At 67.6% G+C, this 114,657-nt stretch carries 106 protein-coding genes and 5 pseudogenes (1 of these 111 only partly in view); 60 read left to right on the forward strand and 51 right to left on the reverse strand.

From position 1 onward, the window contains the following. Window positions 1-207: 207 nt before the first annotated feature. Window positions 208-1,095, reverse strand: coding sequence for a Cof-type HAD-IIB family hydrolase (locus tag E3N86_RS10285; protein WP_370295413.1), 888 nt, complete (start codon window positions 1,093-1,095; stop codon window positions 208-210). A 172-nt stretch (window positions 1,096-1,267) separates the two neighbouring features. Between E3N86_RS10285 and E3N86_RS10290 the strand changes: the two genes are divergently transcribed. Then, window positions 1,268-4,273, forward strand: a complete 3,006-nt coding sequence (locus tag E3N86_RS10290; RefSeq protein WP_134511908.1) for an aminotransferase — start codon at window positions 1,268-1,270, stop codon at window positions 4,271-4,273. 273 nt (window positions 4,274-4,546) lie between these two features. Then, entirely contained in the window at window positions 4,547-5,920 is a 1,374-nt protein-coding gene (locus E3N86_RS10295) for an NAD-dependent succinate-semialdehyde dehydrogenase (protein WP_134374470.1), read from the forward strand. Window positions 5,921-6,109: 189 nt separating this feature from the next. Here E3N86_RS10295 and E3N86_RS10300 read toward each other — a convergent pair whose 3' ends face one another. The 3 genes and pseudogenes from E3N86_RS10300 to E3N86_RS17405 all read right to left on the reverse strand — a co-directional run. Continuing rightward, entirely contained in the window at window positions 6,110-6,895 is a 786-nt protein-coding gene (locus E3N86_RS10300; RefSeq protein ID WP_134342404.1) for a sulfite exporter TauE/SafE family protein, read from the reverse strand. A gap of 194 nt (window positions 6,896-7,089) precedes the next feature. After that, the gene (locus tag E3N86_RS17400; RefSeq protein ID WP_241980843.1) at window positions 7,090-7,440 is read right to left on the reverse strand and encodes a hypothetical protein; all 351 of its coding nucleotides are present in this window, start codon (window positions 7,438-7,440) and stop codon (window positions 7,090-7,092) included. Window positions 7,441-7,507: 67 nt separating this feature from the next. Then, a pseudogene (locus E3N86_RS17405) lies at window positions 7,508-8,456 on the reverse strand (IS1380 family transposase); the annotation flags it as partial. A gap of 258 nt (window positions 8,457-8,714) precedes the next feature. On the opposite strand from E3N86_RS17405, the gene E3N86_RS10320 reads away from it, so the two are divergent. Further along, window positions 8,715-10,082, forward strand: coding sequence for an NAD-dependent succinate-semialdehyde dehydrogenase (locus E3N86_RS10320; RefSeq protein ID WP_104101534.1), 1,368 nt, complete (start codon window positions 8,715-8,717; stop codon window positions 10,080-10,082). Window positions 10,083-10,182: 100 nt separating this feature from the next. Here E3N86_RS10320 and E3N86_RS17725 read toward each other — a convergent pair whose 3' ends face one another. The 6 genes and pseudogenes from E3N86_RS17725 to E3N86_RS17870 form a co-directional block, all read right to left on the reverse strand. Beyond that, entirely contained in the window at window positions 10,183-10,275 is a 93-nt protein-coding gene (locus E3N86_RS17725; protein ID WP_166785073.1) for an SsrA-binding protein, read from the reverse strand. Further along, entirely contained in the window at window positions 10,272-10,523 is a 252-nt protein-coding gene (locus E3N86_RS10325) for a hypothetical protein (RefSeq protein WP_104101531.1), read from the reverse strand. The genes E3N86_RS17725 and E3N86_RS10325 overlap by 4 nt, the downstream gene beginning before the upstream one ends. 95 nt (window positions 10,524-10,618) lie before the next feature. Further along, the gene (locus tag E3N86_RS10330; RefSeq protein WP_241986024.1) at window positions 10,619-11,515 is read right to left on the reverse strand and encodes a carbohydrate ABC transporter permease; all 897 of its coding nucleotides are present in this window, start codon (window positions 11,513-11,515) and stop codon (window positions 10,619-10,621) included. A 10-nt stretch (window positions 11,516-11,525) separates the two neighbouring features. After that, window positions 11,526-12,389, reverse strand: a complete 864-nt coding sequence (locus E3N86_RS10335; protein WP_241986033.1) for a carbohydrate ABC transporter permease — start codon at window positions 12,387-12,389, stop codon at window positions 11,526-11,528. 92 nt (window positions 12,390-12,481) lie between these two features. Next, on the reverse strand, window positions 12,482-13,762 hold the full coding sequence (locus tag E3N86_RS10340; protein WP_241980837.1) for a sugar ABC transporter substrate-binding protein: 1,281 nt from the start codon (window positions 13,760-13,762) through the stop codon (window positions 12,482-12,484). A gap of 833 nt (window positions 13,763-14,595) precedes the next feature. Next, window positions 14,596-14,744 (reverse strand): annotated as a pseudogene (locus tag E3N86_RS17870) (IS1380 family transposase); the annotation flags it as partial. A gap of 105 nt (window positions 14,745-14,849) precedes the next feature. On the opposite strand from E3N86_RS17870, the gene E3N86_RS10355 reads away from it, so the two are divergent. Continuing rightward, a complete protein-coding gene (locus E3N86_RS10355; RefSeq protein ID WP_134374508.1) occupies window positions 14,850-15,875 on the forward strand; it encodes an aldo/keto reductase in 1,026 nt (341 codons plus the stop codon). Between the two features lie 201 nt (window positions 15,876-16,076). Then, window positions 16,077-16,574 carry an SRPBCC domain-containing protein gene (locus tag E3N86_RS10360; protein ID WP_134511909.1) on the forward strand — a complete coding sequence of 166 codons (498 nt, stop codon included), beginning with the start codon at window positions 16,077-16,079 and terminating at the stop codon, window positions 16,572-16,574. 32 nt (window positions 16,575-16,606) lie between these two features. Here the strand turns inward: E3N86_RS10360 and E3N86_RS10365 are convergent, their stop codons facing one another. Then, the gene (locus E3N86_RS10365) at window positions 16,607-17,113 is read right to left on the reverse strand and encodes a hypothetical protein (RefSeq protein WP_134374464.1); all 507 of its coding nucleotides are present in this window, start codon (window positions 17,111-17,113) and stop codon (window positions 16,607-16,609) included. A gap of 544 nt (window positions 17,114-17,657) precedes the next feature. On the opposite strand from E3N86_RS10365, the gene E3N86_RS16860 reads away from it, so the two are divergent. Then, window positions 17,658-17,819 (forward strand): hypothetical protein, encoded by a 162-nt coding sequence (locus tag E3N86_RS16860; protein WP_158250278.1) that lies wholly within the window; start codon window positions 17,658-17,660, stop codon window positions 17,817-17,819. A gap of 221 nt (window positions 17,820-18,040) precedes the next feature. Here the strand turns inward: E3N86_RS16860 and E3N86_RS10370 are convergent, their stop codons facing one another. Then, complete coding sequence (locus E3N86_RS10370; RefSeq protein ID WP_104101516.1) at window positions 18,041-19,654, reverse strand: isocitrate lyase; 1,614 nt, start codon at window positions 19,652-19,654, stop codon at window positions 18,041-18,043. A 367-nt stretch (window positions 19,655-20,021) separates the two neighbouring features. On the opposite strand from E3N86_RS10370, the gene E3N86_RS10375 reads away from it, so the two are divergent. Together E3N86_RS10375 and E3N86_RS10380 are read left to right on the forward strand one after the other, a co-directional pair. Beyond that, window positions 20,022-20,720: a haloacid dehalogenase type II gene (locus E3N86_RS10375; protein WP_104171164.1), complete on the forward strand. Its 699-nt coding sequence runs from the start codon at window positions 20,022-20,024 to the stop codon at window positions 20,718-20,720. Between the two features lie 320 nt (window positions 20,721-21,040). After that, entirely contained in the window at window positions 21,041-21,418 is a 378-nt protein-coding gene (locus E3N86_RS10380; RefSeq protein WP_104101511.1) for a rhodanese-like domain-containing protein, read from the forward strand. 174 nt (window positions 21,419-21,592) lie between these two features. On the opposite strand, the pseudogene E3N86_RS17875 reads toward E3N86_RS10380, so the two are convergent. After that, window positions 21,593-21,934, reverse strand: a pseudogene (locus tag E3N86_RS17875) (DUF2202 domain-containing protein); the annotation flags it as partial. A gap of 65 nt (window positions 21,935-21,999) precedes the next feature. Continuing rightward, entirely contained in the window at window positions 22,000-22,380 is a 381-nt protein-coding gene (trxA, locus tag E3N86_RS10390; protein WP_104101506.1) for a thioredoxin, read from the reverse strand. Between the two features lie 179 nt (window positions 22,381-22,559). Between trxA and E3N86_RS10395 the strand changes: the two genes are divergently transcribed. The 3 genes from E3N86_RS10395 to E3N86_RS10405 all read left to right on the forward strand — a co-directional run bounded on the left by E3N86_RS10395 (window position 22,560) and on the right by E3N86_RS10405 (window position 25,302). After that, the gene (locus E3N86_RS10395; protein ID WP_134374458.1) at window positions 22,560-23,921 is read left to right on the forward strand and encodes a rhodanese-like domain-containing protein; all 1,362 of its coding nucleotides are present in this window, start codon (window positions 22,560-22,562) and stop codon (window positions 23,919-23,921) included. Between the two features lie 302 nt (window positions 23,922-24,223). Further along, entirely contained in the window at window positions 24,224-24,532 is a 309-nt protein-coding gene (locus E3N86_RS10400) for a rhodanese-like domain-containing protein (protein ID WP_134342391.1), read from the forward strand. Further along, a complete protein-coding gene (locus tag E3N86_RS10405; RefSeq protein WP_338145480.1) occupies window positions 24,529-25,302 on the forward strand; it encodes a sulfite exporter TauE/SafE family protein in 774 nt (257 codons plus the stop codon). Before E3N86_RS10400 ends, E3N86_RS10405 begins: the two co-directional genes overlap by 4 nt. Here E3N86_RS10405 and E3N86_RS10410 read toward each other — a convergent pair. Beyond that, window positions 25,299-25,538: a metal-sensitive transcriptional regulator gene (locus E3N86_RS10410; RefSeq protein ID WP_134342390.1), complete on the reverse strand. Its 240-nt coding sequence runs from the start codon at window positions 25,536-25,538 to the stop codon at window positions 25,299-25,301. The genes E3N86_RS10405 and E3N86_RS10410 overlap by 4 nt on opposite strands. 101 nt (window positions 25,539-25,639) lie before the next feature. Between E3N86_RS10410 and E3N86_RS10415 the strand changes: the two genes are divergently transcribed. Continuing rightward, window positions 25,640-25,921, forward strand: coding sequence for a hypothetical protein (locus E3N86_RS10415; protein WP_134511911.1), 282 nt, complete (start codon window positions 25,640-25,642; stop codon window positions 25,919-25,921). Between the two features lie 439 nt (window positions 25,922-26,360). On the opposite strand, the gene E3N86_RS10420 is transcribed toward E3N86_RS10415, so the two are convergent. Further along, the gene (locus tag E3N86_RS10420) at window positions 26,361-26,762 is read right to left on the reverse strand and encodes a VOC family protein (RefSeq protein WP_104101492.1); all 402 of its coding nucleotides are present in this window, start codon (window positions 26,760-26,762) and stop codon (window positions 26,361-26,363) included. 122 nt (window positions 26,763-26,884) lie between these two features. Next, on the reverse strand, window positions 26,885-28,696 hold the full coding sequence (locus E3N86_RS10425; protein ID WP_134511912.1) for a DEAD/DEAH box helicase: 1,812 nt from the start codon (window positions 28,694-28,696) through the stop codon (window positions 26,885-26,887). A gap of 55 nt (window positions 28,697-28,751) precedes the next feature. Between E3N86_RS10425 and E3N86_RS10430 the strand changes: the two genes are divergently transcribed. Beyond that, window positions 28,752-30,440 (forward strand): long-chain-fatty-acid--CoA ligase, encoded by a 1,689-nt coding sequence (locus E3N86_RS10430; RefSeq protein ID WP_134342388.1) that lies wholly within the window; start codon window positions 28,752-28,754, stop codon window positions 30,438-30,440. 6 nt (window positions 30,441-30,446) lie between these two features. Here E3N86_RS10430 and E3N86_RS10435 read toward each other — a convergent pair whose 3' ends face one another. Further along, window positions 30,447-30,944, reverse strand: a complete 498-nt coding sequence (locus tag E3N86_RS10435; protein WP_134374456.1) for a DNA alkylation repair protein — start codon at window positions 30,942-30,944, stop codon at window positions 30,447-30,449. 58 nt (window positions 30,945-31,002) lie between these two features. Between E3N86_RS10435 and heR the strand changes: the two genes are divergently transcribed. Next, complete coding sequence (heR, locus tag E3N86_RS10440) at window positions 31,003-31,788, forward strand: heliorhodopsin HeR (protein WP_134374454.1); 786 nt, start codon at window positions 31,003-31,005, stop codon at window positions 31,786-31,788. On the opposite strand, the gene E3N86_RS16870 is transcribed toward heR, so the two are convergent. Both E3N86_RS16870 and E3N86_RS10445 read right to left on the reverse strand, forming a co-directional pair. Further along, the gene (locus E3N86_RS16870; RefSeq protein WP_166785074.1) at window positions 31,785-31,922 is read right to left on the reverse strand and encodes a hypothetical protein; all 138 of its coding nucleotides are present in this window, start codon (window positions 31,920-31,922) and stop codon (window positions 31,785-31,787) included. The genes heR and E3N86_RS16870 overlap by 4 nt on opposite strands. Window positions 31,923-32,064: 142 nt before the next feature. Beyond that, a complete protein-coding gene (locus E3N86_RS10445; RefSeq protein WP_134511913.1) occupies window positions 32,065-33,015 on the reverse strand; it encodes an FAD-dependent oxidoreductase in 951 nt (316 codons plus the stop codon). A gap of 166 nt (window positions 33,016-33,181) precedes the next feature. Here E3N86_RS10445 and E3N86_RS10450 point away from each other — a divergent pair, with 166 nt between their 5' ends. After that, window positions 33,182-34,024: an NAD(P)-dependent oxidoreductase gene (locus tag E3N86_RS10450; RefSeq protein ID WP_134374450.1), complete on the forward strand. Its 843-nt coding sequence runs from the start codon at window positions 33,182-33,184 to the stop codon at window positions 34,022-34,024. An 81-nt stretch (window positions 34,025-34,105) separates the two neighbouring features. Here the strand turns inward: E3N86_RS10450 and E3N86_RS10455 are convergent, their stop codons facing one another. Both E3N86_RS10455 and E3N86_RS10460 read right to left on the reverse strand, forming a co-directional pair. Then, the gene (locus E3N86_RS10455; protein ID WP_134511914.1) at window positions 34,106-34,426 is read right to left on the reverse strand and encodes a hypothetical protein; all 321 of its coding nucleotides are present in this window, start codon (window positions 34,424-34,426) and stop codon (window positions 34,106-34,108) included. 121 nt (window positions 34,427-34,547) lie between these two features. Further along, window positions 34,548-35,189, reverse strand: a complete 642-nt coding sequence (locus E3N86_RS10460) for a histidine phosphatase family protein (protein WP_134511915.1) — start codon at window positions 35,187-35,189, stop codon at window positions 34,548-34,550. Window positions 35,190-35,303: 114 nt separating this feature from the next. Here E3N86_RS10460 and E3N86_RS10465 point away from each other — a divergent pair, with 114 nt between their 5' ends. The 3 genes and pseudogenes from E3N86_RS10465 to E3N86_RS10470 form a co-directional block, all read left to right on the forward strand. Then, window positions 35,304-35,630 (forward strand): antibiotic biosynthesis monooxygenase, encoded by a 327-nt coding sequence (locus tag E3N86_RS10465; RefSeq protein WP_134374446.1) that lies wholly within the window; start codon window positions 35,304-35,306, stop codon window positions 35,628-35,630. Window positions 35,631-35,712: 82 nt separating this feature from the next. Beyond that, window positions 35,713-35,841 carry a hypothetical protein gene (locus E3N86_RS17655; RefSeq protein WP_255409034.1) on the forward strand — a complete coding sequence of 43 codons (129 nt, stop codon included), beginning with the start codon at window positions 35,713-35,715 and terminating at the stop codon, window positions 35,839-35,841. Then, window positions 35,826-36,938 (forward strand): annotated as a pseudogene (locus tag E3N86_RS10470) (vitamin B12 dependent-methionine synthase activation domain-containing protein); the annotation flags it as partial. The gene E3N86_RS17655 and the pseudogene E3N86_RS10470, both read left to right, overlap by 16 nt. On the opposite strand, the gene E3N86_RS17410 reads toward E3N86_RS10470, so the two are convergent. From E3N86_RS17410 to E3N86_RS16875, 3 genes are read right to left on the reverse strand one after another with little or no spacing between them, the layout of a single operon-like run. Further along, window positions 36,832-37,764, reverse strand: a complete 933-nt coding sequence (locus E3N86_RS17410) for an ECF transporter S component (RefSeq protein ID WP_241986035.1) — start codon at window positions 37,762-37,764, stop codon at window positions 36,832-36,834. The pseudogene E3N86_RS10470 and the gene E3N86_RS17410 sit on opposite strands and share 107 nt — an antisense overlap. Then, window positions 37,761-39,758, reverse strand: coding sequence for an ATP-binding cassette domain-containing protein (locus tag E3N86_RS10475; protein WP_241986037.1), 1,998 nt, complete (start codon window positions 39,756-39,758; stop codon window positions 37,761-37,763). Before E3N86_RS10475 ends, E3N86_RS17410 begins: the two co-directional genes overlap by 4 nt. Continuing rightward, a complete protein-coding gene (locus E3N86_RS16875; protein WP_166784716.1) occupies window positions 39,758-40,300 on the reverse strand; it encodes a hypothetical protein in 543 nt (180 codons plus the stop codon). The genes E3N86_RS10475 and E3N86_RS16875 overlap by 1 nt, the downstream gene beginning before the upstream one ends. 173 nt (window positions 40,301-40,473) lie before the next feature. Between E3N86_RS16875 and E3N86_RS10485 the strand changes: the two genes are divergently transcribed. After that, window positions 40,474-41,715: an alkaline phosphatase PhoX gene (locus E3N86_RS10485; protein WP_233191436.1), complete on the forward strand. Its 1,242-nt coding sequence runs from the start codon at window positions 40,474-40,476 to the stop codon at window positions 41,713-41,715. An 18-nt stretch (window positions 41,716-41,733) separates the two neighbouring features. Here E3N86_RS10485 and E3N86_RS10490 read toward each other — a convergent pair whose 3' ends face one another. Further along, the gene (locus tag E3N86_RS10490; RefSeq protein ID WP_134374442.1) at window positions 41,734-41,919 is read right to left on the reverse strand and encodes a hypothetical protein; all 186 of its coding nucleotides are present in this window, start codon (window positions 41,917-41,919) and stop codon (window positions 41,734-41,736) included. A 49-nt stretch (window positions 41,920-41,968) separates the two neighbouring features. Further along, window positions 41,969-42,436, reverse strand: coding sequence for an Lrp/AsnC family transcriptional regulator (locus E3N86_RS10495; RefSeq protein WP_134342377.1), 468 nt, complete (start codon window positions 42,434-42,436; stop codon window positions 41,969-41,971). Window positions 42,437-42,561: 125 nt separating this feature from the next. On the opposite strand from E3N86_RS10495, the gene E3N86_RS10500 reads away from it, so the two are divergent. Beyond that, window positions 42,562-43,593 carry an ornithine cyclodeaminase gene (locus E3N86_RS10500; protein WP_104171237.1) on the forward strand — a complete coding sequence of 344 codons (1,032 nt, stop codon included), beginning with the start codon at window positions 42,562-42,564 and terminating at the stop codon, window positions 43,591-43,593. Window positions 43,594-43,598: 5 nt separating this feature from the next. Next, window positions 43,599-44,549 carry a citrulline utilization hydrolase CtlX gene (gene ctlX / locus E3N86_RS10505; protein ID WP_198412906.1) on the forward strand — a complete coding sequence of 317 codons (951 nt, stop codon included), beginning with the start codon at window positions 43,599-43,601 and terminating at the stop codon, window positions 44,547-44,549. 18 nt (window positions 44,550-44,567) lie between these two features. Here the strand turns inward: ctlX and E3N86_RS10510 are convergent, their stop codons facing one another. The 3 genes from E3N86_RS10510 to E3N86_RS10520 all read right to left on the reverse strand — a co-directional run bounded on the left by E3N86_RS10510 (window position 44,568) and on the right by E3N86_RS10520 (window position 46,939). Further along, on the reverse strand, window positions 44,568-44,801 hold the full coding sequence (locus E3N86_RS10510) for a hypothetical protein (RefSeq protein WP_198412907.1): 234 nt from the start codon (window positions 44,799-44,801) through the stop codon (window positions 44,568-44,570). A 131-nt stretch (window positions 44,802-44,932) separates the two neighbouring features. After that, entirely contained in the window at window positions 44,933-45,934 is a 1,002-nt protein-coding gene (locus E3N86_RS10515; protein ID WP_241986039.1) for a glycosyltransferase family 2 protein, read from the reverse strand. 189 nt (window positions 45,935-46,123) lie between these two features. Continuing rightward, window positions 46,124-46,939, reverse strand: a complete 816-nt coding sequence (locus E3N86_RS10520; RefSeq protein ID WP_241980825.1) for an alpha/beta fold hydrolase — start codon at window positions 46,937-46,939, stop codon at window positions 46,124-46,126. A 381-nt stretch (window positions 46,940-47,320) separates the two neighbouring features. Between E3N86_RS10520 and E3N86_RS10525 the strand changes: the two genes are divergently transcribed. From E3N86_RS10525 to E3N86_RS10535, 3 genes are all read left to right on the forward strand, one after another. After that, window positions 47,321-48,196 (forward strand): transglycosylase SLT domain-containing protein, encoded by an 876-nt coding sequence (locus tag E3N86_RS10525; RefSeq protein ID WP_241980823.1) that lies wholly within the window; start codon window positions 47,321-47,323, stop codon window positions 48,194-48,196. Window positions 48,197-48,275: 79 nt separating this feature from the next. Beyond that, window positions 48,276-49,730 carry an HNH endonuclease signature motif containing protein gene (locus E3N86_RS10530; protein WP_134511918.1) on the forward strand — a complete coding sequence of 485 codons (1,455 nt, stop codon included), beginning with the start codon at window positions 48,276-48,278 and terminating at the stop codon, window positions 49,728-49,730. A 210-nt stretch (window positions 49,731-49,940) separates the two neighbouring features. Then, complete coding sequence (locus tag E3N86_RS10535) at window positions 49,941-50,405, forward strand: isoprenylcysteine carboxylmethyltransferase family protein (RefSeq protein WP_134374436.1); 465 nt, start codon at window positions 49,941-49,943, stop codon at window positions 50,403-50,405. A 187-nt stretch (window positions 50,406-50,592) separates the two neighbouring features. Here E3N86_RS10535 and E3N86_RS10540 read toward each other — a convergent pair whose 3' ends face one another. Beyond that, the gene (locus E3N86_RS10540) at window positions 50,593-50,898 is read right to left on the reverse strand and encodes a hypothetical protein (RefSeq protein ID WP_104101449.1); all 306 of its coding nucleotides are present in this window, start codon (window positions 50,896-50,898) and stop codon (window positions 50,593-50,595) included. Between the two features lie 115 nt (window positions 50,899-51,013). Between E3N86_RS10540 and E3N86_RS10545 the strand changes: the two genes are divergently transcribed. The 4 genes from E3N86_RS10545 (at window position 51,014) to E3N86_RS10560 (ending at window position 57,217) form a co-directional block, all read left to right on the forward strand. Then, window positions 51,014-52,516: a DUF3375 domain-containing protein gene (locus E3N86_RS10545; protein WP_104101447.1), complete on the forward strand. Its 1,503-nt coding sequence runs from the start codon at window positions 51,014-51,016 to the stop codon at window positions 52,514-52,516. Beyond that, a complete protein-coding gene (locus E3N86_RS10550; protein ID WP_134511919.1) occupies window positions 52,509-53,210 on the forward strand; it encodes a DUF4194 domain-containing protein in 702 nt (233 codons plus the stop codon). Before E3N86_RS10545 ends, E3N86_RS10550 begins: the two co-directional genes overlap by 8 nt. Next, window positions 53,207-56,587, forward strand: a complete 3,381-nt coding sequence (locus E3N86_RS10555) for an ATP-binding protein (protein WP_134511920.1) — start codon at window positions 53,207-53,209, stop codon at window positions 56,585-56,587. The genes E3N86_RS10550 and E3N86_RS10555 overlap by 4 nt, the downstream gene beginning before the upstream one ends. 72 nt (window positions 56,588-56,659) lie before the next feature. Next, entirely contained in the window at window positions 56,660-57,217 is a 558-nt protein-coding gene (locus E3N86_RS10560; protein ID WP_104101439.1) for a hypothetical protein, read from the forward strand. Window positions 57,218-57,447: 230 nt separating this feature from the next. Here the strand turns inward: E3N86_RS10560 and E3N86_RS10565 are convergent, their stop codons facing one another. Genes E3N86_RS10565 through E3N86_RS10575 form a run of 3 tightly spaced genes read right to left on the reverse strand, consistent with a single transcriptional unit; the run spans window position 57,448 to window position 59,155 of the window. Then, the gene (locus E3N86_RS10565) at window positions 57,448-57,894 is read right to left on the reverse strand and encodes a hypothetical protein (RefSeq protein WP_134374430.1); all 447 of its coding nucleotides are present in this window, start codon (window positions 57,892-57,894) and stop codon (window positions 57,448-57,450) included. Continuing rightward, a complete protein-coding gene (locus tag E3N86_RS10570) occupies window positions 57,891-58,199 on the reverse strand; it encodes a hypothetical protein (RefSeq protein WP_104101432.1) in 309 nt (102 codons plus the stop codon). The genes E3N86_RS10565 and E3N86_RS10570 overlap by 4 nt, the downstream gene beginning before the upstream one ends. Then, window positions 58,196-59,155, reverse strand: coding sequence for a 1-phosphofructokinase family hexose kinase (locus tag E3N86_RS10575; RefSeq protein ID WP_174843015.1), 960 nt, complete (start codon window positions 59,153-59,155; stop codon window positions 58,196-58,198). The genes E3N86_RS10570 and E3N86_RS10575 overlap by 4 nt, the downstream gene beginning before the upstream one ends. A 96-nt stretch (window positions 59,156-59,251) precedes the next feature. Between E3N86_RS10575 and E3N86_RS10580 the strand changes: the two genes are divergently transcribed. The 4 genes from E3N86_RS10580 to E3N86_RS10595 all read left to right on the forward strand — a co-directional run bounded on the left by E3N86_RS10580 (window position 59,252) and on the right by E3N86_RS10595 (window position 64,583). After that, entirely contained in the window at window positions 59,252-59,668 is a 417-nt protein-coding gene (locus E3N86_RS10580; protein ID WP_104101430.1) for a VOC family protein, read from the forward strand. Between the two features lie 139 nt (window positions 59,669-59,807). Further along, a complete protein-coding gene (locus E3N86_RS10585; RefSeq protein WP_104101427.1) occupies window positions 59,808-60,539 on the forward strand; it encodes a glutamine amidotransferase in 732 nt (243 codons plus the stop codon). Window positions 60,540-60,593: 54 nt separating this feature from the next. Further along, window positions 60,594-62,741 carry a 4-alpha-glucanotransferase gene (malQ, locus tag E3N86_RS10590; protein WP_134511921.1) on the forward strand — a complete coding sequence of 716 codons (2,148 nt, stop codon included), beginning with the start codon at window positions 60,594-60,596 and terminating at the stop codon, window positions 62,739-62,741. Between the two features lie 138 nt (window positions 62,742-62,879). After that, entirely contained in the window at window positions 62,880-64,583 is a 1,704-nt protein-coding gene (locus E3N86_RS10595) for an AMP-binding protein (protein WP_104101422.1), read from the forward strand. A gap of 17 nt (window positions 64,584-64,600) precedes the next feature. Here the strand turns inward: E3N86_RS10595 and E3N86_RS10600 are convergent, their stop codons facing one another. The 4 genes from E3N86_RS10600 to E3N86_RS10615 are packed head-to-tail and all read right to left on the reverse strand — an operon-like array spanning window position 64,601 to window position 68,501. Further along, window positions 64,601-66,028 (reverse strand): phosphotransferase, encoded by a 1,428-nt coding sequence (locus tag E3N86_RS10600; protein ID WP_134511922.1) that lies wholly within the window; start codon window positions 66,026-66,028, stop codon window positions 64,601-64,603. 4 nt (window positions 66,029-66,032) lie between these two features. Beyond that, window positions 66,033-66,548, reverse strand: coding sequence for a GNAT family N-acetyltransferase (locus E3N86_RS10605; RefSeq protein ID WP_104101418.1), 516 nt, complete (start codon window positions 66,546-66,548; stop codon window positions 66,033-66,035). 25 nt (window positions 66,549-66,573) lie between these two features. Next, window positions 66,574-67,776: an MFS transporter gene (locus E3N86_RS10610; protein ID WP_134374422.1), complete on the reverse strand. Its 1,203-nt coding sequence runs from the start codon at window positions 67,774-67,776 to the stop codon at window positions 66,574-66,576. Between the two features lie 41 nt (window positions 67,777-67,817). Then, window positions 67,818-68,501, reverse strand: coding sequence for a GntR family transcriptional regulator (locus E3N86_RS10615; RefSeq protein ID WP_134511923.1), 684 nt, complete (start codon window positions 68,499-68,501; stop codon window positions 67,818-67,820). A 226-nt stretch (window positions 68,502-68,727) separates the two neighbouring features. Here E3N86_RS10615 and pflB point away from each other — a divergent pair, with 226 nt between their 5' ends. The 3 genes from pflB (at window position 68,728) to E3N86_RS10630 (ending at window position 73,026) form a co-directional block, all read left to right on the forward strand. Continuing rightward, window positions 68,728-70,986, forward strand: a complete 2,259-nt coding sequence (gene pflB, locus E3N86_RS10620) for a formate C-acetyltransferase (protein ID WP_134342363.1) — start codon at window positions 68,728-68,730, stop codon at window positions 70,984-70,986. A gap of 40 nt (window positions 70,987-71,026) precedes the next feature. Further along, window positions 71,027-71,884, forward strand: coding sequence for a pyruvate formate-lyase-activating protein (gene pflA / locus E3N86_RS10625; RefSeq protein WP_104101408.1), 858 nt, complete (start codon window positions 71,027-71,029; stop codon window positions 71,882-71,884). 107 nt (window positions 71,885-71,991) lie between these two features. Next, on the forward strand, window positions 71,992-73,026 hold the full coding sequence (locus tag E3N86_RS10630) for a biosynthetic peptidoglycan transglycosylase (RefSeq protein ID WP_166785075.1): 1,035 nt from the start codon (window positions 71,992-71,994) through the stop codon (window positions 73,024-73,026). Here the strand turns inward: E3N86_RS10630 and E3N86_RS10635 are convergent. Both E3N86_RS10635 and E3N86_RS10640 read right to left on the reverse strand, forming a co-directional pair. Beyond that, window positions 72,986-73,534, reverse strand: coding sequence for a heme-binding protein (locus E3N86_RS10635; RefSeq protein WP_134401472.1), 549 nt, complete (start codon window positions 73,532-73,534; stop codon window positions 72,986-72,988). The two genes, E3N86_RS10630 and E3N86_RS10635, sit on opposite strands and share 41 nt — an antisense overlap. 21 nt (window positions 73,535-73,555) lie before the next feature. Continuing rightward, complete coding sequence (locus tag E3N86_RS10640; RefSeq protein ID WP_134419436.1) at window positions 73,556-76,960, reverse strand: DNA polymerase III subunit alpha; 3,405 nt, start codon at window positions 76,958-76,960, stop codon at window positions 73,556-73,558. A 162-nt stretch (window positions 76,961-77,122) separates the two neighbouring features. Here E3N86_RS10640 and E3N86_RS10645 point away from each other — a divergent pair, with 162 nt between their 5' ends. Then, window positions 77,123-78,262 (forward strand): AI-2E family transporter, encoded by a 1,140-nt coding sequence (locus tag E3N86_RS10645; RefSeq protein ID WP_134401474.1) that lies wholly within the window; start codon window positions 77,123-77,125, stop codon window positions 78,260-78,262. Window positions 78,263-78,386: 124 nt separating this feature from the next. Here E3N86_RS10645 and E3N86_RS17880 read toward each other — a convergent pair whose 3' ends face one another. Both E3N86_RS17880 and E3N86_RS17885 read right to left on the reverse strand, forming a co-directional pair. After that, window positions 78,387-79,565, reverse strand: a complete 1,179-nt coding sequence (locus E3N86_RS17880) for an acyl-CoA dehydrogenase family protein (protein ID WP_134374498.1) — start codon at window positions 79,563-79,565, stop codon at window positions 78,387-78,389. A gap of 42 nt (window positions 79,566-79,607) precedes the next feature. Beyond that, window positions 79,608-80,666: pseudogene (locus E3N86_RS17885) on the reverse strand (enoyl-CoA hydratase/isomerase family protein); the annotation flags it as partial. 228 nt (window positions 80,667-80,894) lie between these two features. Between E3N86_RS17885 and E3N86_RS10660 the strand changes: the two are divergent. The 14 genes from E3N86_RS10660 (at window position 80,895) to E3N86_RS10725 (ending at window position 94,961) form a co-directional block, all read left to right on the forward strand. Next, window positions 80,895-81,209 carry a hypothetical protein gene (locus E3N86_RS10660; protein ID WP_134401475.1) on the forward strand — a complete coding sequence of 105 codons (315 nt, stop codon included), beginning with the start codon at window positions 80,895-80,897 and terminating at the stop codon, window positions 81,207-81,209. Between the two features lie 164 nt (window positions 81,210-81,373). Beyond that, window positions 81,374-81,703: a carboxymuconolactone decarboxylase family protein gene (locus E3N86_RS10665; protein WP_134511925.1), complete on the forward strand. Its 330-nt coding sequence runs from the start codon at window positions 81,374-81,376 to the stop codon at window positions 81,701-81,703. A 17-nt stretch (window positions 81,704-81,720) separates the two neighbouring features. Then, a complete protein-coding gene (locus tag E3N86_RS10670) occupies window positions 81,721-82,539 on the forward strand; it encodes a CoA transferase subunit A (RefSeq protein ID WP_134374404.1) in 819 nt (272 codons plus the stop codon). 2 nt (window positions 82,540-82,541) lie between these two features. Then, complete coding sequence (locus tag E3N86_RS10675) at window positions 82,542-83,231, forward strand: CoA transferase subunit B (protein ID WP_134374402.1); 690 nt, start codon at window positions 82,542-82,544, stop codon at window positions 83,229-83,231. Between the two features lie 91 nt (window positions 83,232-83,322). Beyond that, window positions 83,323-83,940 (forward strand): hypothetical protein, encoded by a 618-nt coding sequence (locus tag E3N86_RS10680; RefSeq protein WP_241980822.1) that lies wholly within the window; start codon window positions 83,323-83,325, stop codon window positions 83,938-83,940. A 172-nt stretch (window positions 83,941-84,112) separates the two neighbouring features. After that, window positions 84,113-85,390 carry a serine hydrolase gene (locus E3N86_RS10685; protein WP_134511926.1) on the forward strand — a complete coding sequence of 426 codons (1,278 nt, stop codon included), beginning with the start codon at window positions 84,113-84,115 and terminating at the stop codon, window positions 85,388-85,390. A 326-nt stretch (window positions 85,391-85,716) separates the two neighbouring features. After that, the gene (locus E3N86_RS10690; protein WP_104101383.1) at window positions 85,717-86,166 is read left to right on the forward strand and encodes a molybdenum cofactor biosynthesis protein MoaE; all 450 of its coding nucleotides are present in this window, start codon (window positions 85,717-85,719) and stop codon (window positions 86,164-86,166) included. 117 nt (window positions 86,167-86,283) lie between these two features. After that, window positions 86,284-86,574 (forward strand): DUF2249 domain-containing protein, encoded by a 291-nt coding sequence (locus E3N86_RS10695; protein ID WP_104101381.1) that lies wholly within the window; start codon window positions 86,284-86,286, stop codon window positions 86,572-86,574. 22 nt (window positions 86,575-86,596) lie between these two features. After that, on the forward strand, window positions 86,597-87,703 hold the full coding sequence (locus E3N86_RS10700; RefSeq protein WP_233191430.1) for a hypothetical protein: 1,107 nt from the start codon (window positions 86,597-86,599) through the stop codon (window positions 87,701-87,703). Then, window positions 87,700-90,306, forward strand: coding sequence for a multicopper oxidase domain-containing protein (locus E3N86_RS10705; protein ID WP_134374399.1), 2,607 nt, complete (start codon window positions 87,700-87,702; stop codon window positions 90,304-90,306). The genes E3N86_RS10700 and E3N86_RS10705 overlap by 4 nt, the downstream gene beginning before the upstream one ends. Before the next feature lie 341 nt (window positions 90,307-90,647). After that, window positions 90,648-93,011: a nitric-oxide reductase large subunit gene (locus E3N86_RS10710; protein ID WP_104101377.1), complete on the forward strand. Its 2,364-nt coding sequence runs from the start codon at window positions 90,648-90,650 to the stop codon at window positions 93,009-93,011. Further along, the gene (locus E3N86_RS10715; RefSeq protein WP_174720207.1) at window positions 93,011-93,826 is read left to right on the forward strand and encodes a hypothetical protein; all 816 of its coding nucleotides are present in this window, start codon (window positions 93,011-93,013) and stop codon (window positions 93,824-93,826) included. Before E3N86_RS10710 ends, E3N86_RS10715 begins: the two co-directional genes overlap by 1 nt. Further along, complete coding sequence (locus E3N86_RS10720) at window positions 93,826-94,713, forward strand: slipin family protein (RefSeq protein ID WP_134374496.1); 888 nt, start codon at window positions 93,826-93,828, stop codon at window positions 94,711-94,713. The genes E3N86_RS10715 and E3N86_RS10720 overlap by 1 nt, the downstream gene beginning before the upstream one ends. Further along, window positions 94,713-94,961 (forward strand): hypothetical protein, encoded by a 249-nt coding sequence (locus E3N86_RS10725; protein WP_134374398.1) that lies wholly within the window; start codon window positions 94,713-94,715, stop codon window positions 94,959-94,961. Before E3N86_RS10720 ends, E3N86_RS10725 begins: the two co-directional genes overlap by 1 nt. Window positions 94,962-95,062: 101 nt before the next feature. Here E3N86_RS10725 and E3N86_RS10730 read toward each other — a convergent pair whose 3' ends face one another. Then, on the reverse strand, window positions 95,063-96,223 hold the full coding sequence (locus E3N86_RS10730) for a TIGR04053 family radical SAM/SPASM domain-containing protein (protein WP_104101370.1): 1,161 nt from the start codon (window positions 96,221-96,223) through the stop codon (window positions 95,063-95,065). Between the two features lie 74 nt (window positions 96,224-96,297). On the opposite strand from E3N86_RS10730, the gene E3N86_RS10735 reads away from it, so the two are divergent. The 10 genes from E3N86_RS10735 (at window position 96,298) to E3N86_RS16880 (ending at window position 108,608) form a co-directional block, all read left to right on the forward strand. Further along, window positions 96,298-97,044: a metalloregulator ArsR/SmtB family transcription factor gene (locus tag E3N86_RS10735; RefSeq protein ID WP_134374396.1), complete on the forward strand. Its 747-nt coding sequence runs from the start codon at window positions 96,298-96,300 to the stop codon at window positions 97,042-97,044. Between the two features lie 62 nt (window positions 97,045-97,106). Next, on the forward strand, window positions 97,107-97,787 hold the full coding sequence (locus E3N86_RS10740; protein ID WP_104101694.1) for a Crp/Fnr family transcriptional regulator: 681 nt from the start codon (window positions 97,107-97,109) through the stop codon (window positions 97,785-97,787). Window positions 97,788-97,832: 45 nt separating this feature from the next. Further along, on the forward strand, window positions 97,833-98,114 hold the full coding sequence (locus E3N86_RS10745) for a heavy-metal-associated domain-containing protein (RefSeq protein WP_104101365.1): 282 nt from the start codon (window positions 97,833-97,835) through the stop codon (window positions 98,112-98,114). A gap of 21 nt (window positions 98,115-98,135) precedes the next feature. Continuing rightward, complete coding sequence (locus E3N86_RS10750) at window positions 98,136-100,109, forward strand: cation-translocating P-type ATPase (RefSeq protein ID WP_134511927.1); 1,974 nt, start codon at window positions 98,136-98,138, stop codon at window positions 100,107-100,109. Continuing rightward, window positions 100,106-100,816: a metalloregulator ArsR/SmtB family transcription factor gene (locus tag E3N86_RS10755; RefSeq protein WP_134342350.1), complete on the forward strand. Its 711-nt coding sequence runs from the start codon at window positions 100,106-100,108 to the stop codon at window positions 100,814-100,816. Before E3N86_RS10750 ends, E3N86_RS10755 begins: the two co-directional genes overlap by 4 nt. 79 nt (window positions 100,817-100,895) lie before the next feature. Next, a complete protein-coding gene (locus E3N86_RS10760; protein ID WP_134511928.1) occupies window positions 100,896-104,681 on the forward strand; it encodes a nitrate reductase subunit alpha in 3,786 nt (1,261 codons plus the stop codon). Continuing rightward, a complete protein-coding gene (gene narH, locus E3N86_RS10765; protein WP_134511929.1) occupies window positions 104,682-106,337 on the forward strand; it encodes a nitrate reductase subunit beta in 1,656 nt (551 codons plus the stop codon). It abuts the gene before it with no gap. Then, a complete protein-coding gene (gene narJ / locus E3N86_RS10770; RefSeq protein WP_104101355.1) occupies window positions 106,334-107,026 on the forward strand; it encodes a nitrate reductase molybdenum cofactor assembly chaperone in 693 nt (230 codons plus the stop codon). The genes narH and narJ overlap by 4 nt, the downstream gene beginning before the upstream one ends. Then, window positions 107,023-107,796: a respiratory nitrate reductase subunit gamma gene (gene narI / locus E3N86_RS10775; protein WP_104194627.1), complete on the forward strand. Its 774-nt coding sequence runs from the start codon at window positions 107,023-107,025 to the stop codon at window positions 107,794-107,796. The genes narJ and narI overlap by 4 nt, the downstream gene beginning before the upstream one ends. Before the next feature lie 452 nt (window positions 107,797-108,248). After that, window positions 108,249-108,608: a hypothetical protein gene (locus tag E3N86_RS16880; protein WP_134415158.1), complete on the forward strand. Its 360-nt coding sequence runs from the start codon at window positions 108,249-108,251 to the stop codon at window positions 108,606-108,608. 386 nt (window positions 108,609-108,994) lie between these two features. Here the strand turns inward: E3N86_RS16880 and E3N86_RS10785 are convergent, their stop codons facing one another. The 8 genes from E3N86_RS10785 to E3N86_RS10820 form a co-directional block, all read right to left on the reverse strand. Further along, entirely contained in the window at window positions 108,995-109,462 is a 468-nt protein-coding gene (locus E3N86_RS10785) for an SRPBCC domain-containing protein (RefSeq protein WP_104101347.1), read from the reverse strand. 31 nt (window positions 109,463-109,493) lie between these two features. Next, complete coding sequence (locus E3N86_RS10790) at window positions 109,494-110,819, reverse strand: MFS transporter (protein WP_134401483.1); 1,326 nt, start codon at window positions 110,817-110,819, stop codon at window positions 109,494-109,496. Window positions 110,820-110,950: 131 nt separating this feature from the next. After that, window positions 110,951-111,190, reverse strand: a complete 240-nt coding sequence (locus tag E3N86_RS10795; protein WP_104101341.1) for a MoaD/ThiS family protein — start codon at window positions 111,188-111,190, stop codon at window positions 110,951-110,953. Next, complete coding sequence (locus E3N86_RS17010; RefSeq protein WP_174843016.1) at window positions 111,190-111,477, reverse strand: DUF6457 domain-containing protein; 288 nt, start codon at window positions 111,475-111,477, stop codon at window positions 111,190-111,192. The genes E3N86_RS10795 and E3N86_RS17010 overlap by 1 nt, the downstream gene beginning before the upstream one ends. A 6-nt stretch (window positions 111,478-111,483) precedes the next feature. Further along, window positions 111,484-112,197, reverse strand: a complete 714-nt coding sequence (locus tag E3N86_RS10805; protein WP_241986042.1) for a molybdenum cofactor guanylyltransferase — start codon at window positions 112,195-112,197, stop codon at window positions 111,484-111,486. Window positions 112,198-112,199: 2 nt separating this feature from the next. Then, window positions 112,200-112,697: a cyclic pyranopterin monophosphate synthase MoaC gene (moaC, locus tag E3N86_RS10810; protein ID WP_104170175.1), complete on the reverse strand. Its 498-nt coding sequence runs from the start codon at window positions 112,695-112,697 to the stop codon at window positions 112,200-112,202. Further along, window positions 112,694-113,992, reverse strand: coding sequence for a gephyrin-like molybdotransferase Glp (gene glp / locus E3N86_RS10815; RefSeq protein WP_104101334.1), 1,299 nt, complete (start codon window positions 113,990-113,992; stop codon window positions 112,694-112,696). The genes moaC and glp overlap by 4 nt, the downstream gene beginning before the upstream one ends. A 2-nt stretch (window positions 113,993-113,994) precedes the next feature. Next, window positions 113,995-114,657 carry the 3' portion of a ThiF family adenylyltransferase gene (locus E3N86_RS10820; protein ID WP_134511930.1) on the reverse strand. It continues 588 nt past the right edge of the window, so 663 of the gene's 1,251 nt are visible here — the last part of the coding sequence; its start codon lies beyond the right edge, outside the window; it ends in the stop codon at window positions 113,995-113,997.

The raw sequence follows: 114,657 nt of genomic DNA on the forward strand, positions 1-114,657 counted from the left end.
GCCCCTTGAGTTTCTGTTCCTAGACAGTCAGAAACCTAGACAGGAAGCGGCGTGCGGCCGTTAAGGCGCTCCGAAACACCCACAGATGAAGCAGGAGAGCCGAGATTCTCGTCGAAAACAGCCATTCCGTCGTGTTCGGGCCCGCTATGGGCAAAATCTCCGTCGAATTCGTTCGGGACGGAGGCGCGGCAGGGAGCTACCGGGCGATCAGGCGGTCACGTGCGCACTTTGCAGGTGCGGTATGGCGGCGAGGATGCTGCTGACCACGCCGGCCTCCGAGCTCGACGGCGCGATGTTCGCGGCGCGCGCCAGGATGCTCGGGTGGCCGTTGGCCATGGCATAGGAGTGCCCGGCGGCATCGAGCATCTCGGCGTCGTTGAGGTAGTCGCCGAACGCCATCGTCTGGGCCCGGCTGATGCCGAGCTGCTGCTGGAGCCGTTCCAACGCTCGACCCTTGTTCGCTCCCTGGCGCATCACATCGACCCAGTTCTCGCCCGAGACCACGACCTCCGCGGGCAGCCCCAGGCCGCGCAAGGCCGGCCCGCTTCGCTGTTCGGCGCGGGCAGGGTCGTAGATCGCCAGTTTCAAGATGACATCGTCGAGGGCGGCCGCATGCACATCCGCTACGACCTCGACCGCTGCGTAGTACCGGCGAACCTGGTCGACGAAGCGCTCGTCGCTGCGCTCGATGTAGGCGCTCCGGGCGCCGCAGACGACGAGCCCCAGGTCGGCACCCGTGGCGGCGGTGCCGCGCACCCAGTCCACGATGGGGGCGATGATCTCGGGTATGACGGGTTCGACGTCGATGCTGATGCCGTCCTGCACCACGTTGGTTCCGTTTTCCGCGATGTAGATGAGTCCGTCGTGCTCGCCGAAGATGCCGTGCAGTGTCTGATACTGGCGTCCGCTGGCCGGCACGAACAGGATCCCGGCCCGATGGAGGTCGTCGAGGAGCGGCCAGAACGCGTCGGGCACGTTGCCGTCGTCGTCGAGAAGAGTGCCATCCATGTCTGAAACGATGAGTCGGATGTCGGAGGGCTCTGCTAAGTGGTTCACTGCGGCGGCTTTCGGTCGTTGTTCGTTCCCGGAATCCACGAGTGTTCGCTCGCGTCCCTTGGTCTGTGACGACGACGTTGTCTCTCTCGATGATGTCATCTCTGCCCGCCGGGCTCCGAGTTGCGCGCGAACTGAGCGTTGGGCGCACAGAACGAGCGGCCCTGGTGCCAAACTGGCAGGATTCATTGCACTATCTGCGAGGAGCGTCGACGTGCCTGGTTTTGATTTCTTCAGCGGCCAGGGGCTCGTGCGCCCGGATACCACCGCGGCCGACGCCGAATCGATGGCGTCCTCGCTCTTCGGGATCACCGGCACGGCCCGCGAGCTCGGCAGCCAGCAGGACCGCAACTTTTTGATCACCGCCACCGGTGCCGCCACCAGTGCCGCCACCGGTGACTCCGCGGGTGACTCCGCCGGTGACTCTGCGGGGGGAGCGACGCAGCGCTACGTGCTCAAGGTCGACAACCCGGCCTTCTCAGCCGCCGAGCTGGCCGCGCAGGACGCGGTGATGGTGTTCCTAACCGAGCGCGGCATGCGCGTGCCGCAGCCCGTGCGGGGGCTGAACGGCCTCAGTCGCCAGCACTGGCACGCAACGGATGCCGCCCTCCTCCCGGTGCGGCTACTCACCTTCCTCGAGGGGCCGTCGCTCGAGGCGCGGGGCTATCTGGCCCCGCCGGTGGTCCGGGCGCTCGGCCGGCTCTCGGGCACCACGTCGCTGCACCTGCGTGACTTCGCGGCGGACGGCCTCGACCGCACGCTGCAGTGGGACCTGCGCAATGCGAAGACCGTGATCGACCTGCTGATGCGCTGGGTGCCGGCGGAAGAGACCAGGGATCAGCTCCGTGCCATCGCCGACAGCGCCGCCGCACGTCTGGCGGCTGTGGCGTCCGTGCTGCGGCTGCAGACCATCCACGGGGACATCACCGACGACAACGTGATCTGCCGGGTGCTGCCGAACGGCCACCACGTGCCCGAGGGGGTCATCGACTTCGGCGATCTGGCCACCGGGTGGCTGGTCGCGGAGCTGGCGGTCACGGCGGCATCCGTTCTGCACCACATGCCGGACAATCCGCTGGCGGCCCTCGAGGCGATCGTCGCCTTCGACGAGGTCGTTCCCCTGACCGAGGCCGAGATCACCGCGCTCTGGCCGCTGATCGTGCTCCGCGGGGCGGTGCTGGTGGCCAGCGGCGAGCAGCAGGTGCAGATCGACGCGGACAACGACTACGCGAGGCACCGGATGGACGCCGAGTGGCAGGTCTTCGCCGCAGCCAGCGCGATCGGCTGGGAGGAAGCGGACGCGGCCATCCGGCAGGCGCTCGGTCGGCGGCCGCACACTGGTGCCGAACACACGACCGTGCCCGAACACACGACCGTGCCGATGATCCCCGCGCTCGCCGACGGCGACTACGAAATGCTCGATTTCACCGTGACCAGCCCGGCCCTGGCCGACGGCCTCTGGCAGACAACGGATGCCGAGTGGCGGCTCGCGCAGGCCGCCCTCGCCCGACGCAGCGCCGCCGTCGCCCCCTACGGCCAGTTCCGGCTCACCCGAACCCCGCCGCACTCGCGCCGGGAACCCGACACGTTCGCGCTGTTCACCGAGGTCTTCCTGCCTGCCGGTTCGGTGATCGTCGCGCCCGCGGCTGCCTCGGTCACCGAGATCGGAGGCGACACTCTGGTTCTGACGCTGGCCGGTTTCGGGCTGCGCATCGGCGGCATCGTGTCGAACCTCGTGCCGGGGGCCGCGATCGCCGCAGGGGAGCCCGTGGGCGTCGCGAGCCCGGTTGCTCGGGTGACCGTGCAGGAGCTCGCTCGCCCGGGTCTGCCGGTCCCGCACTTCACCCAGCCCTCCCGGGCCGCCGCGTGGGCAACCCTCGCACCGGACCCGGCGCGGCTGCTTGGGCTGGCGCCGCAGGCATCCGTCGTCGACCCGGCGATCGAACTGGCCCGTCGCGGTACCACGATGGCCGCGGCGCAGGAGAAGTACTACGAACGGCCGCCGCAGATCGAACGCGGCTGGCAGGAACTGCTGATCGACACTCACGGGCGCTCCTACGTTGACATGGTCAACAACGTCGCCGTGATCGGGCACAGCCACCCCCGGTTCACCCGTGCCGTGAGCGATCAGCTGGCGTTGCTCAACACGAACTCCCGGTTCCTCTACTCGGCGTTGGCCGACCTCTGCGAACACATCGTGGCGACATCACCGGATCCCATCCTCGACACCGTGCTTCTGGTCAACAGCGGCAGCGAGGCCGTGGACCTGGCCCTGCGCCTGGCCCGGATCCACACCGGTCGCAGCAACGTCGTCGCCTTACGAGAGGGCTACCACGGCTGGACGTCGGCCTCCGACGCGGTGTCGACCTCGGCCTACGACAACCCTTTCTCCTTGGCCTCCCGGCCCGACTGGGTGCACATCGCGGATGTTCCGAACTCCTATCGCGGGACGCATCGCGGTGCCGGGGCGGCAGGGGAGTACGCGGCCGACCTGGCCCGGCTGTTGGCCGATCCGGACGGCCCGGGGGCTGACCTGGCCGCGTTCATCTGCGAGCCCGTGCTGGGCAATGCCGGCGGCGTCGTGCCCCCGGCGGGATACCTCGCCCGTGTCTACGAGCAGGTCCGTGCACGCGGCGGGCTGTGCATCGCCGACGAGGTGCAGGTCGGCTACGGCCGGCTGGGCAGCCACTTCTGGGGCGTGCAGCAGCAGGGCGTCGTGCCCGACATCCTCACGGTGGCCAAGGCGATGGGCAACGGATACCCGCTCGGTGCGGTGCTCACCCGCCGGGACATCGCCGAATCCCTGGCCAGGGAGGGCAACTTCTTCTCCTCGGCCGGCGGCAGCCCGGTCAGCTGCGTCGCGGGGCTGGCCGTGCTCGACGTCATCCGGGACGAATCCCTCCAGCAGAATGCGGATGCCGTCGGCCGGCACCTGGCAGGCCGGCTTGCAGAACTCGCGGAACGGCATCCGTTGATCGGGATGGTGCACGGCCTGGGCCTGTACATGGGGGTGGAACTCGTGCGCGACCGGGACACCCTGGAGCCGGCGGTCAGCGAGACCGCCGCCATCTGCGAACGGATGCTGGAGCTCGGCGTGATCGTGCAGCCCACCTCGGAGAGGCAGAACGTGCTGAAGATCAAGCCGCCCCTGTGCTTGAGTCGGGAGAGCGCGGACTTCTTCGTCGACCGACTCGACGAGGTGCTGCAGGGCGGCTGGTAGCGTGCACGACGTGCTTGACCACCCCCGCGCCGAGCACCCCCGCGCCGAGCTCGCGGCGCTTTGCGCTCGCGGCCTCGACTGAAACGCCGACGGGTTGTGCCGCCTGACAGTCGAACGGAATCCGGTGACAGACCCGGAAGGCCGAAAAAGTTCACCAAAATGGCTGGCCAAAACCCCTGACAGCGGCAGACTGTAACGACACGGGCGCGACCGGCTCCGGCAGCAGCGGTCCCGTCTTGATCGGCGTCAACGAAGCAAGCTTGGGGAGAAAATATGAACAAGTACACAGTCACGAACCCCGCCACCGGGGACAGCGGACCGAGTTTTACTCTGGCAACCGATGCTGAGGTGACCGAGGCCATCGGAGCCGCAGACCGTGCGCACAGTGAGTTCTCTCGCCGCACGTCGGTCGCCGAGCGCGCGGCCCTGATGCAGCGTGTCGCGCACCTGCACACCGAGCGGCGTGAGAATCTGGCCGAGCTCATCGTGCGCGAGATGGGCAAGCCCGTCGCGCAGGCCCTCGGCGAGGTCGACTTCGCGGCCGACATCTACTCGTACTACGCGACCCACGGCGAGGCCTTCCTCGCCGATGAACCGATCGAGCTGCTCGGTGGTGAAGGCTCGGCGTTCATTCGGAGCGCCTCCCTCGGAGTGCTCGTCGGGATCATGCCGTGGAACTTCCCCTACTACCAGGTCGCCCGCTTCGCCGGTCCGAACCTGGTTCTCGGCAACACAATCCTGCTCAAGCACGCCTCGCAGTGCCCCGAGTCCGCTGCCGCGATCGAGGCGATCTTCACGGATGCCGGTTTCCCCGACGGCGCATACCGCAACGTCTACGCCTCCAGTGCTCAGATCTCCGACATCATCATTCCGGACCCCCGTGTCTGCGGTGTGTCGCTGACCGGTTCTGAAGGCGCGGGTGCGGCGGTCGCGGAGGTCGCCGGCCGCAACCTCAAGAAGGTCGTGCTCGAACTGGGCGGATCCGACCCGTTCATCCTGCTCAGCACGGACAATATGGACGAAGCGGTCGACGCCGCCGTCGACGCTCGCCTCGACAACTCCGGCCAGTCCTGCAACGCGGCCAAGCGCTTCATCGTGATCGACGGCCTGTACGACGCCTTCCTGGCGAGCTTCACAGCGAAGATCACCGGCAACGTTCCCGGAGACCCCACGTCGCCGGACACCACGCTCGGCCCGCTGTCCTCCCTCGGTGCCGCCGAGGGCCTCGAGGAACAGCTCCAGCGCGCCGAAGCCCAGGGCGCAACCGTCACCGCGCGGGGAAACCGCATGGGCGCCTTCTTTTCGCCGACGGTCCTGACCGATGTGTCCCCTCAGAGTGACGCTTACCGGGAAGAGTTCTTCGGCCCGGTCGCCGCCGTCTATCGCGTGGCGAACGAGGCCGAGGCTGTGCAGGTGGCCAACGACGTCCCGTACGGCCTGGGTTCGTATCTCTTCACCACCGACCCGGAACAGGCCCTGCGGGTGGCGGACCAGATCGACGCCGGGATGGTCTTCATCAACGGCTCGCTCCTCGACGGAGCAGAGCTGCCCTTCGGTGGAGTGAAGAGATCTGGCTTCGGCCGTGAACTGGGACGCTTCGGCATCGCGGAGTTTGCCAACAAGAAGCTCATTCGCATCCTCAGGTGACACGCGGTGGCGCGCCGCCCGTCTCAGACGGTGGCGCGCCACCCGCCCGCGCCAGACTGCGGCATCCGGTCTCCCTGACGAATTCGACGGAGATTTGGGCCGAAACGGCTCCAAACCTGCCCAAAACTGCGCGCTGCCGCAAAATCTCCGTCGAATTGGTTCGGCGCCGGGCCCGGGCGGCTCCGCCCCCTAGCTCAGGAAGAGCACCACTGCGGCGGTCACCGCGACCACGACCAGGATGGTGCGCAGTACCGGCGCGGAGAGCGTGCGGCCGATACGGGCACCCAACCAGCCGCCCGCCGCGGAGCCGATGCCGATGAGGAGAGCGATTCTCCAGTCCACGGTCCCGCTGGAGATGAAGATGATCGCCGAAACGATGTTCGCGACTCCGGCGAGCACGTTCTTGGTGCCGTTGGCCCGGTGTATGTCGGTGGACCAGAGTATGCCCAGCAGTGCGAGCAGCACGACCCCCTGGGCGGCACCGAAATACCCGCCGTACACGCCCGTCGCGAGCACCCCGAGAATGAGCCCGAGGGTGAGGGGACGCGTATCCGTTTTGGTCAGCAGTGTGCCGGCGGGTGCCGCCGGCGCCTTACGTCGCACGAAGCCGGCCACCCGAGGCTGGATCGCCGAGAGCACCGCGGCCAGCAGCAGCAGGAAGGGCACGACGCCGGCGAACGCCTGTGCGGGCAGGGCGAGCAGGAGCAGACCGCCGACGATGCCGCCCACGGCGGAGAAGATCGCCATCACAGCTACGGGGCGCCACTGCGACCGCAACTCGCGTCGGTAGCCGTGGGCGCCGGCAATGGACGCAGGGATCAGACCCACGGTATTGGACACGTTCGCCGTGATCGGCGGCACGCCCAACGCCAGGAGAACGGGGAAGGTGATGAGTGTTCCGGCGCCGGCGACCACGTTGATGACTCCCGCGGCCAGCCCGGCGATCAGGATGATCGCACCTTCAAGCAATGTCACATCTACCCCCACCCGCCGTTGGACCGTGCAGGTCAAGGCTAGTTCAGGAAAGCTGGTTCAGGCGATGGCCGGCACCGGGGCAGTGGATGCTGCGGTTGTGGCTTGCATCACCGGCTCCCCATCGCGACGGGCATCGCGACGTGACTATGAACGGGGTCGGAATCTGTCGAACCGTCAGCTTCGGCCCCCGGTAGTCACCGCGCTTCTGGCGCTGGGGGAGCCTGACGTCGAGCCCAGGGAACGGCACGTACGGCACCAGGCTGAGGAGGTGGCTGATGATGTCGAGGCGAACCCTCTTCTTGTCGTCGGTATGCGCGACATACCAAAGCGCCCAGCGGCGTCATCCGCAGGAAGTGCTCGGTCTGATCCGGAGTGCAGAAACCCATCACCCGCTCCACGCCCGCATGGTTGTTCCAGCTGCGGTCGAAGAGGACCAGCTCGCCGGCTGCGGGGAAATGCTCCAGGTAACGCTGGATGTACAGCTGGGACTTCTCGCGTTCAGTGGGAACGGCAAGTGCCGCGACTCGGAAGACCCGGGGGCTCACCTGCGCGGTGGTGCGTTGGTAGTGCCGCCCTTGCCGGCCGTGTCACGCCCCGCGAACACGAGGCAGCCAGGCGTCCGGTGATGTTCTCAGCCTTCTTGCGGGACGTGAACGCGGTGAACGGGACCTCGGCGACTTCGGTGCTACGTGATCCACGTTTTCGTGCTGTTGTCATAGATCGCGTTGGTGTACGCAATCGCTGTCCAGGCGTTGTCGGGGATCGTTCCGATCGCTCGTTTGATGGCGGGGTTCACGCGGGCGGTGACGGAGACGTCGGCACCGGCTGTGAGGGCCGCACTGATTGAGGCGTGACCGTAGCAGGCAGAGTGGCGCGGAGGAGCGCGCGCGTTTTTTCGGCTCCGTGGAGCCGTTTGGTAGTGGCGAGGGCATCACGGATCAAACGGGCGGCGCCGCGCTGTGACTAGCACGCACCGCGGCGGAGCCGTTGACCAATGATGATCGGCGCTGATGATGATCGGCACTGACACGTCAGTTTTCAGCGCGTCGAGCAACACGTTGAGGCCGCGCACGCCGGAGTACCTGTAGCCGGAGCCTTCCTTCTGGTACCCGTGGACTTCGATGATGGTGTCGTCAATGTCGAGGAAGATGTAGCCGTCGGTGTCGTGCACGAGCAGTGGGGTTTCGGGCGCGAGGCCCCGCATGAAGCGTGAGGCGACGGCGTCGAGCTGCCGGACGTGACCGAACGCGAACTCGCGCAAGAACGACCCCGACGTCGACGGCGCGTATCAGTTGGTGAAGACCTTCCGCATGCCTCCGTGATGAAGAATCGCGAGGTCGTCGATCGAGTCTGCGCCGGCGACCATCCCTCCGACCAGTGAGGTGACTTTCAAGCCGGCGTTGGCACCCTTGTCGGCGGGGACGGTCAGCCACTGATCGGCCAGGGTCGCCAGCCCCGCTCGGGCGGCCAATTTCATGATCGGGACCAACTCAGCGCACGACACAAGATTCGGGTCGGTAAATGATGCAGAAACGGTGCGGTTGGTGTGGGTAGCTTGCATCTACAAGATGCTCATCTGTTTGGTAAATTTATACTCTAGACAAGTTCTATCTACCTGATCACCTGGGTATTCTTGGTATATCGCGCCGTCAAAATCCCACGTCGACCCGTGGATTCAGGCTAAGAAGACCACACCGAGACGAAACGAGCCGTCGCAACTTCCGCTGGCCTCATTCGCCTTGACAAATCCCGCGAACATGGTTGGCTCGTATCAGTGCCAATTTCCGGAACATAGTCCGACCGTGAAAGGAGGTGGCTCGTGAGCCACCATGCCGTTGTCAACCCCGCCACAGGCGAAACCATCAAAACTTACGCCCAGCTTTCTGCTGATGAAATCGAGCAGGTTATCGCATCGGCGGATGAGGCCCACCGCGGCTGGTCACGCAGCTCTTCAACCAACGAGCGGGCCACACTCCTGCGCAGGGTCGGCGATTTGCATGAGGAGCGCCGTGACAAGCTGGCGGCCATGATCGTGCGCGAGATGGGCAAGCCCGTCGATCAAGCGCTCGGCGAGGTCGACTACGCCGCCGACATCTACCGGTACTACGCCGACAACGCGCAGGAATTTCTGAAGGACGAACCAATCACCCTGCTGAGCGGCGAGGGTTCCGCGTTCATGCGTTCCAAATCGCTCGGTGTGCTGATCGGTGTCATGCCGTGGAATTTCCCGTACTACCAGGTTGCGCGCTTCGCCGCACCGAACCTCATGACAGGCAACACGATCATCCTCAAGCATGCGTCGCAGTGCCCGGAGTCGTCCGCGGCGATTGAGCAAATCTTTCACGACGCAGGCTTTCCGGCTGGTGCCTATACCAATGTGTACGCGGACAGCGAGCAGGTCGCCACGATCATCGCCGACCCGCGGGTGCAGGGCGTCTCCCTCACCGGTTCGGAGGGCGCCGGCGCGGCCGTTGCCGAGGTGGCCGGTCGTCACCTCAAGAAGGTCGTGCTGGAGCTGGGCGGATCAGACCCGTTCATTCTGCTGAGCACCGACGACATGGCCGCCGCAGTGGATGCCGCCGTTGCCGGTCGCCTCCGCAATGGCGGGCAGGCCTGCGACGCCGCCAAGCGATTTATCGTGATCGATGAACTTTACGATGAGTTCACGGAGAAGTTCACCGCCGCCATCCTGGCTTGCTCTCCCAGCGACCCGACCGTCCCCGGGGCAGACTACGGACCCCTCTCGTCCCTCGACGCGGCCGAACATCTCGCGGAGCAGGTCGAGCGTGCAGTCGCACAGGGAGCGACCTTGGCGGGCACTGGCAAACGGTCTGGTAACTTCTACCCGTCTGGCGTGCTCACCGATGTCACGCGAGACAACGACACATACCACGAGGAGTTCTTCGGCCCCGTAGCGTTCGTCTACCGGGCAGGCTCAGAAGATGAAGCCATCGCCCTCGCGAACGACACTCCGTTCGGGCTCGGCTCCTACCTGTTCACGACCGATCCCGAGCAGGCACTGCGGGTTGCCGACCGCATCGAGGCCGGCATGGTCTACGTCAACCTCGTCAACGCCGGCAGCGCGGAGCTACCGTTCGGCGGAGTGAAAAGAAGCGGCTTCGGGCGCGAACTCGGACGCTACGGTGCCAGCGAATTCGTGAACAAGAAACTCATTCGTATCGGCTAGACCCATCGCAGACCCCGGCGAACGCCGTTCAGTCGCCGAGTCTGCGGCACGCGAAAACTGCTCGTGCCGCCTCGTGGTCGTCCTGGCGTTCACGCAGCGCCTAGCGAACGCCGAACCCGCGTTTTCCGTGGGCGACCGCGAGTTCGACTTTCGCTCGACCATCGCTGACGAACAGCGAGAGCAGCACGATCATGCGTCCACCTCCGTCGCCTTGTTGTGGATCTTCACAGGTTGCCACCGGTTCTCCGGGTTGAGCAGACCAGCGCCCACCAGTTCGAGCGCGGAACGGTGATCAGCCAGGTTGGTGCTGGCCCGCGGATGCCGCGGCCACGCTTGCTTACCCAGCGTGCTCGACTCAAAAACAATGGTCGGCTCGACACGTGCGGATGCCGCAGCCGGACCCGAAGCGCTGACGTCATCGTGGTCGGCCACGAACAGCATTCATCGATGCGCGCAACGTCGGGCGGATCGCCGCCTCGACCCGGTCCCAGCCCGGCCACATCGGGTCGGATACTTGACGAATTCACAATTCACACCTATTTGATGCCGCTACGCGCGAATCCCTGCACGAAGAAGCGCTGGAACACCAGAAACAGCACCACCATGGGCACCACGTTGATAAGGGCAAACGCCATCGTTGCACCGAAATCCGACCCGAATTGGCCCTGCAAGTAGAGCAGGCCGATCGGCAGGGTGAAGAGTTCGTTCTGCTTGAGGGCGATAAGTGGCCAGGCGAAATCATTCCAGGACTGCAGCAGCGTCATGAAGAACAGCACAGCGATCAGCGGCTTTGAGAGCGGCAGAACTATACTCGTGAACACTCTAAAGTGGCTAGCCCCGTCGATGCGCGCCGCCTCGATCAGGTCGCGTGGGATGGAGAGAATGAATTGGCGTGCGAGGAACAACCCGAAAGCGCTCGCGGCCGTGGGCAGGATGACCGCCCAGTAGCTGCCGTAAAGCCCGAGGTTCGTTACGAGCCGAAACAGCGGCACCATAATCACCTGCACGGGGATCATCAACGTTGTCAGGGCGATGAGAAAAACGACGTTCGAACCGCGGAACTTGAGCTGCGACAGGGCATACCCGCCTAACAGGTTGACGAGCACCGTGAGAACTGCCACCGTGATCGAGATCGCCATGGAATTGCTAAACCAGGTGGCAATCGGGAACCCTGCGAGGACGCGCTCAAAGTTTCCGACTGTCAGGGTACGCGGCCAGAGACGCAGTGTGCCACCCAGCAGCTCGGACCGTGATGAGAACGCGACTACAAGCATCCAGTACAGCGGGAACAGCACAACGATGCTGATGAGGATCGCCGCAACGATGCGGGCGACGAGCCCCCGTCGCGAGCCTCTGCGCGAGCGCGGCGCCCCTAATCTTGTTGTCTTCTGCCTGCGGGTCGCCGGCGCTGGCGAGAGGGTGGATGTTGTCACGATTGTGTCCTTATTCGACCAGGTCCCGGCTGCGGCTGGTTCGCCACCGTACCGCAGTGAAGATAAAGGTTACGAGAAGAAGCACGACACCGATAGCGGCGGCGTAACCCTGGTCGCGAGTCACGAAACCCGTGTCATAGGCGTAGGTGACAAGCACGGATGTGGCATTCTGTGGGCCGCCGCCGGTCATCACGAACACGATGTCGAAGACTTGGAAGGAATAGATGACGTTCAGAATGAGCAGAAAGAATGACGACGGGCCAAGCAGGGGCACTGTCACATTCCGGAATCGGACCCAGAAACCCGCCCCATCCAGTTCGGCCGCTTCATAGAGTTCGGGGCCGATGCTCTGAAGGCCCGCCAGGTAGATGAGCATGTTGAATCCGACCCTCCACCACAACGTCACGAGAACAACAGACACGAACGCGGCGAATCCACCGGACTGCCAGTTAACGCTCGGAAGTCCGATAAATCGGATCAAATTGTCGAGGATGCCGTTGTTCTCGTTGAAAACGAGTACACCGATCAGTGCGGTGGCGACGCCCGAGATAGCCATCGGGATGATGAGAATGGAACGGAACACGCCTCGGGCGGGAAGGATCGAGTTGAATAGCACGGCTGCGCCGAGGCCAAGGACCATCGACAGAGGCGTCACGATGATTGTGAACAGCAGGGTGTTCGCCGTGGATCTCCAAAAGAGCGGATCGCTAAGAAGGCGCTCATAGTTGGCGACACCGACGTATTCACCGACCCCGAACCCGTTGGTCTCCTGAAAGCTGATCACCACGGTCCACACGAGCGGGACGAGCACGAATAGGCAAAGCAGCAGCATATTCGGGGTCAGAAACAGCCACCCCGCGAGTGCCTCGCGCACGGTTTTACGATTACGACGCCCCGGGCGCCTTGGAAGCGTAAGCGACGGCGCGACGGTGCCCGCGACGCGGTCCTGCTCGACGGCGACTTTTGTCACGAATTGCCCGTGGTTTGGGCGATCCCTTCTGCGATTGATTTCAGAGTGTCTGCGGTACTTGTCGAACCGGCGAAGGCCGATTCCAGGTTGTCCTGGAGTACGGTGATGATTCTCGACATGTCGGGGGACGCCACCTGGCTTGAGTCCTTGGCGCGCACCGTTGAAGCCTGGCTGAGAAAGATGGGGGCGAGCTCGGGACGTACATCGAAAGCGATGCCCGATTCGCTGAGATCCTTACGGGTCGGCAGGAGTGAGGCGGTCTCGCAGAAGTCGCGCATTTGCGTGCCGCCCGTGACGAAGTCAAGGAAGGCTGCGGCGAGCTCCGGGTTGGCGGTGCCCGCAGTGGCGACGAGCGCATTCCCCCCGAAGTCGCCCCCACCGCGCTTGCCACGTGGCGCGAAGGTCGCGCCCCACTCGAAGTCGAGTGTGTTCGTGGCATCCGGGATAGCGAACGCACCGGACCAAACCATCGCCGAGGTCTGCGAATACCAGGTGTCGCTCGCGAACGTGGCCGACTTGATGGTGTTGTTCGGCGGGACGAAGTTCTTCGTGAAAAAGCTTGACGAGAATTCCAGGGCAGCCAACCCTGCGGCCGAGTCGATCGCAGGGTCGGTGAGGTTCGTGTCCAGGAACCGGCCGTCCGCCTGGAAGAGCAGGCTAAGCCAGCGGGTGACGCCATTACCCTGCCAGTTGTAGGCCATGGGGTAGGCCTCTGCGGGTTGGGCGGCACGCAGGGTCGCGGCGACCTCGGACAGCTCGTCCCACGTCCAGGCGCTGTCGAGAGAGGTGGGAACCGACGTGATCCCGGCCAGTTCCAGAATGGCTTTGTTGTACAGGATCACTGAGGTATCGGTGTGGTGAGGCACCCCGAACGGCTTATCGTTACCCTGCACGGCCGCCCAGGCCGCGTCGGTGAAGCGATCGGAAAATCCGGATTCCAGGTACGGGCTCAAGTCCAAAAGCTGGTCCCGACCGGCGTAACTGCCAAACGTGTAATACGGCACGCGGAAGATGTCCGGCGGATTCCCCGCCTGCAGCTGGGCATCAATGTTGGTGAACATCTGTCCGTAGGGAACCGAGTTCAGCTCGATCTTCGTTCCCGCGTTAGCCTCCTCGAACGACGCGATGGCACGAGCGAAACTTGCGAGCTCCGCGTCTGTGCCCCACGTAGTGAATGTCAACGTTTTTGACCCCGTGGCCGTAGAGGTTGACTGCTGCGGCGCGAAACCGCATCCTGACAAGAGCAGGGGTAATGACACCGCTCCGGAGCCGATCAAGAAATGACGTCTGCTAAAATCCATGCAGGGATCCTTCAGCTGGGTCTGGGAGATTCAGATTTCAAGAGTTACGTACAATGATGCCACTGGCACATTATCACGACCCTGGCTGCCGCCAACTGCCGTCTGTCACCGTCGGAATGTGCAAAAGGAATTGACTCACACCGGGCGCAAGACCCGCGCTCGGCTCATCGCTGCCGCGACGACCCTCCTTGTCAACGTCGGGCGTGATGGAGTGTCCACGCGTGCCGTCAGCCGCGCGGCCGGTGTGCAGCCACCCGCCATATAGCGGATCGCGGCCAGGTCAAACCACTCCCGCTTCTGTGGCGGCAGCAACCATTCTCGCCGGTCCTCTCCATCGCGCAGCCAAAGCCGGGATGCTCGACGCTTCCGACCTTCCAGGTATCCCATCGCACTCGTGAAGCGGTTCTCGCATCAGTCCTGAACGACGCCGGACCGACAGTCGGGTCCGCTGCGGTCACTGCTGCTGTGCGGCTTCGAGCGTCTTTAGCCGACACAACCGTGCTCACCGCGACCGAGAGACAGCTTTTGGGAGACTGGCTCGACCGTGAGGACTCGCGCCGCACGGCCGACGAGCACGGCTGCTTAGCCTGAGTCCACCGGCTGGCTTGTGAGGGAATTCTGATATCGGTTTTGTGGGGGGCTTTGAGAGTTTCAGGCGCGGATGCGGTCCGGGTCTCGCGGCCCGGGGTGTTCCGCTGGTGTTCCTGTTGATGCCGGTGTCCGCTGCTTGGTCAGGTGGGGTCGGGTTGTCGCGGTCGAAAGTTCTGGTCGAACAGGGCCGTCCTGGGTTTCTCCGAGGGCCAGTGCTCGGGCAGGTGCGCCAAGGAACTGCTCTAAGGTCGGCATTCACGAGCGCTATCGTGGCGTGAGTGCGGTGGGTTGTGTCGGCGGCGACGGTGTCGACGGTGCTGGTGGTGAAGAAGGCATGGAATGGATGGGTGTCGAACAGGGTCGCCCGGGGTGGCCCTCAGGTCAACGGACGGGCGGTATCGACGTAGTCGAACGTGTGAAACTGATGGCAGGGTCTCGGGCACTCCGCCTCGAAAAAGAACAGGAATCGCACATGGAATATCGCTCACTCGGCAACAGCGGCGCGGTCGTTTCGACCTACGCCCTCGGCACCATGACTTTCGGCGCGGAGGCCGATCAGGAGATGGCACACACACTTCTGGACACATATGTAGAGGCAGGCGGCAACTTCGTCGACACCGCGGATGTCTACAGCTCCGGGGTCTCGGAGGAAATGATCGGGTCCTGGCTGGCTTCGCACCCGACCGAGCGTGCGCAGATCGTTCTCGCGACCAAGGGCAGGTTTCCGATGGGCACCGGCCCCAACGATCGGGGAACCAGCCGCCGGCATCTGAACCGGGCACTTGACGATTCGCTGCGCCGGCTGGGCACGGATCACGTCGACCTATATCAACTGCACGCCTGGGACGCGTTGACGCCGCTGGAGGAGACCCTGCGCTTTCTCGACGACGCCATCCGGAGCGGGAAAATCGGCTACTACGGCTTCTCCAACTTTCTGGGTTGGCAGCTGATGAAGGCCGTGTACGTGGCGCGGGCGCTCGGTTTCACGCCGCCGGTCACCCTGCAACCGCAGTACAGCCTCCTCGTGCGCGAAATCGAATCGGAGATCGTGCCGGCCGCACTCGACGCGGGCCTGGGGCTTCTCCCTTGGTCGCCCCTCGGCGGAGGCTGGTTGTCGGGTAAGTACCGGCGCGACACGGACCCCACCGGAGCAACGCGCCTCGGTGAGGATCCCGCGCGCGGGATGGAAGCCTGGGGTCCGCGCAACAAGCAGGAACGCACCTGGCGTATAATCGACGGCGTCGCTGAGGTTGCAGCCGAGATCGGTGCCACGAGCGCGCAGGTGTCCCTTGCCTGGCTTGAGGTGCAACCGGCGGTGACCTCGGTCATCCTCGGGGCGCGGAGTGTGAAGCAGCTCGCGGAAAACCTGTCCGCGGCCGACGTGCAACTGAGCCCAGAGCACCTGGAACTGTTAGGCGCACTCAGTTCACCGGTCGTTTCCGACTATCCCTACGGTGAGGCGGCGGTCGCGCAGCGCTTGCGCGTGGTCGGTTTTTAGGCCCGGTGCTCGAGCCGGACCGGTCGCCGCCACGACCTTGCCCATCGCACCCGACGGCATGCCGTTGCACTTCTCGAACGGCCAGGTGCCCTCCGTGCCGTCGATCTGTCCCTGTTTTCATACCCACGGGGTATTCACCACGGAAGACATAAGCGAGATCCTGTTCTGAGACCAGAAAGCGAAAACCCCGAAGGAGAAATCATGACCGTCATCAGTTCGAACACCGACACCGAGGCGCTGACGCTCACCTTCGTGGCCGATTTCGACGCGAGCCCGGAGCGGGTGTGGCAGCTCTGGGAGGACCCGCGTCAGCTCGAGCGCTGGTGGGGCCCGCCGACCTGGCCGGCCACCTTCGAGCGGCACGACTTCGTGCCCGGCGGCCGGTCGAACTACTACATGACCGGCCCGGACGGCGAGAAGGGGCCCGGCTGGTGGGTGACCACGCTGATCCAGCCGCCGCGCCGGTTGGAATTCGAGGACGGCTTCGCCGACGAGAACGGTGACCCGATTCTCGAGATGGGCTCGGTGCGGGCCGTGGTGACTCTGGAGGAGGCCGACGGTCGTACCCGCATGACCACGGTGTCGACGTTTGCGAGTCTCGAGCAAATGCAACAGATTTCCGAGCCGGGTATGGAGGAGGGTATGCGCCAGGCCATGGGGCAGATCGACAGGCTTCTCGCTGAAGACGACAGCGCCTGACCGGAGCGCCGTCGCCGGCGGTCGCGCCTCGCTCAGTGCACGAGCGCCTTGAGTGCGATCAGTGCCAAGCCCATGCCCGCCGTTCCCGCCGCGGTGGCGAGCTTCGCGCGTGAACCGGCCTGCCGTTGCCGGGCAGCCCACCAACCCAGCACCGCGAGGGTGATCACAGCAGCCCACAGTGAAAGGTCTACGGCCGCATCTATCGACCACCCGAGGAGTGCGGCGAGGATCAGGCAGGCTACCGGCACGATGAGCGCCCATAACAGCCCGGCTGAGCGTTGCAGCGCCTCACGGACCGCCTCCCGCCAGCTCAGGTCCCGATTGCCGACGATCTCGGCGTACACATGCGCGCCCCAGAACACCAGGACGGTTCCCACGGTACGGGCGATGAGGGCCGGCAGGCCGGGGTTGTACAGGGAGAACGCGGAAATGAGACCCGCGGTCAGCACAGTGCCGTAGACGGCCTCCGCGTTCATGGCCCGCGACACCCACGGGTAGCGCCGCAACCGGGCATCCAGGTCGAACCCCGAAGGCTTCACCGCCACCGCCGTTTCCGCATTGGCAACTCGCTGCCGCCGCGGTCAGCATAGTCGGGCGAGCTGCGTGTGACCCTACATCAGCAACCACGCCGCGCCAGCATCGTTGGGCGGTCGCGGTCGCGGTCGCGTTCTCGGGCATGCGTCGGGCGGAGAAGTTGCCCTCCCCGGAGAAGACCGTACGGCAGGCGGACCGCGACGAGCCTGCGCCGTTCTGACTCGGGATCCGCGATTTCGCGTGCACGTGTTACACGGCGTTGCCGGCGATCCAGTCCAGAACGGCAGGAGTCGCATGGCGAGCGCGTGGCCCAACTCCGTGTCGACACGAGTGCCCCAAGGCCACGACCTCCGCCCGGTTGCTGGCTCCCGAGCACACGGCCAGCCGCCCCGAATATGCGGATGCCTTGCTGGACGACGTACTGGCCGGTCAGACCTCGGGCTCCCGGGCGACCACGCCTGAGACTTCGACGAGCTGGCGGCGACCATCGGCACCCTCATCGGGAGCGACGTCACCTTCCGCAACCTCACCCCGGCCGCGCACGCGGACATGCTGACGGGATTCGGACTCGACGCGGGCCTGGTGGGCTTTGTTGTGGGGCTCGACACCGACATCCGTGACGGCCTGCTCGGTGAGACCACCGGTGACCTCGCGTGCCTCACCGGCAAGCCGCCGACCCCGCTCGCCGCGGGTTTGGCTCGTGCGTCGTGAGGTGGTTGCTCGAGGCGAAGAACGGGGCCTCGGTGACCGACGCTCGATCGGCATCGGCATCGGCAGGCGTCTGGCCAGCCCCGAGGGGGCGACGAGCAGGTGGAAGCCTTTGCGGGCAAGGATTGGCACAACCTCAGCCTGCCGGCCAAGGTGGAGGGCCAACGAAGAAACCCCAGTTCTGCGACTGGGGCTTCTTCATTGCGACCTCTGCAGAACTCGGGCTAGTGGCTCAGTGCCGGTTCCTCGAACTGGTTCATCGTGTTGTTGGTGCCGCCGGCCTTCAGGGCGGCCTCGCCGGCGAAGTACTCCTTGTGGTTGTCACCGATGTCGGAGCCGGACATGTTCTGGTGCTTGACCGTGGCGATCCCCTCACGGATCTCTCGACGCTGCACACCCTTGACGTAGGCGAGCATGCCCTGGTCGGCGAAGTAGCCCTTGGCCAAGTCATCGGTGGACAGCGCGGCCGTGTGGTAGGTCGGCAAAGTGATGAGGTGGTGGAAGATGCCGGCCTCGGCCGAGCCGTCGCGCTGGAAGGTGCGGATGCTCTCGTCAGCGATCTGAGCGAGCTCGGTCTCGTCGTAGGCGACGCTCATCAGCTTCGCGCGGTCGTAGGCCGACACGTCCCTGCCCTCGGCGAGCAGGTTGTCGTACGCCTGCTGACGGAAGTTGAGCGTCCAGTTGAACGACGGGCTGTTGTTGTAGACCAACTTGGCGTTCGGGATGACCTTGCGAACCTCGTTCATCATTCCGGCGATCTGGGCGACGTGCGGCTTCTCCGTCTCAATCCAGAGCAGGTCCGCGCCGTTCTGCAGCGAGGTGATGCTGTCGAGAACGCAACGGGCCTCACCGGTTCCCTGACGGAACTGGAACAGGTTGCTTGCCAGGCGCTTGGGGCGCAGCAGCTTGCCGTCGCGCTTGATGACAACATCCCCGTTACCCAACTCGGCCTCGGTGATCTCGTCGACGTCGAGGAAGGAGTTGTACTGGTCGCCCAGGTCCCCGGGCTGGTAGGTCACGGCGAGCTTCTGCGTCAGGCCGGCACCGAGCGAGTCGGTGCGCGAGACGATGATGCCGTTGTCGATGCCGAGCTCGAGGAACGCGTACCGCACGGCGTTGATCTTCGCGATGAAGTCCTCGTGGGGAACGGTGACCTTGCCGTCCTGGTGGCCGCACTGCTTCTCGTCCGAGACCTGATTCTCGATCTGGATGGCGCAGGCGCCTGCCTCGATCATCTTCTTGGCCAGAAGGTACGTCGCCTCGGGGTTACCGAAACCGGCGTCGATGTCCGCGATGATCGGCACGACGTGGGTCTCGTAGTTGTCGATCTGTTCCTGGATGTCCGCGGCCTTGGCGTCGTTGCCGGCGGTACGGGCCCCGTCCAGGGCGGTGAATAGCAGGTCCAGCTCGCGGGCGTCGGCCTGGCGGAGGAAGGTGTAGAGCTCCTCGACCAGCGCGGGAACGGCCGTCTTCTCGTGCATGGACTGGTCGGGCAGCGGGCCGAAGTCGCTTCGCAGAGCAGCGACCATCCAGCCGGACAGGTACAGGTAGCGCTTGTTCGTGGTCTTCAGGTGCTTCTTGATCGAGATCATCTTCTGCTGGCCGATGAAGCCGTGCCAGACTCCGAGGGACTGTGTGTAGACGGAGGAGTCCGCGTCGTACTCCGCCATGTCCTTGCGCATGATGTCGGCGGTGTACTGGGCGATTTCGAGGCCGGTCTTGAAGCGGTTCTGTGCACGCATGCGGGCGACCGACTCAGGGTTGATCGCGTCCCAGCTGCTTCCGGCCGCGTTCTTGAGAGCTTCGACAGCCTGGGTGTCGTCTTGATAGATGGTCATGTGCATTCCTTCGACGTTGAATTGTGCAGAGCGTTGGACGGCTTCCGGCGGCCCGTTATCGGCTACTAATTGAAGACTGCTGCAATAACAAGCGGTCTTCTTCACGATTCCCGGCAGAACTTTTGGGATTCTTCTTCGTTTGAGAAGAATTCCCTGAGCGAGCCGGATCGTGACCGGGAATATGCCGAGATCGACGACCCAGGTGGGATCGGAGGGGAGGCCACCCCGGTGGATCCCTCCCCGCGCGACTAGGGTGTTGCGCGGAAGAAAGCTTTGACAGGAGGACCACCTGAGCCCTGACCGTGGCTGGGGTGTTCCTCGCGGGAAAGGCACGGCGGCAGAACCGCACCAATCAAAGGAAATCACTATGAACAGCACACCTTCAGTAATCGTTTTCGACGTCAACGAAACCCTCTCCGATATGTCCCCGCTGAGCGCCCGGTTCGTGGAGATCGGAGCCCCGGCCCACCTGGCCCGGGTCTGGTTCGCCTCGCTGCTGCGGGACGGCTTCGCCCTCGCCGCCGCGGGAGGAACCGCGCAATTCTCCATGATCGGATCCGAGATCCTGCGCGGGGTCCTCCGCGACGTCGACCTGACCCGTAGCCTCGACGACTCGGTGCGCCACGTGATGGACGGCTTCGAGACGTTGAGCCTGCATCCGGACATTGCCGACGGCATCCGTGATCTGAAAAGTGCAGGGTTGCGCCTGGTGACCTTCTCCAACGGATCCGCGCAGGTGGCCGAGTCCCTCCTGACCCGGGCGGGTCTCCGAGGGGAGTTCGAGGCTCTGCTCACGGTGGAGGACGCCCCGGCCTGGAAGCCGGTTCGGGCCGCCTACGACTACGCCGCGGATGTCTGCGGAGTGAAGCCGGGCGACCTGCTCCTGGTGGCCGTGCACCCCTGGGACATCCACGGGGCCGCGCAGGCAGGCCTCCGCACTGCGTGGCTGAACCGCGCCGATGAGATCTACCCCAGCTTCTTCGCGGCACCGGACCACACCATCACCGCCCTCGGCGAACTGGCCACCCAGCTCGCCCGCGACTCGCACCCCGCCCATCGCCCCTAACGAATTCGACGGAGATTTTGGCTCTGGAGCCCGGTTTGTGGCCCACACAGGTCGAAAATCGGAAAATCTCCGTCGAATTCGTTCGGGCGGGCCGTGGTCTGGGGGCAAGGGCTGTCGGGAAAGAGACCGAGGCCGATGGTGGCGCTCTGGATACCCTAGGGGGTATACTGATACTTTCAGTGAATCGAGAAGGAGTCAGCTATGTGCAGCCCCATTCGTTGTAACCGTTGCGGCAAGATCACCTGGACCGGTTGCGGTGAGCACGTCGACAGCGTCATGGCCGACATCCCGCCCGCTCAGCGCTGCACCTGCAACTAGGCATGAAGAACCTCGTCGCAGCACTCGTCCTGGCCGGTGCCGCCCTGTTCGGCCTCACCGCGTGCTCCGCTCCGGTCGCCCCGGCGGCTGAGTCCGCCATGGCGGCCGGCACCGTCGTGATCGACGTGCGCACCCCCGGGGAGTACGCCGCCGGTCACCTCGAAGACGCGCTGAACATCGATGTGCAGTCATCCGACTTCGACAGCCAGGTTGCGGCGTTGCCGACCGACGGCGACTACGTCGTGTACTGCCGCTCGGGCAGCCGTTCGGCCGCCGCGGCGGCCCGTCTGGCCGATCTCGGGTTCACCTCGGTGACGGATGCCGGCGCCATGTCTGCCGCCACCGTCTCCACCGGTCTGCCGATCGTCACGACCCCGTAGTGCCCGCAACACCGGCACCACCCACAACACCGCGAAGGGCACCCACGAGCGTGGGTGCCCTTCGCTGTGTTGCCGGTGCTTAGCCGCCGAAAGCGACGAGGTGCTTTCGAAAGCGGCCAGCAGTCGCTCGTAGACCTTCAGCACGTCGGGGGCGGTGACGCCCTCGACCGCGATGGTCAGATCGGCGATGTCGGTCTCCTCGACCGCGCGTCCGGCCTCCATAGCGGTGTCCACGCTGACCGAGCCCTCGGCGAGGAGGGTGTCGTAGAGGTCCTGGGTGTCGTCGGTCAGGAACTCGTCGGCCTCCAGTCCGACGGTCGGGTCGGTGAGCTCATACCGCTCCAGGAGGGTGCACACGGCATCCAGGTGCTTGGATTCCGACTTGGCGATGCGGGTAGAGAGCGCCGGGTCGTAATGGGCGTCGAATGCGGCGTACAGGTCGTACGCGAGCTTCTCTTCTTCGCTCATCGCCGCGAGCTCTGACTTCTGGTCCTCGGTCAGCGTGCCCATGACCATGCCGCTCGGGTTCGACTGGCCGGCCTGGGGGGCGTCGCCGGGAGTCGGTAAGGCGGAGAGGCCGGTCAGGCAGACGCCTTGTCGGCGGCCTGGCGTGCTGCGATGCTGGCGTGCACCTCGTCCATGTCGAGGCTCCGCACGGCGGTGATGACCTCTTCCAGTGAGGAGGCGTTCAGGGCGCCGGGCTGGGAGAACACCAGCACTTTATCGCGGAAGGCCATCAGCGTCGGGATCGAACGGATGCCCGCGGCGGCGGCCAGGCTCTGCTCGGCCTCGGTGTCGACCTTGGCGAACACGATGTCGGGGTGCTTCTCGGACGCGGCGGTGAAGGTGGGCGCGAACATGCGGCACGGGCCGCACCAGGCCGCCCAGAAGTCCACCAGCACGATGGAGTTGTCGGTGATGGTCTGGTCGAAGGTTTTCTCGGTGGTGTCAATGGTTGCCATGACTCCAGAATATACCCCATGGGGTATTTTGGTCAAGCGTCGGGCGGCGCCCGGAGCGGCCCGACAGGTTGCTTTTCAGATACCCCTGGGGGTATCGTATCCAATGTGCGATCCGATCGCACGCACAACGCAGGCAAGACGTCAGCACGACGCACGCAAGACTTGGAGGACTTCGAACCATGGACGTTATCGTTATCGAAACCCCGCAGCTGGGAGACCGCAGCTACCTGGTGCACGACGGCGCGGTCGCGCTGGTCATCGACCCGCAGCGCGACACCGACCGGGTGGAGAGCGCGGCACGCGAGGCCGGAGTCACCATCACCCACGTCGCCGAGACCCACCTGCACAACGACTACGTGACCGGCGGCTTCGCGCTCGCCCGGGTGCACGGCGCGAAGTACCTGGTCAACGCCGCCGACTCCGTCACTTTCGAGCGGGAGCCGGTCACCGACGGCCAGGTCTTCCCAGTCGGCGGCCTGACCGTCACCGTGGTGGCCACGCCGGGGCACACCCACACCCACGTGTCCTACATCGTCAGAGACGGCAGCGAAGAGGCGGTCTTCTCCGGCGGCAGCCTGCTGTTCGGCTCGGTCGGACGCACCGACCTGGTAGCCACGACCGACACGGTCGCGCTCACCCACGACCAGTATGCCTCGGTGCGCCGGCTCGTGCACAAGGCCGAGCATGACGCCGCGCTCTTCCCGACCCACGGGTTCGGCTCCTTCTGCTCCAGCGGCCCGGCCACCGGCGCCGGAGCATCCACCATCGGCGAACAGCTCACGGCGAACCACGCCCTGACCGACTCCGATGAGGAGCACTTCGTGCGCGACCTGATCACCAACCTCACCGCCTACCCCTCCTACTACGCGCACATGGCCCCCGCGAATACGCAGGGTCCCGGCGCGCCGAACCTGCAGGTGCCCGAGTCCCTCGACGCCGTCGAGCTCACCCGGCGCCTGGCCGAGGGGGAGTGGGTCGTCGACCTGCGCAACCGGGTCGCGTTCTCGAGTAACCACCTGCAGGGTGCCGTGAGCTTCGAATACGGCAACGGCTCGAACTTCACCACCTACCTGGGCTGGGTTCTGCCCTGGAAGGAGCAGCTCACCCTGGTCGGCGACCGCGCAGACGTCGAGGACGCCATCCGTGACCTGTCGCGCATCGGCATCGACTCGCCGGATGCCGCCATCGGCACCGAGCCGCACGCCCTGGCCCCGGATGCCCCGGTCGCCACCTACCCGCGTGTGGGCTGGGTCGGGATGCTGCAGGGCCGCGCCGAACAGGATGTCCTCCTGGACACCCGTCGCGCCGACGAGTTCGCCGGTTCCCACCTGCTCGGTGCGGTGAATGTTCCGCTGCACGAGTTGCTCTCCCGGATGGAGGAGATCCCGGCCGGCACAATCTGGGTGCACTGCGGTTCCGGCTACCGTGCCGGGGTCGCCGCCAGCCTTCTGCAGCGCGCCGGCCGTGAGGTCGTGCACGTCGACGGGAACTTCGACGAGGCCACGGCTGCCGGACTCACCCTGGCCGAGCTGACCGTCTAACCCCATGCCGGGAAAGCGAACGGCGATCCACCCGGCCGAGAAGCGCAGTCCCGGCTCGTGGACCGTCCCTGGAAGATGCTGCCGATCGGTGTGCTCTTCGGTTCTGGCCTCGACACTGTCGTCTCGATCAGTCTCTCCGTTTTTGCCCGGGGTGCTCACGCCGGGCCTGTTTTGGTACGCGGCCCTGGTGCTCCCCATCGTCTTCTGGGAGCGGTCCTGTTCGGCGTCGTCGCGCTGACCGGAGTCCTCCTGGTTCTGTGGGCACCATTCCGCCCCAATCTGTCCCTGGAAAGGCACTCATAATGGAACTCACCCCGCAGCAAGTCTTCAGCCGCCTGGCCGAGGCGCAGATCGTCGAAGTGCGGGAAACCCCCGAGCTTCTCGACGGCATGATCGCCGGAGCCCGGCACATTCCGCTCAGTACGATTCCGGAGAACACCGCAGCTCTGGACCCGAAGCGACCCGTGATCCTGGGCTGTCGCAGCGGGAGTCGCAGCGCCAGCGCCGCCGACTACGTGGCTGCCGCGGGATTCGACGCGAATACGATGACGGGCGGAATGCTCGAGTGGACTGCTGAGCGGCTGCCCACTGTTCTGCCTCAGCGCCCGTGATCATCGCGGCCCTCGTCCTCGGGCTCATCGTCGGGTCCCTGCTGGGCCTGGTCGGTGGGGGCGGGGCGATCATCGCCGTGCCGGCCCTCGTCTACGGGGTCGGGCTGCCGTTGGAGGAGGCGATCCCCACCTCCCTGATCGTTGTCGGAGCGGCCTCCGCCGTCGCCGTGCTCCCGCGGCTGCGTCGCGGCGTCAACTGGCGGCTGGCCACCATCGTCGGGTCGGCCGGGGTGGCGACCGCCTACCTGGGCACCATGGTCAACCGGCTGCTTAACCCGGGAGTTCTGTTGCTGATTTTCGCCGTGATCATGGTGATCGCCGGCATCCGCATGTTCATGCCGCCCCGACCTGGCGGCGGCCCCTGTGCGCTCCCGGGCGGGGAGATCAGGTGGCGCAGCTGCCTGCCCCGCGCGCTCGCCACCGGCGCGGTGGTCGGTTTCCTGACCGGGCTGCTCGGAGTCGGTGGAGGCTTCCTCATCGTGCCCGCGCTCACCCTCGTGCTCGGCCTGCCCATGAGCGTGACCGTGGGAACCTCGCTGGTCATCATCGTCATCAACTCGTTGGCCGGGTTCACCGCGCACCTGGGTGACGTGCAGATCGACTGGGCCGTGACCGGTGCGTTCGCCGTGACGGCCATGGCTGCGTCGCTGATCGCCGGCCGGCTCGCCCGCGGACTGTCCGACACTGTGCTGAAACGCGGATTCGCCGTTCTGGTTCTGCTCGTCGCGGTCTATGTGGCCGTGCAGGCCGTGGTGGCGCTTGTCGACTAGGACAGCGCTAGGAACAGCTTTTCGAGTTCCTCCACGTGGAGGGGCTTCTTGTCAACGGTGTCGCCCTGGTCGGGGAGACACTCCTTCATCGCGGAGGTGATGATCGTGAAGCCGGCGCGGTCGATGGCGCTGGAGACGGCGGCGAGCTGGGTGACGACCGCCCGGCAGTCGGTGCCTGCTTCGACGGCGGCGATCACCGCGACGAGTTGCCCCTGGGCGCGCTTGAGCCGGCTCATGGTCTTGCGCAGATCATCTGGCCTTGTCGGGTCTGACTACATGTGTATAAAATACCCCGTGGGGTATCAACCCTCTTGACAATCGAGGAATCAGCCACACCATGAGAATCTCTAGAACGTTCACCGACCTCCGCATCTGGCCTCGCCGAAGACGGATGGTCGCAGCCGGCATCGCGGCGGCGGCGTTAACCGCGCTGACACTCGCCTCGGGCTCCGTTGCCGTGGCCGGCGGATCACTGATGTTCCCCGGTGCCGTCTGGGCCTATGCGGTCACGGTCGTCGGGGCCGGGCTGATCGGCCTGGTCGTCGCCAGCTACTTCGATGCCCCGATCGGCGGGGAAGCCACCCGGTGTGACGTGCGCTGGCCCGTGCTCGGCGCCTGATCGCGGTTTATCTCACCACCGAACTGCGGGAGGCCGTTCCACTTATCGCGGCCGCCGTTCGCCCGGTCGTCGCCGTCGCCGCGATCGCGCTGCTGGCGTGGGCGCTGCTCGAGCGTCTGGGCATCGAGCACCGTGCCGTCGACGATCGGAGTGTAAACGGTGAGGACGGCGAGGTCTGCACGACCTGCAAGCCGCTGTTCCCGGCGACGCGGAGCCGCTGACACCGTTAGGGCGCCAGAGGGTCGAGCCGACCGGCAACCACAGGAAGTCAAACCCCCAACAGTCGCACCGACGCTCCACTGCCCGGAAGACCGTGGTGCTCAGGAGGTCACGTTCCTGCGCGCTGAGACCGCCGAGTTCCGGTCTGCTCCCGACGAAGGTCTCCAACGGCCGATGATGTTTTGGCTGGTCTCCCCGTTCCAGATCACCGGGTACACCGCTACATGGATTCCGCGACCACGGCCAGCACGTTGGCGGCCGGGTCCGTGAACCAGGCGATTTGGGCCCGGTCTTCCTCGTCGCGCATGATGCCCTTCTCGTCGTTGGGCGGCATGTCGGCCAGATCCGCATCGCCGTAGATCTTCGTGGTCACGCCGCGGGCGTTGAGCTCGTCGACCGTCTTCTCGACGTCGTCGGTCATGAAGTTGAGAACGGTGAAGGACGCCGGCACATGATCGGGCTTGACGTAAATGAACAGCTGCGCGCCGTTGCCGAGCCGAACCTCGAGGTTGCCCATCATGCCCTCCGTGACGGAGAGACCGAGGGTCTCACCGTAGAAGCGTTTTGCCTTGTCGATGTCGTCAACGGAGAACGAACTGAAGGCCTCGGAACTGGTGAACATGTCAATCTCCTTCGTCAGGAACCATGTGGTTCGCCGACGACGATTGCACTCTGCACCAGAGTTGGATAGCCCCCGGCAGGGTAGCGGATCGCGGATACCCCGTGCCCTGCCGAGGCAGGTGCCTAGTAGCTGCGCGGCTGGCGCGGCGGGCGCTCGGTGCGGCCCTCGCGACGGACCGGTCCGCCGCCGTCGGCACGGATTTCGATGAGCTTGCCGCTGATGCGGGTGTTCTCCAGTCGGCCCAGCACGTCGCCCGGCATGTCGGCCGGCAGCTCGACGAGCGAGTATTCCGGGTTGATCTGGATGTGACCGAAGTCTTCGCGGCTCAGGCCACCCTCGTTGGCGAGAGCGCCGACGATCTGGCGCGGTTCCACCTTGTGGCGCTTGCCGACCTCGATGCGGTACGAGGCCATCGCGCGGTTGTTGTCGCGGGGGCGGCGTTCCACCCGCTCCACGCGTTCGCCGCGCTCTGCGCGTTCGTCACGGCGGTCGCCGCGACCGGCGTCGGCGCGGGCGCGCTCTGCCCGGTCGCCGCGGTCGGCACGCTCGGGCCGCTGCGCGCGGGCATCCGCCTGGGTGAGCAGCAGGGGAGTCTCTCCCTGGGCGACGACCGCCAGGGCCGCCGCGACATCCGCTTCGGGCACGTCGTGATGTGCGACGTAGTGACCGATGATGTCGCGGAAGGCGCCGATCCGTTCGGACTGGCCGAGGGCCTCGGTGATGGCGTCGTCGAAGCGTGCCAGGCGGGTGACATTGACGTCTTCGAAGCTGGGCAGCTGCATCTGCGTCAGCGGCTGGCGGGTCGCCCGCTCGATGGCGTTGAGCAGGTGTCGCTCGCGCGGCGTGACGAAGCTGATCGCTGCGCCGCTGCGGCCGGCTCGGCCGGTGCGGCCGATGCGGTGCACGTACGACTCGGTGTCGATCGGGATGTCGTAGTTGACGACGTGGCTGATGCGGTCGACGTCGAGGCCGCGCGCGGCGACATCCGTTGCGACCAGGATGTCCAGCTTGCCGGACTTGAGCTGGTTGACGGTGCGCTCGCGCTGCACTTGGGCCACATCGCCGTTGATGACAGCGGCGGAGTAGCCGCGCGCGCGCAGCTTCTCGGCGAGCAGTTCGGTCTCGTTCTTGGTGCGGGTGAAGACGATCATGCCCTCGAAGTTCTCCACTTCGAGGATGCGGGTGAGCGCGTCGACCTTCTGCGGGTACGACACCATCAGGTAGCGCTGGGTCGTGTTCGCGGAGGTCGTGGTCTTGTTCTTGATCGTGATCTCTTCAGGGTCGTTCAGGTACTTCTTCGAAATCCGCCTGATCTGCGGCGGCATGGTCGCCGAGAACAGGGCGACCTGCTTGTCGTTCGGGGTGTCGGCGAGGATCGTCTCGACGTCCTCGGCGAAGCCCATCTTGAGCATCTCATCGGCCTCGTCGAGCACCAGGTACTTCAGCTGCGACAGGTCGAGCGTGCCCTTTTCGAGGTGGTCCATGATGCGGCCGGGCGTACCGACGACGATGTGCACCCCACGACGCAGCGCGGAGAGCTGCACGCCATAGCCCTGGCCGCCGTAGACGGGGAGCACGTGCACGCCGCGCATATGACCGGCGTACTTCTCGAATGCCTCACAGACCTGTAGGGCAAGCTCACGGGTCGGGGAGAGCACGAGTGCCTGCGGGGTCTTCTGCGCCAGGTCGAGGCGCGAAAGAATCGGCAGCGCGAACGCGGCAGTCTTGCCGGTTCCGGTCTGGGCGAGGCCGACGACGTCGCGCCCGGCGAGAAGCGGGGGGATGGTGGCGGCCTGAATGGCGGAGGGAGTTTCGTACCCGACGTCCTTGAGCGCCTTGAGCATCGAATCATTGAGCCCAAGGTCGGCGAAGGTTTTCGTGTCGCGGGCAGTATCTGCCTCGCTCTGCGTGGGGGTCGTGTCAGGGGTGTGCATACTACAACGGTAATCCATCGGAGAGTGCGCCCCGTTCGTGCGGGAGGATAAGACCATGTCGACAACGCAGCAGCAACCCTGGGTAAAGAACTATCAGCCGGGCGTCCCGGCCGAGATCGAGCTCCCCACGGAGTCGCTCGTCGCGATGCTCGAGCGGGCCGTGGCCGAGGCCGGTGACCACCCCGCACTCGAGTTCTTCGGGCGCCGCACGACGTACACCGAGCTCGGCGACCAGGTCGACCGGGTTGCGGAGGGTCTGCGGCACCTCGGGGTGCGAGCGGGAGACCGGGTGGCCCTGATCCTGCCGAACTGCCCCCAGCACGTCGTCGCCTTCTACGCGGTGCTGCGCCTGGGTGCCGTGGTGGTCGAGCACAATCCGCTGTACACCTCGCGGGAACTCCGCCACCAGTTCGAGGACCACCAGGCGCGCATCGTGATCGCCTGGGACAAGTCCGTGGCCTCCGTTCGCGCCTTCCCGCGCGACATCGAGATCGACCACATCGTGTCCGTGAACCTGCTCCTGGCGTTCCCGACCCTCAAGCGCCTCGCCCTGCACCTGCCGGTGAAGAAATTGCGCGAATCCCGCGAGGCCCTCACGATTGCCGCGCCGGGCACGATCCCGTGGAAGGAACTGCTCAGCCATCTCCCGATCGATCCCGCGCATCCGCGCCCGTCGGTCGACGACCTCGCGGCCCTCCAGTACACCTCGGGCACCACGGGCCAGCCCAAGGGCGCCATGCTCACCCACTTCAACCTGTACTCCAACGCTCTGCAGGGCGAGGCATGGATGCACGGGGCCGAGTACCGCAAGGAGGTCTTCTACGCGATCCTGCCGATGTTCCACGCGTTCGGTATGACCCTCTACCTGACCTACGGCATCCGTAAGCAAGGTCTGCTCGTCTTGTTCCCCAAGTTCGACCCCAACTTGATTCTCGACGCCATGAAGAAGTCGCCCGCCACGGTGTATTGCGCGGTGCCGCCGATCTACGAGCGCACGGCCGTGGTGGCGAAGGAGCGCGGAATCTCGCTGCGCTCCTGCAAGTACTGCATCTCGGGTGCGATGAACCTGCCCGACCATGTCGTGGAACTGTGGGAATCGGTGTCGGGCGGGCTGCTGGTGGAGGGCTATGGCATGACGGAGACGTCGCCGGTGGCCCTCGGCAACCCGTTCCACCCCACCCGCCGGCCCGGCACGGTCGGCGTGCCCTTTCCCTCCACGCTGATGAAGGTGGTCGACCTGGACGACCCCACCGTGGAGGTAGTGCAGGGCCGGCCCGGCGAGCTGCTCCTGAAGGGCCCCCAGGTTTTCCAGGGCTACTGGAACAACCCCGAGGAGACCGCGAAGGCCCTCCTCCCCGGCGGCTGGATGCGCACGGGGGACATCGTGACCGTCGACGCAGACGGCTTCACCACGATCGTGGACCGCGCCAAGGAACTCGTCATCACCGGCGGCTTCAACGTCTCGCCCTCGGAGGTCGAGGCGGTGCTGCGACTGCACGCGGATGTCGTCGACGCGGCCGTCGTCGGCAAGGCTCTCGAACGCGGCGGGGAAATGGTCGTCGCGGCAGTCGAGCTGAAGCCCGGAGTGCCGCTCGATGAGGATGCACTGCGGGAGCACTGCCGCGAGCACCTCGCCGCCTACAAGATCCCGCGCCGGATCGTCACGATCGAGGACATGCCCCGCTCCATGCTCGGCAAGATCCTGCGCAAGCAGGTGCGCGAGCAGGTTCTGCCGGGGCTCTGAGACTGATCAGAGGTGCTGCTCGAGCCGACGCTTCGTGAGCAGGTAGGCCCGGCGCAACCACGGATCGCCGTCGCCGGCCCAGCGATTGAGCACCCCGTCTGCCCGGGCCCGGCCCGGCGCATCCAACCGCTCCACCAGCGGACCCACCACGTCGACGGCGAGCGGGTCGACCAACTCGCGCAGGCGGGCACTTCGCACAAATCCCTCGATCCGGCTCAGGTCGGAGTTGTCCAGCACCCGCACATTCGATTGCAGCAGCACGACGGCCGCGAGACGGCGCTCGAACACCGGCACCGCCCACAGCTCGGAACTCAATGCTGTGATGTCGTCGTGCGTCAGGCCGGGATACCGGCGGCCGGCGTCCCGGATCGTTCCGCGCACCGCGCCGACCGAGGCACCGTAGAACCGCAGGTCGCTGCCCAGCCGCTCCTGCGCCGCCGCCGCCCGGTACGGATCCCCCTCGGCCTGCAGCGTCGCGTCTACGAAGCTGCCGGCGTCACTCACCCCTTCATTCTCGCGTTTCCGGAGGCTGCCGGCGCACCCCGGCCGTTACGCTGAGCGCATGACGACGGCATCGGAGAACACCGTGACGGACGCCCGATCCACCCGCCTGAGCAGCGTCAACCTCGCCGCCGCACTCCTCCTGATCGCACAGGCCGTTCTGGTCTCCGTGGTCGTCCTGGCCCAGAGCGCCCCGGTGCTGCTGCCGGTCACGGCCGGCTTCCCCGGCGGGCCGGTGGGTTCCCAGGCCGAAGCGCAGGTCGTCGACCTGGCCGCCGTGAACCTCGGGGTGGCCGTCGTCGTCCTGCTCGCCTTCTCCGCGCTCCTACGCCTCGCCGCCGTGACCCCGACGGTCGCCGGCAGCTACCGGCGCGGCCTGGCCGCCGCGCGCAATCCGCTGCGCTGGGTCGAGTACTCGCAGGTCTCCGCGATCACGGTGTTCCTCATCGCCCAGTTCAACGGCGTCACGGAGGTCGGCACGCTGGTGGCGCTCTACGCCATCACGGCGGGTGCCACGCTGTTCCTCGCACTGCAGGAGCGTGAACCGGCCGGCGGCTCGCTCCGGCCCTTCGTCTTCGGAGCCATGGTCGGCATCGTGCCGTGGGGCATCATCGCCTTCTACCAGGTCGGCGCCGGGGTCCTCCATGACGTGCCCGAACTCTTCGTGCGCACCGTCACCCTCTCGCTGCTCGCGGTGGCGGCCTTGGTCTGGACCAACGCCTGGCTCGGCCGGCGAGCCCACGGCGCATGGGCGCATCCGCACCGAGTGGAGATCGTGCAGATCACCCTCGTCACGCTCGGCACCACGCTGCTGGCCGCGCACGTGGTGTGGGGCGTGCTGCTCTAGGCGAGGTTCGACACCGTCAGGCGCGGGGCCGACTCCAGCAGGGCCTGCTCGAACCCGGCCAGTGCCTCGGCGGGGAGCGACCAGGCCTGCTTCGGGCATCCGTCACCGGGTCTGCCACCCGCATCCGTCGTCACGTTAATACGAAGATTTTTTGGTAAACGCCGGTCTTGGCGCCTGAGCGGCGTGTCGCCAAAATCTCCGAAGTTAGCGACGGCGCGCCGGGTCTCGACGGGCTCGACCGCCGGAAGACGAGCTCGACCGCCGGGCTCAAACGGGCTAGGCGAGCGCGCGGGCCACGTCCAGTCCGGAGCGCACGGCCCGAGAGATGCCCGACGGATGCCCGTGCAGCCGCCCGAAACCGTCTCCCGCCACGAAGATGCCGGGCTGGTCCGCGCTGCGGAAGAACGTGGAATCCGACCCCGAATCTGCAGGCACCACAGCATTCGCATACCGCCAGCGCTTCAACGCTGAGTCCAGAACGCGCACGCCGGGCAGCAGCCGGATCAGCTCGGCCAGCAGCTCCGCCTGCGAGAATGTGGCGTCCGCGTCCCAGGTCGCCTCGCTCCAGAGCGGGCTTGCAATGACCTCGAGCCACACCTGTCGGGCATCGTCCCGGTGCCTGACTCTAATCGTCTCGATGACTCCGTCGGGAGCGGACCAGCCCACGACGTCATTCACGACGTCGGCGCCGTCGACGATGCACAGCAGAACGGCCCGCCTGTCGTAGGCAGCCTCGAGCAGGCCGGGCGCGACAGCGATCCCGCTGCCGCGCAGCATCTGCAGGTTCTGTGGAACCGGCGCTGTGAGAACCACCGCCCGGCCCCCGAACGGTTCCCCCGAGTTGTGCGGCACGACGTGGATAAGACCGGAATCCTGCACGGCGAGGTGGGTGACGAAGGTGCGCCGGAGCGTCGTGCCGCCCGCCCACCGCTTGGCGATATCGCCCGCGGGCTCGTCGAACATCCACTTCGCGTAGCCCTCGGTGTCGGGCACGAACCGGGCTCCCGTTCGGCGGGTGATCTCGCGGGTGACCTCGGCGTCGTGACTGTGAACCGTGTCGACGGACGGGTTCAACAACCGGCCGCCGAGCGGGCGGCTCGCGAGCCGCCCGCCCGGCCGCGATCCCTTGTCGAGGAGGAGGACCGCACGACCGCGCTCCTGCAGGTTCCGGGCGATGGTCAGACCGCAGACGCCCGCACCGACCACGATGACGTCCCACGTTTCCATGTCTGGAGGCTAGTGCACGCGCGTTGCACGCGCATTGCACGCGCATTGCACGCACAGCGCGCCCACCGTGCAGTCGTACGCTTGTTCGTGTCGTCCTAGCTGCCGAGACCCGGCACGGATGCCGCAGCGCTGCATCCGCAGCACCGCCCACACAAAGGAGTCCCGCATGAAGATCGTTGTCACTGGTGGAAGCGGAAAGCTCGGCCGGACCGTCGTGACGTACCTCGTCGCCGAGGGCCACGAGGTACTGAACCTCGACCGCGACGGTGCCCGCAGCCACGATCTGGTGGTCGTGGACCTCACAGACTACGGCCAGGTCGTCGACGCGGTCCTCGGTGTCGATGACCGGCATAGCGGGTTCGACGCCATCGTGCACCTCGGCGCGATCCCGGCTCCCGGCCTGGTTCCCGACGTGGCCACGTTCCACAACAACATCCTCTCCACCTACAACGTGTTCCAGGCGGCCCGGCGGGCGGGCATCAAGAAGCTGGTCTACGCGTCCAGCGAGACTGTGCTCGGTCTCCCGTTCGACATCGACCCGCCCTATATTCCCGTAGACGAGGAGTACCCGGCCCGGCCCGAGAGCACCTACTCGCTGGTGAAGCACCTCGAGGAGCAGCTGGCGATCCAGCTCACCCGCTGGGATCCCGAACTCAGCATCACGGCTCTGCGCTTCTCCAACGTGAAGGACCCGGAGGACTACGCGGCCTTCCCCGCCTTCGACGCCGACGCCACCCTGCGCAAGTGGAACCTGTGGGGCTACATCGACGGCCGTGACGGCGCCCAGGCCGTGCTGCGGGCATTGCAGAACGCGAAGCCGGGCTTCGAGGCGTTCATCATCGCCGCCGCCGACACGGTGATGAGCCGGCCGAACGCCGAGCTGGCCGCCGAGGTCTTCCCCGGCGTCGAACTCCGGGAGGTCGGCGAGAACGACACCTTGCTCTCCATCGACAAGGCCCGACGGATGCTCGGCTACGCACCGCAGCACAGCTGGCGCGACCACGTGTAGCCGTTTCAGCCGATGAAGCAACGGATGCCCCCACCCGGCCGGGCAGGGGCATCCGTCTTTTCGGTGCTGAGTGGTGTGCGGCTAGTTGGTGACCGCCACGAACGCCCGGGAGAACGACCACTGCGGGTTGCTCACCCCGGAGCACATGTACGCAGCGATCCCGCCGGTGCACGGCTGGTCCCGGGTCATTTCCCACCAGCCGAGGTAGTTCAGCGCGTTCGCCTTGGCGTACTTGCCGACCTTGGTCGTGTCGGTGAGCGAGCAGACCTCTCCCGTGTCGTTCAGCCCGATCATCGGCGTGATGCCGATCATGGACAGGCGCTGGGCGTCGGTCAGGCCGGTGTAGCGTCTCGTCCCGAACGAATTCGACGGATAGAGCAGGGGAGCCGAGATTCTGCCCAAATTGCCCCAAAACAGCCCGAAAACCGGATTTTTCCTCAAAATCTCCGTCGAATTGGTTCGGCCCTCCGGGCGTAAACCAACCGCGCGAGACAACCGCGCGAGACAACCAATGGCGGAGGACTCAGTGCACCTTGAGCGACAGCAGCTGCGGTCCGCCCGGTGAGCCCACTCTGAGGCCGGCCCACGACACGAGGGTCCAACCGTCTTCGGGAGAGCCGGACAACTCGACCATCCCCGTGTTCTCGAGGTCGGTCGTGCCCGCGAACAGGGGCGACACATTGCTGGCGCGGGCCGCGGTCCACACGCGGATCGCCGCGCCGTGGCTGAACACCGCCGCCGTGTCGGCACCGGCGGCGGCAGAAGCGATATCGGCGTCGAACCGGGAGAAGAAGCTGTTCCCGTCCAGGCCTTCGGGCATCCTGGCCGCGAGGTCCCCGGTGACCCAGGTCAGCACGGTTTCAAAATAGGTGCGAATGGATGCTCGGTCGCTAAGTCCCTCGAGCGCGCCCGCTTCGATCTCGTGCAGCCCGGTGGCCACCTGAACGTCGAGCTGCAACGCGGTCGCCAGCGGCTCGGCCGTGAGCCGGGTGCGTACGAGCGTCGACGCGAAGATGGCGTCGATTGACTCGAGGCGCAGGGCATCCGGAATCACTGAGGCCTGCCGGAACCCGAGCTCGGTCAGGCCGGGGCCAGGGTGAGCGGTGTCGAGCTGGCCGAGCACATTCGCGGGCGTCTGGCCGTGACGGATCAGAAAGAGTCGCATTGTGACACCAACATAGGCATCGGGCCTGGCGAGAGCCCGCAGGGTGAGGTCGTTGCCGCCGAGGGTGACAGCATGGGAGGAATAAACAGTGCATCCACGAGAGGGAGAAACCCCATGACGATCATCAAAATCAACGCCATCACGGTGCCCGGCGACAACGGCGACGAGCTGGCCCTCCGGTTTGCCGCCCGAGCCGGTGCGGTCGACGACCGACCGGGTTTCGAGGGTTTCGAACTACTCAAGCCGACGGATGGTCGCAGCACCTGGCTGGTCGTCACCCGCTGGGCCGACGAGGAGTCCTTCCAGGCTTGGCTGACCTCGCCGTCTTTCGCGCAGGGTCACCGCGGCGACGCCCCGACGGAGGGCGAAGCACCGGCCCGGCCCATGGGCATCAGCAGTGAGCTGTGGTCCTACGAGATCGCCGGCGGCTCGTCGGCCTGACGCAGTCGCGTCCCCTGCGGTGCCCGAGGCCACGGCGCGTTACACGGAGCTGCGCGGCGGGCGGCCCGGTCGAGCTGGGCCGATGAGCGAACCCCGTGCACACGACGCCCTGCACACCGACGCCGTGCGACCGATGCGGGCCCAGGCTCTGCTGGATGCGTTGAACGTCCGGGTCGTCATCGCCGACGGCGCCATGGGCACCATGCTGTAGGACGGGCCTACGTCGAGGAGGACCGTGCCGAATTGTTCGACGGCACGGTGCGCCACGCGCGGGATGCCTTCGAGGGGTTGGCGGTGATGGAGCCGCTGGTCGCCGTCGCGCGGGGCGCCGACCCGGAATCCGTGGGTCTGCCGCCGCTCAAAAAGCGCATCCACAAGCGCAGTCTGCTCACCGTCACGGAGCCGGACGCCATGCCAGCCCGCTCCGATGTGGTCGCCGACAACCCCGTGCCCGTTCCGCCGTTCTGGGGCACCCGCATCGTCAAGGGGATCGCGCTGGCCGAGTACTCCACGTTCCTCGACGAGCGGGCCACGTTCATGGGGAAGTGGGGTCTGAAGCCCAGCCGCGGCGGCGACGGCAAGAGCTACCAGCATCTGGTGGACACCGAGGGCCGACCCCGGCTGCGCTACTGGCTCGACCGCATCCTCGCCGAGGGCATACTCGACGCCTCCGTCGCCTACGGCTACTTCCCGGCACCAAGCGAGGGCAACGACCTCGTCGTGCTGCACCACGGCGACGACCCGTCGGGCGTGCTGGGGGTCGCCGGCCTGCCCGCCCCCGACGGCGGCTCCGGCGGCACCGTGGATTCCGAACGCCTGCGATTCGTTTTCCCCCGGCAGCGGCGCGACCGGCACCTGTGCCTGGCGGACTTCGTTCGCCCACGCGAATCCGGCCAGACGGATGTCGTCGCCCTCCAACTGGTCACGGCCGGAGCGAACGTCGACACGGTCACGGCAAAGCTCTTCGCCGAGAACAAATACCGCGACTACATGGAGCTCAACGGGCTGACCATGCAGCTCACCGAGGCGCTGGCCGAATACTGGCACTCCCGGGTGCGGGAGGAGCTCGGCCTGGGTGCCGAAGACCCGGTCGAACTGGCCGGCATGTTCAAGCTCGAGTACCGCGGCACCCGGTTCTCGCTGGGCTACCCGGCCTGTCCCGAGATGGAGGACCGCCACACGGTCGTCGAACTACTCAGGCCTAAGCGGATGGGTGTGGTGCTGTCGGAGGAGCTGCAGCTGCACCCGGAGCAGTCGACGGATGCGTTCGTGTTCCACCACCCGGAAGGGAAGTACTTCTCGGTGTAGCCGGTGTAGCCGGTGTAGCCGGTTCGGCCTGGGGTGGTCGGGCGGCCCTGCCTGGCCGGCCCAGCTTCGCTCGGCGGAGAGCGGCCAGTGCGGCCGGGCCTACCAGCACGATCCCGACCGTGGTGGTGATGGCGCGCACGGTGTCCCAGGTGAGGGTCGACGTCACGAGCGTGTACAGGGCGAAGGAGGCGAGGTTCTCGCCGAGCGTGGCGTCGGCCGCATAGGAGATGTCGGTGCCCGAGCCCACCGCGAACGGCCAGAACCAGAGGTTCATCACCAGTCCGAAGAGGTAGGACGCCACGATGCCGTAGGCCACGAGCATCGCGATCTCGAGGCGGGCCGCGCCGATATGTGCGGAACGGATGCGCGGCAGCAGCGCCGCCCCGGCTCCCACCCAGCCGCAGGCGAACATCTGGAACGGGGTCCACGGGCCGAACCCACCCCACAGGGCCGAGGACACCGCGATGGTGAGCAGGCCGAGCAGGAACCCGAAGCGGGCCCCGTAGGCGCGACCGGCCAGGATCAGCAGGATGAACACGGCCTCGACGCCGCCGACGCCGGTGCCCGCGATGCGCACGGCGGCGCCGACCGCGGAGAGCACCCCCAGCAGGGCCACGGTCTTGGCCGTGTACATCTCCCCGTCGAGGGTGAGAGCGAAGGCCACGATCAGGGCCGGCACGAGCGCGAAGGCCACGACCGGCGCGGCCGACTGGGCGTTCTCCGGCAGCGCCGAGGCGAAGAACGGCCAGGCGAAGCCGGCGGCCGCGAGGATACTGCCGCCGCCGAGCACCCAGGCGGTCCAGCCCGTCCAGCCGGTGCGCCTCATGACCGCACCGGTTCCGGTTCGGTGAGCAGGCCGGCGGCCATGATGACCGTCTTCGTCGCCAGGGACCGGGCGAAGTCGCGGTCGTGGGTGGCGAACAGGACCGCCGACGTGTCACTCGAGGCGCGCACTAGCGCGGCGGCGACGATCGCCCGGGCCTGTGGATCGAGGCCGCGCGTCGGTTCGTCCACCAGCAGCACCCGCGGCTCGGCGGCCAGCTGGATGGCCATCACGAGGCAGAGGCGTTCGCCGGCCGAGAGGTCCCGCGGATGCCGCCGCATCAGGTGCGCCGCCTCCGCCATGGTGCCAAGCCCGAGTAGGTTCGCGAACCGGAGCGCGGTTCCGATCCCGGTTCCCTTCCCGGCCGGGGGCTTCAGCCGGCGGTCGGCCCGGCGGCACTCCTCGGCCACCGTGACGGCGAAGAGCAGATCGTCGAAATTCTCCGGCACCAGGGCCACAGCCGTGCGGCGGTATCGGGGGCGCAGCTGCGCCACGTCCCGCCCGGCCACGAGCACGCTGCCTCGCGTCGCCGAAAGGGCGATCGCGCGCAGCAGGCTGCTCTTGCCCGCGCCGTTCCGACCCTCGAGCGCCACCAGGTCGCCCGCGTAGAGGTCCAGCGACACATCGTCGACCGCCCGCTCGCTCCCGTGCAGAACCGTGAGGTGACGGATACTCGCGAGCGGCCCCGCAGGCCCGGTGGCGGGGGTGGTCAGGGTGCTCTGACCCTGCTGTGCCGCCTGCTCCGCCGCCTGCTCCGCCGCGACCAGCGCACTCGGCCGCTCGCCCGGGCCGAGCGCATGCACGCGCGCACCGCGGAGCTCGAGCCAGGCATCCGCCGAATTCGACCACTCCCGGGTGTTGTGCTCGGCGACCACGACGCAGACCTGGGTCTCGTGGGCCAGGCGGTCGAGCACCTGCACCACGCGCTCCCGCGCCGGGGTGTCGAGATCGGCCAGAGGTTCGTCCACGAGCAGCAGGATCGGCTGGTTGACCAGGGCGGCGCCGATGGCGACGAGACTGGCCTCGCCCGCCGAGAGCTCCGAGGTGCCGCGGTCGAGCAGATGCTCGATCCCCAGCCGCTCGGCCACGTCGCGCACCCGCTGCTCCACGAGGACCGGTGCGATGCCGCGCACCGCGAGGGCGAAGCCGATCTCGTCCGGCACGGTTTCGGCCACGAAGGAGAGCCGCACGTTCTGGGTGACAAGTCCGACGAAGCCGGCCGTTTCGCGCGGGGGAGTGGCGGCGCGGTCGGCGCCGCCCACCTCGATCGAACCGTGCTGGGTGCCTTCGGCGAAGTGCTGGAAGAGACCGCTCATGCTGTGCAGCAGGCTGGTCTTTCCCGATCCGGTCGAACCGGCGATCACGGTCAGCGTGCCGGGAGCGAGGTCGAGGGTGAGTCCCTCGAGGTGCCAGCGCTCACCCTCGAAGCCGAGTGCGGCATCCGTCATCACGACCGGCTTCTCACACTCGCCGGCTGCCGCCCGCGTGGCGGCGAACCCGCGGGACTCCATGGACGCAGCCAGGCCGAGCGCCCGTTCCACGGTCTGCTCGAAGACCGGCACCAGCAGGGCCGGTGCCGACCGTTCGCCGCGCAACGCACTGGCCGTGCGCACCCGGCGCACCGCGTCGATCAGTGCCGGGAACGTCGCCCAGGCGATCACGAGCGACCGCGACAGGGCGCGCAGCGGGCCCCGGTTAGCGCCCCGGGCGAAGAAGCGGCGCACGTCGACGAGCGCGTTGAGCACTCCGAACCCGAGGATCACCAGAGCGAAGGGCAGCGCGCTCAGGGCGGCATTGCCGAGGCCTCCGGTCGTGACGGGCCCGAACAACGCGATGTGGTTGAACGGCCCATCGAGCGGCAGGCGCGGGAGGTCGAGCAGCAACAGGCCGCCGCCGGATGCCCCGCTGAAGGCCACCCGGTAGAGCACCCGGATGCCCACGAACGCTCCGGCAAGCAGCGCCGCCGAGCGCAGGGGGGAAAACCGGAAGCGCAGCATTAGCTTCCGGGGGTGGGCGTCTCGGTGCCGGTCGTGAAGATGAGGCCGACGGACTGGCCCGGTTCCAGCTCGAGGCTGCCGAGGCCCTCCTGGGCGTACTCCCACTCCGCGTCGGCGGTGGGCTTGACCCAGAGCGCCCAGTAAGCGGCAGCGGCGGGCATGGACGCGCAGGTTTCGGTGAACGGGGTTTCGCCGGCCACCTTGATGGTTTCGTCGGCGGCCGGGCGGCCGCCCACGCGGCAGACCACCTGGTCGCCCCACTCCACGGTGCCCTCGGTTTCCACACCGGCGGTCGCCAGAACCGTGCTGGCCGTGATCGTCCCGGCGGTGGCGGTGGCGGTGTCGACGCAGTCCGTGATCTCGGGGGCGTCGAGCGCGCCGAAGTCGACGACGACGCTCACGCCGGCACAGGCCCCGTCGGCCGGAGCGGCGGTGGCGGAGGCGGCGGCGGGGGTGGTGTCGGTCTCGGGCGCGCCGGTGGTGCATCCGCTCAAGGCCAGCGCCCCCACCAGGGTCAGGGTGGCCAGTGCTGTCAGCTTCATGTGCTCCAGAATACCCAGCGGCGGGTGAAGTCTGGTTCCTGTCACGCGCTGAGACGGGGGCACCGAGTGTTCACCGGGCCGACACCGGCTGGAGACCGGGAGACCTCCGGGCGTCAGCATGAGGCTCATAGATTCGATGGCGTTGTACCTACCCCCTATGAAGGAGTCGCGCCTTGCGCAAAAAGATCGCTGTCTTTGCCCTCACCGCCACCGCCACTGCCACCGCAGTCGTCGGCATCGCCCCTGCCGCGCTCGCCGCGACCGGCCCGTTCGATTTCGTGCCTCTCGCCGGTTCCGCCTACGGCATGGGCAGCACCGACTGGACCCAGCCGTACCTGCTACCGGAGGGCTTCACCCAGACCCTCGTGCACGACGAAACCGTGCTCGACGTCTACCCCGGCGTCGACGACCTGCATGACATGAACACCCAGAACGAGACCGGTGCTCAGGCCGGCCGCTTCCTCTACAACACTTACGAGGTCGGCTCGAACGGCGCCGTCTCTGTGACCGACCTGAAGACCGGTGCGGTCAGCGTCATCGCGCAGCGCGCGGACTGGAACCGTCTCGATGGCATCCGCTGGACCCCCTGGGGCAGCCTCCTCGTCACGGAAGAGACCACCGGCGGCAAGGTCTTCGAACTGTTCTTCGCGAAGAACGACCCGACCACGGTCGAGCGTATCGAGGAGCGCACCGAGCTCGGAGCGCAACGTCACGAGGGCATCGACGTCACGGCCGACGGCTCCGTCATCGTCATCGACGAACTCAACGGCGGCTCAATCTTCAAGTTCGTGCCGACCGTTCGCGGCGACCTCTCCCAGGGCCGGCTGCACGCCCTCAAGATCACCGGGCTGACGGATGCCGCGCAAAAGTGGAACCAGGCCACCTTCACCGAGAAGGTCGGTGCCTTCGAATGGGTGGCCCTCGACCAGGCGCAGGTGCGCGTCGACGCGGATGCCGCGGCCAACGCGGTGAGCGCCACCGAATTCGGTCGCCCGGAAGACGTCGAGATCATCGGCCAGACCCTTTACGTGGCCAACACTTCCGAGGAGCGTGTGGTCGCGATCGACCTGTCGAAGCTCACCGTCAGCAGCTTCGTCGAGGCCGGCGTGAACGTGCCGGTCGAGGACAAGGCCGCCGGGGTCAGCGGGTTCAACAACCCGGACAACCTTGCAGAGGGCCCCGACGGCGCCCTCTGGATCACGGAAGACAACAGCTTCAGCGACATCTTCCGGGCCGAAAAGGACCGAGACCACGACGGAGCGTCCGACAGCGTCGAGCTCTTCGCCTCGCTGACGGATGAAGGCGCCGAGACCACCGGGATCTACTTCGGCAAGAACCCGAAGGAGCTGTTCGCTACGGTGCAGCACCCCGACAAGGACCTCGCCGACGGCATCTGGAAGATCACGCGCGACTAGCCTCACCCCGGAGGCAGGCTACTGCAGCGCCGAGGTCAGCCGCGCGAGGCCGTCGAGCACGGTCTTGCTGTGGGGCTCGTTGTTCCAGTCCGACAGCGTCAGCTCCCGGCTCACCTCCCGGTAGCCTGCCTCCACCTCCCGCATCCGGTCAACGAACGTGCGCCCACGCCCCATCAGGGAGGTCTCGAAGTGCCGCGTCGTCAAGAAGCCGGCATGAATGTAGCGCGGGTGAGGCGCGGAGGTGCGGGCAGCCTCAGTTCTGCGACAACCCGCGGGTGCCCGGCAGTTCCTCGCTCGACACCGAGCTGAGCAACAGGCTGGTCTCGCTGTTGAGCACGCCCTCGATCGAGCGCACCTGCCCGAGCAGCCGGTCGAAGTCGGCCAGGGTGTCGGTGCGCAGCTCGGCGACGAGGTCCCAACCGCCGTTGGTCGAGTGCAGAGCCTTCACCTCCGGAAAGCCGCGAAGGGCGTGGATCACCTTCGTGATCGCGCGCCCCTCCACTTCGATCAGGGTGATGGCCCGAATCGAGTTCGGGTCGCGGTCCTCCCTGATCCGCACGCCGAAACCCACGACGGTTCCCGAATCGGTCAGCCTCTTGAGCCTGCTGTTGACCGTGGACCGGGTGACACCGAGGTCGCGGGCGAGGCTGGCCACGGGCTCGCGGCCATTCACGCGGAGGACGGAGAGCAGGCGGCGGTCGAGGTCATCGAGGGGATACATTGCACATAGTGTATGTATATAGAGCGCACAATGCATAGTCATCTGGACAGAATGCGGCAATAATCGAATGGCGGCTGCACATCGCCCATGCATATGGTTGTAGACCTGAACGAGGGGAGACGCACGTGGTGCGCTTTGTAGACGTAGGAAACATCAACCGCTGGGCCGCCGCGACGGGTGTGGAACGCATCCTCACGGACATGGTCGAGTACCTCGAACGGGACTTCCGCCGCTGGCCTACCTTCGACAAGGCGCCGCGCGTGGCCAGCCACTCACCACTCGGCGTGATCGAACTCATGCCCACGAGCGACGGCGTCACCTACGGCTTCAAGTACGTCAACGGTCATCCGTCGAACCCGTCGCGGGGCCTGCAGACCGTCACCGCGTTCGGCGTCCTCGCCGACGTGCAGAGCGGCTACCCCACCTTCTGGTCCGAGATGACCGTGCTCACGGCCTTCCGCACCGCCGCGACCTCGGCCATGGTCGCGCGCGCGCTCGCCCGCCCCGACGCCCACACCATGGCCATGATCGGCACGGGCACCCAGTCGGAGTTCCAGGCGCTCGCCTTCCGTGGGCTCCTCGGCATCAACCGGCTCCGCGTCTGGGACACCGATCCCGATGCCATCGCCAAATTCGTGCGCAACCTGGCTCCGCTCGGTTTCGAGATCATGGTCGCCACCGGGGCGACGGATGCCGTGACCGGCGCCGACATCATCACGACCTGCACCGCGGACAAGGCGAATGCCACCGTACTCACCGACGCCATGGTCGGCCCCGGCGTGCACATCAACGCCATCGGCGGCGACTGCCCGGGCAAGACGGAGCTCGACGCGGGCATCCTGCACCGCGCCGACGTCTTCGTGGAATTCACCGCGCAGACCCGTATCGAGGGCGAAATCCAGCAGATGCACCCCGAATTCCCGGTCACCGAGATCTGGCAGGTGCTCCTCGGCGAGGCCGCCGGCCGCACCTCGGCAGAGCAGATCACGGTCTTCGACTCCGTGGGCTTCGCCATCGAGGACTTCTCGGCGCTCCGCTTCCTGCAGGATGCCGTCGACCAGACCTCGTTCTACACCGATATCGACCTCGTCGCCGACCCCGATGACCCGAAAGACCTCTTCGGTCTGGTCACCGCGGGCGCGCCCGTCCTCGTCTGACCCCGGTGTCCGTGCAGGCCCCATCGGCCGTGGTGCTCATCCGGCCACATTTCTTCTCGCCGAACCCCGAGACGGCCCATGACAACGCTTTCCAGTCACGGGACGCCGGGCACGACGCCGCCCTGGTGGCCGAGGCCGCCTACGCCGAGGTGACCCAGGTAGCAGGCGCCCTGGAGGCGCAGGGCATCGCGGTGCACCTGTTCGATGACGACGGGCCGGGCCGCCCCGACAGCGTGTTCCCCAACAACTGGATCTCGACCCACGCCGGGGGTCACGTGGCGCTCTATCCGATGCACGCGCCGAACCGGCGCACCGAGCGCCGGGGTGACATCGTCGAGATGCTCAAGCAGCGCTACCGCGTGCAGGATGTCGTCGACTACTCCGGTCTCGAACTCGACGACGTCTTCCTCGAGGGAACCGGCGCCATGGTTCTCGACCATGCGGCGCGCATCGCCTATGTGGCCCGGTCGCGGCGGGCCGACCCGATCGCGCTCGAACGGTTCTGCACCAACTTCGGCTACGAGCCCATCGTCTTCGACGCGTCTGACGAGAACGGCACGCCGATCTACCACACCAACGTCATGATGTGCATCGCCACGGACTTCGCCCTGGTCGGTCTCGACCTGATCGAGTCGCCGGCCCGGCGCAGCCACGTCGTGGAGCGCCTGGCGGCGCAGGATCGGCAGGTGCTCGCCCTCGACCGCGATCAGATCCGCAACTACGCCGGCAACGCGATCGAACTGCACGGCCGGAACGGACGAATGCTGGCGCTCTCCCGCCGCGCCCTCGGCAGTCTGACTGCCGAGCAGCGCCGGATCATCGAGCAGAGCTGCACGATCCTGCCGCTTGACGTGCCCACGATCGAACTCGCCGGCGGCTCAGTGCGGTGCATGCTCGCCGGGATCCACCTCGACCGTCGTGCTGCGTTCACCAGTCAGGCGGCCGCGGCCGCCTGAGGGCTCAGGCGTTCGACGCTAGAGGCATTCGTCCGGATGGATGCTCCTGGTTGAAGCCCGGCGGTTGCGTCCGCGAAACCAATCCGTGGGGTGTGGCTTCGGGAGGATCTTCGCGACCGCGACCACGAGTGCGGCGAACATGACCGTTTTGATGGCGACGAACGCCGCAAGGATGGCGAATTCGTCCGATTGGAACACCGTTGACGGAAGGAGGATTCCGACCGGAACCAGGGCGTGGAGAGCATCAACCATGATGGATCAGGCCACCCTTTGCAGTTCGTCGTTGGCTGCGGATTGGATGACATGGCCTCACTGTGCCTGCCGGCCCAGGGTGATGTCGATGATCCCCTTGACAAAGACGAGGTCTAGGAACACATCGAAGATCAGCTCGGGGAAAAGCGTGAGCGCCAGCAGGCGTGCCCGTAGACCGCCCGCCCAGACCGACACGACACGTTCGGCGATGAAAACGAGACCGAGGCCAGCCCGAACGGAAACCAGACCCACGAATCGATCGCCAGAAGCGTCACAAGCATGAGCAGCAGGAACGCGCTGAGCGCGATGAAGCTGTAGCCCAGGCCCAACTGCTGGGCCCAGTACCGGAAGGTGAAGGGTGAGACGCCGTATGCCCCGATGTTCTCCAACGCGCCCCGTTGCCAGCGCAGGCGTTGTACCCACAGAGTGCGAACGGTTGGCATTACCTCGGTGACCACCGTGCACTTTGAGGGAGAGATGATGAGCGCTCCCAGCGACTTCAGGGCAATGGTGAGTTCGTTGTCTTCCGTGAGCGCGGCGGTGTCATAGACATCCCCGCTGGCATCGGGAATCGTGTCGCCGCGACTTTCAGCCACCGTACGCAAGGCGACGGGCCGGAAGAGCGAAGCGGTGCCCGTGAGCACGAAGACGTGGCCCCGGCGACGGCGACTGTCACGGGAGTACCGAATGTACTCGTTGCGCTGGAACTGACCGAGAAGCCCGGAACCTTCCTCTCCGTAGAACAACTCACCGACCGCCATCAGCGCACGATCGCTGGTGAAGCGACCAACGGCGGCTTCCAGAAAGCCGTCGTCGAGACGTGTGTCGGCATCCAGGACCATGATGAGGTCGTTGTCGCCCTGGCCCGGTAGGAGCACCTTCAGGATTTGATTGAGCGCCCCGGCTTTCTTGAATGTGTTCCGGCGAGATTCGAAGTTCTCCACCCCCAGCGATCGGGCAATGTCGACGGTCCCGTCGGTGCAGTTATCCGCCACGACCACGACGCGTTCCGGGCGGTGCGACTGGGCGAGCAGCGATGACAGTGTCGCGAAGATCGATGCCTCTTCGTTGTGCGCGGGCACCAGAACGGTCACGGTCACGGCGCCGGCGAAGACTCCGCGCGTTCTTGCCATCGCGATTCCCGCCGAGAGGGGAGTGGTGCGCTGGTTCAAAGACCGACGGGCCTTGCTCGACGTTCCTCGTTCGAGCATCGCAATTCCTGCGGCGACGACAAACCAGAGGAGGGCCGCTGCACCTCCAGCCACAAGCCCGATGACGACGCCGACGCCGCGATCGAAAGTCTTTGCCCCGATGAGCGCAGATCAGCAGAGTAGGGGGACCTCGACCCTCCCGCTGCTGCTCCCGCTCCGGAAGAACTCGATCGCCGCCTCCCGGAACGCGCGTGACGTCGGGGCGTTGAAGTGATTGCGCCCGGGGATCTCGAAGAATCCTCCGCTCGGCGTGGCCGCGGCAAGTACCTTGGAGGCCTCGAGGATGCTGTCTTTGGTCCCGGTGGCGAAGAGCACGGGCTGAGTCGGCGCGTTGTCGGCGCCGGGTTGGGGGCCGCCGCGCATTCCCTCGACGAGGGCCACGAGGGCTTTGAGGTCGTTGCCGGGCAGCGCGCGGGCCATGGTCAGGTAGGCCCCGGTAAGGCGGTCGGCGACCTCGGTGCCGTGCTCGATATGAGCGCGGGCATCCGTGACCTTGAAGCGTCTGAGGGGGTCGCCGTCGGGTATGCCGCCGAGCACGGCCCGCGAGATGCGTCCCTCCAGTTTGCGGGCGGCCTGCCAGCCCACGCGGGCGCCGAGGGAGTATCCCGCGTAGGCGACCTCGTCGAGCAGGTAGGCGTCGAGTACCTGCAACACGTCGTCGACCAACGCCTCCATCGTGTAGTCGGCGGGGGAGCGGGGCTTGTCGCTCAGGCCGTGCCCGCGCTGGTCGATCGCGATCAGGTGGAAGCCGGCGCGGATGAGATCGCGCGTCCAGCCGGTGACGTGCCAATTGGCGACGGCGCTGGAGGCGAAGCCGTGCACGGCGAGCACGGTGGGGGCGCTCGAATCTCCGAATTCGTAGGTGGCCAGGTTGACTCCATCGGCCGAATAGACGAAGCGGTGCGGTGGGGCGGTGCGTTGTGACATCACGGACCATTGCATCACGACCATCCGGATTTCGGCCCACCAGGTCGACTTTTGGGCAATCCCGCCACCCTGCTTTGCCAGTGCTTTGCCAGCTAAAAATGAGGATATGTCCAGAAATCCCGGGCAGTCTTGGAGGTTCGCCCGGCCGGGTCCCCGACCGAGGAACGTCGAAAAAGAAGCGTGAGCGCAGCCGCGTGCGCGATTTGCCCAGTGAAAGTTATGCCAAACTCAGACTCGTCTTCCCCTTTGTCCGTCCTTTTCCCCAGTTCAAACCCTGAATCAGACGCCACTCCGGTCCGTGCGGCAGCCGCGATCGGCACCGACGTCGGACTCACCCGCCATCAGGAAACGCGTCGCCGGCGTGGACGAAGCCGCCTACTCGTGGCCGGCGCCGTCATCGCCGTTGGCGCCATCGTGGGCAGTGGATTCTCCGCCCAGTCTGCGTCGCAGGCTGCCGCGGACGAGCAAAAGAAACGCATCATTGCCACCGCAGCTCTGGCAGCCGCCACCGGCCCTCATCCCGAGCAGGCAGGCAGTCTCGACGGAGTCGTCCCGGCCCACGCCTCCGCGAGCGCCCGCACCGCCCTTGCCGGTGCCACCGGCGTGATCGCGGCGGCCCAGGGCAAGACGGATGTCTCGGCCCTCTCGAGCACCGTCGCCTCGCTCAGCGAGTACACGCTTCTGGCTCCCGAACGAGTTTTCGATCTTGTGGAGCAGGTCACTGCCGAAGCCGAGGTCGTGAAGGCCTCGACCGCCGAGGCCGATCGCATCGCTGCGGAGCAGGCCGCGGCTGCTGGTCAGGCTGCCGCAGCTGCTCAGGCTGCCGCAGCTGCTCAGGCTGCCGCGGATGCCCAGGCGCAGGCCGCGGCCCAGGCGGCGGCACCGAAGCCGGCAGCACCCAAGCCGGTCGCGCCCGCCCCGGCACCGCCCCGCCCCGCCGCCCCCACGAACCCCAGCGGAGCCCAGGCGATCGCCCGGGACATGATGGCGTCCAAGTACGGCTGGGGCGCCGACCAGCTCGGATGCCTGGTCAGTCTCTGGAACAAGGAGTCCGGCTGGAACGTCAATGCCTACAACGCCTCGAGCGGCGCCACCGGCATCCCGCAGGCCCTGCCCGGCAGCAAGATGGCCTCGGCCGGCGCCGACTGGGCGACCAACCCGGCCACCCAGATCTCCTGGGGTCTGAACTACATCGCGGAGCGCTACGGCGACCCCTGTGGAGCGTGGTACAAGTCGGTGGCCTCGGGCTGGTACTGATGGTCAACATCTTCGAAAAGTAATGTAGATTTTCTGCGTATTACTAGAACTGAGATTCCATCAGTGCTAAAATCAGGGTATGGAAAACCTGGCCGATCTCAGCGACATCGAGGACTTCGACATCGAAGAGCTTGACGACGGTGGCGCGCTCGGCGTCGTGACGGCCGACACGTCCGGTGATGCGGCTTCCCTCGATCGCAGAATGAGTGTCCTGGCCGAGCTGGTCTCCGCGGCCGCGGCCGCCGACCGACTGCTCGCCGCGGCGTCGGCGGCGCGGGCCGAGGCGGTCGACGAGGTGCGGGCCTGGTGCCTGTCCAATGAGCTTGCCGTCGAACGTGCTCGCGCCCGCCGGACGGCTCGGGCCGAGGCCGTCGAACAGGGGCTCACGCCGCCTGCCGACAGCGCGGCCGACAGCGCGGTTGACAGCGGTTCGGTTTCGGCCGGCGTGGCCGGTTCCCGGTGGAACGCCCTTGAGATCGCCTACCGCACCGCGATCTCCGAACTCGCCTGTGCGTTGCACATCTCCCAGGCTTCGGCCTCCAATCTGATGGCGCAGAGCGAGGCGCTCACCGGCACGTTCACCGCCAGCCGCAATGCCCTCGCGGCCGGCCAGATCAGTTACGCGCACGTGCGGGTCCTGATCGAGCACGCCAATATTCTTCCGACGGCGGCCCGCGCCGCCTTCGAGGCCGAGACGCTGCCCCAGGCGAAACGGCTCACCGTGCCCCAGTTCGACCGCACGGCCCGCCGCCTGCGGGAGAAGTCGCATCCGGAGTCGATTACCGTGCGCCGCAGCAAGAGCCAGGCCGACCGCACCCTCATGTTCGAGCCGGCCGCAGACGGCATGGGGTGGCTGCACAGCTACCAGCAGCTGCCGGTTGCCCAGGCGATTTTCCACCGAGTCAACGACATGGCGGCCAGTCTGCAGGGCCCCGACGAGCACCGCACCCTGGCCCAGCTCCGAGCGGATGCCTTCGCGGCACTGGTGGTCGACGGCGTCACCCCCGCGGGGCTCGGCCGGGGCATCCGCGCCACCGTGAACGTGACGGTGCCGGTGCTCACCCTCCTCGGCCGCAGCGACGAGCCGGGTCACCTTGAGGGGTGCGGGCCGATCGACCCCGAGACGGCCCGGGAACTGGCGGCCGGAGCGCCGAGCTTTACTCGCATCCTGGTCCATCCCGAGACCGGCGTGATGCTGTCGGTCGGCCGAGATCAGTACCGGGTGCCGAAGGACCTCCGGCGGCTCCTTGTGATTCGAGACGAAACCTGTCGATTCGCCGGCTGCAACCGACCGGCGGCCCGCGCCGAGATGGACCACAGCCACGAATGGCAAGAAGACGGCATCACTCGGTACGACAACCTCGCCAGCCTCTGCGCGCCCGACCACCGGTTGAAGACCCAAACCAACTGGACGGTGACCCAGTCGCCGGGCGGCGAGCTCCACTGGACTGCGCCCAGCGGTCTCCACTACAGGTCCGATCCGGCAATACCCTTCGAGCCTCCGGGCGCCGTCGACGACCCACCGCCCTTCTAGGGCCGGCGTCCAGGGTCACAATGTCTGCTGAAGCTCCCTCTCGTGCTCGCGGGAGCCCAGACCGACAAGGGCGGCTGGGCATTGGCTGGCTACGAGGAGGACAAGAAGCTGGCCGGGATCGTAACGGCCGCAGTGTTCGTGACATCCGCGATCTCCTCCGGGGTCGCGAACACGTGCAAGCCGAGGCAGGTCAGGGCGTAGCCTCAAGCCATGAAGCGTGCGCTCGCAAGTGCCCTGGTGTCGGCCCAGTTCCTGCTGCTCCTGGCCCTGGCCCTCCTGCCCCACGGCACACTGTGGCCGGTGCACCTCGCCGTTGTCTTTGGCGCGATCGTGCTTGCTGTCGCCGGCGCGGTCTTCGCCGTGCTCGGCATGCTCGGCCTCGGACCGGCCCTCACCGCGAGCCCGATTCCGCGGGAACACGCGCCTCTGGTCACCACTGGTGTCTACGGTCTTGTGCGCAGCCCCATCTACACCGGTCTGATGATCTGCGGCCTTGGGCTCGTGCTGCTCGGCGCATCGGTCTGGCATCTCGTAGCCTGGCTCGCCCTCGTTCTGCTGCTGGCGGGCAAGGCACGCTGGGAAGAGCGGATGCTCGTGGCCGAGCACCCGGACTACGCCGCTTACGGCGCCCGCGCCGGCCGCTTCCTCCCCGGGATGGGCCGGCTGAAGCCGTGACGTGGTGAACCAATTCGACGGAGATTTTGGAGCACAAGTGCTTTTCGGCCGGGTTTTGGGACATTTCGGCCAAGGTCTCCGTCGTATTCGTTCAGAACGCGGAGAGGAACACGACGGCTGGAACACGACGGCTGGAACACGACGGCTGAAACACGACGGCTGGAACACGACGGCTGAAACACGACGGCTAGACGAAGACCAGAACCAGCCGCACGACGACAGCCAGAATCGCGACTCCCGACAGGGCCAGCGACGCGAGCACCAGCCCTCGCCCTCGGGCGCCGGCCGGGATCACACTGAAAGCCCGCAATGAAAGGGAAAGCCCGATCAGGGCAACGAACAGCGCGGGAAACGGCAGCAGCACCGCGAGGACGACGCTGACGACCGACACCCAGAAACCCGGCACCCGGCCGGGCGTCTTCGACCAGTCCAGGTGGGGCGCACCGAGATTGAGCAGGTTGTTGCCCTCCATATTCGCGCGCGGGTCGGTCACGTGTCGCTCCTTCAGCTTGTCCTGACAGTCTCACACGCGCCACGAGCGCCTGCCCGCGTGTCGGCCCGCACGCGAGGACCGTTACCCTTGAGGAGGCCCGGGAAGGAACTTCTATATGAGCGAGCTTGCGGGTGAACTGGCGCGGGTGCGCGAAGCCTTCGACAAACCCACCCTGCGCCTGCTGGACCGCAAGTGGGCGCCGTTCGTGCTCTTCGTGTTCAAGTCCTCCTTTAGCCGCGACCGGCGCAGCGTGCGGGCCGATCTGCTGCACATTCAGGTCGACGCCTACCTTGCCGACCTGCGCTCGGTCGGCAGCGATGTGCCGGGCAAGACCGGTCGGGCCCTCTGCGTGCAGTGGATGAACGACCAGTGGCTCTACCGCGAAACGGGGGAGGGCGACGAAGAACACTACTCGCTCACCTCGCACGCACTCGAGGCGCTGCTCCTGGTCGAGAGTCTGTCCCGCGATCGGGCTTTGATCAGCGAATCCCGTCTCACCACGATCGTCGACACGGTGCGTCACCGCGCCACGCAGGCCAACCCTGATCGGGAGGAGCGCATCCGTCGCCTCGACCGGGCGATCGCCGAGAACGCCGCCGAGCGCGACCGCCTCGCAGCCGGCGGCGAGATCGCGCCCGTCTCGAACGAGCAGATGCGTGAGGGCTACGCCGACCTGGTCGACCTGATCGGCCAGCTGCCCAGCGATTTCAAACGCGTCGAGGAATCCGTCGCCGCCATGCACCGGCAGATTGTCAACGATTTCCGCGGTGAGGAACGCCCGATCAGCGAGGTACTCGACGAGTACCTCGCCAAAACGGATGCCCTGATGACCTCGACCCCGGAAGGTCGCGCCTTCGAGGGGGCCTTCACCCTGCTGCGCAACGACGACCTGCTGCGGGAGCTGGGGGACGACCTGGAGACGATCCTGCTGCATCCGTTCGCCCTCGAACTCAGCGCCACCGACCGCCGCAGCTTCATGGGCACCGTGCGCCTGATCCGCAAGGGCATCGACGACGTGCTCACCCAGCGCAACGGGCTGACGACCACCCTGCGCGAGCACATCGTCAACCACGACGTGGTCAAGGACCGCGAACTCGAACGCCTGCTGCGCGAGATCAACAAGGAACTCGCGACCTGGATGCAGACCGCCGGGCCCCGCTCCACGGTCACCGCCGAACTCATGCCGGGAACCCTCGACGCCCCGCACCTCCGCGAACGCTTCTACGACCCGGGCGCCCACCGCGCGCCGCCCGAGCTGCAGGATGTCTCCGACGACGCCCCGCCGCCACCGAGTCTCGACGAGATGCGCACGCAGGGCGGCCCGCTGCTGGGGGAGCTGCGCGACGCGATCGTGACGGCCTTCAACCACGGCGACGCCGCATCCGTCGGTGACGCCTTCAACGATCTCGACGTCACCCTGCGCCGCCCGGTCGAGATTCTGGGGATGCTTCAGATCGCCACCCAGATCGATGCGGTCAGCCGGTCCCAGACGCTCGAACGATTCGAAACCGTGCGACCCGACGGCTCCACCCGCAGCTTCGAGGTGCCCCGAATCATGCTCAGCGACGACGAAACTGCGGCGCTGTCCGCCCTGAACTACGGATCCGACAATGACTGACGAGCCCACCGCCGAGCACCCCGACATCGATATGCCCAGCTTTTCCCTCTTCGAGGGCGACGAGGGCGGACTCACCGTGGAGCAGCGTCGCACCCTGGTGCTGCTGCTGAAGCACCGCTACATCTCCGCCGCGCTGCAGCCGGCCGAATGGCAGACGCTGCTGCGCTCCCAGAGCCTGCTCAAATCGCGCCTGAACGACATGTTCCTCGATCTGCATGTCGACCTGCACTACGAGGTGGCATTCAAACGGCAGGCGGTCGCCGAGGGCGGAGACCGGTTCCCGACCCTGCTGCACGACGTGTCCTACACGCGGGAGGAGACCATTCTGCTCGTGCTGCTGCGGCAGCGGTTCCGCAGCGAGCGTGCCAACGGCCACGACATCGTTATCGTGGACCGCGACAACCTGGTGGAGAACGTCGGCCATTTCCGGCCCGAACACGCCACCGACCGGTGGGGCGACGCCCGAAAGGCCACGGCCGCCGTCGACAGCCTCGCGAAGGCGCGGGTGCTGCTGAAGACCAGCGACCCTGACCGATTCCGCATCTCCGCCGTGATCGAGGTGCTGCTGCCGGTGGAACGGCTGAGCGAACTGCTGGAGTGGCTGGTCACCCAGAACGCTGATCCCGGCCCGGAAGCCACCGATCTTGACGATCTGCCTCTCCTGTCCGAAGCCCTGCCGGAGGCCCTGTCATGAACGATTCCCCGCTCTTCTATGTTGACGGCCTCACCGAAGGCACCACGCAGTGGCGCGCCGAGTCGTTCCAGATGGTGAACTGGGGCGGCTTTCAGGGCCACCACGAGGTTGCGTTCGCGCCCAGCGCCACCCTGGTGTCCGGCGCGTCCGGAACCGGCAAGAGCAGCCTGCTCGACGCCTACCTCGCCCTGATGATGCCGTCGGACACCCCCTTTAACGGCGCCTCCAACGACGCCGGCTCCGGGCGGGCGCGCAGCGCCGACCAGCGCAGCCTGATGACCTACCTCAAGGGCAAGACCGACGCCAACCGGGAGGCCGGCACGGGGGAGCTGCAGGACCAGGTGCTCCGCGGTGCCCACGAGTCCACCTGGGGTGCCGTGTCGATGACCTTCATCGACGACAACCAGCGCCGTTTCACAGTGTTACGGGCCTACTTCGTGCCCCGTGGCGCCACCCGGTTCGCCGACATCACCATGAAGATGGCCACGATCGACGGATACCTCGACCTGCGCGACCTGGCCGACGTGACCGAGTCCCGGTTCGACAAGCGCGCCCTCAAATCCCGGTTCCCCGAACTGGATGTCTTCGACACCTATGCGGCGTTCGCCCAGACCCTGTACACCCGCCTGGGCATCGGCGCCAACGGCGAGGGCGGCAAGGCACTCAGGCTGCTCGCACGCATCCAGGCCGGCCAGCAGGTCAAGACGGTCGACGGGCTCTACAAGTCGATGGTGCTTGAGGAACCGTCCACCTACGGGGCCGCCGACAAGGCCGTCGCCCACTTCGAAGACCTCGAACGGTCCTACGGCGCCATGGTCGCCGAGGCGCAGAAGGCCAAGGTGCTGGAACGCCTGCCCGTCCTGCACCGCGTCTACGAGACGGCGACCGATAAGGCCGACCTGATCGACACCTTCGGCGTGCACCGCTCCGGAGACACGCCGTTCGTGCTGTGGCAGCTCCGCACGGAGCAGAGCCTGCTCGAGGAAGCCGCCGACGTCAACCGGGTGCAGCGGCGCGACACCCAGCTTCGCTCCACGACGGCCCGGGATGCCGAGACCGCGTTGAAAGCGCGCGTCGCCGACCTGCAGCGCCAGCAGCGTGACAACGGCGGCGACGTGCTCGTCAGCCTGCAGAACGAGCTTGGCCAGCTCACCGACAAACGCGACGACGTGGCCGCCGAGCGCTCCAAGTTCGACGAGCGCATCCGGCCTCTCGGCCTCTCCATCGACTCCGGCGACGACTTCGATCGGGCCCGCGCCGCGGCCGACGGGTTCCTGTCCGGCTTTCCCACTGCCGAAATCGACCTCGAGAACAAGAGAAGCGCGCTGCAACGCACGGCCTATCCGGTCGAGGAGAACCTCCGCACCCTGGGGCAGGAGCACCAGTTCCTTTCCGGGCGGGCGAGTCTGGTTCCCCAGCACCTGCACAGCGCACGCCTGCTGATCGCCGAGGCGTCGGGCATCCCCGCCGAGGAGCTGCCCTTTGTCGCCGAACTGATCGATCTGGCCCCCGGCGAGGACGCCTGGCGCCAGGCGGCCGAGGTCACCTTGGCCTCCGTCGTGCGCGTACTGCTCGTCGACGAGACTCGTCTGCGCGCGCTCAGCCTGGCCATCGACCCGCTCCGCATCCCCGTGCGCATCCACTTCGACGGGGTGCCGCTGCGCTCGCACGAGCAGATCGACGGTGACCCGCGCTTCGTGTCGGGAAAGCTCGTCTTCAAGGACTCGCCCTTCAGTGGCTGGGTGCGGGACCGGGTACAGGCCGCGAACCTCGACGCGGAGTGCGTCGCCACGGCCGCCGACCTCGTCGGGGACGGCCCGAGGGTCACTCCGAGTGGGCAGACCCGCAACGGTTCCCGCGGCGCCCATGGCTGGAACAGCGACCAGAAGTCGATCATCGGCTTCTCCAGCCGCACCCGCCTGCACGACATCGACGAGGAGCTGGCCCGCCTGCGGCTTGAGGCCGACAGCCTGGCGCGTGAAGCCTTTGCGCACGGGGCGAGCCTCGCCGACCTCCGGGCCCGCAGGGCCGCACACCAGTTCGTCGTCGACGCGGCCTGGCCGGCCATCGACGTGCAAGCCGCGGATGTCCGCATCACTGACAAGCGGGCCGAGCGCGAGCGCGTGCTCGCCGACAGTGACGTGCTGCGCGCCCTGAAAGACGAGGAAGAGCGTCTGGCCGCCGAACTGGAAACAGCCCAGAAGCTGAAGCACGCCACGGAGCTTGCCCTGCAGGCCCTCGTCGCCGAGCAGGGCCGCTTCGTGGACCGGCAGGATGCGGTGAGCAGCCGCCTCGACCGCATCGACGGTGACCCGGAAGCCGCGCTGTCCCTGTCGGAGGAGCACGCCACCCACCTCGACGCCCAGTTCGCGGCTGTCGCCGACCAGCACGACCTCGACGCGTTCGACGGGGCCATCAGGCGGCTGCGCGAGCGCCTCACCGAGCAGTCCAGTCAGGACCGGGACAGCGCCGCGGGCGCCCGCAACATCCTGATCGGCATCTTCGAGACCTTTCAGAGCCGCTGGCCCGACCCGAACATCGGCGTCTCGCTCGATTCCTACCCGAGCTACCGGGACATCCTTGACGCCGTCTACACACTCGGCTTGCACGATCGGCGCCAGGAGTGGAAGCGCCGCCTCGCGCTCTGGAGCGGCCAGGACCTGGTTCCCCTGGTCGGGGCATTCACCTCCTCCATCGAGGAAATCGAAGATCGTCTCCGTCCCATCAACGAGATCCTCACCACACTGCCGTTCGGAGCCGGGCGCGACCGCCTCAAGATCGCGTTGCGTCGCCTCCACCGCGATGACGCCACCGCGTTTCGCACGGAACTCAAGGTGCTGTCCTCCGGATCCACGGATGCCTTCACCGACGAGCAGACCGAAAGCCGGTTCACCCGGTTGCAGGCGTTCATGAACCTGATCCGCAAGTCCGCCGACGGTCCGCGCCAGGAATCCCAGCGCGATCTGCTGCTCGACGTGCGCCGGCACGTGGAGATCACCGCCGTGCGCACCACCCCGGAGGGCGTGGAAGTCAGCACCTACTCGTCGCTCGGCGGCAAGAGCGGTGGCGAGTCCCAGGAACTGGTGGCGTTCGTCGTGGGAGCCGCCCTGCGGTTCCAGCTCGGCGACGAGAGTCGCACCCGCCCGCGTTTCGCGCCGGTCTTCCTCGATGAGGGCTTCGTGAAATCGGACTCCGAGTTCGCCGGCCGTGCCGTGTCGGCGTGGAAGGGGCTGGGCTTCCAGCTCATCATCGGTTCCCCGCTCGACAAGGTCACCGCGCTTGAGCCGCACATGGAGCTGGTGCTCTCGATGACCAAGAACAACAGCACCGGGTTCTCCTACATCACGCCGCTCTCGTCGTCGGTGCGCTCGCATTAAGCTCCGCGCAGGACCCTACCGCGACAGGGGGAGCCCTGATTTCGGCAGGCCTGCACAGTAAGATTTTGTAGCGTGGCCGCAATTAAGGTGATCGTCGACGAGGGGCTCAAGATCGCGCTTTCCGCCGTCCGAATGGCGGTGAAGAACGACATCATCGTGGGCGCTCTCGGTGATCACGCCGACTACGATCCGGAACGCTACGCGGCGACAGCCCGGCACGAGCTGCACCTGCTCACCCGGCAGAACGAGCAGTACGCCCGCCGGGTCAAGGACCTGCGCACAGAGCTGACCAGGTCACGGTGGACCTCCGATCTCACGGAAGACCAGCACCACGACATCATTCAGCTCAAACTGCGCCGACGCGTGCATGAGAAGCTCGCCGAGGCCCTCGAGGCCGTGGCCGCCGACGACGACAAGGTCGCGCGTCTCGTGCGGCGGGCCCAGCGGGCCGCCAGCGACGAGGTCAGTGACGCGGTGTCGTCACGCCTGATCAGGCTGAACATCGACTGGCATGACCCCGATTACGAGGCCCGGCGGGAGGCCCGCACCGAGGTGTTTCTGCACATCGACCTCGCCCTTTTGAAGCTCAAGCACGACGCCGCGACCGACCTGTCCGCCAGCGACTACTGACTCCGGACTCAGTTGCGGGTGAAGAGCCGCGCGAAGAAGCCGGGAGTCGGGGCGTCTTTCTCGTGTCCGCGGCACCGTTGTGCACCCGGAACGCCTCGCATCACCTGGTCGACGTGCTGGCCGCACCCGGCCCAGGTCGTTTTTCCACATTTCTTACACGTGACTTGACGGCACATCCGTTGAACCCTTTCGTTGAACTCGTCCGCCCAATATACCCCATGGGGTATCACTTATGCTGCACGGCGTGCCTGCCAGGCGCGCCACGCACCGGTCGACCACAGCGCCCACGCCACGAGCACCGGCTGGAAGAGCAGGCGGATGCCACGGGACAGGTCCGAATCCAGGCCGAACGAATCGGTGGCCGTGACGAACTGGGAGATGTTGCCAGGGAAGATTGCCAGGAAGAACAGGGCCACGACCCAACCCACCTGCACCTTGCGCCTGGCCAGCAGCAGCAGCGACAGGCCCAGAGCGATCTCGACCAGGCCCGACGCAACCACGACGAAATCACCCTCGAGCGGCAACCAGGTGGGCACCTGGGCGAGGAACGCCTCACGGTTCCAGGCGAGGTGGCTGATCCCGGCGAAGAGCAGGAATGCCCCCAGAGCCAATCGGCCGATCAAGCGGGGGATCGAGGTGCGGGGGGTGCGGGTGCCGGTGGCAGGGTCAGCGGTCATGAATCGACTTTAGCCGCGATCTCGGCGTCCGTTCGGGCGTTGAAGATACCCCACATGATGTGCGTCGGGCCGCTGCCGTCCCTGCCGGGCGCCGCCGCGCGGCTGATCCAACGCTCGGCGGCCGCGGTGGCGCCGAGCGCGGTCAGAGACGGCGCGATCCGGGTCTTGCGAATCTTGCCGGCCATCACGCCGCCGTCCGGCGCAAGCCTCCAGCCGCGGCTGGAGGCGAGCACCTGCCCCACCTCTTCGTCGGTGAGCCACCGGGAAAAGCTACGGCTGGGCGGGTCAATGTCGGTGAGCTTCACGCGAGTGCCACCAGTTCGGCCTCCAGGCGTTCCACATCGACCCGGTGGCAGAGTTCCGTGGCCGGTGTCATCGCGGTGGCGCTGCCGGCGGCGACGGCGGCCCGGAACGCCCGGTCCACCGGGAACCCCTGCGCGATCCGCAGCACGAACGCACCGAGAAAGCTGTCGCCGGCCCCGACGGTGCTCTGCACCGTGACCTGCGGCACCCCCAGACGGATGATCCCGCTCGCCGAGGCGAGCACGGCTCCCGCTCCGCCGAGCGTCAGCGCGACGACTTCCGCGGACCCGCGGGCGACGAGCTCGGCGGCCGCGTCGATCTTGCTCTGTTCGGTGTCGAGGGTTGCGCCGACGAGCTCTCCCAGCTCACGCCCGCTCGGTTTGACCAGGTAGACCCCCTCGTCGAGCGCGGCCGCGAGAGCGGGACCGGACGTGTCCACGATGCAGCGGGCGTCGTGCCCGTGCGCCAGACGGGTGACCCGGGCGTAGAAATCATCCGGGACTCCCGGCGGCAGGCTGCCGCTGGCGACCACATAGCCGCCGACCGGAATCGACTCTCCGACGACCGCGAGACAGGCCCGCCACTCGGTTTCACTGAGCTCGGGGCCTTCCAGCACGAAACGGAACTGCTTGCCGGTGCCAGTCTCGTCGACGGTGAAGCTCTCGCGGGTGCTGCCGTGGATCGGCACCGCGATGGTCGGGATGCGTTCGGCTTCGATCAGCCGGCGGAAGGCCTCCCCGGTAGGGCCGCCCGCGGTGTACACGGCCAGGGCCTGCCCGCCGAGACGTTGCACTACCCGAGCCACGTTCACGCCGCCGCCGCCCGGGTCGAGGCGGGACCGGCCGCAGCGCATCTTGTGCTCGCTGACCACGTGCTCGGTTGACGTGCTCACGTCGAGAGCCGGGTTGATGGTGAGGGTGAGAATCGGCCGCAGCAGGGCGGCCCTGGGGGAGTCCATGGTTCCAGCGTAGAAGACTTCCCCGCACGCCTCGTGCTGGCGCGGGGTTGAGCCGATAATCGGAGCATTCGCCCCATGACAGAAAGAGGCTCCACCATGACGACCCAACTCAATCCCTACCTGGGGTTCCGGGATACGACCCGGGAAGCGATGGAGTTCTACCGGACGGTGTTCGGCGGCGAGCTGACGCTGAGCACGTTCGCCGAGTTCGAGGCGAGCGACGACAAGGCTGAGCAGGACAAGATCATGCACGCCATGCTGACCACCGACGACGGCCTGGTGCTGATGGCTTCTGACACTCCGAACCGGATGGAGTACCGTCCGGGCACCAACTATTCCGTGTCGCTCAGTGGCGACGACGAACCGGTGCTGCGCGGCTACTGGGACAAGCTCGCGGCCGGGGGCACCGTCGTCATGCCGCTCGAGCCGTCGCCGTGGGGCGACAGCTTCGGCATGTGCGTCGATAGATTCGGCGTGAGCTGGATGGTCAACATCGCCGGCGCACCCGCATAGGTCGGTGGTGGGGGGTTCGCATTCGACGCCGCGCAGATGCAGCAGCTCCTGGTGCAGGGGGAGACCAGGTCTTCGACGCGCTCACAGCCAGGTCGAAGCCGGAGCCGCGTCTACCGAGGCCCGCCACTACGATGATGCTGTGAAGCCCTTCCTGCTGCTCGCCACCCGTTCTGAGGACGAAGCCGCCGATGACGAGTACGCCGGCTTCCTCGCGGCCGGCGATCTGGAACCCGACCAGCTCCACCGGGTGCGGCTCGAGGCTGCGCCGATGCCGCCGATCGACCTGAACGGATACTCGGGCATCATCGTGGGCGGCAGCCCCTTCAACGCGAGCGATTCCGCCGAGATCAAGTCGTCCGTGCAACGCCGCGTCGAGGCCGAGTTGGCCGCCCTCCTCGACCAGGTGCTGGCCCGGGACTTCCCCTTCCTCGGTGCCTGCTACGGTGTCGGACTGCTCACCAGCCATCTGAGCGGCAGGCTCGACCGCACCTGGTCCGAGGAGGCCGGGCCGACCTGGATCTCCCTCACCGAGGCAGGCGCAGCCGACCAGCTGTTCGCCGCGCTCGTCCCCACCTTCCAGGCTTTCGTCGGGCACAAGGAGGCCTGTTCAGAGCTGCCGCCCGGCGCCGTCCTGCTGGCGACCGGGCAGAACTGTCCCGTGCAGGCGTTCCGGGTCGGCAACAACGTCTACGCGACGCAATTCCATCCGGAACTGACCAATGCCGGCATCCTGACCCGCATCCGCATCTACCGCGAGTCCGGCTACTTCGATCCCGACGCCCTGGACGACGTCATCGCGGCGATCGACGCATCCATCGTCACCGAGCCGGCCAAGCTGATGAAGGCCTTCGTCTCGCGCTTCGGCAGGTAGAGCCGGCGGGGTCCGGCGCGGGTCCGGAACCGGTCCCGGATCTAGAGTGGTCCCATGGAACTCGAACCAACCGACCGTTCTGCGGCGGCGCTGCTGGAACTGGCACGATCACTCGGGGTTGACACCTCTTTCACCGGCTGGGACGGTGCTTCACGGGCGGTCGACTTCGGCACCCTGCGTAAGGTCCTGGGTGCCCTCGGCGTTCCCGCCGGCACGCCTGCCGAGGTTGATGCGGCCCTGACCGAGCAGAGCCTCGCGCCCTGGCGCCGGCTCCTGCCTCCCGTCGTGGTGCTCCGCGCGGGCGGCGAGGCCGAGGTGCCCGTGCACGCCGGCGCAGGTTCGACGGCCCTCGTCTGGATCGTCGCCGAGGACGGCACCCGGCACGAGGTGTTGCAGACCGGGCTCTGGGAGAAACCCCGCACCGTCGACGGTCGGCCGACGAGCCGGGCGATGTTCCAAATTCCGGCCGGCCTGCCTCTGGGCTGGCATACCCTGCACGCAGAGAGCGGAGACCACACGGCGCGCTGCGGCCTCGTCGTGACCCCGCCCCGGCTCGAGACCACCCGCAACCTGGCCGGGCATCGCGACTGGGGTTTGATGGCCCAGCTCTACTCGGCGCGCTCCTCCCGGAGCTGGGGGATCGGCGACTTCGCCGACCTTGCCGACCTGGCCGCCATCTCCGGCTCCCAGTACGGAGCCGACTTCGTCCTGGTCAATCCGCTGCACGCGTCCGAGCCCGCCCCGCCGGTCGAGCCCTCCCCCTACCTGCCGTCGAGCCGGCGCTTTTTCCACCCGCTGTACATTCGGGTCGAGGACGTGCCCGAATACGCCTACCTCGCCCCGGCGGCACGAGCCGTTGTCGAGTCCCTCGCTGACCGGCAGCACTCGGCCAACCTGGAGGCGGACCACCTCGACCGCGACTGCGCCTATGCCGCCAAACTGACCGCGCTGGAAGCCGTGCACGAGGTGCGGCCGAGCCCCTCCCGTGCCCACCGGTTCGAGGAATTCTGCGCCGAGCAGGGTCAGGGTCTGGTCGACTTCGCGCTCTGGTGCGCCCTGGCCGAGTTGTTCCCGGCGGATGCGCCGGAATGGTCGATCGAGCCGCGCGGCCCCCGCGGTCCCTTCGCCGCCGAGCACCGGAAGCAGCTCGCGGACCGCATAGAATTCCACAGCTGGCTCCAGTGGCTCTGCGACCAGCAGTTGGAGACCGCTCAACGCGCGGCGACGGATGCCGGGATGGCCATCGGCATCGTGCACGACCTCGCGGTCGGGGTGCAGTTCACCGGGTCCGACGCCTGGACCCTGCAGGGCGTTCTCGCCCCGGGCATGACCGTGGGCGCCCCGCCGGACATGTTCAACCAGCAGGGCCAGAACTGGTCGCAGCCGCCGTGGCACCCCGGCCGGCTGGCCGAGTCGGGCTACGTCGCCTACCGGGACATGCTCCGCAGCATCCTGCACCACGCCGGCGGCATCCGGGTGGACCACATTCTGGGTCTGTTCCGCCTGTGGTGGATCCCGGTCGGCGCCGGACCGGGAGAGGGCACCTACGTGCACTACGACCACGAGGCACTCATCGGCATCCTGGCCCTCGAGGCCCAGCGCGCCGGCGCCGTGGTGATCGGCGAAGACCTCGGCGTCTTCGAGCCCTGGGTGCGCGACTACCTCGCCGAACGCGGCATCTTCGGAACCTCGATCCTCTGGTTCGAACGAGACAACGGCGTGCCGCTGGCCCCCGAACGGTACCGCCAGGCCTGCCTGACCAGTGTGAACACCCACGATCTGCCTCCGACGGCCGGCTATCTCGCCGGCGACCACGTGGCCCTGCGCGAATCGCTCGGTCTGCTCGGGCGATCGGTCGAGGAAGAGCGCACCGCGGACCTTGCCGAGCAGTCCGCCATGCTGGCCGCGCTTCGCGAACGCGGCCTGCTGCCGCCGCTCGGCACCGAGCCAGCCCCGACCGTGCAGGAGACGGTTGAGGCGCTCTACGCGTACACCGCACTGACGCCCTCGTCGCTCCTTGGCGTGGCTCTGGTGGATGCGGTCGGCGAGCGCCGGACCCAGAACCAGCCCGGGACCTCGAACGAGTACCCGAACTGGCGCATCCCGCTGGCCGGCCCCGACGGAAAGTCCGTGCTCATCGACGACCTGCCCGACAACGCCCGCTTCGCCGCCCTGGTGGACGCGATCCGCGCCACTCCCTGAAGCGCTTTATCACGCCGAGGAAGATCTTCGCGCTGTCGGCCCGAACGGCGCCGAGCTGCGGAACCTGCGGGACCTGCCGGCCCCGCGGCCGGGTGTCGTATTCCGTTTTGGGCATTTGAACCGAGGAAGATGGGACGGATGACCACCCCCCAGAGCACCACCGCCCTTCGAGGCGCGCGCGACCACCTTCTGCAGCTGCGAGACGATCATGCGCGCGCCCAGGCCGAGTTTGAGTGGCCGGATGTGGGGGCGAACTTCAACTGGGCCGTCGACTGGTTCGACGTCATCGCCGCTGGCAACGACAAGACCGCCCTGTGGATCGTGGAGGAAGATGGTCGCGAACTGACGGTGACCTTCAGTGAGATGTCGGCGCGCTCCGACCAGGTGGCCACCTGGCTGATCTCCCGGGGCGTCGGGCACGGCGACCACGTCATGCTGATGCTGGGCAACCAGGTCGAGCTCTGGGAGCTGATGCTCGCCATCATGAAAGTGGGCGCGGTCATCCTGCCCACGTCCACGGTGCTTGCGACCGGCGACCTGGCCGACCGGGTTCTGCGCGGCGGTGTGCAGCACGTCATCGCCAACGCCGGCGACGCCGCCAAGTTCGACGCGGTGCCCGGCGACTTCTCGCGCGTCTGCGTCGGTGCGGCCACCCCCGGCTGGGCCGACTACGCGGATGCCGCGCTCGTCGCGGCCGAGAAGCCCGCCGTGGTCGTGTCCTCCGACGACGCGTCCCTGATCTACTTCACCTCGGGCACCACCAGCAAGCCGAAGATGGTGGTGCACACCCAGACGTCCTATCCCGTGGGGCACCTGACCACCATGTACTGGATCGGACTCCGCCCGGACGACGTGCACCTGGCCATCAGCTCGCCCGGCTGGGGCAAGCACGCCTGGAGCAGCTTCTTCGCCCCGTGGATCGCCGAGGCCACCGTCTTCGTCTACAACTACGCCCGGTTCGACCCGTTCGCCCTCGCCGACCAGCTGCACCGCGCGAAAGTGACCACCTTCTGCGCCCCGCCGACCGTGTGGCGCATGCTGATCCAATCCGACGTCGGCGCCAAGCCGGTAGGCCTGCGCGAGATCATCTCGGCCGGCGAGCCGCTCAACCCGGAGGTCATCCACCAGATCCAGCGTTCCTGGGGACTCACCATCCGGGATGGCTACGGCCAGACCGAGACCACGGCGATCGTGGGCAACGCCCCGGGTTCCGCACTTCTGGCCGGTTCGATGGGGATGCCCCTGCCGGGCGTCGCGATCACGCTGCTCGATCCCATCACCGGTGAGGAGAGCGACGAGGGCGAGATCTGCCTCGACCTGTCCCGCACCGCGGTCAACCTGATGGCCGGCTACCACGGGGATCCCGAACGCACGCGGGAGGCCGTGCGGGACGGTTACTTCCACACCGGTGATGTCGCCAGCCGCGACGCCGAAGGCTACATCACGTTCATCGGCCGCACCGACGACATCTTCAAGTCCTCCGACTACAAGGTCTCCCCGTTCGAGGTCGAGAGCGTGCTGCTGGAGCACCCGGCCGTGGCCGAGGCGGCCGTCGTGCCCGCGCCCGACGACACCCGGCTGAACATCGCCAAGGCCTACATCGCCCTGGCGGCGGGCTGGGAGTCCAACGGCGAAACGGCGCTCTCGGTGCTGCGCCACGCCCGCACCGGTCTGCCCCCGTACATGCGGGTGCGGCGGGTCGAGTTCTACGAGCTGCCCAAGACCAGTTCCGGCAAGATCCGCCGGGTGGAACTGCGCATGCGCGAGGATGCCGCGGCCGCCGAGAACACCCGGCTCCCCGGTGAGTGGCGCGACGACCAATTCCCCGAGCTCAAGCGCTGACCGGCCGTTCCGGCCGCTCACGGCAATCCGGCGGAGACCTCCAGGACGAGGCCGCGGATGGCCGCGAGCGGGATCGGCAGCCAGGAGGGTCGGTTGCGGGTCTCGTAGACGGCCTCGTAGAGGGCCTTGTCCAGCTCGAACGCGTCGAGCAGGGGCTCCTGACCGGCCAGGCTCTGGCCGGATCGCAGCGTGTAGCCGTCGAGGAACGCGTGCTGGCACGCCGCGGCCCACGCTTCGGCCGACGCCGTCTGGTCGCCGGGCGAGGACCGCTCCACCGTGCCGGCCACATAGGAGAAGGACCGCAGCATCCCGGCGATGTCCTTCAACGGCACATCCGGCTGGGTGCGATCGTCGAGGGGGCGCAGCGGTTCGCCCTCGAAATCCACCAGCACCCAGCCGCGGCCGGGGACCTCGAGGGCCTGGCCGAGGTGGAAATCGCCGTGGATGCGCTGCAGCCGGGGCCAGCAAGCCCTCTCCGCCCGCTCGAAGATCGCCTCGACGGCCGTATCGTAGCCGGTCAGGGCGGGCACCTCGGCGGCGGCGCTGCGATAGCGCTCGCGCATCCGGCCGAGTTCGGCGGCGATGACCGCGGGGGTGGCGTCGTGAGTGGGCATCACGGCGGCCAGGTCGGCGTGCACGGCTGCCGTCGCCACGCCCAGCGCCCGCGCCTGTTTGCTGAAGTCCTCCCCGGCCCCGGCCGAGGCCAGGGCGGCCCGCCAGGCATCCGGGGCGCCCGGCAGGAACTCCTGGGCGAAGACGAGATGGCCCGTGAGGGTGACCCGCGGTTGCTCCGGCTCGGTCCACTCGCCGACCACGCAGCCCACCGGTTCCGGCACGAAGCGTGAGCCGGCCCGGGCCAGGGCCGATTGCACGGACACGTCTGGATTCTCGCCGGGATGCAGCATCCGGAACACCTTGCAGATGACGGGACGAGCCGGGCGCCCGGCGGCGTCGACGCAGTCCAGGATGATCGAGGTGTTCGACTGTTCTCCGCGCAGCAGACGGCCGGCGACAACCCGGGCCGGCCGTTCGGCGGGATCTGCGCTCGAGTGGAGTTCGCCGCGAGCCCGCGCGCCGAGGTTTTCGGGCTCAGGTGAGGAGGCCTGGCGCAGGATGAAACCCAGCAGAGCGCGCCCGTAGGCCGGGTCGGCGGTGCCGTCGTAGACCGCGCTGCCGTCGGCGAGGGTGACGATGAGGCCCTGCCCGCCTGCGGGGAGGGGAGTGGTCCGCTGGGTCAGGGGCAACTGGTAGAGGGTGCGGGTCGGGGCTGCGGCATCGAAGACGAGCTCAGTGCGGATGTCCACCTCGGCTTCCTCGCTCGGAAGCACCCAGCGCCCGATGCTGACCAGTCTCGGCACACGGCCCTTGTCGGCGAACCATCGCTGCGTCGCCACCCAGTGGTTGAGGTAATCCGGAAGTGGGATTGCGCGACCGTCGACAGTCATGGCCTCAGCGTACGCCCGCGCCGACGGGAGCCGACAGCAGGGACACCACGACGGTGCCACCCTTCGTCGACTGCTCGCCGATCGGCTCGAAGCCGAGCCGGGAGTGGAACGCCAGCGACCGAGGGTTCGGAGGTGCGATGTTCACTTCGCAGAAGACCTGGCCGACCTCGGCCGCGCGGGCCGCCGCGAAAATCGCGGTGTAGAGCAGGGCGCCGAGACCCTGGTTGCGGGCCTGGTCCGACACCACGATGCGGTCCACGTAGAGAAAGGACTCCGACCGGGCGGAGAACCATCGGTAGTTCTCGCTCGCGTAGTCGGCGTCGACCCCGAACAGCACGGCGAAGCCGAGCACCTCTCCCGGCGCGTCGTCGTGCACGACCGCGAGGGCGTGGCTGCTGGCCGCGAGCAGGGCGGAGAGGCTCGCCTCGTCATGGGCGTTGACGGCAGGCACAGCGGCGTTGTTGAGTCCGAGCACCGGTGCGGCGTCGGCGGGAAGGAGATGGCGGAGCGAATAGGGCATGGGATGACGATAATCCAGGTGCCGCCTACTCGGTGACGCGCCGGCGCATCCCGTTCGCCACCAGGGCCAGGCAGAGCGCGCAGACCACGAACAGAATGCTCAGAAGCACCGGGTAACCGGCCACGGCATTGAGCCAGGCGAAGGCGACCGGCAGCAGGAAGCCGATGTAGGTGAGGCTGTAGTAGACCCCGGTGATACCCGCCAGGTCGGCCGCCGTGGAGATCTTCTGGATCTCCACGAGCCCGGCCACGATGCTCACACCGTAGGCGGCGCCGAGCACGACGGCCGTGAGGAACGCGAGCACCGGGGACAGCACGATCGCCGTGGCCACGCTGAGACCCACTCCCAGCAGCATCACGGACATCCCGACCATGAGTGCACGCCCATCGGTGACCCGGTTGATCCGAGCCACCTGCGGTTGCACGAGCGCGCCGGTGCCGAGGGTCACAACCGTGAGCAGGGTCGCGTAGGCGAGGTTGAGGCTGCCGAGTTGGTCCTGGACCAGAGTGGGCATGATCGCGTAGGCGATGCCGGCGGCGCCGAAGACCCAGGGAGCTGACGGAATGATCACGCGCACGAAGCGGCGGTGTCCGGCCAGCGGAACCGCCAGGTCCTGCCAGAAGGGCCGGTGTGCCCGGTAGCGCGGCACGGTCTCCGGGGCCCTCAGCAGGCGGGGGAGCACAAGCAGGCTGAGCACGATGTGCACGACATAAGGGGAGAGGGTCGGCATCGGCCCCCACTGCGCGAGCACTCCGGCCACCCCGGCCCCGAGCCCGAACCCGACCGTGAGGGTGAGTGAAGGCCGCCGTGCCCCTGCCGTGCGGCCGGCCTGGTTGTCGAACGGCGGGCTGGACAGTTCCTTGAGCCACGCGGTTCCCACCGCCATCGCCACGGCGACGCTCAGCCCCGCCAGCAGGCGCCCGGCGGAGAGCATGATCCCGCTTGAGAATCCCAGACCCAGCAGGATGCTGGCGAGAATTCCCAGGACGACGCCTGCCAGGGTCAAGGGTTTGCGCCCGTAGCGGTCCGAGAGTGCGCCGGCGAGCAGCAGCCCGGGGACCAGGCCCACCACGTAGAAGCCGAGGAAGAGGTCGGTCATGACGACGGAATAGTGGCCGAGCGATTCATACATGTGCAGGAGGGGCGTGAAGTGGTTCCCACCCCAAGCCATGACGAACAGGGCAGGAGCGGCGAGCTGCCAGGCGGGAACGGTACGGCGGAAAGTCATGGGTCTTTTCTGAAAAGCAGGTGCGGGAAGGTGGGGGACGGTCAGGGCGCCAGCTGCGCGTGATGACCGTCTTCGACGTGCTGGCGCAGAGCGACCTCGTAGGCGAGGGTGTCGCCGCCGCGCAGGTGGTGGGCAAGGATTCGGTGTTCGGCCACCAGACGGTCGAGGTTGCGCGGGTCGCGCAGGGCTGCCCGGTGCACGAGGCGCTCAAGCCTGGGGCCGAGCCGGGTGTAGATCCCGTCGATGACCCGGTTATGCGTCTCGTCGACGATGCGGGCATGGAACCGGTGGTCGGCCCGGGCGAACGTGAGCAGGTCGCCGGCCAGGGCGGCGTCGGACTGGACCCGAATAAGGTCCTGCAACTCGGCGTCGACGCCCGGGATGTCGTCCGGCCGCTCGCTGAGCAGGGTCACCGCCGTGTTCTCCAGCATGACGCGCACCTGTAGCAGCTCGGCCGTCTCCGTGTCGCCCAGGGCTGTGACGACCGCGCCCTTCTTGGGGAAGAGCGTCAGGAGCCCGTGAGCCTGGAGTTCGAGGAAGGCCTCCCGCACGGGGGTGCGGCTGGTGGAGAGGGCCTCGGCAATTTCGCCCTCGGTGATCAGCGAGCTTGCGGCCAAGGTGCCGGAGATGATGGCGTCGGCGACGGTCGTGTAGATCCGGTCGACGGCGGAGGGGGCCGCGGCGGGGGGCGTGGCGGCTCCGCGGGACATCGGGAGGAAGCTCATACCTCAACCTTAGTCACACATGCACCTATCTATAAATGCATCAATGGATGCAATCTTATAAATTTCGCGTTCGGGTGGGTCTGACGGGAGTAGTGTTGGAAAAGAGGGCAAGTCACACGGTGCATCGTTGCATTAGCCGGAGCCTCGTGGTCCTGCTCTCTCGGCCCGACTGCGGGAGAGACACTTTCGCGGAGGGTGTCTCGATCCCACGAGGAGAGCAATCTACATGACAATCACTGAAGGTGTTCGCAGCGGAACGGATGATGCCGGTCGGACTGACTTCGCCTCCGGCCCCTGGCAGGATTCGATCGATCTGCGCGACTTCATCCAGCGCAATTACACCCCCTACCTGGGCGACTCGAGCTTCCTTGTCGGAGCGACCGCACGCACCACGGGGATCTGGGCCAAGCTGTCCGAGATGTTCCCCGAGGAACGCCGTAAAGGCGTCTACGACGTCGACGCCACCACGCCGTCGTCCATTACGGCCCACGCTCCGGGCTACATCGACCAGGCAAACGAGGTAATCGTCGGACTGCAGACGGATGCTCCGCTCAAGCGTGCCATTATGCCTTTCGGCGGGTGGCGCATGGTTGCCACCTCGCTCGAGACCTACGGCTACCCCGTGTCTCCCGAACTTGAAAAAGTCTTCACCGATTACCGCAAGACCCACAACACCGCCGTCTTCGACGTCTACCCTCCCGGGGTCCGTCGTGCACGAAACAGCCACCTGATCACCGGACTGCCCGACGCCTACGGCCGCGGCCGTATCATCGGCGACTACCGCCGTGTCGCCCTCTACGGCGTCGATGCCCTCATCTCGGGCAAGAAGAACGACCGCGCCGAGCTCGACATGGAGCCCTCGACCGAGGACATCATTCGCGCCCGCGAGGAAAACTCGGAGCAGATCCGGGCCCTCAAGGAACTCATCCAGATGGCGGCCTCCTACGGCTCCGACATCTCCAAGCCGGCCACCACCGCGCGCGAAGCCGTGCAATGGCTCTACTTCGCCTACCTCGGCGCCGTCAAGGAACAAAACGGTGCTGCAATGTCGTTCGGCCGCAACGCGGCCTTCCTCGACACCTACATCGAGCGCGAACTCGTCGCCGGCACCCTGACCGAAGAGGGCGCCCAGGAGCTGATCGACGACCTCGTCATCAAGCTGCGCATCGTGCGCTTCCTGCGCACCCCCGAATACGACGAGATCTTCGCCGGCGACCCGACCTGGGTCACCGAGTCGCTCGCCGGCATCGGTGAAGACGGCCGCCCGCTCGTCACCAAGACCACGTTCCGTTTCCTGCAGACGCTCTACAACATCGGCGCAGCGCCCGAGCCGAACCTCACCGTTCTCTGGAGCGACGCTCTGCCCGAGGGCTTCAAGCGTTTCTGTGCGCAGGTGTCGATCGACACCTCGGCCATCCAGTTCGAGTCCGACGAGATCATCCGCGCCGAGATGGGTGACGACGCCGCGATCGCCTGCTGCGTCTCGCCCATGCGCGTCGGCAAGCAGATGCAGTTCTTCGGTGCACGCGTCAACGCCGTCAAGGCGCTGCTGTACTCGATCAACGGTGGAAAAGACGAGGTGTCCGGCAAGCAGGTTGCCCCGGCCACCACGCCGAACGCCGACGAGGTGCTTTCCTACGACACCGTCTTCCCGGCCTACCTGGAAACGCTCGAGTGGCTCGCCGAGACCTACGTCACGGCTTTGAACTGTATTCACTACATGCACGACAAGTATGCCTACGAGCGTCTCGAAATGGCGCTGCACGACAAGGAGATCATCCGCACGATGGCTTGCGGAATCGCCGGCCTGAGTGTGGTCGCCGACTCCCTGTCGGCCATCAAGTACGCCACGGTCCGCCCGGTGCGCGACGAGACCGGCCTGGTCGTCGACTACACGATCGAGGGCGAGTTCCCCCAGTTCGGCAACGATGACGACCGCGTCGACACCATCGCCGTCGACGTGATGGAGCGGTTCATGAAAATGATCCGCAAGCACCCGACCTACCGCGACGCCATCCACACCCAGTCGATCCTGACGATCACGTCCAACGTGGTCTACGGCAAGGCCACCGGCAACACGCCGGATGGTCGCCGCAAGGGCGAGTCGTTCGCTCCGGGTGCCAACCCGATGAACGGCCGCGACACCCACGGGATGCTCGCGTCGGCGCTCAGCGTCGCCAAGCTTCCCTACAGTGAAGCGCAGGACGGCATCTCGCTGACCAACACGGTGGTTCCCAGTGGTCTCGGCCACACCAAGGAAGAGCAGATCACCAGCCTGGTCGGCCTCATCGACGCGTTCACGTCGGCAACCGGTTACCACATCAACGTGAACGTGCTCAACCGCGACACTCTCGAAGACGCCATGGCGCACCCGGAGAACTACCCGCAGCTGACGATTCGCGTGTCCGGCTACGCGGTGAACTTCGTCCGCCTGACCCGCGAGCAGCAGATGGATGTCATCAGCCGCACGTTCCACTCGCACTGATCACTGATATCAACGCGGCGACGCTGAGTAGGACGAGACAATGCCAGCAGTAAACCTCGGTCTGCCCAGCGCCGGCGCGGCGATCGCCCTGGTGGACGGTTCATCCGTGAGCAGTGAACAAGCCGAACTGGCTGAACTCCACCACCTCGAAATGGAGGCGATTCACAACGGATCGGTCGCCAGCGTCCACTCGTGGGAACTGGTCACCGCCGTCGACGGTCCCGGCACGCGAATGACACTCTTCCTTTCCGGGTGTCTGCTGCGCTGCCAGTACTGCCACAACCCGGACACCTGGAAGATGAAGGATGGGTTGCTCACCACGCTGGACGACCTCGTCGCCAGGGTCAAGCGCTATAAGGGCGTCTTCGACTCGACCGGCGGAGGGCTGACCATCTCCGGTGGCGAACCGCTCATGCAGCCTGCCTTTGTAACTCGACTCTTCGAGGAGTGCCACAAGCTCGGCGTGCACACCACCCTGGACACCTCCGGGTTTTTGGGCAAGAGCGCGTCGGACACGCTGCTGGACAACCTCGACCTCGTGCTGCTCGACGTCAAGTCCGGCATCCCCGAGACGTATAAAGAGGTGACCGGCCGAGACCTCGCTCCGACGATCGCATTCGGTGACCGCCTGAGCGAGCGGAACATTCCCGTCTGGGCGCGTTTCGTTCTCGTCCCGGGTCTGACCGACGCCGTCGACAACGTCGACGCCGTCGCCGAGATCGTGTCGCGCTGGCCGAACGTGCAGCGCGTCGAGGTTCTGCCCTTCCACCAGATGGGGGAGGACAAATGGGACCGGCTGAACATTCCATACCCGCTGCACGGCTCTCATCCTCCGGATGAGGCACTGCTGGTGCGGGTGAGGGCCCAGTTCGAGGCGCGGGGCTTGACGGTCTTCTAGACGCGAATCACACTCGAACCAGACGAGGCGTGGCATCTCTAGCGGTGCCACGCCTTTTCTGCGCAGTAAGCCAGAGGATGCCTCCTGCCAACCGCAGAAAAGCCGGAGTGGTTCGACTGATCGGCATTTGCGGGCTCGGTGGCGGACTCGCATTTCTGCTCATCGGAGGGCTGGGCCTCGTGGTTTCGATCACCGTGTTCGAGAGTCTGCCGGGCTACCCGGACATAGAACCGCTCTCCCAGAAGAGCAACACCTACGCCGCCCAGAACGACGGCACGTCCGTGCTGCTGGCCTCTTTCTACGATCAGAACCGCATCGAGGTCGACTGGGACGAGATCAGCCCCTACGCCCGGGATGCCGTCATCGCCGCCACCCCCGCCCGCGAGATCAAGAAAATGCGCCTCGCAATCGGGGCGGAGAAGAAATTCCCCCAGAACGACATCCTGCGCCAGTACCTCAACATCACCGGTTTCGGCGGCACCGTCTACGGCATCGAGGCCGCGGCGAACTACTACTTCGGCACGACGTCCGCAGAGCTCACCCTGCCGCAGGCCGCAAGCCTGGTGGCGATCGTGGGCAACCCGGCCAAGTTTCGCCTCGACAATCCCGGCAGTGAGACCAACGGCTACCCAGTCAACAAGGCACGCCGGGACTACATCCTGCGCGAGATGGTCGAGCACGAGAAGATCACCGCAGCGAAATTCCAGGCTGCCGTGGCCACACCGGTTCAACCGGCCATCCAGGGCACGTTCAACAACAGTTGTCGGGGGCCGCAGAACTATGATTTTCAGAACTGGAACCCGAGAAACGACGCCGGGGAGAGCGGCGGAAACTCCAGCGCGCTCGAGTCCACCCTCGGCTCGATCAATACGGGCTTCATCGGGATGGCGAAGAAACTGGACCTGTGCGGCATCCTTCAGACGGCCGCGGCTTTCGGAGTGCATCGCGCCGACGGCAGCCCGCTCGTGCAGACCGCGGCGGCCGTGATCGGAACGAATGAGGTGGCTCCGCTGACCATGGCCGGTGCCTTCGCGGGCATGGTCTACGCGACGCGTCGGGTGATGACCGACAACACGGCAGCTCGACGGACAATTCCGACGACTAGGAGATTCCGGAACCGGAACCGGAACCGGAACCGGTGACGGTGACGGCGATGAGCGCTTCGTTGTGCCTGAGGAAGCCCGGCTTCCAGGGTGGGTCGAAGCGGGCGAAATAGGGTCGGCCTGCGAGCAGGAGACCCTCGCGGCTCACCGCGTCGACGAGGAGGGTGCCGTTCTGCGCGAACCTTTCCTCGCTCCAGCCGCCGTTGAAGCGGCGGGCGGCGACCGTGCGCTCGGGGACCTCCTTCGTGCTGACCTGCGCGTCGCGGGGCACGGGCACCTCCGCGGGCGGCATCCCGTCGGGGAGGACGAAGCTGACGGTGTGGCTCTGCGGGGTCGTGGTCTCCTGGATCACGGGCGCGGTCATCGCGAGGCGTGTCGAGGTCTGGTTGTTGCCGCTGATGTATTGGAAGAGCGGCCCGAAGCCGCGGTTGCCGGCCGCGGAGAAGTCCCCGGCCACCTCCACCTGCACCAGCACGGTGCGGGGATAGTGACGCAGTTCGAAGTCGGCGTACTGACGAAGCACGTCGTAGCGCTGTTTCTCGGTCATGGACACCAGTGTAAGCGCGGGTCAGGCGGTGCGTCGGGGCCATAGATGGTGCACATTCGTGGTCGCCATGGCCGCCAGGTCCTCGGCCAGTTCGTCGGCCAGGTCGTGGGCGCGGTCGGCGTTCCGGGCGGCCGCCTCGCCCGCGTGACGCAGCTTGACCCGGCGGGCGACATCCGTGAGATCCCACAGGTTCTCGCCCGTGACGGAGACGCCCTTCGCGCCGGACCGACGGGTGCGGCCGCGCACCAGCAGTTGGCCGGTGTGGAACACCGGGCCGCCGATGCGCTCCTGGGCGTCGTGGAAGAACACGACGTTCGAGACCGGTCCGGTGCCGTCGTCGAGGCTGACGAAGACCACCCGGCGCCCGTTTCGCATCGGCGGCGTGTTCGTGGCTCGGCGCACCCCGGCCAGGAGCACCTCGGTGCCGCCGGGCAGGTTGATCAGCTCGGAGGCCGGCGTAACGCCCAGCTCCGTGAACAGCGGGTAGAACCGGGCCATCTGGTGCCCGGACACCGCCAGGCCCAGATCCCTGAGTTCGAGGTCGGTCTGGCTGCGGCCGCGCAGCTCGAGCGAGGTCACCGCGTTGAACCGGGACCCCTCGTATTCGAGCACCGGCAGAGGCACGTCGAAGGCGAGCTGGTCGTCGTGGATGGTGACCGCTGTGCCGCGGAGAGACTGGATGTGGGCGAGCAGCTCGTGCCGACGGGTGCGGTCGTACCCGATGAAGCTGTCGAGCGCTCCCACCCGGGCGAGCGCCTCGAACGTGCTGCGCCGCGGGCGCACCCGGTCCCGGAAGTCCTGCAGCGAGGTGAACGGCTGGTGGCGCACGATGCGGGCGCGTTCGGCGGCCGTGCAGCCGGAGAGTTCCGGCAGGGCGAGACGGATGCCGCGCCGGCCGCCGTCGGACTGCTCGCCGTCGATCTGCTCCACCCGGTAGTCGAGGGCGCTGTGTTGCACGTCCAGGCCCAGTACCGGCACGCCGAGCAGCCGAGCCTCGGCCACGATCAGGTCTTTCGGCCACATACCGGGGGCGTGGGTGAGGAGTCCGGCCAGGAACACCGCGGGGTGGTGGGTCTTGAGCCAGGCGGACTGGTAGGTGGGCAGGGCGAACGCCGCCCCGTGCGCCTTGGCGAAACCGAAACTACCGAACCCGGCGAGCACCCTCCAGGCGCGGTCGATCACGGCGGGGGTGAACCCGCGCTCGAGGGCACGCATCCGCACGTACTCCTCGATCCGGGCAAGCTGCTCCGGTTTGCCAAGGTGGCGGCGGAAGACATCCGCTCGGCCGAGCCCGCAGCCGGTGAGTTCGTCGAACAGTCGCATCACCTGCTCGTGGAAGATCACCACACCCTGGGTCTCCCGGAGGAACGGCTCGAACCGAGGGTGGATGTAGTCGGGCATCACCTCCCCATGCCGGGCCTGAAGGTATTTCAGGGGCATGTTGTTCTGCATCGGCCCGGGCCGGAACAGGGAGATCTCCACGGTGAGGTCGTTGAACACCTCGGGCTGCAGCTTGCCGACCAGCTCCATCTGGCCGGGAGATTCGATCTGGAAGATGCCGAGGGTGCGAGTGGAGCGGATCAGTTCGAAGGTGTCCGGGTCGTTCAGTGGGATTCGGTCGAGGTCAATGGTCTCGCCCGACAATCGGTGATGTTCCTCGACGGCGTGGGCCATGGCCGACTGCATGCGCACACCGAGGATGTCCAGCTTGATCAGGCCCATCGGGTCCATGTCGTGCTTGTCGAACTGGGACATGGGCAGCCCCATGCCGGACGCCTGCACCGGGGTGCGGTCGAGCAGGGAGGCGTCGGAGAGGATGACGCCGCAGGGGTGCACGGAGATGTGCCGGGGAAGCCGGTCGAGTTTGGCGGTCAGGTCGACCAGCAGGTCGAGCTGCGAGGAGGCGCGCACCTCGGCGGCCAACGGCTCGAGCTCGGGCTTCTCGGCCAGGGCGCGGCGGAAGTCGCGCGCGTTGAAGCGCCACATCTGCTTGGCCACCGCGGCCACCTGCTCGTGATTCATGCCGAGGGCCAGGCCGGCGTCGCGCACGGCCCCGCGGCCGCGGTAGGCGTTCGTCATGGACATCAGCGACACCCGATCGCTGCCGAAGGTGTCGAAGAGCGTGCGATAGACGTCGTGCCTTCTGGCGGACTCGACGTCGAGGTCGATGTCGGGCAGGGTCTGCCGCTCGGGGGAGAGGAATCGCTCCCAGAGCAGCCCGTTGGAGATGGGCTCGACGGAGGAGGTGTGCAGGGCGTAGTTGAGCACCGAGCCCACCCCGGACCCGCGCGCCTGGATGCGGATGCCCATCTCCCGGATGATGTCCGCCACCCGGGCGACGGTGAGGAAGTAGCCGGCGAAACCGAGGTGCTCCACCGTCTTCAGCTCATGCACGAGACGTGCGTGCGCAGCATCCGCCAGCGACCGGCCCGCCGGCGACGTGACGGGGTAGCGGTCGTCGATGCCGGCCCGGGCCCGGGCGTGCAGCTCGGTCAGCGGGTCGCCGCTGACGCCGATGATGCGTGCCTCCGGCATGCGCGGGCGACCCAGGCCGATGTCGGAGTCCGGGTCGAGGCTGCACCGCTCGGCAAGCTGCTCGGTGTCGCGGAACAGTCGGTCGACGGCGCCGTCGTCGTGCAGCCCGGCGTCGACGACCATGCGCGCCACCTGCCTCATGGCGACTTCGGGTTTCAGCCAGGCCTGGCCGTTGGTCTGCAGCTGCTCCAGGTTCGCCAGCGCCGTCAGGGTGCGGGCCGCGTCGGCCAGGTCGGCGGTGACGGCCTCGTCGGGGGTGCCGTAGCGCACGGCGTTGGTGAGCACGGCGGGCAGCGCGGCGTGCTCGAAGAGGGCGAGCATGCGGGTGGCCGGCGTCACGCTGCCGGGAGTCCCCGGCGCCGCCAGATGGCAGACGATTTCACCCACCACCGACTGCGGCGGCAGGGCGCGCAGCCACGCGGTGAGGCAGGCGCCGGCCGCGTCGGTGTCGCGGCGCTCGACCGATTGGCCCACATCGGAGGTAGGGCCGAGCAGCACGGTGAGGCAGCGCAGTCCGGCCAGCTCGGCGAGGTGCGAGCGGGCGATGCTGGGGCGCCCCGACGCGCTGTGCGCGGCGCTGTTGTGGGCGGCGCTGACCGCGCGGCAGAGGGCCGCATAGCCACGACCGTTCAGATCGCCATGGGCGAGCACCACGATCCGGCCCAACGGATGCCCGTCGTCGTCGTGCACCGCGAGGTCGGCGCCCAGCCCCGGCCGGATACCCGCGGCCGCGCAGGCGCGCACGTGCTTGACCGCGCCGTAGAGACCGTCCCGGTCGGTGAGGGCCAGGAAGGAGCCGTTCTGCGCCTGCGTCTGCTCCACCAGCGCCTGGGGGAGTGTGACCCCGAAGTGCGTGGAGTAGGCGCTCGCGACGTGGAGGTGTGCGAACATGTGTGTACTCCTCTGGCGGGCAGGTCGACGGGTGATAGATAGAACGAATGTTCGATGTAGGGAGTGTACGTCACACGGCCGACACGCGCTACCGGCAGTCTGGCGAGGCAGTCTGGCTAGGCTTGGTGGCTCAGCCGTCGTTCGCCTCGTTTGGAGATCCCCATGACCACGCCCACTTCGTCCTGGACGGACTATCTCGGCCGGGCCGCCATCCGCTCCGGTCAGGCCCTGCTGGTCCTCGCCCTGCTGGTGGTGGCCATCTACGGGATCACGCAGCTCAAGCTGGTCTTCACCCCGCTCCTGATCGCCCTGATCGTGGCGTCGGCGCTGCGCCCCTTCATGCGGTTCCTGCTGGCCCGCGGGGCGAACGAATCCCTTGCTGCGGCGATCACCCTGATCTTGAGCGTCGCGGTCTTCGGTGGCGTCGTTACCCTCGTGGTGTTCGGCATCCGCGGCGAGTGGGACACCCTCTTCACCTCGGCCAGCGAGGGGCTCGACAGCCTGCAGGAACTGCTCACCAGCGGCACGCTGCCGATCGATTCCGCTCAGATCGATTCGGTGCGCGAATCGGTCATCGACTTCGCCACCAGCAGCCAGTTCGGGTCCGGGGCCCTGGTCGGGGTCTCCGTGGCCGCCGAGATCGTGGCCGGCGTGGTGCTCGGCCTCGTCGTGCTCTTCTATTTCCTGAAGGACGGCCCCCGCATTTGGAGCTTCCTCATCCAGCCGCTCGCCGGCAAGCGGCACGAGCGGGCCGTACGCGTCGGCGTGAGCAGCGTCGAGGTATTCGGCAACTACGTGCGCGGCACGGCGATCGTCGCGTTCGTCGACGCCCTGTTCATCGGGATCGGACTGTGGATCCTGCAGGTTCCGCTGGCGCTGCCGCTCGCCGTCATCGTCTTCGTCGGCGCGTTCATCCCCATCGTCGGGGCGACGGCCGCCGGCATCCTGGCCGCACTGGTGGCCCTCGTCACGAACGACCTGACCACCGCCATCATCGTGGTCACGATCGTGGTCGCAGTCAACCAGCTCGAGGGCAACTTCCTGTCCCCGGTGGTGCTCGGCAAGTCACTGCGCCTGCACGGCCTGGTGATCCTGCTGGCACTGACGGCCGGCACGATCCTGGGCGGCATCGTCGGCGCGGTCATCTCGGTGCCGATCGCCGCCGTGGGCTGGGCCGTCATCAAGGCCTGGAACGCTCCCACGCCGCCGGTTCCGGTCGCGTCGGTTCCGGTGCCGCCGGTCGCGCCGGTTGAATCTGCCCCGCCTGCCCCGCCGCTCGGGGCGGCCGGCGCGACACCCTAGCCGATGCGCGCCAGGTTCGGTGTTGAACCAATTCGACGGAGATTCTCGTTCACAACTGCCTTTTCGGAGTTTTCAGGGCTGATTCGGGCAGAATCTCCGTCGAATTCGTTCGGGCGAGCGGTGATCAGCTGAAGGCGGAGATGCCGGTCACGGCCCGGCCGACCAACAGCGCGTTGATCTCGTAGCTGCCCTCGTAGGAGTAGATCGCCTCGGCGTCGGCGAAGATCTTGGCCATCTCGTACCGGGTGCTGATGCCGTTGCCGCCGAGCAGACCGCGGCCAAGGGCCACCGTTTCGCGCATCCGGGTCGTGCAGGTCGCCTTCGCGAGGGCCGCCTGGTCCATCGTGAGCCGCCCGCTCTCCTGCAGTCGCGCCATCTGCACCATCAGCGACAGCGACAGGGTGGCGTTGCCGATCATGCGGGAGAGCTGCTCCTGCACCAGCTGGAAGGATGCGATGGGCATGCCGAACTGGCGCCGCTCCAGCGCATAGGCGCGGGCCACGTCGAAGGCGGCGAGCTGCTGGCCGACCGCCTGCCACGACACCCAGATCCGCGAGTTCCGGAGCAGCACGTTCGTGTCCTGAAAGCTCTGGCTGCCCGGCAGCCAGTTCGTGTACGGGATCCGCACCTCCGTGAGGGTGATGTCGGCGTTCTGCACGATCCGCACCGCGATCTTGTTCTCGATCGGGGTGGCCGTGAACCCGGGCCGCTCCGTCTCGACGATGAATCCCTTGATCTGCCCGTCCGCGGTGTCCCGGGCCCAGACCAGCACGTAGTCGGCCATGGCGCCGTTGCCGATCCAGCGTTTGGTGCCGTTGAGCACCCACTCGTCGCCGCTGCGGGTGGCCGTGGTCTCCATCATGCGGGAGATGTCCGAGCCGTGTTCCGGTTCCGTCAGGGCGAAGGCCCCGATCTTATCCAGGGCCAGGAGGCCCGGCAGCAGACGTTCCCGCTGCTCGGGTGAGCCGAGCTCGTCGATGGCGGCGGCGAACAGCTCGTGGTGCACGCCGTAGAACGTGGAGATCGAGGTGTCGGCCCGGGTCAGCTCCATCTGCAGCAGCCCGGTGAGCAGATGGCTGGTCGCGGCAGCACCGGTCGCGGCGAGGTTCTGCGCGGCGAGGCGGGGCAGCAGCTCGAACGGGAACGCGGCGCGGTTCCAGTAGTCCACGGCGAGAGGGCGCACCTCGGCCTGATAGAACGATCGCGCCGCGGCCAGCCGCGCGCGCTCACCCGGGGTGAGCAGATCGGTGACGAAGATCAGGTCGGCGTCGACGTAGGGCACCTCGCCCAGCCCGGGCCCCATTCCGAGCCCCAGCTCGGGCCTCACTCCGAGCCCCAGCTCCTGCTCGCCGAGCGGCGCGAAGAACGCGGCGACGGATGCCTCCGTCACCTCGCCGAGGCCGGCCGGCGACCACCGGGGGCTGCGGTCCTTGTCGATCACCTGGGCCCGGATGCCCTCCTGCAGCTCGCTCCGCTGCAGGAAACGGAGCGTCACCCGGTACTCCTGATCGAGCGCCTCGTCGAGGCTCGGGAGCCGCCGGGCCCGGCGCAGCGAGGCCAGGGTGACCGCGAGTGCGGTCGGCGACCTCGTGAGGATGAGGGCGGCGGCGTCGCGTGCGGCTTCCACCGGGGAACGCCGCAGGGCGGCGACGATCTCGCCCACGTCATCGGACGCGTAGCACTCGTCGATCCAGTGCCGCTGGGCGAGGAGGACGGAGGGCGGGGGAGTCTCGGCCAGGGCGCGCACCGCCTCGGCCGCGTCGGTCTCGGCCAGGGTGCGGACCAGGGCAGGGAGCCGGTCGCTCGGCACGAAGTGGTCGGCCAGGCCCAGTGCGATGGCGTCGGACCCGGAGACCAGGGCGGCGGTCAGGGCGAGGTGGGTGCCGAGCTCACCGGGGGCATGGGACAACAGCCAGCTTCCGCCGACGTCGGGTACGAAGCCGATCGCGGTCTCCGGCATCCCCAGCCGCGTGCGCTCGGTCACGATCCGGGTGTTCGCATGGCCGGAGACGCCGACCCCGCCGCCGAGCACGACGCCGTCCATCACGGCCAGGTACGGTTTGGCGAACCGGTGGATCTGCGCGTTCAGATGGTACTCGTCGGCGAAGAACCGGGCGGCCTCGGCGTCAGCGTCCGCTCGATCGTCCGCGTCCGCGCCCGCGTCCGCACTGCGGTAGATCGCCACGATGTCGCCCCCGGCGCAGAGGCCCCGGTCGCCGCTACCGGTCAGCAGAACGGTCTCGACCTGACCGTCGACGGCCCAGTCGGTCAGCACCGCGGACATCCGTCGGATCATCGCGTGGGTCAGGGCGTTCAGGGCCGCCGGGCGGTTCAGGATGATCTGGGCGAGCCGCCCGTCGCGGCGCAGCAGAATGTCCGGCCGGTCATCCATGAGCTCGAGCATGGACCCCACGCTACCGGCACAGACTCAGATCGTTCGGAAGCGACTCCGCAGCGACTCAGAAGCGGGCGAGCTGCTCCGCCTTGTTGGCGTCGAATTCGGCGTCGGTGACGGTCCCCGTGGCGCGCCGGCCCGGGCGATGGCCATGGCGAGTTTGATCGTGAGCACGTTCGCGTTGACGTCGCGGGCGCGGCCTCGCTGGCGGCCCGGCTCGACGTGGACCTGGAACGGATGCGCAGCAACCTCGACCTCACCGACGGCCTGGTGTTCAGCGAACGGGTGACCACCCTGCTCGCGGAGGTCCTCGGCAAGGCCGCCGCGTTCGCCCTCGTGCAGCGCGCGTCGGAGGAGTGCTACCGCACCAACCGCCCGCTGCGGGTGGTGCTCTCCGCCCTGATCACCGCCGGGGGACATCCCGAGGAGCTCCGATCGCGGGCCTGGTCCGCGTTCGATGACGACCTCAGCCTCAGGCAGACGGACGCCGGAATCGACCGGGTGCTCGCCCGGTACCTCGAATCCACCGCGAGCAAGGGGACCTCACTATGACCCAGCCCATTATCCGCGGCACGGTCACGCCGGCACCGGCACCGGCCTCAGCCCCGCCGCCCGGCAACCGGTCACCGTCGCTGAGGTCGCCGACGTTGTGATCACCCTGGTCGACTTGGTCGGCGGGGGAGCCTTCCACTACGCCGGGGTGTCGTTCGGCGGCGCTGTCGGACTCGAACTGGCCCCGCACCACCCCGGAGACGGCGGATTTCCAGGACTTCATCACCCGCTATGTCTGGGGGGAGATCTGGACCAGGCCCGGCCGCGATCGGCGCACCCGCAGCTTCCTGACCCTGGCCTGCCTGGTGACCGGCGGCCACGAACATGAACTGGGCATGCACGTGCGCGCGGCCCTGACCCATGGGCTGACCCGCGCGGAGATCAGCGAGGCCATCCTGCACACCGCGATCTACGCGGGGGTGCCGGCGGCGAATTCCGCTCTGGCGGTGGCACGCGATACCTTCAAGACGATCGACATCGGCACCACGAACTGAAGCTGAAGGACCACTCCATGGACAAGACGTACTCCTCCGCCGCGGCTGCCGTCGCCGACATCCCGGATGGGGCCTCTCTCGCCGTCGGCGGCTTCGGCCTGGTCGGCGTCCCGATCCTGCTGATCCGGGCGCTCCTGGCCCAGGGCAGCACCGACCTCCGGGTCGCATCCAACAACTGCGGCGTCGACGGCTGGGGGCTCGGCGAACTGCTGCGGGAAGGGCGGATCAGCCGGGTGATCGCCTCCTACATCGGCGAGAACAAGGACTTCGCCCGCCGCTATCTCGGCGGTGACATCGAGGTGGAACTGACCCCGCAGGGCACCCTGGCCGAGCGGCTCCGGGCCGGCGGCAGCGGAATCCCCGCCTTCTACACCGCCAGCGGCGTCGGCACCATGGTCGCCGAGGGCGGGCTGCCCTGGCGCTACGGGCCGGATGGGTCGGTGACGGTGTCGTCGCCGCCCAAGGAGACCCGCACCTTCGCGTCGCTCCGCGGTGGGGAGAAGGAGTACGTGCTCGAGGAGGCCATCGTCACCGACTTCGCCCTCGTTCGCGCGGCGAAGGGCGACCGGCACGGCAACCTCGTGTTCGAGAAGTCGGCCCGCAATTTCAACCCGGTCGCCGGCATGGCCGGCCGCATCACCATCGCCGAGGTCGACGAGCTGGTCGAGCCGGGGGAGCTCGATCCGGATGCCATCCACCTCGCCGGTATCTACGTGCACCGCATCGTGGCGCTCTCCGGCGCCGAGTCCGCCGACCTGCCGATCGAGAAGACCACCACCCGGCCGCGGCCCGTCGCATCCGTCGTATCCGTCGCATCCGTCGTAAAGGACAGCTGATTATGCCGTTGACCCGCAATGAAATGGCCGCGCGCGCCGCGCAGGAGCTCACCCCCGACAGCTATGTCAACCTCGGGATCGGGCTGCCCACGCTGATCCCCAACTTCCTGCCGGAGGGGGTGGACGTCATCCTGCATTCCGAGAACGGGGTGCTCGGGGTGGGACCGTACCCGTGGGAGGGCGAGGAGGACCCGAAGCTGATCAACGCCGGCAAGGAGACCATCACGGTCAACCCCGGTGCCAGCTACTTCGACTCCGCGCAGAGCTTCGGCATGATCCGCGGCGGAATGATCGATGTGGCCGTGCTTGGCGCGATGCAGGTCTCCGCCACCGGCGACATCGCCAACTGGGCCGTGCCCGGCAAGATGATCAAGGGTATGGGCGGTGCGATGGATCTCGTGCACGGCGCCGACACCGTGATCGTCGTGATGGAGCACACTGCGAAGAACGGCGACTTCAAGATTGTGAACGAGTGCGGCCTGCCGCTGACCGGCAAGCGCGTCGTGACCCGCATCATCACCGACCTGGCCGTGATCGACGTGACGCCGGAGGGTCTTGTGCTGCGCGAGATCGCGCCGGGACTCACCGTGGCCGAGGTGCAGGCCGCCACCGAGGTGCCGCTGCTCGTGCCGGGGACGCCGACCGTCATCCACACGCTCCTCTCCGCTCCGAACACGGTGGCCGCATCGTGAGAGACGTCGTCATCTACGAACCGCTACGCACCCCGATCGGCCGGTTCGGCGGCGTCTTCAGGGCGGTCGCGCCGGCCGACCTGACGCGGCCGTGATCACGGCGCTGATCGAACGCACCGGAATCGACGGGGCCGTGGTCGACGACGTGATCCTCGGCCAGAGCTATCCCACCGCGGAGGCCGCCTTCGTGGCGCGCGTCGCCGCACTGAACGCCGGCCTGCCCGTGACGGTCGGCGGCGTGCAGGTGGACCGGCGATGCGGCTCAGGGCTACAGGCCATCCTCGACGCGGCTATGCAGGTTATGCAGGTGCAGACCGGTGTCAGCGACGTCGTCGTCGCCGGCGGGGTCGAATCGATGAGCCAGGCCCCGTTCCACACCGTCGACTCCCGCTTCGGTGTGGGCGGCGGCGCCGGAACCCTGCTCCGGGACGCGCTCAGCCGCGGCCGCGAGACCGCCGGCGGGCGCCGCTACCCGGTACCCGGCGGCATGCTCGAAACCGCCGAGAATCTGCGCCGCGAGTACGGCATGGGCCGCACCGAACAGGACGACCTGGCTCTCCGGTCGCAGGCGCGGGCATGCGTCGCCGTGGCCGAGGGCCGGTTCGACGACGAGATCGTGCCGGTCACGGTGCCGGGCCGCACGGGCCCGGTCGTGGTCTCCGCCGACGAAACTCCGCCGACGAAACTCCGCGGGCCGACAGCAGCCTGACGGCTCTGGCCGGCCTCCGCCCGATCCTGCTGGAGACGGACGCCGACGCCACCGTCACCGCCGGAAACGCCAGCGGCCAGGGGCTCGCCGCCATCTTCGAGCGGGTGTAGGGAGTCTGTCTCGCGCACGGGTTAGGCGCCCGGGCCCCGATAGGGCAAGCTGGTGGAGAGCATTGGGGGATGCCATCACCAAGCCCACCACCCGTCGTCGTGCGCTGCTCGCACTCGGCGTCGCCGCAGCCGTCGTGCTGAGCGGCTGCACCGCGGGCCGGAACAGCGTCGACCAGAACAGCACGCCGATCGCGGCGGACATCGCCGGGCAGCTGGACGCGGCCGTGGGCGAGGCGATGGCGCAATCGGGTTCCTCCGGCGCTCTGGTCGGGGTCTGGTCCGCCGCCGGCGAATGGACCGTCGCGCACGGCACGACGGAAATCGGCGGTTCCGCCCCGATGACCGGCGGGATGCACTTCCGCATCGGCACCAACACCACGGCCATGACCTGCACGGTGCTGCTCCGGTTGGTCGACGAGGGAACCGTGACGCTCGACGACCCGGTCTCCACCTACCTGCCCCGCCTCGTCGGTGTGGCGGGCGTGACGCTTGGCCAGCTCTGCCAGGGCACTTCGGGGCTTGGGTCCTACAGTCCCGTTCTGGCCGGGGAGTTCGTGCACAACCCCCTGCGCACCTGGCCGGCGATGGAACTCGTCTCCCAGGGGCTGGCCACGCCCCGAACCGGTGCTCCGGGCAGCGTGTGGGGTCCCTCAAACACCGGAATCGTGCTGCTCGGGATGGCGCTCGAGCGGGCCACGGGCCGGCAGTGGGCGGCGCTCTACGATGAGTACATCTTCCATCCGCTCGGTCTGCACGACACCTCATATCCTCACGCCGGCGATGTGGACCTCCCCGCACCACACTCGCACGGCTACGCCGCCGCGGTGGGCGCCGACGGTCCGGTGTGCACGGCCATCACCGACAACACCCTGCTCTCCAATTCGATGAGCGGCGTGGCGGGCGGTGTCGTTTCGACGCTGGCCGACATGAGGACCTGGGCAGGCGCTCTCGCCGCGGGTGGTCTCTTGTCCGAGTCGTCGGCGAGCGCCCAGTGGGACACCGTGAACGAAGACGTGACGACGCCGCCGTGGCAGCGCTACGGCCTCGGCGCGGAGCAGGTCGGGCCCCTCCGCGGGCGCACCGGATCGATCCCCGGATTCATCTCGGCGACCCTGGCGGATCCGGACCAGACCATGACCGTGGTGGTCATGCTGAACAACTCGAGCGCGGGTGACCAGTTCGCCCTGACACTGGCCCGTCAGCTGGCCGCCATCATCGCCGAGGCGCCGGCTGGACGCGGGAACGAACCGTCGGTTGCGCTGCCCTGGACGGTTGCGCAGACCCGAGCCGAACTGGCTGCCGAGGCGGCCTGCCCGACTGTGGCAGAGATCGTCGGTTAGCTGAGTGGGCCGTAACCGTTCGGTGGTGTCGCTTGCCGGGCCCGCCGCGCGCCGCGGAACGGGGATGACCCTCGGTCGAGGTCGCGGGAGCCCGTGGACAGGCAGGCCACGCAGCGTGTGCGGTGGATCAGCTCGAGACCCCTGGCAGCCACCACGAGAATACGACCCGCGAGAGGGGCCGAACGGGACTCCGGGGCTGCTCAGCGGGCCTCGGCCTCAGATTTTTTAGCCCTCGATGCTCCGGGAACAGTGGAGTACGTTTCTCGTTCCGCTTCCGCGCGTAATCTGAATGTGTGAATTCAGCAGGAACGACTGACCGAAGCGGCGTGAATGAGAACGACGCGAACCCTGGCGAGGGTGCCGTCAACCAGGTGGCCACGGCACCGCTCGACCTGGCCGCGCACGTTGCTGCCGTGTCGACCGGATCCTGCGGGGCCGTCGTGACCTTCATCGGCCAGGTGCGCGACCACGACCCCGACGCCGCCGGGCAGGTGACCGGCCTCGATTACAGCGCGCATCCGGATGCCGGTCGCATCCTGTCCGAGATCGTCGCCCGGTACTCCCGCGAGTACCCGCAGGTGAACCTGTCGGTCAGCCACCGCATCGGCCACCTCGACGTCGGTGACCTGGCCCTGGTCGCGGCCGCGGCAAGCGCCCACCGCGCCGTCGCATTCGAAGCCTGCGAACGCCTGGTGGAGACCGTCAAGCTCGAGGTGCCGATCTGGAAGAAGCAGTACGAGGTCGACGGGTCCACCGCCTGGGTGGGCCTGACCTGACCGGACCCGACGTGACCTGACGTGATCCGACCTGGTCTGATTCTGGAATAATTAACCGGACGTGTATCCTGTTTATTAGCGGCCGGCTCGGTCGTTCCACCGAGGAGGATTCATCCTATGACCGCCGAACCCATCACCCTGAGCAGCGCACACACCTGCAACTGCAACCATGACGACGCCGAGACCATTGTGCTCGACGGTCGCACCATCCCGCACGCGGTTCGCCACGCGGCCATTTTCGGCGCCCTGGAGGCCATCCAGCTCGGCTTCTCGCTGGACCTGATCGCCCCGCACGACCCGCTGCCTCTGCTGGCGCAGCTCGAGCAGGCACGCCCGGGAGCGTTCACCGTGTCGTACGTGGAGCGTGGCCCGGACGCCTGGCGCATCCGCTTCACCCGCGCCGCCTAGTCTCCCGAGATTCGACACCACCGTGCACGGCAACGGGCGACTGGCGTTTCTGCTGCTCGGCGGCCTCTCTCTGCTGGCCGGGCTCGACGGTGCGCTGCTCCTGCTGGGTTTCCCGGCGCCGGTCGTGACCGCACGCCTGGCGGATGTGCACGGACCCCTGATGGTCTTCGGGTTCGTGGGCACCGTCGTCGTGCTCGAGCGGGCCGTCGCCGTGCGCCGGAACTGGGCCTACCTGTCGCCGGGGCTGCTGGGCCTCGGCGGCCTGTCACTCGTGTCGCCGCTTCCCCTGGTGGTCGGCCAGCTTGCCCTCGTGGCCGGGTCGGCCGTGTTGCTGGCCATCTACCGGGCGATCTGGCTCCGGCAGCCGTCGACGTCCGCCGCGGTGCAGGCACTCGGTGCCCTGCTCGGTCTCACGGCAACCGTGCTGTGGCTCGGCGGCGTGCCCGTGCCTGTCCTGGTGCCCGCGATGACGCTCTACCTGGTGCTCACGATCGCCGGTGAGCGGCTCGAACTCGCGCGCATCTCGCCCTCCGTCGACCACCGGGCCGAAATGCGGATGCTGGCCGCCGGCCTGTTCCTGACCCTCGGCACGGTCGTCGCTCTCGTCTGGCCCGGGGTAGGCTATCCGGTTCTCGGGCTCGGGCTGCTCGGTCTCGTCGCCTGGCTGTTCCGGCACGACGTGGCGACCCGGCTCATCCGCAGCACCGGCCTGCCCCGGTACATGGCCGCGTGCCTGCTGGCCGGCTACGGCTGGCTGCTCGTGGTGGGCGCCAGCTGGATCATCGTCGGCCCGAGCTTCTCCGGTCCCGGCTATGACGCCGTGCTGCACGCCGTCTTCCTCGGGTTCGTGATGTCGATGATCATGGCGCACGCCCCGACCATCCTGCCGGCCGTGCTGCGCCGGCCGCTGCCGTACCGGCCGGTGCTCTACCTGCCGGTGCTGCTGCTGCACGTCTCCCTGCTGGTGCGCATCCTGCTCGGTGACGCGCGCGACCTGCCGGCACTGGTGCAGTGGGGCGGCGTGGCCAACATCGTGGCCGTGCTCCTGTTCGTGCTGCTGGCCGTGATCTCGGTGGTGCGCGGCGTGCCGCGGCGCCAGCCAAACACCAAACTGAAAGTCACACCATGAACCGTCGACTGTGGCACCTCATTACCGGGCTTCTGACTCCGGCGTGGCTCCTTCTCACTCTCATCGCCGTGCTCATCCACCGCTTCATCCCTGTCGCGCCGTGGCTCATGGTGCACCTCCTGTTCCTGGGCGCCGTGAGCACCGCGATCCTGGTCTGGAGCCAGCACTTCGCCGACACTCTGCTCCGGCATCCGGCCCCCGGCGGCCGCGTCTCGCTCGGGGCGAGGCTCGGCGCGCACACCCTCGGAGCGGTGCTCGTGATCACCGGCATTGTCGGCGGCTGGTGGCCGGTCGTGCTTGCCGGCGGCATCCTGGTCGGCACGAATGCCCTCGCCCACGCCCTGCTGCTGTTCCGGCAGTCGCGGGGAGCGCTGCCGGGACGGTTCGCACCGCTCGTGCGCTACTACATTGCGGCCGGAATCGCGTTGGCCATCGGTGTGACCCTGGGCGTGCTGATGGCCCGAACCGATATCGATGGTGAGTCCGCGGAGCGGATGTACATCGCCCATATCGGGTTCAACCTGCTCGGCTGGGTCGGCCTGACCGTGATTAGCACGGTGGCCCTGCTCTGGCCGACTGTGCTGCACGCCCGGGTGCAGACGACGCGCGCCTCGGCCCGCGGAACCCTGCCTCTGTTCCTAGCCGGCCTCGCGGTGCTCGGGATCGGCCTGCTGATCGACCAGCGCCTGGTCGCCGCCGCGGGTGTTCTGCTCTACCTGGTCAGCCTCGGCCTGGTGCTGGTTGAGGCCGTGCGCCTGGCCAGGCAGTCCCCGGCCGTCACCTTCGCCGGTTGGAGCATCGGTGCCGCCCTCACCTGGTTCTTCGCCTGCGTGCTCGGGTTCGGCCTGATCGTGACGTTCGCACCGAGCTGGGTAGCCGCGACCGACCGGCTCGGGCAGCTCGTGCCCGTGTTCGCGGTCGGTTTCGCCGCGCAGATCCTGCTCGGAGCCCTCAGCTACCTGGTGCCGGTCGTGCTCGGCGGCGGACCCTCGGTCTCGAAGGCCACGGCCGCCCTGCTCGATCGTGGTGCCCTGTTCCGGGTCATCGTCGTCAACGTCGGCCTGGTCCTCTATCTGATGCCGGTGCCCAGCCTGGTGAAGGTCACGGTCTCGCTGCTCGTCGTCGGCACGCTCGCCTCCTTCCTGGTCCTGATGCCGCGGGCGCTGCGGCAGAACCGCCGGCTCCGCCAGGCGACGGATGCGACGGCCCCGCCCGCCCCGCGGATTGCCGCGGCCCCGTCGCGCCGCACAGGTGCGACCATCACGGCCGTCGGCGCCCTGCTTCTGGCCGTATCCCTGGGGATCGCCATGGACCCGGCCGCCGCCGGAATCGCGAGCGGCGGGGCATCCGCCGACAGGGTGTCGACCGGCCACACGACCACGGTCGACGTCGTCATGAAGAACACGCGCTTCAGCCCGGACACCATTGAGGTGCCCGTCGGCGACACCCTGGTGATCAACCTGACCAACGACGACGAGATGGTGCACAACCTCGTGCTCGCCACCGGCGTGGTCTCCGGTTCCGTCGCTCCCGGCACCAGCCGGCAGGTCGACGCCGGCATCGTGGGCGCCGACGTCGAGGGCTGGTGCTCCATCGCCGGCCACAAGGTCCTGGGCATGGTGCTCACGGTCGTGGCCGTCGGAGCCGAGCCTCAGTCCGGCGACGACTCCCCAGCGATGGACCACGGCTCTGCGCCCGCCGGCGGCGCGTCCAGCGCGGCAGACGATCTCGATTTGATGCGTGAGCCCGACGCCGATTTCGTCGCCCGCGACCCGGCGCTGGGGGCGGCGGAGGCGGAGACCGTGCACACGTTGACCATGCGGGTGGAAGACGTGGAGACCGAGGTGTCTCCCGGCGTCACCCAGACCCTGTGGACGTTCAACGGCACAGCCCCCGGCCCGACCCTGCACGGCAAGGTCGGCGACGTCTTCGACATCACCTTCGTCAACGACGGGTCGATCGAGCACTCCATCGACTTCCACGCGGGTGCCCTCGCACCCGATCGGCCCATGCGCAGCATCAATCCGGGGGAGAGCCTGACCTATCGTTTCACCGCGACCCGCTCGGGGATCTGGCTCTACCACTGCGGCACGATGCCCATGTCGGTGCACATGGCGAACGGCATGTTCGGCGCCGTGATCATTGATCCACCCGGGCTTTCAGCGGTCGATCGGGAATACGTCCTGGTGCAGTCCGAGCTCTACCTCGGTGCGCAGGGCGGGGAGGCCGACGCCGACAAGGTGGCGGCGCAGTTCCCCGACCTGGTGGTCTTCAACGGCATCGCCAACCAGTACGGTGCCCGCCCGCTGACGGCGAAGGCTGGCGAGAAGGTGCGCATCTGGGTGCTGGACGCGGGCCCCAACGTGGGCAGCTCCTTCCACGTCGTGGGCGGCCAGTTCGACACCGTTTTCAAGGAGGGCGACTACCTGCTGCGTGATGGCGGCAGCACCGGCACGGGCGGCTCCCAGGTGCTCGACCTGGCCGTGGCCCAGGGTGGCTTCGTCGAGTTGACCTTCCCGGAGGCCGGCAGCTACCCCTTCGTCAGCCACATCATGTCTGATGCCGAGAAAGGCGCCCGCGGCGTCGTCCTGGTCAGTCCGTGATCTTTGTCCGAGTTTCCCCAAAAATGATTGTGTGCGGCGTGTCGCCGGTCAGGTGGAAGAAATGGGCGGCCCGTCGCCTCAGTCTGCTGTGTGAGGGTATTACACCGTTGGACAGGGTTTTTATTGTGGAATATCGTCACTGCGAGTTTGGTGAAGTGATTAGAAATGTCACTCATACTTTTAATCCTGTGGTAGCTTTCAACCACCCCGCGTGACCTATCCGGGGGAGGAACCGTGACAGGTGGCAGCACCTGCTTCCGCGCCCTTGAATCACGCAACATGGAAAGGGGCCCACCGTGGTCCGATTGAGAGCCGGTGCAGGAAAACTGCGATCGGAGTTGATGGTTTCCAAAGGATGGTTGCAGGGCGTAGCCCTGGTAATGGTCTTCGGTTTCGCCGTGATGGGCTTCCTGGCCTTGAGGACCTATACGGACTCGATGCCCCAGCCCAAGCAGGTCGTCGACTCGCAGGGTGAGGTTGTCTTCACGACGGCCGACATCACCGCGGGCCAGCAGACCTTCGTGCGGCGCGGCCTGCAGCAGTATGGCTCGATCCTGGGTCACGGCGGCTACCTCGGACCGGACTATACGGCCGACTACCTGCGGCGCTCCTCGACCGAGGTGCTCGAGGCCCTGACCGCGTCCGGTGTGCAGGACCCACAGGGTGCCCTCGTCGAGATGATGCGGACCAACCGCTACGACAAGGCCACCGGCGACCTCGAATTCACCGATCTGCAGATCGAGGCCTTCGACACGCTCAAGCAGCACTACGCCGATTTCTTCGGTTCCCCGACCACCCAATACGGTCTGATCCCGAATGCCATCACGGACTCGGCGGACATCCACGACCTGACCGCCTTCTTCGCCTGGACGTCCTGGGCAGCCTCTGCTGAGCGGCCCGGTCACAACTACTCGTACACGAACAACTGGCCGGCCGAGCCGCTCGTGGATAACGTTCCGACCGCCGACATCATCGTGTGGAGCGGCCTCTCGCTCGTGGCCCTGATGGTCGCCCTCGGCGCCCTCTTCGGCCTCTACGGCCGGTGGAGCAAGAGGATGGGCTGGCAGCACGGGGAAGAAACCCCGGCACTGTCCTTCCGACAGCCGGGGGAGGTGGCGGTGACACCCGCCCAGACCGCCACGGCCTGGTTCTTCTTCGTGGTGGCTTTGATGTTCCTGGCCCAGGCCTTCCTGGGTGCCGCCATCGAGCACTACCGGGTCGACCTGTCGAGCTTCTTCGGGGTCGACCTGGCTCAGCTGCTGCCGTTCAACCTCGCCCGAACCTGGCATGTGCAGCTCTCGCTGTTGTGGACGGCCACTTCGTTCCTGGCCGCAGGCATCTTCCTCGCCCCGTATATCTCCGGGCGTGAACCCAAACGTCAGCACTGGTTGGCCTACGGCTTGCTCGGCGCCCTCGCCCTGGTCATCGTCGGATCGTTCGTGGGTGAAGCCTTGAGCATCTTCGGCGTCGAGGCCGCGAAGGGCTCGCCGTTCTGGGACATGCAGTGGGAGTACATCGACCTGCCCAAGGTGTGGCAGGGCATGCTCGTCGTCGGACTCTTCCTCTGGATCGCGATCATCTACCGCGGCATCCGGGCGCGTCTGAAGTCTGAGCACCGCTTCAACCTGCCGTGGCTCTTCTTCTACGCCGGTCTCGCGATCCCCGCGTTCTACGCCGTCGGAATGCTCGCCGGCACCGAGGTTCACCTGAGCGTCGCCGAGTTCTGGCGCTTCTGGGTGGTGCACCTCTGGGTTGAGGACTTCCTGGAACTGTTCACGACCGTGATGGTGGCCTACATCTTCGTCATGCTCGGGGTTGTGCACCGCAAGATCGCGATGCAGATCATCCTGCTCGACGTCATCCTGTATTCCGCCGGTGGCATCCTCGGCACCATGCACCACCTGTACTTCTCCGGAACCCCCGTCGAGCACATGGCGCTGGGAGCCTTCTTCTCCGCCCTGGAAGTCATCCCGTTGACCTTCCTGACGATCGAGGCCTGGAGCTTCCTCCAACTCGGTGCCCGGCAGGAGTCGCGCAGTTCGGCTCCGTTCCCGCACCGCTGGGCCGTGATGTTCCTTGTCGCGGTCGGCTTCTGGAACTTCCTGGGTGCCGGCGTCTTCGGATTCCTGATCAACCTGCCGATCGTCTCGTACTACGAGATCGGTACCGCGCTGACGGCCAACCACGCCCACGCGGCGATGATGGGCGTGTACGGAATGATGGGCGTCGGTCTGTCGCTCTTCGCCCTGCGCTACCTGATCCCGGCCGAGCGCTGGCCGGACAAGCTCGCCAAGATCTCGTTCTGGTGCCTCAACATCGGCCTGGCCTGGATGACGTTCGCAACGCTGCTGCCGCTCGGCGTCATTCAGCTCTGGCACTCCATCAACGACGGTTACTTCGAAGCCCGCAGCCTCAACTTCATCAACGAGCCCGGCAACGCCGTTCTCGAATGGCTGCGGATGCCCGGTGACATCGTCTTCATCGTCGGAGGCGTGATGCCGTTCGTCTGGATCACCTGGCTCGGGGTTCGCTACCGCATCAAGGCAACCACCCACGACGTGCCGATGGAGGCTTTGTTCGTCGAGGCGGTCCCCACCGGCGCGACGGTCACCGGCGGCGCGGAGCCGACATCCGGATATTCCTCGGACTACCGCTCCACCGGCACCGGAGAGCTCGGTGGGGACCGCCCGGGCGGCGGCGTGTGATGGCGTCCATCAATCCGGAGGTCTGGTTCGCGCTTGTCTACGGCGGCTTCCTGCTGGCCGTAGCACACGTGCTGGACCTCCTGGCGAGACGCACCGGGGCGAAAACCACCGCCATGAGTTCGAGCGGGTTCGAGTACCACGAAAACCACGACGCCTGGAAGTGCCAGGAGGACCAGTGGCTCTGGCCGATCTCCTTCGATCCGGATAACCGGGTGACGCGATACCAGGCCAGCCCCACGGTCTGCAACCCCTGCCCGGTCAAGGACACCTGCACCACCTCGGATGCGGGCCGGCAGCTCGCGCGAAACATCGACCCCTGGCCCAGTTCGGAGGCAGAACGGTTCCATCGCGGGATCGCCTGCTCCGTCGTCGTGCTCGGGCTCATCTGGCCGCTGGCGTCCATGTTCCAGAACCGCACGGGCGTGGAATTGCTGATCCTGGGGTCAGCCTCGGCCGTCATCGCCGCCGGCAGTTGGCCGTTGTGGTCGCACCTGCGTCGCACGCCCGCTCGCTTTCCCGAGCATCTCAAGGTCGTAGGGCTCGACGAAAGCGTCGCGGCCCGCGCCGCCACGGCGGCGGTCGAGGCGCAGCGGCGCAGCGGCTACGGCAGCATCAGAAAAACGGGCCCGCGGCCGGTTCAAATCGAACCGTACGCGAGCGCCCGGGCGTCGGAGCAAACCGACGCCGATCCGGAAACGATGAAAGGAAACACAGTGAGCGCCTCATTCTCAGCCCGTTGGGCTGAACTGGAGACGGAGGCCGACCCAGGTCGTTCCGGCCCCGCCGTGGGCTGGAGCCGGAGGGGCAACTCGTGATGGCCTGGCAGATCGCGGCCCTGATCGTGGTGGCGCTGCTGCTCGTCTGGCTGGCAGCTTCCTTCAAGGTGCTGCAGGAATACGAGCGCGGCGTGGCGTTCCGATTCGGCCGGCTGGGCCCGGTGCGGGACCCGGGTGTGCAGATGGTGTTCCCCGGACTGGACAAGATGGTGCGGGTCGACCTCCGGATCGTGACCCTCACGATCCCGCCGCAGGACGTCATCACCAAGGACAACGTTCCGGCCCGGGTCAACGCCGTCGTCCTATTCCAGGTCACCGACCCGGTCCGTTCGGTGATGGCAGTCGAGAACCACGCCATCGCCACCTCCCAGATGTCGCAAACAACGCTGCGCTCGGTCGTGGGCCGCGCCGACCTCGACACCCTGCTCGCCCACCGGGCCGACCTGAACGAAGACCTCGCCCGCAACATCAATGCGCAAACCGAACCCTGGGGCGTGCAGGTGAAGGTCGTCGAAATCAAGGATGTCGAGATTCCGCAGGCGATGCAGCGTGCCATGGCCCGTGAAGCCGAAGCCGAGCGGGACCGCCGGGCGAAGATCATCAATGCCCACGGTGAACTGCAGGCGTCGGAGGAGCTGGGCCAGGCGGCGGAAATCCTGAGCCGCAATCCCGCGTCGCTTCAGCTGCGCTACCTGCAGACCCTGCTCGAGCTGGGCGCCGACCAGAAATCGACTGTGGTCTTCCCGCTTCCGATGGACATTCTCGGTCCGTTCCTCAACGGCAAGGTCACCCAGCAGGTGGCCCAGCCGAGCGCCGCGCCCCCCGGTGCGGACACGGTTCCCCTGCCGGACCCGGCGGGGGCCGCCGCGGCCTTCGCCGCCGCCGTTGCGGCTGCCGCAGCACAGACAACGGAGGTTTCTTCCTAATGGCCGACATCGTTTCACGCGACCGCGCCCTCTGCATCCGTCTGATGCTGATCGGAGCCTTCGCCGGCATCTTCGCACCCATCGCCGGGTTCCTCGGCGGCACGATCGTCGGAGTCGACCAGACGGTCGGCGGCCTGGAACCGCTCTTCGTCTGGCTCTTCGTGGGCATGATCGTCGGGATGTTCGGCGTGGCCATCGGTATTCTTGGCGCCCTGCGCTGGGTCAAGGGCGGGCACCACCTGGACTGACCTGCCGCGCACCACCGCACGCAGAAGCGCCCGGCCGAGTAATCGGCCGGGCGCTTCTGCGTGCGGTGAGCTGCTGTAAACCGATCAGCGTTCCGGGCTGCTCAGTCAGTGCTGGGCTGGTAGCCGCAGCTGGGGTCCTCGGCGAGCGGGTCCCCGGTCACCGCGTAGGCGTGCGAGCGGGAGCCGCCGCAGACCGTGCGAAATTCGCAGTGACCACACCGGCCGCCGAAGAGATCCGGGGTGCGCAGCTCTTGGAGCAGCTGCGCCTCCCGGTAGATCTCGGAGAAGGGCTGCTTGTGCACCGACCCCACGGACACGGGCAGGAACCCGCTGGGATAAACGAGACCGACATGGTCGACGAAGGCGAACCCGCGCCCGGAATTGACGTCGAGGGGGGCCCGCGGACGCCGCCGCCTCGGCTCGTCACCGGTGAGCAACCGCTCCGTGGCCTCCCGCAGCGAGGCTCTCAGTGGGCCGACTGGGAACGCGGTGTCGAGGTCAACCCCGTCGTCCACGCCGGCCCGCTGAAGCGCGATGCGTCGGTAGTGGGGTGCCTCGGTGGTCTTGATGGCGACCAGGTCGGAGACGTCGTGCAGCCAGTGCAGTACCTCCTCCTCCTCGGCCGCGGTCAGAGCGTTCAGGAGCTTGCCGCGGCCGGTGGGCACGAGGAAGAAGACACTCCACAGGGTGGTGCCGAGATCGAGGACGGTCTTCAGGATGCCGGGCAGCTCGTGCACGGTGTCGCGGGTGACGGTCGTGTTGATCTGCAGCCGGTAGCCGACCTCGCGCACCATTCGGGCGGCGATCATGGTGTCGTCGAAGACGCCGTCGACACCGCGGAAGGCGTCGTGGGTGGCCGCTGAGGCGCCGTCCAGCGAGAGCGAGACCGCCTTGGCCCCGGCGTCGTGGAGCTCGACCAGGACCTCACGGGTGAGGCGCGGGGTGACCGAGGGGGAGAGGGCCATGCTCAGGCCGAGGCTGGTGCCGTGGGCGACGAGCTCCGGCAGGTCGGGGCGCTCGAACGGGTCCCCGCCGGTGAGCACGACCAGCGGGCGCGGTGTGCCGAAGGCGGCGAGGTCGTCCAACAATTTGCGACCCTGGTCCGTGCTCAGCTCGAACGGATTGCGAGTGCGGATGGCGTCGGCCCGGCAGTGGGTGCAGACCAGTTGACAGGCGCGCGTCACCTCCCAGATGACGATGAAGGGCCGTTCGGCGGTGTCGTGGTGCAGCACCCGGATGGGGCGCACGTGCGTGTCGGTCATGGGGCAAGTCCTAGCTCAGCGCCGAATTTCGGCCCTCAGTTGTTTTTACCATAGATATAGGGAAAACTAGTTTGGTGCCTATCGAACCCCTTGACGCCCGCACCCACCGCGTGCTCTCCGGCATCAGTCGGGTCGCCATTCTCGAACTCCTGCGCGATGCCGACGCGGCGATGGATGTGCCGGCCATCGCCCAAGCGGTGGGGCTGCACGCGAACACGGTTCGGTCCCACCTCGACCGGCTGGTCGAGGTGGGCCTGGTTGCCGAGACCGTCGAGGCGCGCGTGCGTCCCGGGCGGCCCCGGCTTTTCTTTCGCGCCACGTCACCCGCCGCCGAGGTCCCCGCCGAGTCCTACCGGCTTCTTGCCGGTCTCCTGGCCGGCGGCCTGGGCAGGGATATTTCCTCGGGGGCAGGCGCGGCCGCGGCCGCGGAGGCCGGGCGGCGCTGGGGCAGGGAGATGGCCGAGACGGATACCGGACTCTCCGACGCGCAGTCGGGGGCGGCCCACGGAGCATCGGTCGGGCGTATCGTTCAGATCCTTGACGAGGTCGGCTTCGAGCCGCGCCTCGGGGATGCCGGTGCTGCCGATGACGTCGCTTTCGGCGGCGCCGCCGCTCCGGTCGACGTCGTGATCGAGCTGCACCGCTGCCCGTTCCTCGATGTGGCCAAGGAGCACAGCGACGTCGTGTGCGCGGTGCACCGCGGCCTGATGGAGGGCGCCCTCGAGCGCCTGCACACACCCGGAGTCGGCGTCACCCTCGAGCCGTTCGCCCGCCCGGGCGTCTGCCTCGCCCACCTTGAGATCCCGGCGACGAAGCCGTGAGCGTGGCCCGGCGCACACCGCTGCGCAGCACCTGTGCGCGGCCGCATCCGTGCTCCTCCGCCATGCGGAACAGCATTCTCGGCCAGATCCCGATCTTCCAGGACCTGTCGGCCGGCGAGCTCGCCGACCTGGCCGAACGGATGCTGTCGCTCGCCTGGGGTCCCGGAGACACGCTGTTCACCGCCGGCGAGCCGTCCGAGCACGTGTTCGTACTCGCGGCCGGCCAGGCGAAGGTGTTCCGATCGACCTCGACCGGGCAGTTCACGAGCCTCGACTTCCTCGGCCCGGGAGCGGTGCTGGGAAGCCTGACCGCGCTGGACGCGGGTCGGTACCCCGAGACGGCCGTTGCCCTCGTGACCACCTGCGCCCTGCGCCTCGAATCCGGCGCCTTCCGGCAGATGTTGCTCGCGCATCCGCCGGTGGCGCTGCGCGTGCTGGATGTCGTCGTCGACCGTCTTCATCGGGCGCGGTCGAGGGAGGCCGAGCAGGCCTCCGTTACCGTCACGACGCGGGTGGCAGCGACCCTGCTGCGCCTCGCCGACACCTTCGGCGTGCCGGGGGACGGCGCCGGTACCACCCTGATCCAGCTGCCTCTGACCCGCGCCGACCTGGCCGCCATGACCGGCACGAGCGCCGAGTCGGTGTCCCGCGCCATGAGCGGCCTGCGCCGGGACGGGCTGATCGATTCCGGACGACGGTGGACCGCCGTGCTCGACCGTTCCGGTCTGGTTGCGGCAAAGTGACGGCCGTCATGGTTGCCGCCGCCTCGGGTTCGTAACGTCGCAGTCATGACCACAATCATCCCCACCACAACATCCACTCCGACATCCACCCCGACATCCACCCCGGCCACCGTCCACACCATCCTGCGGGCCGACGGCTTTTCCTGCCCGTCCTGTGTCGCCAAGATCGAGAAGCAGATCGGCCGCCTCGCCGGAGTCAGCGCCGTGACCGTGTTCTTCGCCACCGCCCGGATCGAGATCGACCACGACCCGGCCGTCGTCAGCACGGATGCCCTCATCGCCGCCGTCGGCAAGGCCGGCTACACCGCCCGCCTGGCCGCGTTCTGACCGGCGGACAGGGGGAGTGACATGACCATCGTGCGCCGCCACCTGATTCCCCTCATTTCCGGCGCGTTGATCGGCGCCGCCTGGCTGCTCGGCCTCCTGCCGGTGCCGCCGCTTGTCTCCGACGCGGCGATGGTGGCGGCCGCGGTCGTGGCCGGGTTCCCGATCATGCGGACCGCCGGGCGAGCGCTGCTCGCCCGGGTCGTGGGCATCGACCTGCTTGTCACGGTCGCCTCCGTCGGCGCCATCGTGCTCGGCGAATACTGGGAGGCCGCCGCCGTGACCTTCCTGTTCGCCATCGGGCATGCCCTCGAATCGGCCACCCTCAACCGCACCCGCTCCGCCCTGACCGCGCTCGTGGCCCTGGCCCCGGACGTCGCCCTCGTGCTACGGAACGGCGAGCAGCTCGAGGTCCTGGCCGGGTCCGTGCGGACCGGGGAGACCGTCCTGGTCAAGAACGGCGCGCGGGTGCCCGTCGACGGCACCGTGCAGCAGGGCACGGGCACGATCGACGAGGCCTCCATCACGGGCGAGTCCTCCCCGGCCGAGAAGCGCGCCGGCGACCGCGTCTTCGCCGGCACGGTCTCGACCGGCGGCTTCTTGCAGGTGCTGGCCACCGAGGTCGGCGCGGCTACCACCCTGGCCCACATCGTGCACCGGGTCGAGGAGGCGCAGGAGGCCACGGCCCCGACCCAGGTCTTCATGGACCGGTTCTCGGCCTGGTACACCCCCGGCATCCTGGTGCTTGCGATCATCGTCGGCGTGGTGACCGGCGACGTATTCCTGGCGCTGACCCTGCTCGTGATCGGGTGTCCCGGCGCCCTGGTCATCTCCATCCCGGTCGCGATCGTCGCCGGGATCGGCCGCGCCGCGCAGCTCGGAATCCTGATCAAGGGCGGCGAGTTCCTCGAGACCGCCGCGAAGATCACGGTCGTCGCGGTCGACAAGACGGGCACCCTCACCCGGGGCCGTCCGGTCCTGACGGATGTCGTGGTGCTGAACCCCGCCCTGACCCGTGCCGAGGTGCTCGCCTGGGCTTCACGGGCGGAGGCCGGCTCCGAGCATCCGCTGGCCGGAGCGATCGTGCAGGCCGCCGCGCGGGAGGCCGCACGCGAAGCCGCGCAGGGCGCCCAGGTGACCGGCCTGCCGGAACACATCACGTCGGTGCCCGGGCAGGGCATCGTCGCCGCGGTGGCCGGCCGCACCGTGCTGATCGGCAATCCGGCCCTGCTCCGCGCCCACCGGATCGCGGGCACGGATGCCGCCACGACGCTGGCCGAGAAACTCGCCGCCCACGGGCGCACGCCGCTGATCGTCGTGCTCGACGGCGTCGTCGCCGGTGTCCTCGCCGTGGCCGACGAGGTGCGTCCCGACGCCGCCGACATGGTGGACGCGCTGCACGCGGCGGGGATTGTTCGGGTCGTCATGCTCACCGGCGACGGGCCGCTCGTGGCGCAGGCCGTGGGTGCCCACGTCGGAATCGACGAGATCCGGTCGTCGCTGCTGCCGGAGGACAAGCTCGACGTCGTCACCGGGCTCCGGCGGGACGGCCACGTCGTGGCGATGGTGGGAGACGGCGTCAACGACGCCCCGGCCCTGGCCACGGCGGACATCGGCATCGCGATGGCGGCGGCCGGTTCGGCCGTCGCGGTCGAGACCGCCGACATCGCGCTGATGGGTGACAACCTGCTGATGCTCCCCGCCGCCATCGACCTGGCCCGCCGCACGGTGCGCGTCATGCACCAGAACGTGGCCCTCGCGCTGGTCACGGTGGTGCTGTTGCTGGCCGGTGTGCTGTTCGGCGGCGTGACGATGTTCGGCGGCATGCTCGTGCATGAGGCATCCGTACTGATCGTGATCGTGAATGCGATGCGCCTGCTGCGCCGGTCCGGGCAGCGCGCGGAACGCAGAGCACGACGTCGGATTTCGTCCGAATTGCATGTCCAGTCCCCGAAAAAGTCAGAGAATTCAGAAAATAAGGAGATGATTAGGAGGTGACGCCGTCCTCCCCCTCGTCGAGCTACCGCACGCTCGCGTCCTTCAGCAGGATTCAGCTTCTGTACTTCCTGCAGCAGCGCGGAACGATGACGGTGGGCGACCTGGCCGAGGCCACCGGTCTGCACCACAACACGGCCCGGGAGCACCTGCAGCGCCTGATCGGTGACGGTTTCGTCACCTGTCACCCGGAAAACAAAGACTCCAAGGGCCGGCCTCGGATGTTGTACAGCGCCGCCGCCGGCCCGAACCACGTCGACGGCTCCATCCGGGCCGCGAAGGCCGAAGCCGCCGATCGCCACGGTGACCAGGTGCGACGGATGCTGCGGGTCGAGGCCGTCATCCACTCGCCGCTGCAGCGGCAGCTGGACGCCCTCGACGACCACCTCGACGAGTCCGGCTTCGACGCGCGGCTCGAGATCGACGGTGCCGACGGCAACCGAGTGCACCTGCACGAATGCCCGTACAGCGAGATGGTCAAGGCGCACCCCGAGGTCTGCCGGGTGCACTTCGGGCTGCTGAAAACCCTGCTCGAAAGGACCGAGGGACCCCTGAGCGCCGACGCGCTGCACCCGCTGGTCGAACTGAACACCTGCACCCTCGACCTGCACCGGTCCGACGCCGACCCAGGTGTCGAAACAGGCGCCGCACCCACCGCCCCGGAACGGCTCAAGCCGGCAATCATTTATCACGGCGTTTCCGGCTTGTAGCGAATTTCGCCACCCCTGAGACTGGAGTCCGAGGGTGGTTGCCGACCATGGTGACCCCGGGCAGTGCAAGGGGTACGTTGTGAAAACACTCAAGAATTCGGCTTTCTCGAAGCCGGCTACGACCCGGCCGGCCAAGCCCGGCATCGACGGCCCCATCGACGACACGATCCTGAAGCTCGGGCGGTTCCTGCGTCGAGGCAAGGCCTCACCCGACCTGCGATCCGTGTTCCTTACGGGCGGCCGCGACGCCGACTCGTTCTACCGCGACCGCTGGACCCACGACAAAGAGGTGCGGTCCACCCACGGCGTGAACTGCACCGGCTCCTGCTCCTGGAAGGTGTACGTCAAGGACGGCATCATCACCTGGGAGACCCAGCAGACCGACTATCCCTCCGTCGGCCCCGACTCACCCGAATACGAGCCCCGCGGCTGCCCCCGCGGCGCCGCCTTCAGCTGGTACACCTACTCGCCGACCCGGGTCAAGTACCCCTACGTGCGCGGCGTGCTGCTCGACCTGTTCCGTGCGGCGAAGGCCCGCACCGGCGACCCGGTGCTCGCCTGGGCCGAGGTCACCGGCGACCCCGAGAGCGCCCGCGCCTACAAGAGCGCCCGCGGCAAGGGCGGCCTGGTGCGCACCAGCTGGGACGAGGCGTCCGAGATCGTCGCCGCTGCCCACGTGCACACCATCAAGAAGTACGGCCCCGACCGCATCGCCGGCTTCTCGCCGATCCCCGCCATGTCGATCGTCTCGCAGGGGGTGGGCAACCGGTTCATCTCCATGCTCGGTGGCACCATGCTCTCGTTCTACGACTGGTACGCCGACCTGCCCGTGGCGTCCCCGCAGGTGTTCGGCGACCAGACCGACGTGCCGGAATCGGCAGACTGGTGGAACTCCTCCTACCTGATCATGTGGGGCTCCAACGTGCCGGTCACCCGCACGCCCGACGCGCACTTCATGGTCGAGGCCCGCTACAAGGGCCAGAAGGTCATCACCGTCTCGCCCGACTACGCCGACAACTCCAAGTTCGCCGACGAGTGGCTGGCCGTGCACCCCGGCACCGACGGCGCGCTCGCGCTGGCCATGGGCCACGTCGTGCTCAAGGAATTCCTGGTCGACCGCCGCACGCCCCGCTTCGTCGACTACATGAAGCGTTACAGCGACTCCGCCTACCTGATCAGCCTCACCAGGCGCGGCGACGCGTACGTGCCCGGCAAGTTCGTGACCGCGGATGCCCTGCCCGGCCTGGCCCCGACGGTCGCCAGCGCCGCGTTCAAGCCGGTGCTTCTGGGCCACGACGGCGAGGTCGTCGTGCCCAACGGTTCGATCGGGCACCGTTTCTCCGAGACCGACGTCGGCAAGTGGAACCTCGACCTCGAGGGTGTCGACCCGCTCCTGTCCATCGCCGACGCGCCCGACTACGACCAGGCGTCCGTCGCCATCGACATGCCCCGGTTCGACGTTGCTCCGGAGACCGACGAGATCGGAGAGCAGCACGCGGGCGGTGCGGGCATCATCCGTCGCGGCGTCCCCGTGCGGATGGTGGCCGGCCAGCTGGTCACCACCGTGTTCGACCTACTGCTCGCGCAGTACGGCGTCGGCCGGCCAGGCCTGCCCGGTGTCTGGCCGACCGGCTACGACGACGCCACCTCACCCGGTACCCCTGCCTGGCAGGAGGGCATCACCTCGGTGCCGATGCAGGCCGCCGAACGCATCGGTCGCGAGTTCGCGCAGAACGCCGAAGACTCCAATGGACGCTCGATGATCCTGATGGGTGCCGGAACCAACCACTGGTTCCATTCCGACACCATCTACCGGGCCTTCCTGGCACTGACCACCATGACCGGCTGCCAGGGCGTCAACGGTGGCGGCTGGGCTCACTACGTCGGCCAGGAGAAGGTGCGCCCGCTCACCGGCTACGGCCAGTACGCGTTCGGCCTGGACTGGGTGCGCCCGCCCCGCCAGATGATCGGCACGGGCTTCTTCTACCTCGCCACCGACCAGTGGCGCTACGACGGCCTCGCCGCCGACACCCTGTCCAGCCCGCTCGGCGCAGGCACCTTCGCCGGCCGCACCACCGCGGACTGCCTGGTCGAGTCGACCAAGCGCGGCTGGATGCCCGGCTACCCCACCTTCAACCGCAACTCGCTCGACCTCGTCGACGACGCGGTCCGGGCGGGCGTCGACCCGGCCCAGTACGTGGTCGAGTCCCTCGGCGACGGCACCCTCGAGTACGCCATCGAGGACCCGGATGCGCCGGAGAACTTCCCGCGCATCCTCGACGTCTGGCGGGCCAACGTGATCGGCTCGTCGGGCAAGGGCAACGAGTACTTCCTGAAGCACCTGCTGGGCACCAAGAACGCCGTTCGCGCCCCCGAATCGCCGCCCGAGAAGCGCCCGAAGACCATGAAGTGGCACGAGACCGCCCCCGAGGGCAAGCTTGACCTGATGGTCACCAGCGACTTCCGCATGACGAGCACCACCATCTTCAGCGACGTGGTGCTGCCGCCGGCCACCTGGTACGAGAAGAACGACCTGTCGACCACCGACATGCACCCCTTCATCCACTCGTTCAACCCGGCGATCGCCCCGCCGTGGCAGGCGAAGACCGACTTCGACATCTTCCACATCCTCGCGGAGAAGATCTCCGAGATGTCCGTGGAGCACCTCGGGGTTCGGAAGGACCTGGTCGCCGTTCCGCTGCTGCACGACACCCCGGATGCGATGAGCGCCCCGCACGGCATAGTCGAATACGACCAGGTGCTGGTGCCCGGCGTGACCATGCCCAAACTGGTCGTGGTCGAACGCGACTACCCGGCCTTCGCCGCGCGGCTCGGTGCCCTCGGCCCGCTGACCGAGAAGCTCGGCATGATGACCAAGGGCGTCAAGTTCAACCCCGACGTCGAGGTGGCCTACCTGGCGAAGAAGAACGGGCTCGTCGAGAGCGGCCCCGCCGCCGGGCGGCCGCAACTGAAGACCGCCATCCAGGCCTGCGAAATGGTGCTCGCGCTCTCCGGCACCACCAACGGACGGCTCGGTACGCAAGGCTTCCGCAGGATGGAGGAGCGCACCGGCCAGAAGTTGGCGCACCTGGCCAGCGACAACGAGGGCCGTCGCTTCTCCTACCCGGATGTGCAGGGTGCCCCGGTCCCGGTACTCACCTCCCCGGAATGGTCCGGCAGCGAGCACGGCGGCCGACGCTACAGCGCGTTCACGATCAACGTGGAGCACCTCAAGCCCTGGCACACCCTCACCGGGAGGCAACACTTCTACCTCGACCACGACTGGATGATCGAGCTGGGGGAGACCATGCCGATCTTCCGGCCGCCGCTGGACATGCACCGCCTGTTCGATGATTCCATCGTCGGGTCGACCTCGTCCACCGGCGCGACCGGCTCGAAGGGCCGGGCCGAGGTGGCCGTGCGCTACCTCACCCCGCACTCCAAGTGGTCGATCCACTCCGAGTACCAGGACAACCTGATGATGCTGTCGCTGTCCCGCGGCGGGCCCACCATCTGGATGTCACCGCAGGACGCCGACAAGATCGGCGTGCGCGACAACGAGTGGATCGAGTCCTACAACCGCAACGGCGTCGTCGTGGCCCGTGCGGTCGTCTCGCACCGGATGCCCGAGGGCACCGTGTACATGTACCACGCGAAGGACCGCACCATCAACGTGCCGATCGCCGAGACGAGCGGCATGCGCGGTGGCACGAACAACTCGCTCACCCGGATCCTGCTGAAACCGAGTCACCTGATCGGTGGCTACGCCCAGCTGTCCTTCGCTTTCAATTACCTCGGCCCGACCGGGAACCAACGCGATGAGGTCACCGTGATCCGTCGACGCAGCCAGGAGGTTGAGTACTAAATGCGCGTAATGGCTCAGATGTCGATGATCATGAATCTCGACAAGTGCATCGGGTGCCACACCTGTTCGGTCACCTGTAAGCAGGTGTGGACCAACCGCACCGGCGTCGAATACGTCTGGTTCAACAACGTGGAGACCAAGCCCGGCGTCGGCTACCCGCGCCGCTACGAAGACCAGGACAAGTGGAAGGGCGGCTGGCAGCGCAACAAGCGCGGACGCCTGAAACTGCGCTCCGGTGGCCGCATCAAGCGCCTCGCCACCATCTTCAACAACCCCGACCTCCCGGTGATCGACGACTACTACGAGCCGTGGACCTACGACTACGACATGCTGACCAAGGCTCCGCTGAGCACGGAAAGCCCCGTCGCCCGGCCCAAGTCGCTGCTCACCGGCCAGAACATGGACATCAAGTGGTCCGGCAACTGGGACGACGACCTCGGCGGCTCGCAGGAGACCGCGGCAGACGACCCCATCCTCGCCACCATGAGCGAGCACGTGAAGATGGAGTTCGAGAACACCTTCATGTTCTACCTGCCGCGCATCTGCGAGCACTGCCTGAACCCCGCCTGCGTCGCGGCCTGCCCCTCGGGCGCCATGTACAAGCGCGAGGAGGACGGTATCGTCCTCGTCGACGAAGACGGATGCCGCGGCTGGCGCATGTGCGTCTCCGCCTGCCCGTACAAGAAGGTCTACTTCAACCACAAGACGGGTAAGGCCGAGAAGTGCACGCTCTGCTACCCGTTGATCGAGCAGGGCAAGCCCACGATCTGCTCGGAGACCTGCGTCGGCCGGCTGCGTTACCTCGGCCTGATGCTCTACGACGCCGACGCGGTCCTCGCGCAGGCCTCGGTCGAGAACGAGCACGACCTGCTGGATGCCCAGCGCGCCTGCTTCCTCGACCCGTTCGACCCTGAGGTCATCGCCGCGGCGAAGGCCGAAGGCATGGAGGACGACTGGATCCTCGCGGCCCAGAACAGCCCGATCTACAAGCTCATCTCCGAGTACAAGGTGGCTCTGCCGCTGCATCCGGAGTACCGCACCATGCCGATGGTCTGGTACATCCCCCCGCTGTCCCCGGTGGTCGACGTCATCTCGACCACCAACAACGACGGTGAGGATGCCCGCACCCTGTTCGCCGCCATCGACAAGCTCCGCATCCCGGTGGAATACCTCGCCGGGCTGTTCTCGGCCGGAGACGTCGTTCCCGTCGAGTCCTCGCTGCGGAAGCTCGCCGCCATGAGGTCGTACATGCGCGACATCAACCTGGGCCGCGACCGCGACGAGTCGATCCCGGAAGCGGTCGGCATGACCGGCCCCGAGATCGAGGCCATGTACCGCCTGCTGGCCATCGCCAAATACGAGGATCGCTACGTCATCCCCAAGGCGCACGTCGAGACGGCGCGTGAGCTTGAGGAACTCGCCTGCTCGCTCGACACCGACGGCGGCCCCGGTATGGGTGGCCCCAGCGTCGCCACGTATGGCAAGACCCCCGGGATGCCGCTGAACGCGACCGTCGACAACTACAACGAGATGGTCGGCAAGGGCTCCGAACGCACGAAGCCCACCACGCCCGGCCGGGTCAACCTGCTCAACTGGACCGGCGGCGGCGTGCCGGAGGGCATGTTCCCGCCGAAGGCCTCCGGGAGTCCCGCATGAGGCTGCCGAAGCTCCCGACCCGCAAGGTCACGGCGCTGCCTCTGTCCGCGGAGGACGGCCGGATGGCGCACATGGCGGCATCCATTCTGCTGGATTACCCTAGCCAGGAGCGACGGGCCCGTTTCGGTGCTGTCGCCGCGTCGGTGGCGTTGCTGCCGGATCCGCTCCGCCACGCCTTCGAGGCGTTCCTGACGAAAGCGGATGCGATGACGCAGCAGGAGTTGGAAATCCACTTCACGGCCACTTTCGACCTCAAGCGCAAGTGCTGCCCGTACCTGAGCTACTTTGCGGCCGGGGACACCCGTCGCCGCGGCATGGCGCTCGTGCGCTTCGTCGAGGCCTACCGTGCCGCGGGCTGGGAGGTCGCCGCCGACGAACTGCCCGACTACCTGCCGATGGTGCTCGAATTCTCCGCGCGGAGCGACTCGCCGATCGCACAGGAACTGCTCGCCGCGCACCGCGACGGGATTGAGGTGCTCCGCATGGCACTCGAGGCCGTGCCGAGCCCCTACGCGCACATTGTGGAGGCGGTCTCCCTGTCTCTCCCGAAGATCGACGAGGAGACGCGTCAGCGTTACCTCAACCTGGTGAACGAGGGTCCGCCGACCGAGACGGTCGGCATGACCTTCCTGGGCAATCTCAAACCGTTCTCGCCGTCCGGCGCGAACAGCGAGGAAGTACGGGTATGAATCCGCTCGACATTCTGCTTTGGGTGGCGTTCCCCTATGCCGCCGCCGGGGTCTTCATCGTCGGCCACCTTCTGCGCTACCGGTTCGATCAGTTCGGCTGGACCTCACGGTCGAGCCAGACCTACGAGAACAAGTGGCTCCGCTGGGGCTCGCCCATGTTCCACTACGGCATCCTGATGGTCTTCGGCGGTCACATTGTCGGACTCTTCATCCCCAAACCGTGGCTCGAGTTCTTTGGCGTCACCGAGCACATCTACCACCTCGGGGCCACCTGGCTGGGCAGCGTCGCCGCGGTGCTGACCATCGCCGGCCTCGCCATCCTGCTGATCCGTCGCCGCCTGGTCGCCCGGGTCAAGCTGGTCACGACCGTGATGGACAAGGTCATGTACCTGTTCCTCGCCGGCACCATCGCCTTCGGCACGACGGCGACCGTGCTCTACCAGGTGCTCGGCGCCGGCTACGACTACCGTGGGTCGATCTCGCCGTGGATCCGCAGCCTGTACGCCTTTCAGCCGGACCCGGCGCTGATGAGCGACGTGCCGTTCTTCTTCCAACTGCACGTGCTCTCCGCCACGATGCTCTTCCTGCTGTGGCCCTTCACCCGACTGGTACATGTATTCTCGGCGCCGCTCGGCTACTTCGTGCGTCCCTACATCGTCTACCGCTCGCGGGACGGCCACCGCGGTGCGGGCTCCCAGAAGGCCCGCCGTGGCTGGGAGAAGAGCGAACTACCGAGGGACACCCGCGAAAAGGTGGGCGGCCGCCGCTAGCCGAAGATCCCAGGGACGTCGACGCCGGTGCGCGACCCGCAGCCGCCATATGCAGCCGGGGGAGCGGGTCGCGCAGGGGTAACGGATGATGCAGGCCGCCGGCACCTGGGCTGCCCGAAGGGCTAGCCCGCGCGCACGCCAGGCCGCCTGCAGGCGATCGAGGGCGTCTTGATCCCGCCGCACTCGGGCTGGTAAGCGAAGCCTGCGCTGTATGGCGGGGTTCCGCTCCGGTGCCTAGCATTGCCGGTGTGGGTCCAATTTCGTGCCTGAGGATGCCCCAGAAGGAGACACATGTTCGATGCGCTGCTCGACACCATTTTCGGTTTGCCTGTGCACCCCCTCGTGGTGCACGCGACCGCGGTCGTCGTTCCCACGGCGCCCTCGTCGTCGTCGTCGCGGCCCTCTGGCCCCGGTTTCGCCGGTGGGCGAAGTTCCTGCCGCTGATCCTCGCATTGGCCGCACTCGTTCTCGTGCCGCTGGCGCGCGAATCCGGGGAGGCGCTGAGAGAGCGGGTCACCGAGACCGCGCTGGTCGAGACCCATTCCGAGCTGGCCGACGGGTTGCTGCCCTGGGTTGCCGCCCTGGTCGTGGTCGCTGCCGTTCTGCTCTGGTGGAACTACCGGGAGGTCGGCGGCCGGACATCCGTCGCCCGCACCCCGAAGTGGGTGGCCATCGTGCTGGCCGTGGCCGCGCTGGTCGCCGCCACGGGAACCATCGTGCAGGCCGTGTGCATCGGTCACAGCGGGGCGGCGGCCGTCTGGTCCGAGGCCGGGGGAGCACCGGCGCCCGCCGGGGGCGAAGACGACGACTGAGCCGGCCTGAACTCAGTCGGTCACGGAGCTGTCGGCGCCCACGCCGGCGGCAACCTCGCGGGTCCACTCGGCGGAGATTCTGGCTCTCCTGACTCTTCCGCGGGTTAGGCCCGGTCGCGCGAGCGTGTGTGTGTGTGTGTGTGTGTGTGTGTGTGTGGCCAACTCAGGACATCCGTTGCCGGCATGCACCGGCCGCCACGGATCAGTGCGGAACAAGTGTGGATGTTCGGCCCGGCCGGACGGATCTCCTGAGTTGGCCACAGCCCCCGCCGGATGGGCAGCAGCGCTGGTGCGGATCGGGCGTCGACCACCCGCTCCGCTCCGTTCGGGGCTCGGAACTCCCAGTCCGACCCCTTCATCGCCCACGGCTGGCAGGATTCGGGCAGCTAGTCGGCGGTGGCGGCCCGTTCCTCGGCGAGCTCCGCGAGCCGCGCGAGGGCGCGGGGCCAATCCGCAGCGAACATGGCCGTGAATTCCTCGTCGGTGTCGACGGTCACCACGAGTGTGGTCACCCCGTCGGACTCGCTGAAGGAGTAGTCCTCGTGCGCGCCCGCGAACCGCCGCGCGTGAGCGCTCGTGGTGTCGTCGATGCCCCGGGAGACAGCACCGTGGATTTCCAGGGAGATGAACTCGTCCAGCCGGTTTTCGACGACCGTGGCTACCAGCCCGCTGTGGGAAGCATCCTCGCCGGGGGCGAGGAAGCGGATCGTGCTGCCCTCCGCCCAGCTTCCGACGTAGTGGGAACCCTCATGGAACGCCCGGGTCCAGTCCCGGTAGGTCGACGCGTCCAGCATCGTGCTCCAGACGGCGTGTACCGGAGCGTCGATCCGAATCGTGAAGTGCAGCTGTTCCATGCGGGGATCGTACTCCGCTCCGGCAGATCGATCAGCTGGGGAAGGGCGCACCCTTGCGGGCGTAGTAGAACCAGGCGAGCCAGGTGCAGAACACGCAGAACACGGCGCAGCCGGCGAAGAACGCGGTCGGGCTGATCATGGTGAGCGAGATGCCCACGACGAACGGTCCGAAGGCCGCGATGGCGGAGGTCCAGGCGATGGCTCCGCCGGCCTGACGCTTCGGGAAGATCATCGGCATCTGCTTGAACGTGCCGGCGTTGGCCAGCCCGGCGAAGAAGAAGATGATCAACATGCCGGTGAGGAAGCCCCAGAACTCGTCCACGCTGGTCGGCGTGAGGAAGAAGGCGGTGAGGGCAGTTCCCGCCACCATGCCGAGGCCACCGATGAACGTGAAGATCGCGCCGCCCCACCTGTCGCAGAACGGGCCGCTCGCCGCCCGCACCAGGGCGCCGAGGACGGGGCCGATGAATGCGAAGGCCAGCGGGTTCGGGGCATCCGGGAAGTCGCCGTAGACGTTGAGGATGATCAGGCCCATCTGGGCGGCGAGGCCACTGTAGGCGCCGAAGCTCATCAGGTAGATGGCGGTCATGATCCAGGTGTGCTTGACCTGGAAGATGTCCATCTGCTGGCGGAAGTTCGCCGTGATCGGCACCCGGCGCAGGTACATCACCGACAGGACGATGGCAAGCAGAGCCCACGGGATGAGCACCAGCCCACCGTTGTGCAGCCAGACGAGGTCACCGTCGGCACTGCTCTGGGGGGTGAGGGCGGCGGTGCCGAGCAGACCGAATCCGACGACCCAGGGCAGGATCAGCTGCATCAGGCCGATGCCGAAGTTGCCGAGGCCTGCCTGCAGGCCCAGAGCCGTACCGGCGAGGCGTTTGGGGAAGAAGTAGCTGGTCGATGCCATAAAACCGGAGAAGGTTCCGCCGCCGATGCCGGCCGCGAACGCCAGGGAGAGCAGCACCCAGTACGGCGTAGACGTGTCCCGGGCGGCGAGGGTCCAGCCGAGCATCGGGATCATGAGCAGGGCCGACGACATGGCGACGAGGTTGCGGGTGCCCATCATCGGCGGCAGGAACATGAAGACCAGGCGCAGCAGGCCGCCGGCGAGCCCGGGGAGGGCGACGAGCCAGTACAGCTGGCTGGGTGCGAGGGAGTAGCCGATGTCGTTCAGACGCGGGGCGATCGCGCTGACGAGGTACCAGGCCGCGAAGCTCAGAGTCAGGCTGAAGGTGGTGATCCACAGGGTGCGCCAGGCGAGCCCCGGATCCCAGGTCTCGTCATTCTCCGGGTCCCAGTTGGACAGATCCGGTTTGAGTTTCGAGGCGAACTGCGGGGACGTTGCGACTGACATGGACTTCCTCGGCTGGTTGCTGCCGGGCACCAGGCCCGCGTAGCTTCCACCCTCGCGGTACAGCGGAAATGCGACAACGCGTGAACGCCGTGAAAAATGATTCGGTCGAACAGAACCGAAATCGGCGGGCGTCAGCCGCCGGCGAAGGGCGGCAGCACGTCGACGGTGTCGCTCCCGGAGAGCGGCACCGTGTCATCCGTCGCCCGCGTGCCGTTCACGAGCAGGGAGCACCGGCCGAGGATGCGCTCGAACTCGTCGCCGTAGAGGCTGGTGAGCTGGGCGCGCAAGTCGCCGATGGTGGCGGCATCGATCGCGGCCGCGTCGGCGGCGGCGGATTCGGCTGCCGCGGCGAAGAAACGGATGGTCGCCATCAGCGTGTCGCCTCCGGCTGGTCCGGCGGCCAGGTGAGGGCGAGCCGGGTGGCCAGCGCACTGGCGGCCTCGATGGCGGCGGGTGTGCCGCCGTTCCGGGCGGCGGCCAGACCGACCAGGAACGTGCTCAGCGGGGCGGCGGGCCGGGCCACGTTGTGGGCCACGTCGCGGGCCACGTCGAGCAGCGTGCCCACGGGGATGTCGGCCGGATCCAGGCCGAGTGCGGCGGCGAGGGCCACCAGCCACTCGGCGAGAGCCTCAGGGGGAAGCGGGGTCGAGGCGCTCATTGGGTATCACTCCTCATCGGATTGCTCCTCATCGGATTGCTCCTCATCGGATTGCTCCGCGGTCGGATTGCTCCACGGTGGGGTGCTGGTCAGCAGTGCGGAACTCCTCTCCACATCCTGCCATGTGTCCACGTCGCTCCCCTCGCCGTTCTGGTCGCGGACGCCCCGCAGCTCGAGCGGGGCCAGCAGTCCGCGCATGCTGGCACCGTGGGCGTCGGCGCCGAGCCGGTGCGCGGCCGCCCGCAGCGGCGCCAGACGGTAGATCCCCGCGAGCCACTGCGCGCGGCCGCCCGCGTCGACCAGGTGCAGGCCGTGAACGGATGCCGGCAGCCCCGGGTCGGACGCCGCCGGCACCAGTAGGCGGGCGGCATCCGCTGCCCACGGCAGGTCGCAGGCCAGCAGGAGCACCCAGTCCGCAGACCCGGACGCGGTCGCGTGCTCGAGCGCCGCGAGTCCCGCCACGATGCCGGCGACCGGGCCGCCGAACGGGGGATCTTCGAGCGTCCAGGTCAGCTCGGAAGTGTCGTCGTCCGGGACGGCCGCACGGGCCTCCTCCGGCCCGACCACGACAACGTTCCGGGCGAGACCGCGTGCGTCCAGCACCCGGGAGAGCAGCGTGCGCCCGGCGACCTCGACCGCGGGCTTGACCGCGCCGCCGAGGCGCCGGGCGCGCCCGCCCGCCAGCACGATCAGGTCGACGCTCATGGCTGCTCGGGTCATCGCTACTCGTTCGGGCGGTGCCAGTCGCCGGACTTCCCTCCGGTCTTCGTGATGAGGCGCACGTTCTCGATCCAAACGGACTTGTCGAGGCCTTTGACCATATCGACCACGGCGAGGGCGGCGACCGACACGGCGGTCAGCGCCTCCATCTCGACGCCGGTGCGGTCGGCCGTGCGCACGGTGGCCGTGACGCGCACCCCGGTGTTTTCGATGACGAGGTCGACGGCGGCGCCGTGCACCCCGATCACATGCGCGAGGGGGAGCAGGTCGGCGCACTTCTTGGCACCCTGGATTCCGGCGATGCGGGCCACGGCGAGCACATCGCCCTTGGGGGTGCTGCCGTCGCGAAGGGCCGCGATGACCGTCGGTCCGCAGGCCACGAAGCCGGCGGCGGTGGCGCTGCGCACGGTGGGCTGCTTCTCGGTGACGTCGACCATGCGGGCCTGGCCGGAAGAGTCGAGATGCGTGAAGGGGTGTGCGGACAGGTCGCGGATGCTCATGTCAACAGCATGACAGTGACGCGGTCGCCCTCGGCAATCCGCGTCACGTTTTCCGGCACGATGGCCAGCCCGACGGCCTGAGCAAGCCCGGCGACGAGGTGGGATCCCGACCCGCCCGCGGCGGACCGGCGGACCACTCTGCGGATTCCCACGCCCTCGAGGGTCACCGGCATGTACTGGGCACGGCCGGGCGGGGAGTCCCAGCTCTCCCCGGCGGTCGCCGAGATCGTGGGGCGAAAGAGGTCGATGTGCCCGCCGAGGCGGCGCAGGGCCGGCCGCACGAACACCTCGAACGACACGAAGGCGCTGACTGGGTTGCCGGGGAGGGCGAAGATGAGCGGTCCCTCGACTGCATTGTCGTCGGCCGGCCAGCGGCCGAAACCCTGAGGCTTGCCCGGCTGCATCTTGACCGGCCCGAACCGTACGGTGCCGAGCGGGGCGAGCACGGCCTTGACGATGTCGTAGGCGCCGACGCTCACCCCGCCGGAGAGCACGATGGCGTCGACCGTGCCGGCGAGGCTGGCCAGCAGGCTGCGGAGCGTGTTCTCGTCGTCGGGAACCGCGCCGAGCCGGATCGGAACCCCACCGGCGGCGGTGACGGCCGACGCGAGGAGGTAGGAGTTGGAGTCGGGGATCTGGCCGCGCCGGGCGGGTTCGCCGGGGGTGACGAGCTCGCTCCCGGTGGAGATCACGGCCACGCGCGGAGCCGGGTGCGCCCGGAGCGACGAGGTTCCGGCGCTGGCGGCCGCGGCAACCCGGGTCGGCCAGAGCACTGAGCCGCGGGTGAGCACGGTGTCGCCGGCGTGGGCGTCTTCGCCGGCGCGACGGATGTGCGCTGCCGGCTGCGGCGCCCGCACGACGGTGACCGTGTCGATGCCCTGATCGGTGTCTTCGATCGGAACCACGGCATCCGCCCCGTCCGGGAGCGGCGCCCCCGTCATGATCCGGGCCACCTGCCCGGTCTCCAGGTGCGGGTTCTGGCTGGTTCCGGCCGCGAGGTCGGCGACCACCGGCAGCGTCACCGGGTGCTCGGCGGAGGCCTGCAGCAGGTCGGCGCGCCGGACGGCATAGCCGTCCATGGCCGAGTTGTCGAAGGGAGGTGTGTCCGTGGCGCTCCGAACATCCTCGGCCAGCATCAGGCCCAGCGCCTCGTCAAGCGAGACCAGCACGGGCGGCAGCGGGGCGACCGCGGCGAGCACGAAGGAGAGCTGGTCGGCGACGCTGCGGGCCGAGACCGGTACGGCGCAAGCGTCGGCGTCGTGCTCGTGGGTGTGCTCGTGCGTGTTCCCCGTCATGGTCAGTTCCCCGCTGTGGTCGTCGATTCGTTGGACACGGCGTCGCCGGCCCACTTGCTGCCCCGGCCGGGAGCCGTGCGTGCGGCGACGGCAACGTCCCAGGCGACGATCCCGCCGGCGAGCAGGGTGAGGCCGGTGAAGCCGGCCGCGTCCAGGGCCATCGCGGCGCGTTCGGCCCGCGGCCCCAGATGGCAGTGCAGCACCAGCGGCACGTCCCGCGGCAGGGTGGCCATTCCGGCCTCGGTGAGCAGGTCGCCGAGAGGCAGCAGGACGGCATCCGGGATGGCGCTCTCGGCGTGCTCGTCGGGCTCGCGCACGTCGACCAGCACGAACGGGTCGGTTCCCTCGGCGCGGGCAGTGAGCCGGGCCACGAGCTCCATCGGGGTGAGCGTCGACCAGGCCCCAGCGGTGGCGGCCCGAGCGGAGCCGCGGGCGGCGGCGAGGGTCGCTGCCGGGTTCGGGTCGGCGGCGGCGATGCCGGTGCCGATCAGGGGCACTTCGGTGAAACGGCCCGAGAGCGCGTCGATCACGAGCACGCGCCCGATCAGCGGAGCGCCGATACCGGCGATCAGCTTGATCGCCTCGGTGGCCATCAGCGAGCCCACCTGGCCGCAGAGCGCGCCGAGCACGCCGGCTTCGGCGCAGTTGGGCACCTCACCCTCTGT

The sequence above is a fragment of the Cryobacterium sp. Hz7 genome (assembly GCF_004402815.1).
GTDB lineage: Bacteria > Actinomycetota > Actinomycetes > Actinomycetales > Microbacteriaceae > Cryobacterium > Cryobacterium sandaracinum.

Coding starts and splice junctions, on each gene's coding strand:
- E3N86_RS10695 (WP_104101381.1), top strand. CDS start 86,284: ATGACCGCCGAACCCATCACCCTGAGCAGCGCACACACCTGCAACTGC.
- E3N86_RS10715 (WP_174720207.1), top strand. CDS start 93,011: ATGGCGTCCATCAATCCGGAGGTCTGGTTCGCGCTTGTCTACGGCGGC.
- E3N86_RS10325 (WP_104101531.1), bottom strand. CDS start 10,523: ATGCTGTTCGTGGCCGACCACGATGACGTCAGCGCTTCGGGTCCGGCT.
- E3N86_RS10565 (WP_134374430.1), bottom strand. CDS start 57,894: ATGACCGCTGACCCTGCCACCGGCACCCGCACCCCCCGCACCTCGATC.
- E3N86_RS10545 (WP_104101447.1), top strand. CDS start 51,014: ATGAGCGAGCTTGCGGGTGAACTGGCGCGGGTGCGCGAAGCCTTCGAC.
- E3N86_RS10740 (WP_104101694.1), top strand. CDS start 97,107: ATGCGGAACAGCATTCTCGGCCAGATCCCGATCTTCCAGGACCTGTCG.
- E3N86_RS10710 (WP_104101377.1), top strand. CDS start 90,648: ATGGTTTCCAAAGGATGGTTGCAGGGCGTAGCCCTGGTAATGGTCTTC.
- E3N86_RS10720 (WP_134374496.1), top strand. CDS start 93,826: ATGGCCTGGCAGATCGCGGCCCTGATCGTGGTGGCGCTGCTGCTCGTC.
- E3N86_RS10670 (WP_134374404.1), top strand. CDS start 81,721: ATGGACAAGACGTACTCCTCCGCCGCGGCTGCCGTCGCCGACATCCCG.
- E3N86_RS10795 (WP_104101341.1), bottom strand. CDS start 111,190: ATGGCGACCATCCGTTTCTTCGCCGCGGCAGCCGAATCCGCCGCCGCC.
- E3N86_RS10425 (WP_134511912.1), bottom strand. CDS start 28,696: ATGCACACCCCTGACACGACCCCCACGCAGAGCGAGGCAGATACTGCC.
- E3N86_RS10430 (WP_134342388.1), top strand. CDS start 28,752: ATGTCGACAACGCAGCAGCAACCCTGGGTAAAGAACTATCAGCCGGGC.
- pflB (WP_134342363.1), top strand. CDS start 68,728: ATGACAATCACTGAAGGTGTTCGCAGCGGAACGGATGATGCCGGTCGG.
- E3N86_RS10805 (WP_241986042.1), bottom strand. CDS start 112,197: ATGACCCGAGCAGCCATGAGCGTCGACCTGATCGTGCTGGCGGGCGGG.
- E3N86_RS10445 (WP_134511913.1), bottom strand. CDS start 33,015: ATGGAAACGTGGGACGTCATCGTGGTCGGTGCGGGCGTCTGCGGTCTG.
- E3N86_RS17410 (WP_241986035.1), bottom strand. CDS start 37,764: ATGAGGCGCACCGGCTGGACGGGCTGGACCGCCTGGGTGCTCGGCGGC.
- narI (WP_104194627.1), top strand. CDS start 107,023: ATGAATCCGCTCGACATTCTGCTTTGGGTGGCGTTCCCCTATGCCGCC.
- E3N86_RS10750 (WP_134511927.1), top strand. CDS start 98,136: ATGACCATCGTGCGCCGCCACCTGATTCCCCTCATTTCCGGCGCGTTG.
- moaC (WP_104170175.1), bottom strand. CDS start 112,697: ATGAGCATCCGCGACCTGTCCGCACACCCCTTCACGCATCTCGACTCT.
- E3N86_RS10475 (WP_241986037.1), bottom strand. CDS start 39,758: ATGCTGCGCTTCCGGTTTTCCCCCCTGCGCTCGGCGGCGCTGCTTGCC.
- E3N86_RS10600 (WP_134511922.1), bottom strand. CDS start 66,028: ATGACTGTCGACGGTCGCGCAATCCCACTTCCGGATTACCTCAACCAC.
- E3N86_RS10745 (WP_104101365.1), top strand. CDS start 97,833: ATGACCACAATCATCCCCACCACAACATCCACTCCGACATCCACCCCG.
- E3N86_RS10360 (WP_134511909.1), top strand. CDS start 16,077: ATGACCGTCATCAGTTCGAACACCGACACCGAGGCGCTGACGCTCACC.
- E3N86_RS10580 (WP_104101430.1), top strand. CDS start 59,252: ATGACGACCCAACTCAATCCCTACCTGGGGTTCCGGGATACGACCCGG.
- E3N86_RS10460 (WP_134511915.1), bottom strand. CDS start 35,189: ATGCGACTCTTTCTGATCCGTCACGGCCAGACGCCCGCGAATGTGCTC.
- E3N86_RS10410 (WP_134342390.1), bottom strand. CDS start 25,538: ATGAGCCGGCTCAAGCGCGCCCAGGGGCAACTCGTCGCGGTGATCGCC.
- E3N86_RS10510 (WP_198412907.1), bottom strand. CDS start 44,801: ATGGTTGATGCTCTCCACGCCCTGGTTCCGGTCGGAATCCTCCTTCCG.
- E3N86_RS17655 (WP_255409034.1), top strand. CDS start 35,713: ATGAGCGAACCCCGTGCACACGACGCCCTGCACACCGACGCCGTGCGA.
- glp (WP_104101334.1), bottom strand. CDS start 113,992: ATGACGGGGAACACGCACGAGCACACCCACGAGCACGACGCCGACGCT.
- E3N86_RS10375 (WP_104171164.1), top strand. CDS start 20,022: ATGAACAGCACACCTTCAGTAATCGTTTTCGACGTCAACGAAACCCTC.
- E3N86_RS10550 (WP_134511919.1), top strand. CDS start 52,509: ATGACTGACGAGCCCACCGCCGAGCACCCCGACATCGATATGCCCAGC.
- E3N86_RS10575 (WP_174843015.1), bottom strand. CDS start 59,155: ATGGACTCCCCCAGGGCCGCCCTGCTGCGGCCGATTCTCACCCTCACC.
- E3N86_RS10640 (WP_134419436.1), bottom strand. CDS start 76,960: ATGTTCGCACACCTCCACGTCGCGAGCGCCTACTCCACGCACTTCGGG.
- E3N86_RS10615 (WP_134511923.1), bottom strand. CDS start 68,501: ATGAGCTTCCTCCCGATGTCCCGCGGAGCCGCCACGCCCCCCGCCGCG.
- E3N86_RS10495 (WP_134342377.1), bottom strand. CDS start 42,436: ATGTATCCCCTCGATGACCTCGACCGCCGCCTGCTCTCCGTCCTCCGC.
- E3N86_RS16860 (WP_158250278.1), top strand. CDS start 17,658: ATGCTGACGGGATTCGGACTCGACGCGGGCCTGGTGGGCTTTGTTGTG.
- E3N86_RS10645 (WP_134401474.1), top strand. CDS start 77,123: ATGACCACGCCCACTTCGTCCTGGACGGACTATCTCGGCCGGGCCGCC.
- E3N86_RS10355 (WP_134374508.1), top strand. CDS start 14,850: ATGGAATATCGCTCACTCGGCAACAGCGGCGCGGTCGTTTCGACCTAC.
- E3N86_RS10555 (WP_134511920.1), top strand. CDS start 53,207: ATGAACGATTCCCCGCTCTTCTATGTTGACGGCCTCACCGAAGGCACC.
- E3N86_RS10400 (WP_134342391.1), top strand. CDS start 24,224: ATGGAACTCACCCCGCAGCAAGTCTTCAGCCGCCTGGCCGAGGCGCAG.
- E3N86_RS10705 (WP_134374399.1), top strand. CDS start 87,700: ATGAACCGTCGACTGTGGCACCTCATTACCGGGCTTCTGACTCCGGCG.
- E3N86_RS10635 (WP_134401472.1), bottom strand. CDS start 73,534: ATGACCGAGAAACAGCGCTACGACGTGCTTCGTCAGTACGCCGACTTC.
- E3N86_RS17725 (WP_166785073.1), bottom strand. CDS start 10,275: ATGATCGTGCTGCTCTCGCTGTTCGTCAGCGATGGTCGAGCGAAAGTC.
- E3N86_RS10415 (WP_134511911.1), top strand. CDS start 25,640: ATGAGAATCTCTAGAACGTTCACCGACCTCCGCATCTGGCCTCGCCGA.
- E3N86_RS10450 (WP_134374450.1), top strand. CDS start 33,182: ATGAAGATCGTTGTCACTGGTGGAAGCGGAAAGCTCGGCCGGACCGTC.
- E3N86_RS10535 (WP_134374436.1), top strand. CDS start 49,941: ATGAAGCGTGCGCTCGCAAGTGCCCTGGTGTCGGCCCAGTTCCTGCTG.
- E3N86_RS10515 (WP_241986039.1), bottom strand. CDS start 45,934: ATGGCAAGAACGCGCGGAGTCTTCGCCGGCGCCGTGACCGTGACCGTT.
- E3N86_RS10605 (WP_104101418.1), bottom strand. CDS start 66,548: ATGCCCTATTCGCTCCGCCATCTCCTTCCCGCCGACGCCGCACCGGTG.
- E3N86_RS16875 (WP_166784716.1), bottom strand. CDS start 40,300: ATGAAGCTGACAGCACTGGCCACCCTGACCCTGGTGGGGGCGCTGGCC.
- E3N86_RS10465 (WP_134374446.1), top strand. CDS start 35,304: ATGACGATCATCAAAATCAACGCCATCACGGTGCCCGGCGACAACGGC.
- E3N86_RS10295 (WP_134374470.1), top strand. CDS start 4,547: ATGAACAAGTACACAGTCACGAACCCCGCCACCGGGGACAGCGGACCG.
- narJ (WP_104101355.1), top strand. CDS start 106,334: ATGAGGCTGCCGAAGCTCCCGACCCGCAAGGTCACGGCGCTGCCTCTG.
- heR (WP_134374454.1), top strand. CDS start 31,003: ATGACGACGGCATCGGAGAACACCGTGACGGACGCCCGATCCACCCGC.
- E3N86_RS10675 (WP_134374402.1), top strand. CDS start 82,542: ATGCCGTTGACCCGCAATGAAATGGCCGCGCGCGCCGCGCAGGAGCTC.
- E3N86_RS10520 (WP_241980825.1), bottom strand. CDS start 46,939: ATGTCACAACGCACCGCCCCACCGCACCGCTTCGTCTATTCGGCCGAT.
- E3N86_RS17010 (WP_174843016.1), bottom strand. CDS start 111,477: ATGAGCGCCTCGACCCCGCTTCCCCCTGAGGCTCTCGCCGAGTGGCTG.
- E3N86_RS10420 (WP_104101492.1), bottom strand. CDS start 26,762: ATGTTCACCAGTTCCGAGGCCTTCAGTTCGTTCTCCGTTGACGACATC.
- E3N86_RS10610 (WP_134374422.1), bottom strand. CDS start 67,776: ATGACTTTCCGCCGTACCGTTCCCGCCTGGCAGCTCGCCGCTCCTGCC.
- E3N86_RS10595 (WP_104101422.1), top strand. CDS start 62,880: ATGACCACCCCCCAGAGCACCACCGCCCTTCGAGGCGCGCGCGACCAC.
- E3N86_RS10380 (WP_104101511.1), top strand. CDS start 21,041: ATGAAGAACCTCGTCGCAGCACTCGTCCTGGCCGGTGCCGCCCTGTTC.
- E3N86_RS10660 (WP_134401475.1), top strand. CDS start 80,895: ATGCGCAGCAACCTCGACCTCACCGACGGCCTGGTGTTCAGCGAACGG.
- malQ (WP_134511921.1), top strand. CDS start 60,594: ATGGAACTCGAACCAACCGACCGTTCTGCGGCGGCGCTGCTGGAACTG.
- E3N86_RS10785 (WP_104101347.1), bottom strand. CDS start 109,462: ATGGAACAGCTGCACTTCACGATTCGGATCGACGCTCCGGTACACGCC.
- E3N86_RS10790 (WP_134401483.1), bottom strand. CDS start 110,819: ATGTCAGTCGCAACGTCCCCGCAGTTCGCCTCGAAACTCAAACCGGAT.
- E3N86_RS10725 (WP_134374398.1), top strand. CDS start 94,713: ATGGCCGACATCGTTTCACGCGACCGCGCCCTCTGCATCCGTCTGATG.
- narH (WP_134511929.1), top strand. CDS start 104,682: ATGCGCGTAATGGCTCAGATGTCGATGATCATGAATCTCGACAAGTGC.
- pflA (WP_104101408.1), top strand. CDS start 71,027: ATGCCAGCAGTAAACCTCGGTCTGCCCAGCGCCGGCGCGGCGATCGCC.
- E3N86_RS17880 (WP_134374498.1), bottom strand. CDS start 79,565: ATGGGGCCCGGGCTGGGCGAGGTGCCCTACGTCGACGCCGACCTGATC.
- trxA (WP_104101506.1), bottom strand. CDS start 22,380: ATGGCAACCATTGACACCACCGAGAAAACCTTCGACCAGACCATCACC.
- E3N86_RS10530 (WP_134511918.1), top strand. CDS start 48,276: ATGGAAAACCTGGCCGATCTCAGCGACATCGAGGACTTCGACATCGAA.
- E3N86_RS10395 (WP_134374458.1), top strand. CDS start 22,560: ATGGACGTTATCGTTATCGAAACCCCGCAGCTGGGAGACCGCAGCTAC.
- E3N86_RS10370 (WP_104101516.1), bottom strand. CDS start 19,654: ATGACCATCTATCAAGACGACACCCAGGCTGTCGAAGCTCTCAAGAAC.
- E3N86_RS10730 (WP_104101370.1), bottom strand. CDS start 96,223: ATGACCGACACGCACGTGCGCCCCATCCGGGTGCTGCACCACGACACC.